General features: G+C 33.9%; 115 protein-coding genes and 2 riboswitches (1 of these 117 running past the window's edge). Of the genes, 38 read left to right on the top strand and 77 right to left on the bottom strand.

Annotated elements, in window-relative coordinates; translation table 11 throughout:
- From LC095_RS03515 to LC095_RS03505, 3 genes are all read right to left on the bottom strand, one after another.
- Nucleotides 1-508, bottom strand: partial view of a cytochrome c oxidase assembly protein gene (locus tag LC095_RS03515; RefSeq protein WP_226526840.1) — the 5' portion only. It extends 296 nt beyond the left edge of the window; 508 of the gene's 804 nt are visible here — the first part of the coding sequence; it begins with the start codon at nt 506-508; its stop codon lies beyond the left edge, outside the window.
- The gene (locus LC095_RS03510; protein WP_413467453.1) at nt 498-965 is read right to left on the bottom strand and encodes a DUF2243 domain-containing protein; all 468 of its coding nucleotides are present in this window, start codon (nt 963-965) and stop codon (nt 498-500) included. Before LC095_RS03510 ends, LC095_RS03515 begins: the two co-directional genes overlap by 11 nt.
- A 124-nt stretch (nt 966-1,089) precedes the next feature.
- Nucleotides 1,090-2,709 carry an ABC1 kinase family protein gene (locus LC095_RS03505; protein ID WP_226526838.1) on the bottom strand — a complete coding sequence of 540 codons (1,620 nt, stop codon included), beginning with the start codon at nt 2,707-2,709 and terminating at the stop codon, nt 1,090-1,092.
- A 220-nt stretch (nt 2,710-2,929) separates the two neighbouring features.
- Here LC095_RS03505 and LC095_RS03500 point away from each other — a divergent pair, with 220 nt between their 5' ends.
- Nucleotides 2,930-3,271: a hypothetical protein gene (locus LC095_RS03500; protein ID WP_226526837.1), complete on the top strand. Its 342-nt coding sequence runs from the start codon at nt 2,930-2,932 to the stop codon at nt 3,269-3,271.
- 201 nt (nt 3,272-3,472) lie between these two features.
- Here LC095_RS03500 and parC read toward each other — a convergent pair whose 3' ends face one another.
- The 3 genes from parC to LC095_RS03485 form a co-directional block, all read right to left on the bottom strand.
- Nucleotides 3,473-5,911 (bottom strand): DNA topoisomerase IV subunit A, encoded by a 2,439-nt coding sequence (parC, locus tag LC095_RS03495; RefSeq protein WP_226526836.1) that lies wholly within the window; start codon nt 5,909-5,911, stop codon nt 3,473-3,475.
- A 3-nt stretch (nt 5,912-5,914) separates the two neighbouring features.
- The gene (parE, locus tag LC095_RS03490) at nt 5,915-7,882 is read right to left on the bottom strand and encodes a DNA topoisomerase IV subunit B (RefSeq protein ID WP_226526835.1); all 1,968 of its coding nucleotides are present in this window, start codon (nt 7,880-7,882) and stop codon (nt 5,915-5,917) included.
- A 267-nt stretch (nt 7,883-8,149) separates the two neighbouring features.
- On the bottom strand, nt 8,150-8,563 hold the full coding sequence (locus LC095_RS03485) for a CoA-binding protein (protein WP_226526834.1): 414 nt from the start codon (nt 8,561-8,563) through the stop codon (nt 8,150-8,152).
- Nucleotides 8,564-8,802: 239 nt separating this feature from the next.
- On the opposite strand from LC095_RS03485, the gene plsY reads away from it, so the two are divergent.
- Both plsY and LC095_RS03475 read left to right on the top strand, forming a co-directional pair.
- The gene (gene plsY / locus LC095_RS03480; RefSeq protein ID WP_226526833.1) at nt 8,803-9,387 is read left to right on the top strand and encodes a glycerol-3-phosphate 1-O-acyltransferase PlsY; all 585 of its coding nucleotides are present in this window, start codon (nt 8,803-8,805) and stop codon (nt 9,385-9,387) included.
- Nucleotides 9,388-9,527: 140 nt separating this feature from the next.
- A complete protein-coding gene (locus tag LC095_RS03475; RefSeq protein WP_078434115.1) occupies nt 9,528-9,815 on the top strand; it encodes a HesB/YadR/YfhF family protein in 288 nt (95 codons plus the stop codon).
- Nucleotides 9,816-9,897: 82 nt separating this feature from the next.
- Here LC095_RS03475 and LC095_RS03470 read toward each other — a convergent pair whose 3' ends face one another.
- From LC095_RS03470 to acnA, 8 genes are all read right to left on the bottom strand, one after another.
- Nucleotides 9,898-10,206: a hypothetical protein gene (locus tag LC095_RS03470; protein ID WP_226526832.1), complete on the bottom strand. Its 309-nt coding sequence runs from the start codon at nt 10,204-10,206 to the stop codon at nt 9,898-9,900.
- Complete coding sequence (locus tag LC095_RS03465; protein WP_226526831.1) at nt 10,207-10,623, bottom strand: acyl-CoA thioesterase; 417 nt, start codon at nt 10,621-10,623, stop codon at nt 10,207-10,209.
- Between the two features lie 178 nt (nt 10,624-10,801).
- Complete coding sequence (gene tlp, locus LC095_RS03460; RefSeq protein WP_226526830.1) at nt 10,802-11,047, bottom strand: small acid-soluble spore protein Tlp; 246 nt, start codon at nt 11,045-11,047, stop codon at nt 10,802-10,804.
- A gap of 123 nt (nt 11,048-11,170) precedes the next feature.
- Nucleotides 11,171-11,314 carry an acid-soluble spore protein N gene (locus tag LC095_RS03455; RefSeq protein ID WP_026561650.1) on the bottom strand — a complete coding sequence of 48 codons (144 nt, stop codon included), beginning with the start codon at nt 11,312-11,314 and terminating at the stop codon, nt 11,171-11,173.
- Between the two features lie 63 nt (nt 11,315-11,377).
- Nucleotides 11,378-11,515 carry an FbpB family small basic protein gene (locus LC095_RS03450; protein WP_226526829.1) on the bottom strand — a complete coding sequence of 46 codons (138 nt, stop codon included), beginning with the start codon at nt 11,513-11,515 and terminating at the stop codon, nt 11,378-11,380.
- 129 nt (nt 11,516-11,644) lie between these two features.
- On the bottom strand, nt 11,645-12,154 hold the full coding sequence (locus tag LC095_RS03445; protein WP_226526828.1) for a TlpA family protein disulfide reductase: 510 nt from the start codon (nt 12,152-12,154) through the stop codon (nt 11,645-11,647).
- Nucleotides 12,155-12,165: 11 nt separating this feature from the next.
- Nucleotides 12,166-12,576, bottom strand: coding sequence for a hypothetical protein (locus LC095_RS03440; RefSeq protein ID WP_226526827.1), 411 nt, complete (start codon nt 12,574-12,576; stop codon nt 12,166-12,168).
- A 222-nt stretch (nt 12,577-12,798) separates the two neighbouring features.
- The gene (gene acnA / locus LC095_RS03435) at nt 12,799-15,525 is read right to left on the bottom strand and encodes an aconitate hydratase AcnA (RefSeq protein ID WP_226526826.1); all 2,727 of its coding nucleotides are present in this window, start codon (nt 15,523-15,525) and stop codon (nt 12,799-12,801) included.
- Between the two features lie 315 nt (nt 15,526-15,840).
- On the opposite strand from acnA, the gene sspO reads away from it, so the two are divergent.
- Nucleotides 15,841-15,990, top strand: coding sequence for a small acid-soluble spore protein O (gene sspO, locus LC095_RS03430; RefSeq protein WP_226526825.1), 150 nt, complete (start codon nt 15,841-15,843; stop codon nt 15,988-15,990).
- 49 nt (nt 15,991-16,039) lie between these two features.
- On the opposite strand, the gene LC095_RS03425 is transcribed toward sspO, so the two are convergent.
- Complete coding sequence (locus tag LC095_RS03425; RefSeq protein WP_226526824.1) at nt 16,040-16,300, bottom strand: hypothetical protein; 261 nt, start codon at nt 16,298-16,300, stop codon at nt 16,040-16,042.
- Nucleotides 16,301-16,432: 132 nt separating this feature from the next.
- On the opposite strand from LC095_RS03425, the gene LC095_RS03420 reads away from it, so the two are divergent.
- Nucleotides 16,433-16,579 carry a small acid-soluble spore protein P gene (locus LC095_RS03420; RefSeq protein ID WP_078434125.1) on the top strand — a complete coding sequence of 49 codons (147 nt, stop codon included), beginning with the start codon at nt 16,433-16,435 and terminating at the stop codon, nt 16,577-16,579.
- Between the two features lie 153 nt (nt 16,580-16,732).
- The gene (locus LC095_RS03415; protein ID WP_226526823.1) at nt 16,733-17,125 is read left to right on the top strand and encodes an Hsp20/alpha crystallin family protein; all 393 of its coding nucleotides are present in this window, start codon (nt 16,733-16,735) and stop codon (nt 17,123-17,125) included.
- A gap of 274 nt (nt 17,126-17,399) precedes the next feature.
- Here the strand turns inward: LC095_RS03415 and LC095_RS03410 are convergent, their stop codons facing one another.
- The 19 genes from LC095_RS03410 to LC095_RS03320 all read right to left on the bottom strand — a co-directional run bounded on the left by LC095_RS03410 (nt 17,400) and on the right by LC095_RS03320 (nt 41,667).
- The gene (locus LC095_RS03410) at nt 17,400-17,618 is read right to left on the bottom strand and encodes a hypothetical protein (RefSeq protein ID WP_226526822.1); all 219 of its coding nucleotides are present in this window, start codon (nt 17,616-17,618) and stop codon (nt 17,400-17,402) included.
- A 28-nt stretch (nt 17,619-17,646) separates the two neighbouring features.
- Complete coding sequence (locus LC095_RS03405) at nt 17,647-19,065, bottom strand: PAS domain S-box protein (protein WP_226526821.1); 1,419 nt, start codon at nt 19,063-19,065, stop codon at nt 17,647-17,649.
- Nucleotides 19,066-19,281: 216 nt separating this feature from the next.
- Complete coding sequence (locus LC095_RS03400) at nt 19,282-22,716, bottom strand: glycoside hydrolase family 2 TIM barrel-domain containing protein (RefSeq protein WP_226526820.1); 3,435 nt, start codon at nt 22,714-22,716, stop codon at nt 19,282-19,284.
- Between the two features lie 84 nt (nt 22,717-22,800).
- The gene (locus LC095_RS03395; RefSeq protein ID WP_078434130.1) at nt 22,801-23,475 is read right to left on the bottom strand and encodes a GntR family transcriptional regulator; all 675 of its coding nucleotides are present in this window, start codon (nt 23,473-23,475) and stop codon (nt 22,801-22,803) included.
- A 61-nt stretch (nt 23,476-23,536) separates the two neighbouring features.
- Nucleotides 23,537-24,643 carry a mannonate dehydratase gene (uxuA, locus tag LC095_RS03390; protein ID WP_226526819.1) on the bottom strand — a complete coding sequence of 369 codons (1,107 nt, stop codon included), beginning with the start codon at nt 24,641-24,643 and terminating at the stop codon, nt 23,537-23,539.
- A gap of 93 nt (nt 24,644-24,736) precedes the next feature.
- Entirely contained in the window at nt 24,737-25,531 is a 795-nt protein-coding gene (locus LC095_RS03385; RefSeq protein ID WP_226526818.1) for a Nif3-like dinuclear metal center hexameric protein, read from the bottom strand.
- A gap of 45 nt (nt 25,532-25,576) precedes the next feature.
- Nucleotides 25,577-26,281 carry a YesL family protein gene (locus LC095_RS03380; RefSeq protein WP_226526817.1) on the bottom strand — a complete coding sequence of 235 codons (705 nt, stop codon included), beginning with the start codon at nt 26,279-26,281 and terminating at the stop codon, nt 25,577-25,579.
- A gap of 74 nt (nt 26,282-26,355) precedes the next feature.
- Entirely contained in the window at nt 26,356-27,984 is a 1,629-nt protein-coding gene (locus LC095_RS03375; RefSeq protein WP_226526816.1) for an extracellular solute-binding protein, read from the bottom strand.
- A gap of 148 nt (nt 27,985-28,132) precedes the next feature.
- Entirely contained in the window at nt 28,133-29,002 is an 870-nt protein-coding gene (locus LC095_RS03370) for a carbohydrate ABC transporter permease (RefSeq protein WP_026561665.1), read from the bottom strand.
- 12 nt (nt 29,003-29,014) lie between these two features.
- Nucleotides 29,015-29,977 (bottom strand): ABC transporter permease, encoded by a 963-nt coding sequence (locus LC095_RS03365; RefSeq protein ID WP_226526815.1) that lies wholly within the window; start codon nt 29,975-29,977, stop codon nt 29,015-29,017.
- A 401-nt stretch (nt 29,978-30,378) separates the two neighbouring features.
- Nucleotides 30,379-31,539, bottom strand: a complete 1,161-nt coding sequence (locus LC095_RS03360; RefSeq protein ID WP_226526814.1) for a Gfo/Idh/MocA family protein — start codon at nt 31,537-31,539, stop codon at nt 30,379-30,381.
- 96 nt (nt 31,540-31,635) lie between these two features.
- Nucleotides 31,636-33,687, bottom strand: a complete 2,052-nt coding sequence (locus LC095_RS03355) for an alpha-glucuronidase family glycosyl hydrolase (protein ID WP_413467452.1) — start codon at nt 33,685-33,687, stop codon at nt 31,636-31,638.
- Between the two features lie 111 nt (nt 33,688-33,798).
- Nucleotides 33,799-35,130 (bottom strand): xylose isomerase, encoded by a 1,332-nt coding sequence (gene xylA, locus LC095_RS03350; RefSeq protein WP_078434138.1) that lies wholly within the window; start codon nt 35,128-35,130, stop codon nt 33,799-33,801.
- Nucleotides 35,131-35,395: 265 nt separating this feature from the next.
- On the bottom strand, nt 35,396-36,241 hold the full coding sequence (locus tag LC095_RS03345) for an SDR family oxidoreductase (RefSeq protein ID WP_226526812.1): 846 nt from the start codon (nt 36,239-36,241) through the stop codon (nt 35,396-35,398).
- Nucleotides 36,242-36,487: 246 nt separating this feature from the next.
- Nucleotides 36,488-37,852 (bottom strand): type I glutamate--ammonia ligase, encoded by a 1,365-nt coding sequence (gene glnA, locus LC095_RS03340; RefSeq protein ID WP_226526811.1) that lies wholly within the window; start codon nt 37,850-37,852, stop codon nt 36,488-36,490.
- A 323-nt stretch (nt 37,853-38,175) separates the two neighbouring features.
- Entirely contained in the window at nt 38,176-38,703 is a 528-nt protein-coding gene (locus LC095_RS03335) for a PepSY domain-containing protein (RefSeq protein WP_226526810.1), read from the bottom strand.
- Nucleotides 38,704-38,813: 110 nt separating this feature from the next.
- Nucleotides 38,814-39,533 carry a PepSY domain-containing protein gene (locus LC095_RS03330; RefSeq protein WP_226526809.1) on the bottom strand — a complete coding sequence of 240 codons (720 nt, stop codon included), beginning with the start codon at nt 39,531-39,533 and terminating at the stop codon, nt 38,814-38,816.
- A gap of 89 nt (nt 39,534-39,622) precedes the next feature.
- Entirely contained in the window at nt 39,623-40,963 is a 1,341-nt protein-coding gene (locus LC095_RS03325; protein ID WP_226526808.1) for a sensor histidine kinase, read from the bottom strand.
- The gene (locus LC095_RS03320) at nt 40,960-41,667 is read right to left on the bottom strand and encodes a response regulator transcription factor (RefSeq protein WP_226526807.1); all 708 of its coding nucleotides are present in this window, start codon (nt 41,665-41,667) and stop codon (nt 40,960-40,962) included. Before LC095_RS03320 ends, LC095_RS03325 begins: the two co-directional genes overlap by 4 nt.
- Before the next feature lie 197 nt (nt 41,668-41,864).
- On the opposite strand from LC095_RS03320, the gene LC095_RS03315 reads away from it, so the two are divergent.
- The 5 genes from LC095_RS03315 (at nt 41,865) to LC095_RS03295 (ending at nt 46,464) form a co-directional block, all read left to right on the top strand.
- Nucleotides 41,865-42,584 carry a 3-ketoacyl-ACP reductase gene (locus LC095_RS03315; RefSeq protein WP_226526806.1) on the top strand — a complete coding sequence of 240 codons (720 nt, stop codon included), beginning with the start codon at nt 41,865-41,867 and terminating at the stop codon, nt 42,582-42,584.
- 233 nt (nt 42,585-42,817) lie between these two features.
- Complete coding sequence (locus LC095_RS03310) at nt 42,818-43,366, top strand: cysteine hydrolase family protein (RefSeq protein WP_226526805.1); 549 nt, start codon at nt 42,818-42,820, stop codon at nt 43,364-43,366.
- A 107-nt stretch (nt 43,367-43,473) separates the two neighbouring features.
- Nucleotides 43,474-44,955, top strand: a complete 1,482-nt coding sequence (locus LC095_RS03305) for a nicotinate phosphoribosyltransferase (protein WP_078434147.1) — start codon at nt 43,474-43,476, stop codon at nt 44,953-44,955.
- A 25-nt stretch (nt 44,956-44,980) separates the two neighbouring features.
- Entirely contained in the window at nt 44,981-45,802 is an 822-nt protein-coding gene (nadE, locus tag LC095_RS03300; protein ID WP_226526804.1) for an ammonia-dependent NAD(+) synthetase, read from the top strand.
- Between the two features lie 155 nt (nt 45,803-45,957).
- Nucleotides 45,958-46,464: an acyl-CoA thioesterase gene (locus tag LC095_RS03295; protein WP_078434149.1), complete on the top strand. Its 507-nt coding sequence runs from the start codon at nt 45,958-45,960 to the stop codon at nt 46,462-46,464.
- Nucleotides 46,465-46,558: 94 nt separating this feature from the next.
- Here the strand turns inward: LC095_RS03295 and katA are convergent, their stop codons facing one another.
- The gene (gene katA, locus LC095_RS03290; RefSeq protein WP_226526803.1) at nt 46,559-48,013 is read right to left on the bottom strand and encodes a catalase KatA; all 1,455 of its coding nucleotides are present in this window, start codon (nt 48,011-48,013) and stop codon (nt 46,559-46,561) included.
- Nucleotides 48,014-48,580: 567 nt separating this feature from the next.
- Between katA and LC095_RS03285 the strand changes: the two genes are divergently transcribed.
- Nucleotides 48,581-48,961 (top strand): hypothetical protein, encoded by a 381-nt coding sequence (locus tag LC095_RS03285; RefSeq protein ID WP_319005752.1) that lies wholly within the window; start codon nt 48,581-48,583, stop codon nt 48,959-48,961.
- A gap of 316 nt (nt 48,962-49,277) precedes the next feature.
- Here LC095_RS03285 and LC095_RS03280 read toward each other — a convergent pair whose 3' ends face one another.
- Nucleotides 49,278-49,685, bottom strand: coding sequence for a Mov34/MPN/PAD-1 family protein (locus LC095_RS03280; protein ID WP_226526802.1), 408 nt, complete (start codon nt 49,683-49,685; stop codon nt 49,278-49,280).
- On the bottom strand, nt 49,672-50,535 hold the full coding sequence (locus LC095_RS03275; RefSeq protein WP_226526801.1) for a hypothetical protein: 864 nt from the start codon (nt 50,533-50,535) through the stop codon (nt 49,672-49,674). The genes LC095_RS03280 and LC095_RS03275 overlap by 14 nt, the downstream gene beginning before the upstream one ends.
- Before the next feature lie 147 nt (nt 50,536-50,682).
- On the opposite strand from LC095_RS03275, the gene LC095_RS03270 reads away from it, so the two are divergent.
- The 4 genes from LC095_RS03270 (at nt 50,683) to LC095_RS03255 (ending at nt 53,549) form a co-directional block, all read left to right on the top strand.
- Nucleotides 50,683-51,315 (top strand): hypothetical protein, encoded by a 633-nt coding sequence (locus LC095_RS03270; RefSeq protein ID WP_078434154.1) that lies wholly within the window; start codon nt 50,683-50,685, stop codon nt 51,313-51,315.
- 63 nt (nt 51,316-51,378) lie between these two features.
- Nucleotides 51,379-51,933 carry a hypothetical protein gene (locus tag LC095_RS03265; RefSeq protein WP_226526800.1) on the top strand — a complete coding sequence of 185 codons (555 nt, stop codon included), beginning with the start codon at nt 51,379-51,381 and terminating at the stop codon, nt 51,931-51,933.
- A gap of 12 nt (nt 51,934-51,945) precedes the next feature.
- The gene (locus LC095_RS03260) at nt 51,946-52,236 is read left to right on the top strand and encodes a hypothetical protein (protein WP_226526799.1); all 291 of its coding nucleotides are present in this window, start codon (nt 51,946-51,948) and stop codon (nt 52,234-52,236) included.
- 41 nt (nt 52,237-52,277) lie between these two features.
- On the top strand, nt 52,278-53,549 hold the full coding sequence (locus LC095_RS03255) for a hypothetical protein (RefSeq protein ID WP_226526798.1): 1,272 nt from the start codon (nt 52,278-52,280) through the stop codon (nt 53,547-53,549).
- 77 nt (nt 53,550-53,626) lie between these two features.
- On the opposite strand, the gene LC095_RS03250 is transcribed toward LC095_RS03255, so the two are convergent.
- Both LC095_RS03250 and LC095_RS03245 read right to left on the bottom strand, forming a co-directional pair.
- Entirely contained in the window at nt 53,627-54,760 is a 1,134-nt protein-coding gene (locus tag LC095_RS03250) for a DegT/DnrJ/EryC1/StrS family aminotransferase (protein WP_226526797.1), read from the bottom strand.
- Nucleotides 54,761-54,799: 39 nt separating this feature from the next.
- Entirely contained in the window at nt 54,800-56,101 is a 1,302-nt protein-coding gene (locus LC095_RS03245; protein ID WP_226526796.1) for a nucleotide sugar dehydrogenase, read from the bottom strand.
- A gap of 121 nt (nt 56,102-56,222) precedes the next feature.
- On the opposite strand from LC095_RS03245, the gene LC095_RS03240 reads away from it, so the two are divergent.
- Nucleotides 56,223-56,927: an acetyltransferase gene (locus LC095_RS03240; protein WP_413467447.1), complete on the top strand. Its 705-nt coding sequence runs from the start codon at nt 56,223-56,225 to the stop codon at nt 56,925-56,927.
- 8 nt (nt 56,928-56,935) lie between these two features.
- On the opposite strand, the gene LC095_RS03235 is transcribed toward LC095_RS03240, so the two are convergent.
- The 5 genes from LC095_RS03235 to LC095_RS03215 all read right to left on the bottom strand — a co-directional run bounded on the left by LC095_RS03235 (nt 56,936) and on the right by LC095_RS03215 (nt 63,341).
- The gene (locus LC095_RS03235; RefSeq protein WP_226526795.1) at nt 56,936-57,880 is read right to left on the bottom strand and encodes a D-glucuronyl C5-epimerase family protein; all 945 of its coding nucleotides are present in this window, start codon (nt 57,878-57,880) and stop codon (nt 56,936-56,938) included.
- Between the two features lie 48 nt (nt 57,881-57,928).
- Entirely contained in the window at nt 57,929-59,134 is a 1,206-nt protein-coding gene (locus tag LC095_RS03230; protein WP_078434160.1) for a glycosyltransferase, read from the bottom strand.
- A 23-nt stretch (nt 59,135-59,157) separates the two neighbouring features.
- Nucleotides 59,158-60,231 (bottom strand): glycosyltransferase family 1 protein, encoded by a 1,074-nt coding sequence (locus tag LC095_RS03225; protein WP_226526794.1) that lies wholly within the window; start codon nt 60,229-60,231, stop codon nt 59,158-59,160.
- A gap of 107 nt (nt 60,232-60,338) precedes the next feature.
- Nucleotides 60,339-61,511, bottom strand: coding sequence for a DegT/DnrJ/EryC1/StrS family aminotransferase (locus tag LC095_RS03220; protein WP_413467446.1), 1,173 nt, complete (start codon nt 61,509-61,511; stop codon nt 60,339-60,341).
- Nucleotides 61,512-61,532: 21 nt separating this feature from the next.
- Nucleotides 61,533-63,341 carry a polysaccharide biosynthesis protein gene (locus LC095_RS03215; RefSeq protein WP_226526793.1) on the bottom strand — a complete coding sequence of 603 codons (1,809 nt, stop codon included), beginning with the start codon at nt 63,339-63,341 and terminating at the stop codon, nt 61,533-61,535.
- A gap of 210 nt (nt 63,342-63,551) precedes the next feature.
- Between LC095_RS03215 and wecB the strand changes: the two genes are divergently transcribed.
- A complete protein-coding gene (gene wecB, locus LC095_RS03210) occupies nt 63,552-64,628 on the top strand; it encodes a non-hydrolyzing UDP-N-acetylglucosamine 2-epimerase (protein WP_226526792.1) in 1,077 nt (358 codons plus the stop codon).
- 78 nt (nt 64,629-64,706) lie between these two features.
- Here the strand turns inward: wecB and LC095_RS03205 are convergent, their stop codons facing one another.
- Nucleotides 64,707-65,384, bottom strand: a complete 678-nt coding sequence (locus tag LC095_RS03205) for an acyltransferase (protein WP_226526791.1) — start codon at nt 65,382-65,384, stop codon at nt 64,707-64,709.
- A 185-nt stretch (nt 65,385-65,569) separates the two neighbouring features.
- On the opposite strand from LC095_RS03205, the gene LC095_RS03200 reads away from it, so the two are divergent.
- Nucleotides 65,570-66,505, top strand: a complete 936-nt coding sequence (locus tag LC095_RS03200) for a Gfo/Idh/MocA family protein (protein ID WP_226526790.1) — start codon at nt 65,570-65,572, stop codon at nt 66,503-66,505.
- A 166-nt stretch (nt 66,506-66,671) separates the two neighbouring features.
- Nucleotides 66,672-67,670, top strand: coding sequence for a glycosyltransferase family 4 protein (locus LC095_RS03195; RefSeq protein ID WP_226526789.1), 999 nt, complete (start codon nt 66,672-66,674; stop codon nt 67,668-67,670).
- Between the two features lie 26 nt (nt 67,671-67,696).
- Here the strand turns inward: LC095_RS03195 and LC095_RS03190 are convergent, their stop codons facing one another.
- Nucleotides 67,697-68,773, bottom strand: a complete 1,077-nt coding sequence (locus LC095_RS03190) for a YheC/YheD family protein (protein WP_226526788.1) — start codon at nt 68,771-68,773, stop codon at nt 67,697-67,699.
- 72 nt (nt 68,774-68,845) lie between these two features.
- Between LC095_RS03190 and LC095_RS03185 the strand changes: the two genes are divergently transcribed.
- Entirely contained in the window at nt 68,846-69,598 is a 753-nt protein-coding gene (locus LC095_RS03185) for a YheC/YheD family protein (RefSeq protein ID WP_226526787.1), read from the top strand.
- Nucleotides 69,599-69,744: 146 nt separating this feature from the next.
- Here the strand turns inward: LC095_RS03185 and LC095_RS03180 are convergent, their stop codons facing one another.
- Complete coding sequence (locus tag LC095_RS03180) at nt 69,745-70,398, bottom strand: hypothetical protein (RefSeq protein WP_226526786.1); 654 nt, start codon at nt 70,396-70,398, stop codon at nt 69,745-69,747.
- 259 nt (nt 70,399-70,657) lie between these two features.
- On the opposite strand from LC095_RS03180, the gene LC095_RS03175 reads away from it, so the two are divergent.
- From LC095_RS03175 to LC095_RS03165, 3 genes are all read left to right on the top strand, one after another.
- Nucleotides 70,658-70,894 (top strand): hypothetical protein, encoded by a 237-nt coding sequence (locus tag LC095_RS03175; protein ID WP_226526785.1) that lies wholly within the window; start codon nt 70,658-70,660, stop codon nt 70,892-70,894.
- Nucleotides 70,895-70,959: 65 nt separating this feature from the next.
- The gene (locus tag LC095_RS03170; RefSeq protein ID WP_226526784.1) at nt 70,960-72,015 is read left to right on the top strand and encodes a YheC/YheD family protein; all 1,056 of its coding nucleotides are present in this window, start codon (nt 70,960-70,962) and stop codon (nt 72,013-72,015) included.
- Between the two features lie 254 nt (nt 72,016-72,269).
- Nucleotides 72,270-72,833 (top strand): DUF2179 domain-containing protein, encoded by a 564-nt coding sequence (locus LC095_RS03165; protein WP_226526783.1) that lies wholly within the window; start codon nt 72,270-72,272, stop codon nt 72,831-72,833.
- A 71-nt stretch (nt 72,834-72,904) separates the two neighbouring features.
- Here the strand turns inward: LC095_RS03165 and LC095_RS03160 are convergent, their stop codons facing one another.
- Nucleotides 72,905-74,215, bottom strand: coding sequence for a YheC/YheD family protein (locus LC095_RS03160; RefSeq protein WP_226526782.1), 1,311 nt, complete (start codon nt 74,213-74,215; stop codon nt 72,905-72,907).
- 173 nt (nt 74,216-74,388) lie between these two features.
- Here LC095_RS03160 and LC095_RS03155 point away from each other — a divergent pair, with 173 nt between their 5' ends.
- Nucleotides 74,389-75,456, top strand: a complete 1,068-nt coding sequence (locus tag LC095_RS03155) for a YheC/YheD family protein (RefSeq protein ID WP_226526781.1) — start codon at nt 74,389-74,391, stop codon at nt 75,454-75,456.
- 45 nt (nt 75,457-75,501) lie between these two features.
- On the opposite strand, the gene LC095_RS03150 is transcribed toward LC095_RS03155, so the two are convergent.
- Nucleotides 75,502-76,884 (bottom strand): UDP-N-acetylmuramoyl-tripeptide--D-alanyl-D-alanine ligase, encoded by a 1,383-nt coding sequence (locus LC095_RS03150; RefSeq protein ID WP_226526780.1) that lies wholly within the window; start codon nt 76,882-76,884, stop codon nt 75,502-75,504.
- Between the two features lie 139 nt (nt 76,885-77,023).
- Between LC095_RS03150 and LC095_RS03145 the strand changes: the two genes are divergently transcribed.
- Entirely contained in the window at nt 77,024-78,358 is a 1,335-nt protein-coding gene (locus tag LC095_RS03145; RefSeq protein WP_226526779.1) for a YheC/YheD family protein, read from the top strand.
- A gap of 15 nt (nt 78,359-78,373) precedes the next feature.
- Here LC095_RS03145 and LC095_RS03140 read toward each other — a convergent pair whose 3' ends face one another.
- From LC095_RS03140 to LC095_RS03125, 4 genes are all read right to left on the bottom strand, one after another.
- Complete coding sequence (locus LC095_RS03140; protein ID WP_226526778.1) at nt 78,374-78,826, bottom strand: CotY/CotZ family spore coat protein; 453 nt, start codon at nt 78,824-78,826, stop codon at nt 78,374-78,376.
- Between the two features lie 72 nt (nt 78,827-78,898).
- Entirely contained in the window at nt 78,899-79,915 is a 1,017-nt protein-coding gene (locus LC095_RS03135) for a YheC/YheD family protein (RefSeq protein ID WP_226526777.1), read from the bottom strand.
- 11 nt (nt 79,916-79,926) lie between these two features.
- A complete protein-coding gene (locus LC095_RS03130) occupies nt 79,927-80,736 on the bottom strand; it encodes an ATP-grasp domain-containing protein (protein WP_226527113.1) in 810 nt (269 codons plus the stop codon).
- Nucleotides 80,694-81,149: a hypothetical protein gene (locus LC095_RS03125; protein WP_226526776.1), complete on the bottom strand. Its 456-nt coding sequence runs from the start codon at nt 81,147-81,149 to the stop codon at nt 80,694-80,696. Before LC095_RS03125 ends, LC095_RS03130 begins: the two co-directional genes overlap by 43 nt.
- A 184-nt stretch (nt 81,150-81,333) precedes the next feature.
- Between LC095_RS03125 and LC095_RS03120 the strand changes: the two genes are divergently transcribed.
- A complete protein-coding gene (locus LC095_RS03120) occupies nt 81,334-82,422 on the top strand; it encodes a YheC/YheD family protein (protein WP_226526775.1) in 1,089 nt (362 codons plus the stop codon).
- 6 nt (nt 82,423-82,428) lie between these two features.
- On the opposite strand, the gene LC095_RS03115 is transcribed toward LC095_RS03120, so the two are convergent.
- Nucleotides 82,429-82,932 carry a phosphatase PAP2 family protein gene (locus LC095_RS03115; RefSeq protein ID WP_226526774.1) on the bottom strand — a complete coding sequence of 168 codons (504 nt, stop codon included), beginning with the start codon at nt 82,930-82,932 and terminating at the stop codon, nt 82,429-82,431.
- Nucleotides 82,933-83,076: 144 nt separating this feature from the next.
- Between LC095_RS03115 and LC095_RS26725 the strand changes: the two genes are divergently transcribed.
- Entirely contained in the window at nt 83,077-83,202 is a 126-nt protein-coding gene (locus LC095_RS26725) for a hypothetical protein (RefSeq protein WP_264144011.1), read from the top strand.
- A gap of 37 nt (nt 83,203-83,239) precedes the next feature.
- Here LC095_RS26725 and LC095_RS03110 read toward each other — a convergent pair whose 3' ends face one another.
- From LC095_RS03110 to LC095_RS03100, 3 genes are all read right to left on the bottom strand, one after another.
- On the bottom strand, nt 83,240-84,541 hold the full coding sequence (locus LC095_RS03110) for a DEAD/DEAH box helicase (protein ID WP_226526773.1): 1,302 nt from the start codon (nt 84,539-84,541) through the stop codon (nt 83,240-83,242).
- A 156-nt stretch (nt 84,542-84,697) separates the two neighbouring features.
- A complete protein-coding gene (locus LC095_RS03105; RefSeq protein WP_226526772.1) occupies nt 84,698-86,260 on the bottom strand; it encodes a fatty acid--CoA ligase in 1,563 nt (520 codons plus the stop codon).
- A 148-nt stretch (nt 86,261-86,408) separates the two neighbouring features.
- Entirely contained in the window at nt 86,409-87,200 is a 792-nt protein-coding gene (locus tag LC095_RS03100; protein WP_226526771.1) for a rhamnogalacturonan acetylesterase, read from the bottom strand.
- A 164-nt stretch (nt 87,201-87,364) separates the two neighbouring features.
- Here LC095_RS03100 and LC095_RS03095 point away from each other — a divergent pair, with 164 nt between their 5' ends.
- The gene (locus LC095_RS03095; protein ID WP_226526770.1) at nt 87,365-87,526 is read left to right on the top strand and encodes a Fur-regulated basic protein FbpA; all 162 of its coding nucleotides are present in this window, start codon (nt 87,365-87,367) and stop codon (nt 87,524-87,526) included.
- Between the two features lie 102 nt (nt 87,527-87,628).
- On the top strand, nt 87,629-87,760 hold the full coding sequence (locus LC095_RS26720; protein WP_264144006.1) for a hypothetical protein: 132 nt from the start codon (nt 87,629-87,631) through the stop codon (nt 87,758-87,760).
- A gap of 47 nt (nt 87,761-87,807) precedes the next feature.
- Here LC095_RS26720 and LC095_RS03090 read toward each other — a convergent pair whose 3' ends face one another.
- The 7 genes from LC095_RS03090 to LC095_RS03060 form a co-directional block, all read right to left on the bottom strand.
- The gene (locus LC095_RS03090; protein WP_226526769.1) at nt 87,808-88,980 is read right to left on the bottom strand and encodes a glycosyl hydrolase family 18 protein; all 1,173 of its coding nucleotides are present in this window, start codon (nt 88,978-88,980) and stop codon (nt 87,808-87,810) included.
- Nucleotides 88,981-89,059: 79 nt separating this feature from the next.
- Nucleotides 89,060-90,190, bottom strand: coding sequence for a hypothetical protein (locus LC095_RS03085; protein WP_226526768.1), 1,131 nt, complete (start codon nt 90,188-90,190; stop codon nt 89,060-89,062).
- Nucleotides 90,177-91,505, bottom strand: coding sequence for a F390 synthetase-related protein (locus LC095_RS03080; RefSeq protein ID WP_226526767.1), 1,329 nt, complete (start codon nt 91,503-91,505; stop codon nt 90,177-90,179). The genes LC095_RS03085 and LC095_RS03080 overlap by 14 nt, the downstream gene beginning before the upstream one ends.
- Nucleotides 91,498-92,349, bottom strand: coding sequence for an MBL fold metallo-hydrolase (locus LC095_RS03075; protein WP_226526766.1), 852 nt, complete (start codon nt 92,347-92,349; stop codon nt 91,498-91,500). The genes LC095_RS03080 and LC095_RS03075 overlap by 8 nt, the downstream gene beginning before the upstream one ends.
- Complete coding sequence (locus tag LC095_RS03070) at nt 92,339-93,331, bottom strand: NAD-dependent epimerase/dehydratase family protein (protein WP_226526765.1); 993 nt, start codon at nt 93,329-93,331, stop codon at nt 92,339-92,341. Before LC095_RS03070 ends, LC095_RS03075 begins: the two co-directional genes overlap by 11 nt.
- The gene (locus tag LC095_RS03065; protein WP_226526764.1) at nt 93,328-94,476 is read right to left on the bottom strand and encodes an ATP-grasp domain-containing protein; all 1,149 of its coding nucleotides are present in this window, start codon (nt 94,474-94,476) and stop codon (nt 93,328-93,330) included. The genes LC095_RS03070 and LC095_RS03065 overlap by 4 nt, the downstream gene beginning before the upstream one ends.
- Nucleotides 94,466-95,455 (bottom strand): beta-ketoacyl-ACP synthase III, encoded by a 990-nt coding sequence (locus tag LC095_RS03060; protein ID WP_226526763.1) that lies wholly within the window; start codon nt 95,453-95,455, stop codon nt 94,466-94,468. The genes LC095_RS03065 and LC095_RS03060 overlap by 11 nt, the downstream gene beginning before the upstream one ends.
- A gap of 289 nt (nt 95,456-95,744) precedes the next feature.
- On the opposite strand from LC095_RS03060, the gene LC095_RS03055 reads away from it, so the two are divergent.
- Together LC095_RS03055 and LC095_RS03050 are read left to right on the top strand one after the other, a co-directional pair.
- The gene (locus LC095_RS03055; protein WP_226526762.1) at nt 95,745-96,338 is read left to right on the top strand and encodes a TetR/AcrR family transcriptional regulator; all 594 of its coding nucleotides are present in this window, start codon (nt 95,745-95,747) and stop codon (nt 96,336-96,338) included.
- A gap of 32 nt (nt 96,339-96,370) precedes the next feature.
- On the top strand, nt 96,371-96,502 hold the full coding sequence (locus tag LC095_RS03050) for an anti-repressor SinI family protein (RefSeq protein WP_226526761.1): 132 nt from the start codon (nt 96,371-96,373) through the stop codon (nt 96,500-96,502).
- A gap of 280 nt (nt 96,503-96,782) precedes the next feature.
- On the opposite strand, the gene LC095_RS03045 is transcribed toward LC095_RS03050, so the two are convergent.
- The 7 genes from LC095_RS03045 to LC095_RS03015 all read right to left on the bottom strand — a co-directional run bounded on the left by LC095_RS03045 (nt 96,783) and on the right by LC095_RS03015 (nt 106,712).
- Nucleotides 96,783-97,457 carry a serine/threonine protein kinase gene (locus LC095_RS03045; protein WP_226526760.1) on the bottom strand — a complete coding sequence of 225 codons (675 nt, stop codon included), beginning with the start codon at nt 97,455-97,457 and terminating at the stop codon, nt 96,783-96,785.
- 375 nt (nt 97,458-97,832) lie between these two features.
- Nucleotides 97,833-98,582: a pentapeptide repeat-containing protein gene (locus LC095_RS03040; RefSeq protein ID WP_226527112.1), complete on the bottom strand. Its 750-nt coding sequence runs from the start codon at nt 98,580-98,582 to the stop codon at nt 97,833-97,835.
- Nucleotides 98,583-98,761: 179 nt separating this feature from the next.
- Entirely contained in the window at nt 98,762-99,715 is a 954-nt protein-coding gene (locus LC095_RS03035) for a ribose-phosphate diphosphokinase (protein WP_226526759.1), read from the bottom strand.
- A gap of 274 nt (nt 99,716-99,989) precedes the next feature.
- A complete protein-coding gene (gene metE / locus LC095_RS03030) occupies nt 99,990-102,287 on the bottom strand; it encodes a 5-methyltetrahydropteroyltriglutamate--homocysteine S-methyltransferase (RefSeq protein WP_226526758.1) in 2,298 nt (765 codons plus the stop codon).
- A gap of 158 nt (nt 102,288-102,445) precedes the next feature.
- Nucleotides 102,446-102,636, bottom strand: a riboswitch (cobalamin riboswitch).
- 80 nt (nt 102,637-102,716) lie between these two features.
- Nucleotides 102,717-102,828, bottom strand: a riboswitch (SAM riboswitch).
- Between the two features lie 178 nt (nt 102,829-103,006).
- Nucleotides 103,007-104,518 carry an alpha-glucosidase/alpha-galactosidase gene (locus LC095_RS03025; RefSeq protein ID WP_226526757.1) on the bottom strand — a complete coding sequence of 504 codons (1,512 nt, stop codon included), beginning with the start codon at nt 104,516-104,518 and terminating at the stop codon, nt 103,007-103,009.
- A 153-nt stretch (nt 104,519-104,671) separates the two neighbouring features.
- A complete protein-coding gene (locus tag LC095_RS03020; RefSeq protein ID WP_226526756.1) occupies nt 104,672-105,571 on the bottom strand; it encodes an AraC family transcriptional regulator in 900 nt (299 codons plus the stop codon).
- 40 nt (nt 105,572-105,611) lie between these two features.
- Nucleotides 105,612-106,712, bottom strand: a complete 1,101-nt coding sequence (locus LC095_RS03015) for an NAD(P)-dependent alcohol dehydrogenase (protein ID WP_226526755.1) — start codon at nt 106,710-106,712, stop codon at nt 105,612-105,614.
- Between the two features lie 227 nt (nt 106,713-106,939).
- Here LC095_RS03015 and LC095_RS03010 point away from each other — a divergent pair, with 227 nt between their 5' ends.
- Together LC095_RS03010 and LC095_RS03005 are read left to right on the top strand one after the other, a co-directional pair.
- Nucleotides 106,940-107,095, top strand: a complete 156-nt coding sequence (locus LC095_RS03010; RefSeq protein ID WP_226526754.1) for a hypothetical protein — start codon at nt 106,940-106,942, stop codon at nt 107,093-107,095.
- Between the two features lie 5 nt (nt 107,096-107,100).
- The gene (locus LC095_RS03005; protein WP_226526753.1) at nt 107,101-107,499 is read left to right on the top strand and encodes a peptidoglycan-binding domain-containing protein; all 399 of its coding nucleotides are present in this window, start codon (nt 107,101-107,103) and stop codon (nt 107,497-107,499) included.
- 45 nt (nt 107,500-107,544) lie between these two features.
- Here the strand turns inward: LC095_RS03005 and LC095_RS03000 are convergent, their stop codons facing one another.
- Nucleotides 107,545-108,375 (bottom strand): sugar phosphate isomerase/epimerase family protein, encoded by an 831-nt coding sequence (locus tag LC095_RS03000; RefSeq protein ID WP_226526752.1) that lies wholly within the window; start codon nt 108,373-108,375, stop codon nt 107,545-107,547.
- An 89-nt stretch (nt 108,376-108,464) separates the two neighbouring features.
- Nucleotides 108,465-109,538, bottom strand: coding sequence for a Gfo/Idh/MocA family protein (locus tag LC095_RS02995; RefSeq protein WP_226526751.1), 1,074 nt, complete (start codon nt 109,536-109,538; stop codon nt 108,465-108,467).
- 140 nt (nt 109,539-109,678) lie between these two features.
- Here LC095_RS02995 and LC095_RS02990 point away from each other — a divergent pair, with 140 nt between their 5' ends.
- The gene (locus LC095_RS02990; protein WP_226526750.1) at nt 109,679-110,554 is read left to right on the top strand and encodes a helix-turn-helix domain-containing protein; all 876 of its coding nucleotides are present in this window, start codon (nt 109,679-109,681) and stop codon (nt 110,552-110,554) included.
- A gap of 108 nt (nt 110,555-110,662) precedes the next feature.
- Here LC095_RS02990 and LC095_RS02985 read toward each other — a convergent pair whose 3' ends face one another.
- Nucleotides 110,663-111,415 (bottom strand): sugar phosphate isomerase/epimerase family protein, encoded by a 753-nt coding sequence (locus LC095_RS02985; protein WP_226526749.1) that lies wholly within the window; start codon nt 111,413-111,415, stop codon nt 110,663-110,665.
- A gap of 477 nt (nt 111,416-111,892) precedes the next feature.
- Between LC095_RS02985 and LC095_RS02980 the strand changes: the two genes are divergently transcribed.
- Complete coding sequence (locus tag LC095_RS02980) at nt 111,893-112,099, top strand: hypothetical protein (RefSeq protein ID WP_026559243.1); 207 nt, start codon at nt 111,893-111,895, stop codon at nt 112,097-112,099.
- Between the two features lie 121 nt (nt 112,100-112,220).
- Nucleotides 112,221-112,646 carry a DUF2621 domain-containing protein gene (locus LC095_RS02975; RefSeq protein WP_226526748.1) on the top strand — a complete coding sequence of 142 codons (426 nt, stop codon included), beginning with the start codon at nt 112,221-112,223 and terminating at the stop codon, nt 112,644-112,646.
- An 85-nt stretch (nt 112,647-112,731) separates the two neighbouring features.
- Here the strand turns inward: LC095_RS02975 and LC095_RS02970 are convergent, their stop codons facing one another.
- The 3 genes from LC095_RS02970 to LC095_RS02960 all read right to left on the bottom strand — a co-directional run bounded on the left by LC095_RS02970 (nt 112,732) and on the right by LC095_RS02960 (nt 114,742).
- Nucleotides 112,732-113,211, bottom strand: coding sequence for a CcdC family protein (locus tag LC095_RS02970; protein ID WP_026559245.1), 480 nt, complete (start codon nt 113,209-113,211; stop codon nt 112,732-112,734).
- 183 nt (nt 113,212-113,394) lie between these two features.
- Entirely contained in the window at nt 113,395-113,754 is a 360-nt protein-coding gene (locus tag LC095_RS02965; protein ID WP_226526747.1) for a response regulator, read from the bottom strand.
- A 280-nt stretch (nt 113,755-114,034) separates the two neighbouring features.
- The gene (locus LC095_RS02960) at nt 114,035-114,742 is read right to left on the bottom strand and encodes a cytochrome c biogenesis CcdA family protein (protein WP_226526746.1); all 708 of its coding nucleotides are present in this window, start codon (nt 114,740-114,742) and stop codon (nt 114,035-114,037) included.
- A gap of 238 nt (nt 114,743-114,980) precedes the next feature.
- Between LC095_RS02960 and LC095_RS02955 the strand changes: the two genes are divergently transcribed.
- A complete protein-coding gene (locus LC095_RS02955; RefSeq protein WP_084042933.1) occupies nt 114,981-115,142 on the top strand; it encodes an aspartyl-phosphate phosphatase Spo0E family protein in 162 nt (53 codons plus the stop codon).
- Nucleotides 115,143-115,343: the final 201 nt, after the last annotated feature.

The raw sequence follows: 115,343 nt of genomic DNA, 5'->3' as shown, positions 1-115,343 counted from the left end.
CATAGCCTGCCAAAAACATATGGAGATGAATCAGATTAGCTACAATGACATTTTCATGCATGAGCGAAAAGAGGTTTGTTGTGTAGAGGAGCCATAAACCGCCAACATTTAAGATCGTAGTTACGATTGGATCTGATAGTATTTTAAATGGCCAACATTTTAGTACGGCTGCCACCTTCCTAGCATATTTCACAGGAAAAATTTTAAAAAGCAAGGTTATTGGAGCTGACAAAACTAGAAGAAACGGGCCAAGCATTCCTGCCAAAATATGACCAATCATATGAAACATAAAATGGTGGTGGGCTTGACTTGCTACAGGTCCAATAACTGCCAACCCTATACATACGATTCCTAATACCCAACAATAAAATTTGATTATCGGCCACTTCTTCTTTTGAACATACAAATATATAGTTGCTGCTAAATAACCTACTACTAGTATGAAAAGAAAGCTTAAAAATAGCTCACTATAAGGATTTACACTTTCATGGTGAAGATTATTGATCATATTTCAATTTCCCTCTACTCACCTTTTCTCGATCTCTAGTCTTATATACCAACATTATTCCCAATATGATCATAATGATCGCAATTCCATTCCAAACCAAATCATAGACGATCACTGTGTCGACATAACGAATTTGGTGAATTCTCATGAATTTGTGTTGAATTGTCCCATCATATAACTGAAAGCCACCTGACCCAATCAAGGAACCTCCCCACCATCTTTTCAAAGAGAAAATTCCTTTACGGCGTAGATCTGCGAACATAAATAATCCCATGACTGTAGCAAACCAGCTAAAAGCATGAAAAAGTCCATCAGATATTAATCCAATTTCCTTTGTTGATTGATCATAGAAATGATGCCAATGTAATAATTGATGAAATACAGTTTCATCGATAAAGGCTACAAATCCTATTCCGAAGAAGATTCCAGCCCAAAGGTTTCTTTTACTATCCAAAATGTGAGAACCTCCTTTAAATGACAATATTAAAGTATTGACTTTACAATCAAATTTCTATACCAATGTCTAAGCAAATAAAAAAAAGGCTAAACTTTATCATAATAAGTTTAGCCTTTTTTCATATTTACCGTTCTTCTTGCATATATTTCATCCACTTTTTTAATCTAAATCCACAAATACCATACCCTATTGCTGAAAGAATCGTTAAACCACCAGATAACTGCCATAACAAATCCTTTGAAGAAACTATACTATAACCAACCCCAATAAGACCAATTAAAGCAAGTTGAAAGCATCGTTTCTTATTATTTTCAATAATGGTAAATTGAAAAAGTCTTCTTTGTTCCATTTCTTTTACCATCTCGTACTTTTTAGGAGCTTCGAGAAAATCAGTAACAGAATGAATGATTTTAAATAATGGTTGAGATTTTGCCCATTGCCATAAAAAAGACCATTTATTATTTCCTTGTGACTGTAACCATTTCATAAAAACGGGTTTACCCAGCTCTATCAATTCTTGATCCGGAACCAAGTTTCGTATATTACTTTCAATAGTGACAACAGCTCGTCCTAAAAATACAAACCTAGTTGGAACTTGAATCGGTAATGCTTTTATAAGATCATTCATTTCAAGTTTTAATTTGAGTAGGTCGGCTTCCTTAAGTTGTGATGGATCAAAGGATACAAGCTCTTCCATCAATTTTTCCATCATTCGGGAATTGTCCTGGGAATGTAGAAATTCTAAATGATATAAACATTCTACTGCTTTTGTATAATCTTTTGCTAGTATACTACCGATTAGAGTTTGAAAGTAAGTAGCATCCTTTTTTGAAATTTCCCCGACCATCCCTAAATCTAACATAATTACTTTTCCTTCTGATGAAAAAAGAATGTTCCCTGGGTGAGGATCAGCATGAAACAAACCGGGTTCTAACCATTGTGGAAGAAAAGCACTAATTAACCGTTTTGCCAGCTCATCCCTGCTAAATGGTAACTGATTAAGTTGATGTTCATCCGAAATCCTTATTCCCTCAACCCATTCCATGACAAGGATCTTTGATGTACAAAGATCTTTATAAACGGACGGGATCTGCACGATATCAGAGGACGACTTATAACGCTCCTTAAAATATATAAGTGATTTCATTTCCAATTGAAAATCAAGTTCTTGTTCAATCACATGCTTTAATTCTTTGAACAACACGTTAAATTGAATAAATCCTTTTGGGACGGGCACAAAGTGATCAGCAAACCAAATGATGATTCTTAAAGTACGAAAGTCAGTTTGAATAATGGATTGAATGTGAGGTCGCTGTACTTTAATCGCAACCGTTGTTCCATTCTTCAATACTCCTTTATATACCTCTCCAATTGACGCGGAAGCGATCGAATGTTGATCAATTGATTGTAAATGGTAGTCTAGACTTTCACCCCATTCATTTTCCAATTGTTTTTTAATCTCATCCCAGTTTGAAGGAGGGACCTTATCGGTTAAATCTTGAATTTGACTGATAAAAGCATGTGGAAGCAAATCTGAACGAATACTCAATATTTGCCCAATTTTGATTAGGAGGCCCTCTAACTCAAATAATGTTTTTCGAAACTTCTTACCAATCTCAAGCCATAATTTTTCCCACTCAGAATCAGACTTTTTCCTTAATTTATACAAGTAGATTTTAAGAAATATCGAGAAAAATAATGATAAAACTTTGTAGATTCTTTTCCATTTACTTTTCACTGCCATCACAATACCTCTTTTAGTTTTAATGACAAACGGCTAGGTAACTCTTTATCAATTTTTATTTAAATTATACCATTTTTTACTAATTTGTACCCTTAGTTTATCTATTAAAGGATGATAACCTTTTCAAAAGAAATTAACTTTTGAATTCAAAACAAATGTCTTTTCAAATTGCTAAAAAAGGATTAAGATTAGTCTATGAATTGGCAAAGGGGTGAGATCATTGAGACATCGTTTGCTATTTAAATCATTATTTTTGTTATTGATCTTCATAACTAGCATACATCTCGTTTCAATGTCGCAAGTACATCATCCTATTAGTCTAGGCAAAGTCATAGCCGTAGAAAATGAAGCAGCAACTGGATATACTTTACTTGAAGAAGATCAAAAACATTTTGATTTATATGGCATTTTACCGGAAATTGCATACACAGTACTAATCGCAATAGCATTATTGCTTTATAGCTACTTTACTACCTGGAATCAACGAATAAGGCAATTTTTGTATGCTGTTTATTTTCAATCATCTTATTTTTCTAAAGATCGTTTATATCAATCTTCCTAAATAAAATTAGTTTAAAAATTGGAGGTTATATAAATGATGTTTATTTTAAGAATGTTACCGATCGTGTTGTTTTCAGTTACAGCCTTAAGTCTTTTTACGTACCAAGGTATTGAAATTGTTCACGCATTTACAGACTATTTTCAAAAAAAATAATGAAAATAAGGGCTGATCCATTGCTTCACGGATCAGCCCTTTTGACTTTTATTTACCTGTTTCCTCTTTCACTTCTATCCATGTTTCCTTTACAGACCCTGCATCTTGTTCATCAATCACAAACGAACCGTTACTATATCGATCATTCGCTCTTAATGTAGAGACATCAACACTTTCAATAACACCTTTTTCTGATTCAAGGAAAAATTCTTCATTTTGATAAACAATCTCAGCACCAACAATTCGGTGTGGATTATTTTTAAGTTCTCTTAACATGATAAGTCCACGTTTTGCTCTTGAAGACTTTTCAAAGTCATTTAAGGACATTTTTTTCACTGCTCCTCTTTGGGTGGCAATGACTAAAAAGGCCTTCGTATCCGGTTTTAACACATTTCCACTTACAACATAATCATCCTGCTTTAAGTTAATACCTTTTACACCTGCAGCACGAGGTCCAACGATATTCACTTCTTCTTCTGCAAACCATAATCCATAACCAAGATGTGTGACTAAGAAAAGATCTTCCTTGCCTGATGTCAGATAAACATCAACCAGGATATCATCACCCTTAAGATTTACAGCAACAAGAGGTTTAGAATACCTCTGTGCTTTATATACGCTAAGCTCAGATTTTTTCACCATCCCTGATTTTGTCACAAACGTAACAAAGAATGGTTCCTCAAAGTTTTTAATTGGGATGGCCTTGATAATTTCTTCATCTCGTTCAATTGGAATAATATTCGCAATATGTTGTCCAAGGTCCTTCCATCGTATATCAGGCAGTTCGTGTACCGGACAGTACAGGTAATTCCCTTTATTTGTAAACAACAGCACAACATCTGTTGTATTAATGTCAATTTTAGAAAGTAAACGATCTTTTTCTTTCATACCAAAATCCTGACCATTTGATGCTGCATAAGATCTTTGGCTTGTTCGTTTTACATAACCGTCTTTAGTAACGGTTACGATCACATCTTCAGATGCAACCATGACTTCAAGGTTTATCTTTATTTCTTCAATTTCTGCTTCAATGACCGAGCGACGATCATCAGCGTATGTTTTCTTCACTCTTTTCAGATCATTTTTAATGACTTTAAGAAGTACTTTCTCATCATTAAGAATATTAATTAATTCTTGAATTTTTTTAGCCAGCTCTTCTGCTTCATTTCTTAACGCTGTTATATCTGTATTTGTTAAACGATACAGCTGTAATGAAACGATTGCTTCTGCTTGTGGTTCTGAAAATTGATATTTCTTAATTAAATTATCCTTTGCATCTCTTTTATCCTTTGAAGCACGGATTGTCGCAATCACTTCATCTAAGATAGATAAAGCCTTAATTAGCCCTTCAACAATATGCTGTCTTTCTTGTGCTTTGCGCAGCTCATATTTTGAGCGATTTGTCACAACTTCCTTCTGATGACCGATATAGGCATCAAGAATGGAAGGTAGACTCATCAACATTGGACGGCGATTATGGATTGCAACCATATTGAAGTTATAAGTTATTTGCAAATCACTGTTTTTATATAAGTAATTAAGAACTCCAGCCGCATTGCCATCCTTTTTTAACTCAATGACAATTCGTAACCCGGTACGATCTGTCTCATCACGTACTTCGGCAATCCCTTCAACCTTACGTTCAATTCTAAATTCATCAATTCGCTTAACTAGGTTTGCTTTATTCACTTCAAATGGAATTTCAGTAATCGTAATTTGCTGTTTTCCACCGCGAATCTCTTCTATTTCCGCTTTACCACGAACAATGATTTTTCCTTTACCTGTTTCATAGGCCTTCTTTATCCCATCAACACCTTGAATAATCCCACCAGTTGGAAAATCCGGACCTTGAATAACCGTCATTAATTCATCAACTGTACATTCAGGTTTATCCATTCGTTTGATGACAGCATCAATTACTTCACCTAAATGATGTGGGGGGATATCAGTTGCATAACCAGCAGATATTCCCGTCGAACCATTGACTAATAGATTTGGAAACATAGCTGGAAGAACTAAAGGTTCCTTGCTTGTATCATCAAAGTTTGGAACAAATTCAACTGTTTCCTTTTCTATGTCACGTAACAATTCTGAAGCAATCGCTGATAATCTTGCTTCTGTATAACGCATTGCAGCAGGTGGATCACCATCAATGCTCCCATTATTTCCATGCATTTGAATCTGTAAATTTCTTACTTTCCAGTCCTGGCTCATCCGAACCATGGCTTCATAAACAGATGAATCACCATGTGGATGGTAATTACCAATAACATTCCCAACTGTTTTGGCTGATTTACGATAGTTCTTATCATTTGTATTCCCGTCAACATGCATTGCATATAATATTCTTCGTTGTACAGGCTTTAATCCATCACGCGCATCTGGTAATGCACGATCTTGAATAATGTACTTACTATAACGTCCAAAACGGTCACCAAGCACATCTTCAAGAGGTAAATCGCGATATACTTCTACTGAATTGCTCATTGCCTATACCTCCTCTGCGACCGATAAATGCTCATTTTCTAATATATTTGTTTCTTCATCAAGACCGAATGCTACATTGCTTTCAATCCATTTTCTACGTGGCTCAACTTTATCACCCATAAGTGTAGTGACTCGCCTTTCAGCACGAGCTGCATCATCAATTTTGACACGAATAAGCGTTCTTGATTCCGGGTTCATTGTTGTTTCCCAAAGCTGATCTGCATTCATTTCACCAAGACCTTTATAACGTTGAATCATATACCCTTTTCCTACCTTAGAGATGGCATCATTTAGCTCATCATCAGACCATGCGTACTCAATAACTTCCTTTTTTCCTGAACCTTTACTTACCTTATATAAAGGCGGCAAGGCAATAAATACTTTTCCGTTTTCAATTAACGGTTTCATATAGCGATAGAAGAATGTTAATAACAGTACTTGAATATGAGCACCATCTGTATCTGCATCAGTCATAATAATGACTTTATCATAATTTATATCTTCTACAGTAAACTCTGCTCCAACACCTGCTCCAATTGCATGAATAATTGTATTTATTTCTTCATTCTTAAAAATATCTGCTAATTTAGCCTTTTCTGTATTGATAACTTTCCCTCTTAAGGGAAGTACTGCTTGGAACCTTCTGTCCCTACCTTGTTTTGCAGAACCTCCTGCAGAATCACCCTCAACAAGGTATAGTTCATTTTTTAATGGATTACGTGATTGGGCAGGTGTAAGTTTACCGCTCAATGTCGTTTCTGAACGCTTTCGCTTTTTGCCGCTTCGTGCTTCCTCACGTGCTTTTCTGGCAGCCTCTCTAGCTTGAAACGCTTTTATTGCTTTTTTTACAAGAAGTGTACCAGCGTCAGGGTTTTCTTCTAAAAAGTAAGAAAGGTTTTCAGAAACAATGGCATCAACTGCTGATCTTGCTTCACTTGTCCCAAGCTTACCTTTCGTCTGACCTTCAAACTGTAAAAGCTCTTCAGGAATTCTTACTGATACAATCGCTGATAAACCTTCACGAATATCAGAACCCTCTAAATTTTTATCCTTCTCTTTTAGTAATCCTGTTTTTCTTGCATATTCATTAAAAGCTCTTGTCATCGCAGTTTTAGATCCTGCTTCATGGGTTCCGCCATCTTTTGTCCGAACATTATTAACGAATGACAAAATATTTTCCGAATACCCATCATTGAATTGAAAAGCAAAATCAACTTCAATGCCATTTTGCTCACCTTCGAATGAAACCACCGGGTGTAGGGCATCTTTTTCTTCATTTAAATAAGTGACAAATGCTTCAATTCCGGTTTCGTAATGGTATACCTCTGATTGATCATGTCGCTCATCAATTAATTCAATTTTAAACCCTTTCAAAAGAAAAGCAGACTCACGAAGACGTTCGCTTAATGTTTCAAAGTTATAAGTTGTTGTACTAAACATAGTTGGATCAGGTTTAAAATGAATTTTTGTACCTGTTTTGTTCGTTTTTCCTTTTTTCTCTAAAGTTGTCACAGGCTTTCCGCCGTTTTCAAAGCGTTGTTCATAAATAAACCCATCACGTTGAATAGTGACAACAAGCCATTCTGAGAGGGCATTAACAACTGATGCCCCTACTCCATGTAAACCGCCACTTGTTTTATATCCACCTTGCCCGAACTTTCCGCCTGCATGAAGAACCGTTAAGATGACTTCAGGTGTTGGTTTTCCAAGTTTGTGCATACCAATCGGCATACCTCTACCTTTATCTTGAACAGAAATACTGTTATCTTTATGTATTTTGACTATTATATGATCTCCATGACCTGCTAAAGCCTCGTCCACAGAGTTATCAACGATTTCGTAAACGAGATGATGCAAGCCCCGGCTATCTGTACTACCAATGTACATACCAGGTCGTTTTCTTACAGCCTCAAGACCTTCGAGGACCTGAATCGCATCATCATTATAATCAAACTGTTGCTTCTTTCCCAAGCGACTAAACCCCTTTCAGTGACAAACAATTAAATCTTTTTCACAATAGAACGCATGTTTTAGTATTTTATACAATAATTTGCAGATCGACAACCCCCACAAATGAAGAGAAAATCAAGTAAAAGTTTTCTACCATTATTATCTTACCACTTACCTTATATCCATGCTTTATTGTATATGGTAATTTGGTTTTAGGAAACATTATTCGCATAATAAAATAAAAATCCTTGTTTTTACAAGGATTTTCTTCAAAAAAGAACAAATAAATTACTTTGTCATAGCATGCTCAACCTTAATACAACGATTCATGATAACGGTTTTATGATTGTCTTTCAGCAATTGATAGGCTTCTTCATTTTCTAACCCGAGCTGTGCCCAGTATACATCTGCATCAATTTTCAAAAATTCCTGAGCAACTTCCAACAAATGTTCTGAGCGGCGAAACACATTCACAATATCAACATGGCCTTTTATATCACTTAATGAAGCTACTGCCTTTTGACCTAATACTTCATCTACAGTAGGATTTACAGGAATAATCTCATATCCTGCATTCTGCATCGCCTTACTTACCATATATGATGTACGCTCTGGATTATTAGACAAACCGACTACCGCTATCGTTTTACTAGTCTTTAAAATTTGGCCAATTTCTTCTCTTGATGGATTTTCAATCGACATTTTACCCATCTCCTTTTCCTCTATCATAACAGTATGGAAGCTTGGCAAACAATGATTTTGCCTTCGACAACAAGGAGTTTTGCTTCCTTTTGTATGGAATTGAAACTTAACTCTTATACTATATACAATGTTTGAATATTACTTATAACATGAGAGTTTTTATCTTTTTTTATTCTCTCATAGTGTTTTTATCAATTATCATGATAGAATATAAAAAGAATATGCAAAGGAGTACATATATGATTGAAGCCATTATTTTTATTTTAGCTTATTTATTAGGTTCCATTCCATCCGGCCTTATAGTAGGCAAGCTGGGGTATGGAATTGACATACGTGAACACGGGAGCGGGAATTTAGGTGGAACGAATACGTTTCGTACATTAGGTATAAAAGCGGGATTACTTGTCACAAGTGCAGATATATTAAAAGGAACGCTTGCTGCTGCTTTACCTTTATTATTCGGACTAGACCACTTGCATCAGTTATTAGTTGGAATTTTTGCCGTTATCGGCCATACTTATCCGATTTTCGCAAAATTTAGAGGTGGAAAAGCAGTTGCCACTTCTGGCGGTGTACTTTTATGTTATGTACCGTTATTATTTATAACGATGTTGGCCTTCTTTTTTATCGTTCTTTATATCTCAAAATATGTTTCCCTTTCATCTATGATGGCAGGAGTTTATGGAATCATTTACAGCTTATTTACAAAAGATATTCCACTTATCATTGTCATAACGTTGTTAACTGGATTTGTTGTCTATCGCCATCGTGCAAATATTAAACGAATTATCGATAAGACAGAGCCGAAAGTAAAGTGGCTTTAATAAAGAAGATAAGGTAAACAGGATACTATTTCTGTTTTACTACATCTTCTTTTTTATTTTCATAATGTTCATCATTAGCCCTAACAACACATCTATATTATAATTAAGATAAGTTTATAAAACATAAGGAGTGTTCGGATTTGAAAATTACCATTGATAACAAAGCAGCAGATTGGTATATAAATGAATTACAACTTGAAGAGGGTGACACTGTTCAGTTTTTTGTTAGATATGGTGGATGTAGTAATGTACAAAAAGGATTTTCACTTGGAGTTGTAAAGCAAAACCCTGAAGAAATAGGATCCAGTGTAGAAAGTAAAGGAATTACGTTTTTTGTTGAAAACCGAGATTTATGGTATTTTGATCAACATGATTTACATGTTGATTTAGATGAAGATGCTGAAGAACCTGTATTTCAATACCATTAATTGAATGCATTTAAAAGACTTGCTATAAAGTAACAAGAGGGGAAATTTCACGTGTTCTACATCTATGAATTTCCCCCTCTTGTTATGTTTTTTGTATTTTAAACCGTTCAATATGGTCTTCTAAACCGTATTCTTTTAATATAGACATTTGTATGTTTCCCATTAAATCGAAGTGAGGATATTGTTTATAATGATGAATCCATTCCCTCTTTAATCCGTATCGAGATCCCCATTGGGCTAATTTGTCAATATCCTTGCAGCCAACCTTCGTTACACAATGACTATTAGGAAACCGGTCATCTAACCAAAAATGCGTTAAAAATGCGATATGCCCATGATCAATTTCATGTTTCCATCTATGTAATTCCTTTCGGGAAATGCCAAATGCCATTTATTTTTTCGCCTTCTCATAAGCTTCGTGCCACTCTGGGAACATCTTCTTGAATTTAACAGGTCTAAATGTTTCTTTGTTCACACAAACATGACTGGATTTTGCTTGAACAGCAAGGTCACCGCTTGGTGAAAAGATTTCATATCCATACACACTTTTTATCCCATTATATTCTTCAATCCAGGTGTTGATTGTCGCTATTTCACCGTAACGCATTGGCTTTTTGTAAGAAATTTCCAGGTCTATAACTGGTGATATTATTCCCTGCTCTTCCATTCCAGCATAAGAAAACCCCAGATCTTGTATAAGTTTTGTCCTGCCAACTTCCATCCACACTAAGTAATTTGCATGATATACAACACCCATTTGGTCTGTTTCGGCATATCGAACTTCAATCTCAGCTTTAGATATATGCATTCTTTCTTCTCTCCTTGTTTCTGTAATCCTTGTGATCAATACTTCAAACTATGATAACATAAGTTTTTTTGGGGTGCTAAAGAAAGGTACCGGATTGGCGAGACTAAATGGTAAAGCGTAATGCGTAGGCCATTAAGAAGGTATAAAAAATAAACCAGGCTGTAAAAGCCCGGTTTATCTATTGATCATTACGATAGCCATGTTCGCGCGCTTGTGCTTCATCCTTAATTTCATTGCGCATTGCATTGATACTTTCTTCACGGCGAAGGTTTTTAGCTTCAATGCGTTCACGTTCTTCAGCATTAGCAAATGCAATAGAATCCTGCGCTTCTTCAATATTTTCTATTGTGTTTTGTACCATGCTCTGAAGCTTTTCTACGTTATCAGAACGATCATCAGGATTTGGTTTAGTATGTTTTGTCATCGTGTATCCTTCCTCTCATTATGGATTGTCACCTAAAATCAATGAAACAATGTTAGTCTGCATATTTGAAGAAGATTTTAAACACGTTTTTATATGAAATAGTAAGAATTGATTTACCTGAAATTACTCGCCTTTTGTTTGAATCACTTGAGCATGTTTCCCCGATGTATCCTGCATTTGTTTCCCTTTATTATTACCGAAACCACGTGATTTTGTCCCTATATGACTTGGAGTAAAGTGATTCTGTTGATTATTATGATTTGCCATTGTTATCGCCTCCTCAACAAATAGAATACCCTGTGGAAGAGAAACAATAACTAGAAAAGCCTGTTAATATGAATCCAATCTTTTTAGGATACGTTGCTCCCAACGTTCCTCCAATAGATCAAGTGCTTCTCGATCCTGTAATAATTGTTGTTTATTTTCCTTTACTAATTCTTCAAATGATTTTTTTCTCGTCTTTCTCATGTTGCCTTTCACCTCCGACATATTCATTAAAAGCTTACCCAATTTTCTGACATTTAAATCAATTATTTTGAAAAGTAGTGAAATTTAATCTATTGGAAAAATTAAAAACCGAACCTATATTGGCTCGGTTTAAAGATTATTAAGAAATTCATTCATTTGATCATATGTTAACGCTCCAACAAACTTTGTTTGAATAACTCCTTCTTCATCTACAAAATAAGATGTTGGGTATGAAAGCACTTCGAACTGATTATTGATTTGTCCCTTTTTATCTAATAAGACAGGGAAAGTCAACCCTAGTTCACTCACAAATTTATCTACTGTATCTATACTGCTTTCGGAATTGGTGAGGTTTACAGCTAAAACTACTACATCACCATTATGTTCATCCTGAATTTTTTGCATATCAGGCATCTCAGACCGACATGGCGGACACCATGTAGCCCAAAAATTGATTATGACTTTTTTCCCTTTTAAACTTGATAAACTCATGCTGTCACCACTAAGAGTGTCTAATTCAAAATCAGGTGCAGCACTGCCCTCAGACACACCTATTTTTGGAGAATTTGGATTGATTGCAAAATAAATCGCATATCCTACCAGAAAAACTAAAATAGAAATTGCCAAAACCTTTTTCATTTATTTACCTCCTAAAGAAAAGACAACACAACAAACTTGATTAATTGAAATACTACCGTGAAACTCACAATGATTATAATTAACGATTTGATAAATTCCTTAAGCTGTATACTTACTTTTCGCATTTTCCAAATTAAAAACAGGACACCTGCTAAAAATCCAAGGTAAAATCCATCTTTACCACCTGTAAAGAATAACCATCGAGTTGTTAATAAAAGCTGTGGTTCAAATAAAACAATACTGAATTTATATGTAATAAAAAGAACAAACCAAAAGGTAAAATATTCTTCCTTATAAAAAGTCTTTATTTTTGAATGAGGAATAAAAGCATCTAAAATAAAATATGTGGCGATGATTGAACATAGGTAAATCAGCAGGATATATTGGATTGTAAACGGTCCAAGCTGGATGGCATCGTACATACAAAAGGTCCTTTCAAGTAGTAGTACATAGTAGTACTCATACCTCATTTAAGCATGGTTTTATTAAAAGGACAATGGAAACGCATTAGAATTCTCATTTTAGACAAAATGTGAATAAGAGACGTCTTTTTTCGATTCCATTAAGTCAATAGCGAAGGAAATTGGTGACAAGAAGACACAACAAAAAAGGGAACGAATCCAACCCGTTCCCTTTTTACTTATTTATGCTTTTAATTTATCACGCAATACCATTTGAAGGATTCCGCCGTGACGATAGTAGTCAATTTCAACTTCACTATCAAAACGAACTAATACTTCAAATGTTGTTTTGTTTCCAGCTTCATCAGTAGCTGTAACGTTCACGAAATCACGTGGTTTTACTGTTTCATCAATCTCAACTTCAATTGTTTCCTTACCAGTTAAACCTAGTGTTTCTGCACTGTCACCATCTTTAAATTGAAGAGGAAGTACCCCCATTAATACAAGGTTACTACGGTGAATACGCTCGAAGCTTTGAGCAATAACTGTTTTAATTCCAAGAAGGTTTGTACCTTTTGCAGCCCAGTCACGTGAGCTTCCCATTCCGTAATCATTGCCAGCTAATACAACAAGACCAGTTCCATCTTGTTTGTAATCCATGCACGCATCATAGATTGATTTAACTTCACCAGTTGGCCAGTAAGTTGTATAACCACCTTCTGTGCCTGGAGCAATTTGGTTTTTGATACGGATGTTTGCAAACGTACCTCTCATCATAACTTCGTGGTTACCACGACGAGAACCATAAGAGTTAAACTCTCTTGGTGTTACCCCGTTTTCTTGCAGATAACGTCCAGCAGGCGTATCTTTACCAATTGAACCTGCAGGTGAAATATGGTCAGTTGTAACAGAATCACCGAATTTAGCGACAACTCGTAAGTCTTTTAACGTTTCTACTTTACCCGGTTCTGCTTCTAAGCCTTCAAAGAATGGAGGGTTTTGAATGTATGTTGATGACTCGTCCCATACATATAATGCTTCATCAGTTGTTTCAATTTCATTCCAACGAGCATTATCATCAAATACTTGCTCATACTCTTTTCTGAATAACTCAGGAGTTACTGTTTTGTTAACAACTTCATTAATTTCATTTGTAGTTGGCCAAATGTCTTTGAAGAATACATCTTTGCCATCGTTGTCCTTACCTAGTGAATCACTTTGTAAATCAATATCAACAGTACCAGCTAATGCATAAGCAACAACTAGTGGCGGTGAAGCCAAGTAGTTACCTTTTACAAGCGGATGGATACGACCTTCAAAGTTACGGTTACCAGATAATACAGATGTTACTAATAGATCGTTAGCCGCTACTGCTTCTTCGATTTCATCTGCAAGAGGACCTGAGTTTCCGATACAAGTTGTACAACCATACCCTACAAGGTTGAAACCAAGTTGCTCAAGGTGTGGAAGTAATCCTGAGTTTTCAAGGTATCCAGTAACAACCTTAGATCCTGGAGCTAAAGATGTTTTTACGTATTTAGGTACTTCCAAGCCTAGTTCTGTTGCTTTTTTTGCAACAAGACCTGCAGCCACTAGTACGTAAGGGTTAGATGTATTAGTACAACTAGTGATTGCCGCAATAGCAATTGCACCAGTCTTCATGTTCGTTTCATCACCATTTTTAAATTTAACAGTGATTTCTTTGTTAATTTCAGTTGCTTCTAAACCAAAGCCTTGGTTCCCAGCTGGAGCAACTAAATGTTCATGGAATTTATCCTTCATCATTGAAAGCGGAATTAAATCCTGTGGACGCTTTGGACCAGAAAGGTTTGCTTCAATTTCAGTTAGATCAATTTCAACAACTTTTGTAAAGATTGGATCTTCATTTTCAGGTGTGAAGAATAATCCATTTGCTTTACAATATTCTCCAACCACTTGAATTTGTTCTTCATCACGACCTGTTAAGCGCATGTAATTAAGAGCTTCTTCATCTACTGGGAAGAAACCGCAAGTTGCTCCATATTCAGGCGCCATGTTCGCGATAGTCGCACGATCTGCAAGTGGTAATTGTGCTACTCCAGGACCGAAGAACTCAACAAATTTACCAACAACACCTTGTTGACGTAATACTTGAGTTACTTTTAATGCTAAGTCAGTAGCAGTCGTTCCATTTGGTAGCTCACCTGTTAATTTAACCCCGATAACTTCAGGTACAGGGAAATAAGATGGTTGTCCTAGCATTCCAGCTTCCGCCTCGATACCGCCAACACCCCATCCAAGAACACCAATACCATTGATCATTGTTGTATGAGAATCAGTACCAACTAATGAATCAGGAAAAGCCTCAAATTCACCTTCTTCATTTTGTACTGCATGAACAACATTTGCCAAGTACTCTAAGTTTACTTGGTGAACAATACCAGTTGCCGGTGGTACAGCACGGTAGTTATCAAATGATTTTTTTGCCCAGCTTAAAAATTTGTAACGCTCGGCATTACGTTCAAATTCAAGATCCATATTGAATTGAAGTGCGTCAGGAGTTCCGGCTCTATCAACCTGTACAGAGTGGTCAATAACCAGGTCAACTGGAATTTCCGGATTAATTTTATCAGGATCTCCACCCATATCTGCCATTGCTTTACGTAGAGACGCTAAGTCAACAACAGCTGGAACACCTGTGAAGTCTTGTAAAATAACACGTGATGGTTTAAAAGGAACATCAATTTCTTTTAGATCGTTCGTTCCCCATTTTGCTAGGTTTTCAACATGTTCTTTTGTAATAACTCTGCCATCTACTTGGCGCAGAACTGATTCTAAAAGAACCTTTACAGAATATGGCAGACGTGAAACGTTACCAATTCCCGCATCTTCTAGTGCTTGTAATGAATAGTAGTTGTACTTCTTTCCATTTACCGTAAAGTTTTTACGGGCTTGGAAAGCATCTTGTTTCGTAGTCACTTGATTAGTCATAAATTCTCCCCCTTAAAAAGATCAAGGATCGACATGTGTCGAAGGATGTTACCCCATTTTTAATTACTTTTCACAATTTAATCTTAATACAACTAGTAACATAAGTAAATAACAATGATGTTATTGATATGTATAAGGTTTCCTTATGAAAGCGTACTAGTTTTACTTTTCTACTATACCAAATTTTGAAGTAAAAAGGATAAAAAACTTTTCATTTTTTTCTAAATTTTTTCATATATTTAGAAATCATCTCTTTTGGATTGTTTCCTATGAATTGAGACAAGCTAATTTTTAAGGTGGGAGGTGATTGCATAAATGGCTAAACGTAAAGCAAACCACATAAGAATGGGTATGAATGATGCAAGTGCACAGGGTATTGGTACAGGGTATAATGAAGAGTTACAAAATGAACCACTAACGGCTGCTCAAAAGCAGAACAATAAGAAACGCAAAAAAAACCAATAATTAATCTTTAACATGACAAAAAACGACGGCAACCCGTCGTTTTACTTAGTTATTCTGATTGATTTACATCGCGGACAATTTGTTCAAGGTCACGCTGATATTGTTCTAACCGATCCCTCTGTGTTTCAGATGCATTTTCCAAGGCATTATTAATTTGTTGATATGCTTCATTCACTTCTTCTGTTAGGTGTTTCAGTTGATGCCCGTAATCAGCTGAATCTTTAACAATATTATTATAAGCATCAAAGGCTTGTGTGGCTCCTTGTTGGGCTGCTTGGAATGATTGCTGGTTATTTTTATTATACGGCATTATTCATCACTTTCCTTCCCATTTTCTATTAATACCATATATTAGGATGTTCAATCATTAAAAATTTTATTCATTCTTCACATCGCATGTTTTTTCATTTTTGACTCATCCTAATATGTAGGAGGGATGAAAATGACAAACAAAAATACAAGTAAAGATATGCGTAAAAATGCGCCTAAAGGGAACAATCCTGGTCAACCGGAACCATTGGATGGTTCAAAAAAAGTGAAAAATGCAAATCACACTCGTCAAAAGAACAATCAGGGTCATGATATGTAGTGAAGAAAGAGAATGGACAAATTCCATTCTCTTTTTTCTTTCACATTTTCTTCAATTGGGGTAAAGTCTTCACCAATATCAGATTTTTTGAATATTGTAAATGTTAAAGAGATCTAGTTTTATTAGAGAAAATGTCGTTGGGGGTCAATTAAAATGAACAAAAAAAAATGTTCAAATCCTATGGACATTCATGGTATTGAGGAATGGATGTCTCAGTTTTTTACAGATCCATTTACAAGTTTACTAGATGAACAAACATTTCGACTTGATTTATTTGAAACAGGTGATGCTTTTATTGTGGAAGCAGAACTTGGGGAAGCAATTTCCACTGAATTGATCAACATAACTGTGAACAGGGAACATCTCTATATCACCGTCTTAGATGGCAATCAAGAAGAACATGAGAGAAAAAGAACGGTTGTCCTTCCTTTTTCGATTGAAAGGAAAAAAATAACTGCGTCCTTCACTAATGGTATATTAGAAGTTAAAATATCAAAATTCATTTCTTCCAGTCCGCCATCTTCACATATCATCATTAACGGATAGAACAGTAATCGTTTCCATTATTTACTGAACGTATAAAAGACTCTCCGATAATTAAAGGAGAGCCTTCTTACCAAATTTTTTCATCTATCATTTCCCTCGACTTGTCTTTCCTCCTGATTTTGGACACTTATTGATATATGTTTAAGATCTAAATTTCCACATTTCATACATGACTGCTCTTGATCATGTAATAACATACATTTTGAGCAATAATATTTTATCATCAGGAAATTCCCCTTTTTCAATAAATATATGTGAAAAAGGAGTATTTGTTTCATTCTTCAATTAAATGTTCATAACTATTTTGATACACTTTATCTAAAGTATCAATTTTGTAAATATAGAATTCATGGTCTGAATATTCATCAAGTTTATTTACTATTATATATTCATCTCTAGCATTTTTAGCTTTTTCATAAGATGTAAAGATCCCAAGAATATTTGAGCTTTCCCCACATTCAGCACAACCCAGGTCTAAAACGACGTAATACATTGCATTTCACCTCTGATTATTAACTTCATCACATTGGAAGTGTAACAGATACGACGGTTCCTTGACCAACAATTGAATCGATCTCGATTCTTCCCTGATGATTTTCAATAATTTGAAAACTAGTCATCAGGCCAAAGCCTGTTCCTTTTTCCTTGATTGAATAATAAGGTTCACCAATGTTTTTTAGGCGTTCATTTGGAATTCCACGTCCATTATCTTTCACTTTGACTTTGATGATGCCATCGTTAGCAGACAAGTTTATATAAACCGTTCCTTTTTCTTCGAGTGCATCTAACCCATTTTGAATGATTTGATAAAATACCTGCTTAAGCTGATTTTTGTCACCTCTAACAAATGGGTTAGTTGCTACATTTTCATATTTTATTTCTTTATTAACTAAAATGGCTTGTGTATTTAAAAGAGTGATGACTTGATTGATTAATTCATCTATATTGAGTGCTTCATTTTTTTCTTGGTGAGGTCTTGCCATCGTTAGAAACTCTGAAATGATTTCCTCTACCCGATTCAATTCGTCTCGAACAATCTTCATATACTCTTCATTACATTCTTTCGTTTGTGAGAATAACTGGATAAAGCCTTTTATTGATGTTAACGGGTTTCGAATTTCATGTGCCACAGCGGCTGCAAGCTGTCCAACAACTGCCAATTTTTCAGACTTTTGTAATAACTTGTCCTTCTCTAATCTACTTGTAATATCACGGGATATAGATATCAAGCCGGTAATTTCACCAGTTTTTTCATCTGCTATCGAACGAATACTTGATTCCACCCAAATATATGTATGATTTTTATGTTTAAATCGATAAGTGATAAGAATAGGATGATGATTTTCCAGTAAGGACATATGCTTCTTTTGAACATAAGAAATATCTTCAGGATGAATATATTGATATGGAACATCTCCTGTAAGTTCATCAGTGTCATACCCCAGAATTTGAGTAATTGATGGTGAACTGTACAAAAATCTTCCATCTGGTAAATACAAATTGATAATATCTGAAGAGTTATCAGCTAACAACCTATACTTCTGTTCATTATCAGTTAGTACCCTTTCCAGATTTTTTTGTTCCGTTATATCGTATATTTGAGCTAAATAATATTTTTTTTGAGAATCTGGATCTTCAATCGCGGTAACGTTTAAGGATCCCCAAATAATTTCACCAGATTTGTGAAAATACCGTTTTTCCATCTGATAGGATGGACGTTTTCCGATAAAAACTTCCTGATATAACTGCATATCAAGTTGATAATCTTCCGGATGAGATATTTCTTTTAACGTTACTTCATCCCATTCTTCTCTCGAATATCCAATAAATTGAAAAAAGGCATCATTTGCCACATTATCTTTGAAGTTGTATTCAAATATCATTTGAGGAATTCTAGATTGAAAAAAAATTTTTTCTAAAATTGATGATTTTAATTTCATATTGCATCCGACCTTCACTTACTATTAATTGTAAATTTATTTCCACTGAAACTACTATATCAATTTTCTGATTGAATAACCATGTATTTTGTATGATATCCCAAAACTAGACTATTCTCCTAATGGCTAATAGGAAGGATGATGTGAATGAGGTTTATTACAAATAAAAAAAGTTGACATCCGTTATAGGTTGTCAACTTTATATAAACACATTAATTATGAATCAAAACGGAACCAACCAAAATCAAAATGACACCCCGGCAAAAATATAAATGTCACTTTTTGTTTACCTGAGATCTTTTCTAAGTTGAAGACTTTTTGTTCAAACTTTTCGGATTTTGTGAATTCAATGATTTGTTTCGTTTCCCCTTCTTCACCTGTAAAAGAAATTTGAATTGTATTTTTATCATGATGGGATCGACCGTAGATGGTCAATTTTGTTGCTCCTTCACCAATAAAATGCATATCATCAAACTCAAGTGATACATTGTTTCCAATACCTTCTACACTGTTTTCTCTCATCATAAAAGTATCGCCATATATATGATCACATTCAGTTGCCGTAATCTTTTCAGTCGCTTTGATCTTTTTCTCAAATGTAAAACCTTTTATATGCACCTTTTGATTGAGCACAAAGCATATTGATGAAATTCCATGAAGGCGCTTGGATAATTGATATGTTTCCTCTTGATAAACATTCCATCTTGAAGGTTTTTGATAAATAACATCTGCAAGTAATTGACTGCCTTCTTCATCCGGCATGCCTTCCCAAATTTGGATTGGGTATTGTTCACTTGATAAAGCAAAAATAGGAATTGTTATCGTATTAGAGCCGTAAGAGCCAAAATCGATTTCCCGAAATCCGACCTGAGTTTCCCCATCTCTGCTGGTTGCCACACCTCGCTCGTTTCCATTTGTTACCTCACCTTTGCTATAATTATACAGTCCTGCAGAAATAAATTCATAAGGGTCTTTATATGCCTTCCCAAGTCCCTCTGCCTTAAATTCCAATTGGGAAATGAGCCTGATCTTATCGCTGCCATTTTTACTTGTACATCGAACCCGAAATTCTCCATCTCCTAAAGCGGTAACTAACACTTTCTTTCCATTACTTGTAACTTTTGCAATATTTGATTTAATACCTGATTCATTTACAACGCTCCATTCAACATCTTGATATGTTGCGTTAAGAGGATAAATATTTGCATATACTTCCATTTCACTCATGCTTTCATTAAAAAACTGACCGGACGCACTGATTATCTCGATTTTCCGTACAGGTATTTCATCTTTATTTCCCAAGACAATTGGCATTTCTTGATTTTTCACATTTGCTGTAACACCTTGTAAAGATTCATTTTGAATTGGGATCGACTCAATTTCAATTGTTTGAGTATCTAATCCGTTTGAAGAAACTTCGATTATAATCTTCCCTGCATCTAGTGTTGACGCGATTATGGCCATTAATTTACCACTAAATAATCTCCTGCTAATTCCTTTATACTGATCATAATCTGTACTATCACCATTATCCAATCCAACTAATCTACCGGCACCAGAAACATGTACATCCACACGATTTGATGCATCTTCAACAGGATTGCCTTGTTCATCATCCAATGTGATTTCTACAAAAAGTAGATCAGTCCCGTTTGCTATTACATGTTCCTTATCAGGCTGGAGGGAAATGTACTTTGCATCACCAAACGACCTTCGTACATCCATAGCAATTTCTTTTCCTGTTTCATCATAGGCAATAGCTTTTAATTCTCCTTCTTCGTAAGGAATTTTCCACCACCCAACAAGGTTTTCACCTTTTTCATGGTCAATATCGTGTGTACCAATCTTACGTCCATTAAGTTGTAATTCAATTTTCGGTGCATTGGAACAAACACGAACATCAATCAATTGACCTTTATTAAAATTCCAATATGGAAAAATATGTACCATAGGTGCTGTTTTATAATTCGTCCATGCTGATTGGTAGATATAATACGAGTCTTTCTTAAAAGTAGCTGTGTCAATCTGACCAAAATACGAGTTTTTGGTGTGATATGGTGTAGGTTCTCCTATGTAATCGAAACCTGTCCATATAAATTGTCCGAGTGAAAATGGTGTATCCCTTTCTGCCAGGATACAAGCTTCAGCAGATCTAGCTCCCCAACTTGTTGAACTATTTCCTAGTGCTGAACATTGCTCATCATCATCTGCGAGAATTGATTTTTCAAATGGGAAATGATAGATTCCCCTGCTCTGCACAACGGATGCCGTTTCACTGCCATAGATCACCCAATCAGGATGTTCTTCGTGATGTTTTTGATAGTATTTTTCAGCATAATTATAGCCTGTTACCTTCACGATATCTGCACATTTTTGGGCATTTTCCCAAGGCATAAAATTGGATCCAATCGTAACGCTTGCATTTTGCTTCGGATCAAATTCTTTCACATATTGCATTAACAATTTAGTAATTTCCTGACCTCTTTCATCCGCATGAGTATCATAAATCTCATTTCCAATACTCCACATTAGTAAGCTTGGATGATTTCTGTCTCTCATTACCCAGCTTTTCACATCGTGATATGCCCATTCTTTAAAGAATCTGGCATAATCATAGGGAGTTTTTGGCCGCTCCCACATATCAAATGCTTCCGTCACAACAAGAAATCCCATTTCATCTGCAAATTCCATTAATTCTTTTGCAGGCATATTGTGGGCTGTACGGATAGCATTAACACCCATTTCTTTCAAAATAACGAGTCTTCTTTTTAAAGCCGTTTTATGAAAAGCAGCTCCTAGTGCTCCTAAATCATGGTGTTCACATACTCCATTTAATTTCATCTTTTTTCCATTAAGTTGTAACCCGTTGATTGGATCTAAATTAATTTCTCTAAAACCAATTTTTTGAGTAATTGTCTCAATTTCTTGATAACTACTCTTACTTCTATTCACCAAAAACAACTGCGTTTTTAGTTCATAAAGATGGGGAGTATCTGTGTCCCAGAGTACTGGATTTTCAACTTCTAAAACTTGGTGGTTCATTGAAGTGGAAGAATCGGAACTTATCTCTTCTTTAGTGATGGCAATAACTTGTTCATCTTCATTAAGAAGAACATGGGAAATAACAACATCATGTTCATGGTTGATTTCAGTTTCTACCTCTATTAGCCAGCTATGTTCGTTCTTTTTAGTAGATAGATAGATTCCATCTGTCACAATATGGTTTTTGTCCCTTGTCTTTAACCATACATTTCGATAGATACCGGCTCCTGAGTACCAGCGACTGTTTGGACTCTGATGAACAACTTTTACCAAAATTTCATTTTCACCATCACCTACTACATCTGTAATATCATGTTCGAAAGATGAATACCCATATTTCCATTCACCTACAAACTGATTATTTACATAAAGAGATGAATCCATATAGACTCCATCAAAGGCTAATAGAACTTGCTGCTCCTCTTTTTTTAACGTGAATTTTTTCCGGTACCATCCAATACTGTTTTCATACAAATTTAAGGTATTATAAATTAACCAATCATGAGGAATATCAATTGATTCAAAGCTTAATGAAGATGGATCATGAGGACTGTCTAGACTGGTTTTTGCAAACTCCCATCCATTATTAAAAAGTTCCTTTTTATTCATATTGTTAACTCACTTTCTATATGATAGTTACCAATAAAACTGACGAAGATTGTAAAGGTTATCATGTGACATACTAGTAAAAAGCTATTTAAAATAATTTGGATATGATCGTTTTAAATATTCCTTATCAATAACCGCTAGCATTAAATGCTCTTGCATCAACTTCTCTGCTTTATCAGGGTTTTTCTCTTTTATTCCTTCAAAAATTTCTTTATGTTGCAAGTAAATGGTATACCAGTTAAAGTCAGTCGCTAACCTAAGCATTCTGCTTCGATTAAAGTGAACATTCATTTGTTGAATAACTGACCATATATTATACTTTTGACACCCCATAAAAATGGTCTTATGATATTCTTCATCCAGCTCAAACATTTTTCGGTAATCCTGCTGTTCAATACAAACCTTTTGCATGCTGAGATTCATTTCTAATGTAATTAGTTTATCTTGAGGAAATGTTTCACAAGCTAATCGAATGACCGCTCTTTCTAAATGCTCCCTCATAAATCTTGCTTCTTCCACTAAATTTAAGTCGATTAAAGAGACAAACGTTCCTCTTTGAGGAAAAACGTTTAATAGCCCCTCTCTCGAGAGTCGTAAAAAACTTTCCCGAACCGGAGTACGACTTACATTGAATTTTTCAGACATCTCCTTCTCTGAAATACTTGTACCTGGTGCGAGTTGTAAATTTAATATTTGCGATTTTAGTTCTTCATACACTTGATTGCTTGTTGAAGATCTCGGTTTATGGTCTATATACATTTGATACTCTCCAATCATCTAATGTAACGGTTTTCTATTAACCTATTAAGAAGTTATTACCTTATAAATATAACGTCCCACGTTTTTTATTCTTTTGTGCTTTGACTTTATCTAAGCTGTCCCAAATGCCAAGCAGATACATAATACCTAGTGCACGATCGTATAAGCCGTATCCCGGTCGAGCTTGTTCTCCCCAAATCATCCTTCCATGATCTGGTCTCACATATCCTTTAAAGTTTGTATCATGTAAAGCTTTAACAATTTCATAAATATCTAAGGATCCGTCAGAGCTTCGATGGGAGCTTTCAGTGAAATCTCCGTTTTCTTCGATTTTCACATTTCGTATATGAGCAAACGGTATCCTGTTTATGCTTGAAAAATACAGCATGATCGCGGGTATATCATTATCAGGATTTGCACCAAGTGAACCAGAACATAATGTTAAGCCGTTCGAAGGACTATCCACAAGATTGACAATCCTCTGTAAATTTTGGAAATTGGTCACGATTCTTGGTAATCCAAAAATTGACCATGGAGGATCATCAGGATGAATAGCCATCTTTATATCATGTTCCTCAGCCACTGGAATTACTTTCTTTAAAAAGTACTGCAGGTGTTCAAATAAATCATCTTCAGTTACATCTTTATATAATTCAAATGCTCTTTTAATTTTTTTAATTCTTTCAGGCTCCCAACCTGGTAGTGAAAAGCCATTTGCAGAGTTTTCAACATTTCTTATTAAAACTTCAGGATCTACACGTTCAATCTTTTCCTTTTCATAAGCAAGTACTGTTGATCCATCAGGTAACACTTTGGCCAGATCAGATCTAATCCAATCAAAGACAGGCATAAAGTTATAACAAATGACTTTAATTCCAGCTTGTGCTAAATGTCGAATTGTTTGTTGATAATTTTCTATATAATGATCACGTGTTGGTAATCCCAGTTTAATATCTTCATGTACATTAACACTTTCAATGATATCAAGGTTTAAGCCTTTTGCATTTACCTCTTTCTTTAAATCGAGAATTCTATCCAGCGGCCAAACCTCTCCAGCGGCTATATCATGCAGTCCCCCAACGATGCCGTCCATTCCCGGAATCTGTTTTATTTGATCAAGGGTAACACTATCATCTTGACTCCCAAACCAACGAAACGTCATTTTCATTTTTTCTGCCTCCTTGTATACTTACTAAATCGAATTTATATGTATACTATTCATACTAGTATGGTAGTTTAGTTATTATACGTTTGAAATTTATTATTTAGCATGAATCAATTTTTCATTAGATAGAAATGTTGTTTGTATCGCTGGAAAATAGGACTTGAGTTTTTCCGCTAAGTATTCCATCCCGGGTTCTTCGCTGGCAGCATGACCAATCATGATTAAGCCCTTTTTCTTACCTTGAACTCCTGCGTCACGTATATATTCCGGTGTTTCCCATTCCTGACCTTCTCCAGTGATAATCAAGTCCACGTTTTCTTTTTCGAATAATGGGATGGCTGTTTCTCCACCTCCTCGAAAACCAACTGTAAGTCCTATCCTAGCGCATTCAAGGCTCAAATCTCCTACAACTCGAACAAAAGGAATAGAAAGTTTTTCTTTCACATACGCAACGATTTTTTCACCTGACATAGGTGGGATAGCCAGAATAGATGATGTGAGATTATGTCTCTCTAAATAGCCGTCCCACTCTAATCTCTGAATAAGCCCTTCTGTTATTAGATCAGGCGTGTATTTGTGAATATAGTCATGAAATCGGTAAATAGCGATTCCTGAGTTTTTAATTAGTTCAAGCTTTTCAGCATATACTTCATTATTTTTTAGGACTTTATCGTTTTGATTATGACTGTAAAATATTCCTTCATGTGTTATTATCATGTTTGCACCTATTTTTTTGGCATGTTCAATAGCAAAATGTGATGCGACAAATGTTACAAGTATTCCATTTACCTCATCATCACCATTTCCAAATAGGAGCGAGTCTACTGTTGATTCCATATTCTCAACTGGAGACTCTAATTGTTTCACAACATCTGTTACTTTTATTCCCATCATGTTCCCCTCGCATCATTGTTATCATTTTATAAGCTACTCCAGTTATTGATCTGTATGTTTTGAACTCGTTTTCAGAAAGTTCGTTTCAATATCTAAAAGCATTTCCTTTGTATTAAGGGCCAAGAGATAAAAGACAAAGCTTGTTACAAAAAGAATTAAAAAGTCAGTTGTAATTGTCGTAATAAATGCTAGGATAAACAGGATCAACATATTTCCCACTGTGTTTTTCACCTTCATAAAACTGTAATAAACAGATAGCTTCCATATATCTCTCATTCTAAATTTAAAGCGCGAACTAATTGCAACAGCATTTAATATCAACATAGTCCATAAGACGATCAGAACGAAAATCACTATAGATAAAATTTGATTTAATTCTGTTGGTGTTTGGCGAAGATACTGTAAATCAACGATTAAAATAAAGTAAACCAAAAGAATTGGGAACCAGATGGATAAAATATCTTTTATATTCTTTTTAAATCCGTAGAAAAAGTCATGTGTTGGAGAAAGCTCTTTCGTTCTCACAAGTTTTTCCATAGAATAGTATAAAGCTGCTACAGCTGGACCTGTGGGGATTAGAGCTAAAAAGTACAGGAGAATGTTTGAAAATGAAGGTTCTAATGTCATAAAGAAAAAAATAAACAGTCCATTAGTTAAGACAAAATAAATATTTGTTAATAGAAAAGCATAAACATAGTTAGTAAATGTATATAAAATCCCTTGACCAAATTGATTCTTTTCATCCATTATTATTCACCTGCTTTTTAGTAGAGGTTAACTAAACGTGATATGAGTCACGTTTAGTTAACCTCTTTATTAGATTATTTATTAGCGTCTTTATACGTTTTATTTGCCAGATCTACGTATTGTTGCAAGCCTTGACCCTCTAACTCTTTTACAAATGCATCGAATTCACTTAAATCACGTTCACCTAAGATAAATTTCAATGTATTTTGGTCAGTAAAGTCTTTTAATGGCGTACTTAATAATGTTACTTGTTCTCTATCTTCAACTGTGTAAGGAATTGGTGGCTCTGCAGGAACGGTTGTTTTTCTATTTGCCATATCCTCTTGGAACTTGATCTCCTCTTCACTCATCATAGATCGAAGAAGGTCAGTTGTTCCACCGTAAGCAAATACTCCTCCTGAGAAACCATAATCGATACGTAAGTCTTTCGTTCCAGCTGGGTTTAAGCCATTATAATTAACCTCTTCAACCAGAGTTCTAGTTCCATCTTCAGCCTTTGTAAATGTCGTGCCTTCAACTCCCCATTTAGTAAACTCCTGACCTTCATCACTATAATATAACCAATCAATGAATTGAAGGATCGCGTCAAAGTATTCGCTTTCTTTAGCTTTAGAAGAAATCATTACCCCATTTTCTAATCTTGAACCGCCCATTAAATCTCCAGCAGGTCCACCAGGAACAGTTATTTTCGCAATAGAATAATTTCCTTCGCCTAACGTTTTGTCCATATCAGTTCGATGTTGAACAACTGTTTGTGAGTTTCCATTAATGATAAATGACTTGCCTGTAACAAACTTCTGAACAGCCTGATCATCTTCTTGAGTAAAGCTTTCTTTATCCAATAGACCTTCTTCAACTAATTTATTAAAATAGGTTAGCAATTCTTTATACTCATCTGTTGTTGCTGTTGGTACGAATTCATCCTTAGATTCGTCATATGTTAAACCATTTCCAAAACCCCATCCGGCTTTTGTGCCAAAGTTAACTGCGGCAATATTTAGTGTACTATTGAAAGTAAATCGATCAGAAAAAGGTGTAACATCAGGATATAATTCTTTTAATTTTTTCATTGCTGTATATAATTCATCCCATGTTTTTGGAATCGCAATATTATGCTTTTCGAAAATATCTGTTCTTACAATTAATGTATAATCTGGCCAAACAGCTTCATGTAAACCAGGTAAAACGTAAAATTTCCCATCCTTCTGACGAAGTCCTTTTAATTCATCTTCAAGTTGCCATTTCTCCACTTTTTCCTTAAAGTGAGGCATTTTGTCCATGTAATCACTTACAGGTAATGCTGCGCCAGAAGCAACAAATGGTGCTTCTTCACCTGGATAAGTTTTTGGAATAATTAACGGTGCATCACCAGAACTAATTAAAAGACTACGTTTTTGAGGATAATCACTTAAAGGAACAATTGTTGGTTTTAATGTTACATTCGTTGTTTCTTTAATATGATCCCATAACAGCCAGTCTTCCTTGTATGGATATGTAGGTTGATCCATGTAGAGAATTGAAAGATCAAATTCTTCACTAGATTTAAAAGTATCACCTACATTGTATGATTCCATCGCTCCTTTTTGATTTACGTTCTTCTCCTCTGAACTTGATGTTTCATTGTTTGAACAGCCAGCAACAACAAGTGCTGATAAAGCCAATACACTAAATGTCGACTTTAACCCTTTTAGACCTTTCCCCATTTCTTTTCCTCCCTTTTTTTTGGTTTTGTCGATTTAACATAAGCGTTTTTATCTACTTAGGCGATAAGACGCTCATTAAAAGAAAGATAATCCCTTCTCTTAATGAGAGTCTCATTGCTACTAAGTAAACAATTAAACGCTCTTGTATTTACTTAACAGATCCGAGCATTACTCCCGATACAAAGTATTTTTGTACAAATGGATAGATTGTTAAGATCGGTAAAATTGTTAAGACCATCGTAACGGATTTAATGTTTGCCGATATTTGAGTTAAATTATCAGCAGAAGAGGCACCGGCAGATGTTGCTCCAGTCACACCTGCTATCATATTTCTCAAATACATCGTAACAGGGAATAACTCTTTTTGATCTAAGTATAAGAATGCAGGAAACCAAGAGTTCCAATGTCCTACTGCATAAAACAAAATCATTGTTGCAATAACTGCCTTACTGAGGGGCAGAACAATTTTCAATAAAATTCCATACGTATTTAATCCATCGATAGAAGCAGCTTCCTCCAATTCTTCTGGCATATTTTCAAAAAATGACTTCATAATTAACATGTTATAAACACTGATAGCACCTGGAATGACGATGGCCCAAATTGAGTTACCAAATCCTAAACTATTAATTAACACATAGTTAGGTACTAACCCACCATTAAAAAACATGGTAAAAACGGCGAAAAATGTTAAAAACTTTCTACCTACTAAACGTTTCTTTGATAATGCATAGGCAAAGATTGTTGTAAGGAACATAGAAATCGCTGTTCCTACAACTGTATATACAACTGTATTTTTATAATTGATCCAAAACATACTATCTTGTGCAATTGTCTTGTAAGTGTCTATATTAAATCCTCTAGGGAAAAGAGTAACTTTCCCTGCATTGATATAGGCCTCACTACTAAATGATTGAGCGATTACATTTAAAAAAGGGTAAAGTGTACAAAAAACGATGATGATTAAAATTGATACATTGAAAACTTTAAATATTTTATATTGTTTTGACTCTTTCATTTTATCAACCCCCTACCACAAGCTTCTTTCAGTTAATTTTCTAGAAATTCCATTAGCTGATAATACTAAGACCAAGCCTATAATAGATTCAAATAACCCGATCGCAGTTGCATAACTAAAATTACTAGATTCCAAACCAACTCGATATAAATATGTTGAGATAACATCTGATGTTTGATAAGTTAATGGGTTATATAAAAGTAAGATTTTTTCAAAGCCTACTGCCATGAAACTCCCGATATTTAGAATTAGTAAAACAACAATTGTTGGAAGAATTCCTGGTATTGTGATATGAAGAGTTTGTTTCCAGCGATTTGCACCATCTATTTTGGCAGCCTCATACAATGATTCATCTATTGTTGTTAGTGCTGCTAAGTACAAAATTGCTCCCCATCCCATCGTTTGCCATATCTCTGAAGTTACATAAATGGTTCTGAACCATTCTGCTTGTTGAATAAAGTTAATCTTTTCACCCGTGAAAAATTCCACAATCGAATTGATAGTCCCATTAACTGCTGTTAATTGCAGAATCATTCCTGCTACAATAACGATTGATAAAAAGTGAGGTAAATATGATGCCGTTTGAACAAACTTCTTGAATTTTTTCGCTTTAATTTCATTAAGCAATAAGGCAAAAATGATCGGCATCGGAAAACAAATAATAAGTGTTAATCCACCAAGCATTAGGGTGTTTTTAAACACATTCCAAAATGTTGGATCATTGATAAACATCTTAAAATAATGTAGGCCTACCCAAGATTCCCCGTAAATTTTACCTCCAGGCATAAATCGTCTAAATGCAATAATATTCCCAAACATAGGTCCATATTTAAATATGATTAAGTAAACGATGGGTAGAACTAGCAATGAGTACAGCTGCCAATCCCTTCGTATGATCGTTCCCAAAAAAGCTAGTTTACTTCTTTTGATTACAATATTTGATTCCCCACCTGTTTCGACTTTAATTTCTGCCATATTAATCCCCCCACTCTTTTCACAAAATAATTAAGATCGAAAACCGCATATCTATGAAGCGCTTACAAACAATTCGAGAGTTTTATATGTTTTTCTTTGAACACAAATGAATATTAATAATACTAGTATGGTAGTAATATGGAATAGGATAAATGTTAAAATTTATTCATTATTTTCCCATATATCTATTTTTCATAAATGGTTTATGGTCAATAAAACTAGTTGGAGCAGGTATTCTATGCGACATTCTGTAAATATACAATATGATATTACTGTCCTGCCCCAGCCAATTGATTATATTAATTTTTTCTACTACTTATATACTAGATTTGTATTTCTTCTTCATTTGAGATATTTATCAGGTTAAGCTGTGAAAGCAAGCAATTTAGCCCTCGCATTATTTACACGTATTTGCCACCTGTTGAAATTTTTGTATCAGAGAAATTTTCAATGCTCGTTGTTTTCTCATAAAAACGCTTAACATGTGCAAGTATTCCTTCACGTGTATAAAAAGGATCATCTACTGAAAGAGGTAATGTTACGCGAACACCTTCATTTGCAGACTTGTAAATGGCCGTAATAAGCTCTAATGTATTACGTCCTTGAATTCCATCAACAAGTAAACACTCTTGGCCATTGATGGCTTCTAAGAAATGATTAATTTGTCCAGTGTGGCCTTCATGTTCAAGTAATGGACATTCATCCCAAAATTGTTGAATCTTCGTTTCGATGTCAATATCACTTTCTTCATACGGAAATCCATTCGCTCGAGCCTTTTGCGCTTTCACCTTCCATGGAACTGAAACTCTTGCTTTTTCCCCTTGAAAAATAAGCTGCTGTTCTTCACCATGATGGACAACAGAACTCGTCACTTGTGCTAATCCTCCATCTTCATACTGTAAAATGGCAACCGACAGATCTTCAACCTCTGCATTATCATGTAATGTATTTGAAGAAATAGCTACGATTTCTTTCGGCATTCCCATCATCCATTGCAACATATCAATATGATGAACAGCATGATTTAACGTACAGCCTCCACCTTCTTTTTCCCAAGTGCCTCTCCACCATAAATCATAGTAACTATGACCTCTCCACCAATAGGAATCAATTTGTGCATGAGCTATTTTCCCAATTAATTTCTGGTTCAGTACATGACTTAAATTCATAATTGGATTCATAAAACGATTTTGAGCAACAACAGATAGTAGTCTATTGCTTTCCTTAGCTGCCATAATCATGTCATCACATTCTTTTAATGAGGAAGCCATTGGTTTTTCAACCAAAACATGTTTACCCGCTTGAAGAAAGTCAACAGCTAGATTTCTATGAGTAAAAGGTGGTGTACATATTGAAACAGCATCAATTGTTGGATCATCCAATAATTCACTGTAATCGCTAACAATTTTACATTTTAAAGAGAAAGTTTCTGCAAGTGTCCTCGCTTTGTCTGGGTAGATATCTGCTAATGCAACGATTTTACATTTTTCCGATAAAGTATCATACGCTTTAACATGGGCAGAAGCTATTCCACCGGCACCGATAATGGCTATATTAATCAAGGGACCATTTCCTTTCCGAATAGAAGATTAATAATATCCTAGTAATACTAGTATGGTAGTGAAGTTATAAAAAAAATGTTATGTCATTTCAAAAAATTAGTAAATAAGGCGACTATGTTCATCCTGGATACCGGAATGTCTAAAGAAATACGTATTGATACGATCTCTCCACTCAATTGCATTTTCTAATTGCATGTTAAATCGATCTAATACATTTTTATACCGATAGGAATCTATGTTTTGCTCAAGCTGTTTCCACTTTTGAATCATATCCTGAACCTGTTCAACCCCTAAAAAGTGTGTATCGTAAATATGTTGAATAACCGTCTTACCCGATTTTAATTGATGACGATAAGGGACATGATGGAAAAATAATAATAAATTATCCGGACACGTTTCAATTGAATCATATAGACTGGCGTTTTCAGGATAATATTGTGAAGTATATCCAGTTCCGTCTTTTATCGTTCGATTCACTCCTGTACCAAAGCAATCTGAAAAATGATACGTTCCCCACAATGAGTATTCATACCCTTCAATATTAGGTCCATAGTGATGACCCGGATTAATCATCCAGCCAACCCCAAGCGGTGCCGTATAATTCTCATAAATCTCCCAAGAATGAAGAAGCATTTTCGTAATAGTTGAAACAACTTCATCATCATGACCAAATGTAATACGAACCCACTCATTCGCAATTTCCTCTGATGTTAAGTCGGTATTCCAAATTAAACGGCCATAGCCAAAAAAGTTTGCTTGAGCAAGTGTATTTCCTGTCCAGTTCATATCATTTCCAATATTAGATACAGCTGTGATACCACTATATGTTAGGTCAAACTGTGATCCATCTACAATCGATTTGATCGTGGTTCCTTCTCCCTTTGCGTGCGTGTCAAAGTCCAAAACTTCCTTCCATTGTGGAACAAGGAAGCATAAATCTTTTTGTTGTCCCGTATATTCTTGTGCCACTTGAAATTCAAGTACATGGTTTGTGTTCTGCAGGGCACCAAATAAAGGGGAAACAGGTTCTCTTACTTGGAAATCCATTGGACCATTTTTAATCTGGAGGATAACATTATCCATAAACTCTCCGTCTAATGGTTTAAAATGATCATATGCCGCTCTTGCACGATCTGTTTTTCGATCACGCCAATCTTGAAGACAGTTGTAAACAAAACATCTCCAGAAAACAAGTCCACCAAACGGCTCAAGTGCTTTAGCCAGCATATTTGCCCCATCTGCATGTGTACGATTATATGTAAAAGGCCCGGGACGATGTTCTGAATCCGCTTTCACAATAAACCCGCCAAAATCAGGTATATGTTGATAAATCTCTTTTGTTTTCTCGATCCACCATTGCTGTACATCTTTATCCAAAGGATCTGCAGTTGGAAGATTACCAATTTCAATTGTACTTGCATAATTAACACTTAAATATGTTGTAATACCATAACATCTCATAATATCAGCAATTTCTGCAACGCTTGGTAGCATTTCTTTTGTAATAAGATTAGTCTCCACTTTATGCACGTTTACATTATTAATGGATAAACTGTTAATTCCGACTGAAGATAACAATCTAGCATAGTCTTTGATTCTTTTTATATCATGTATAAATTCATAGTCTTTATAGAAAATGGAATCTCCAGAATATCCCCGTTCAATACTACCGTCCATATTATCCCAATGATTAATCATTCGAATTTGGTTAGACGGATTTTCTATAATGGCTAATTCATTAAGGTTTTCTCGCATTTGCATAAGTCTTAAGAGATGAAATGCTCCATATAACACACCTTTATCCTGTTTTCCAATTATCGCGATTGTATGATGATTTTTGTATGTAATCGTTTGAATAAGATAGCTGTCTTCTTGCAAATGATCTAAAACTGTTGTATTAATACCATAATCTTTTAATTGGTTATTTTCATAAGTTGCTAAAACAATTGATGGTTTTTCTAGTGGGACTGCATGTACTGATGGAGGGTGTATCATCGAAGTAATACCTTGTACCAGCTCTTCTTTAGCTGCCTGAATGATTTGTGAATGATCTAAAAAGATGAGAGTTTCGCAATATGTCTGATACTGTTCTTTTATTGAGCTGTCAAGCTTATTATATTGCAGCCAACAATGATACGCTGCTTCCAAAGTTTGTTCTTTGATTTGGATATTAGTGGAATTGTTCAAAGGATTACCCCTTTCCTTTTAATTTAGGATGACTCTACAGACAGAGTCATCCTCCTATTTTATAACAAGAATTTAAACCGTTACATTTGCCAATGTTTCAATAATGTATTGGTTTACCGTTGCTTTTAAACGCTCTTGTCTACCTGAAGCATTTTTAATTTCTGTTAATTGTAGAGCATATTCTTCAAGCTTGCGAAGGTTTGTTTTTCCTTCAACAATCTCTAGTCCAATTCCTTGTGTATAACTGCTATATCTTTCTTCAATAAAGTTATCAAGAACTTTATCTTGGATTAATTTGTTCGCAACTTTTGTACCGATTGCAAATGTGTCCATTCCGGCAATATGTGCATGGAAAAGATCTTCAGCTTCAAATGATCCTCTTCTTACTTTTGCATCGAAGTTTAATCCGCCTTTTCCTAAGCCATCATTTTTGAGAATCTCATACATTGCTAATGTTGTAGAATATAAATCTGTCGGGAATTCATCCGTATCCCAGCCAAGTAGTGTATCACCTTGGTTTGCATCAACAGATCCCAGCATATTGTTTTCGCGTGCAACACGTAATTCGTGTTCGAACGTATGACCTGCAAGTGTAGCGTGGTTTGCTTCAATATTAAATTTAAAATGGTCTGTAAGATCATATTTTTGCAAGAAAGCTAATCCAGTCGCAACATCAAAATCATATTGGTGTTTAGTAGGTTCTTTTGGTTTTGGTTCAATTAGGAATGGTGCATCAAAACCGATTTCTTTAGCATAGTCAACTGCCATATGGAAGAAACGTGCAAGGTTATCTAATTCTAAGCCCATGTTTGTATTAAGAAGTGTTTCATAGCCTTCACGACCACCCCAGAATACATAGTTTTCCGCACCTAGCTCTTTTCCAACTTCAAGCGCTTTTTTCACCTTTGCCGCTGAGTAAGCGTAAACATCAGCATTGTTAGAAGTAGCAGCCCCATGAACATAACGTGGGTTTGTAAACATGTTTGCTGTATTCCAGAGTAGCTTCGTTTTGCTTGTTTTCATATATTCTTTAATCATCGCAACAATAATATCTTGATTTTTATTTGATTCAGCTAATGTTGCTCCTTCTGGTGCAATATCTACATCATGGAAGCAGAAGAATGGTACATTCAGCTTTTCGAAAAATTCAAATGCAGCTTCAACACGAGCTTTTGCTAAATCTAAGCCTTGCAAGTGATTCCATGGGCGAACAGCCGTTCCAACACCGAATGGATCGGAACCGTCAGCAGTAAATGTATGCCAGTATGCAACTGAAAAGCGGAGTAAATCCTCCATTTTCTTTCCGTTAATGACTTCCTCGGGGTTATAGTATTTAAAAGCTAGAGGGTTTGCAGAACCAGGTCCTTCATATTTAATTTGGTTAACGTTTTCAAAATAAGCCATGTTTTTTGCCTCCCGATTAACTAAACTTAAAAACTCCCAAACTACTGTTAACGCTTTCAATAATAGAACATTAACATACAACAATTAGCCTTTTGGTTGTCTTTTAATATAAGTTTTATTCTTTTGTTCCTTACACCAATATAATACCACCTCTAAGTTAGTTTGTCTATTGAATAAACTAAGTTTTTTTATTTTTTTTCAATCCTCGTCAATTATCTACAATACATGTTTGAAATTTCGCTAAAATCATAGAACTACACGTATGTTAGACACCTGAATAAGCCATAAATCCACCATCAACCGGTACACTTATTCCTGTAACGAATCTACTTGAGTTCTCATCAATTAACCATAATAATGTACCTAATAAGTCATCTGGATCTCCCAGTCTTTTCATAGGAGTGTGCGCTAGAATTTTTTTCGTTCGGTCAGTATAGCTGCCATCCTCGTTTTTCAATAATTTTTCATTTTGTTTCGTTAAGAAAAATCCTGGTGCAATTGCATTTACACGAATACCTGTCTCAGCCATATGGACCGCAAGCCATTTTGTGAAGTTCTCAATTCCGGATTTTGCTGCACTATATGCAGGTACCTTTGTCATAGGGCTTGGTGCACTCATTGATGAAATATTGATGATCGTTCCTTTTGTTTCAATCATTCTCTTCGTAAATACTTGAGTTGGAATTAATGTGCCGATAATATTCAGATTAAAAACAGACTGAAAACCTTCTGTCGTAAGGTCAAAGAAAGTCGTAATATCTTTATTTTCTAAATCTGACATCTCAAAGATTTCCTTCGTTGTTACCCCCTTCGGATGATTTCCTCCTGCACCATTTATTAATACATGGTAGTCACCGTATACTTCAAAGATCTTTTGCTCTGCTTTTTTTACACTTTCAATATTAAGTACGTCACACTCGATTGCTAGTGCATCTCCACCAGCTTCAATAATTTCATTCACAACTGCCAAACCTTTTTCGTATGTACGGTTTAAGATAGCGACCTTCATTCCTTGTCGAGCTAATTCAATAGCCATACGACCGCAAAGAACTCCTGCGCCACCTGTAATAACTGCTACTTTATCTTTTAAATCTTCATATATTGGTAACATATTTTCTACTCCTTTTAAAAGTTAAAGTTCATATTATATAATGTTTAACGCTTACATTTTTAATCATACAAACTATTTTCCAGATGATTCATAATGCATCTCTTTGTTTAAGCATTAACCTAAGTATATGTGAACTTTTTCAATTTTCCAATAGCAAAAGTTATAAAATTAAAAAAAGAAAGAAAAAAAATTATATTAATGATTATATAAGAAAAACAGGTGAGAAGATTCACCTGTTTTTGAAAATTAGAATTTAGATTGATAGTTATCAATTTCCCATGAATGTACTGCTGTACGATAGCTATCCCATTCTGCTTTTTTAGCAGATACGTATTCGCCATATACGTGCTCACCTAATGTTTTGCGGCCGATTTCGCCATTTTGGAATTCAGCAATTGATTTTTCAAGGCTTCCTGGAAGATTTTCAATTCCAAGTTCTTCGCGACGCTCTTCTGTCATGTGGAAGATATCTTCATTAATAGAAGCTGGAGCTTTTAAGCCTTTTTCAATCCCTTCAAGACCAGCAGATGCGATAATCGCAAATGTTAGGTATGGATTTGCAGATGGATCTGGACAACGAAGCTCAACACGAGTGGCCATACCTTTTTTAGCTGGAATACGAATTAGTGCTGAACGGTTTGATGCAGACCATGCGATATAGCAAGGTGCTTCATATCCAGGAACTAAACGCTTATAAGAGTTTACTAATGGATTTGTTACAGCAACAATGTTTTTCGCATTATCTACTAAACCTGCGATGAATGAATAAGCTTCATCAGATAATTGTAATTCATCTGCTTCATTATAAAATGCATTTTCCCCATCTTTGAAGAATGACATATTTACGTGCATACCAGAACCGTTGATTCCGAAAACTGGTTTTGGCATAAATGTAGCATGTAAGCCGAATTTTTGGGCAATTGTTTTAACAACCCACTTATAAGTAGTAGATAAATCTGCTGCACCTAAAGCGTCAGCATATTTAAAGTTAATTTCGTGTTGACCTTCAGCAACTTCATGGTGAGAAGCTTCGATTGTGAAGCCCATCGCTTTTAATGCTCGGTAAATTTCTAATCGTACACGTTCACCTAAGTCTTTTGGTGATGGCTCAAAATAACCGCCATTATCATCTAATTGTTGAGTTGGGTTTCCGTCTGCATCTGTTTTGAATAAGAAGAACTCTAATTCCGGACCAACTGAGATTGTGTAACCTTTATCAGCTGCACGATCTACTGTCTTTTTTAAAACATTACGAGTATCACCCTCGAAAAGAGTTCCATCAGGATTCACAGCTGAACAAAGGAAACGTGCTTCAGAATATCCTTCTTCAACAGACCAAGGTAATACTGCAAATGTTGTAAGATCAGGTTGTAAGTATAGATCTGACTTGTTAATTGGAGAGAAACCTTTTACAGAAGAACCGTCAAACATTTGTTTCCCTGCAACAACATCATCGAATTGCTCTACAGTAACAGTCACGCTTTTTAAAATACCCTCTATATCTACAAATTGTAGATGGATAAGCTCTACACTTTTAGAGCTGATAATTTCTTTAATTTGTGCAAGAATTTCCGTATCATTTTTACCTTTTGAAATAACCGCTTCACTCATGTTAGATAACCTCTCATTTCTACGTCGTTTTTTATAACATGAGTTTATTATATTTAAAGATTGTAAATTTGACAAGTGTTTTTCCGTTAAATTTTCTGTATTTTTATAATATTTTTATAGAAAACGGTTACATCTATCTCACTTTTAGATAGATTGCTACATATATCATTCATTAGCAAATATCTGTAAGAGAAATTAGAGGATTTCACTAATATTTATACAATGACTTTTATATCATTGCATTTCACTCAAATTATTAAAGTCATACTTTTTCTGAACAAAAAAAGAACCTCTCAAAAACAAGGTTCAATTACTCGTTATCATTAATCATCCTGATCATCAAGTTCCAACTCAAGAATCTCTTTTGTTTCAGCATCAATCGTTATTTCCGCTTCTCCTAAGGAAGTTTTAAACTCCATATCATATACGTATCTGCCATCATCTTCATCTAATTCATTTTCATGAAGTTCGCCATCAATTTTTGTTTTTGCTATTTCAATTGCTTCCTTTTCTGTAATTATTGCTTTATTTGATACGTTTTTTGAATTGACATCAGCATCATTGTCGTCATCGACTTTTTCATCGACTCTGTTAATTTTAGCTGTTGTTGCATCAATGTATAGTTCATAATCCTTTTGATCTTTGTCAATCTCAACTTCATAGACAGGCTGTCCGTTCTGATTTTCAAGTTCCACACTTTCAATAACTCCATCAACCTTCTTTAAAGCTGCCTCTTTTGCTTTATCGATCCCTATTGTTTCATTATTTTCTTGTGCGTAGCTGTGATTAATAGCCACTGCACCACCTAATATGACTACCGCTGCTAATGAGATTGTCATCAATTTCTTCATTTCTTTTTCCTCCTTGGTTGTTTTGTTTCTTACATACTTAACTTTAACCAACCTATATGAGAGGAAAAGGAAAGGGAGATTAAAAAATGATGAGAAATCACTAAGATTTCTTAAGAATCGTCTTCAGCATCTTCCTGATCTTCCCAAGTAACCGTAATCGCCTTTTTTTTATAGGCATCTATTTGAATAGTTGCTTCTCGATCATCATCGGTTTCAATTTCAATTAAATAGTAAGGTGTTTGACCGTTACTTTCAATAAAGTCAACATCATCTACTTCGCCGTTAACCTCATCCAAAGCCAAATGTATGGCTTCTTTTTCTGATAAAAGTCTTGAAGAGGTTTTCGTTGAATTTGTAACTTCTCCTGTATAAGGATCGATGGTTAGTGTGTGTTCTTCATTTTCTCTTTGCACAATGGCCTGATAATAAGACGATGACTCAGATTGAATTAGTTCAATTGATTTGATCGTACCCTGTGATGAAATTTTGGTTTTCACTGCATCTTCCGTTAAAAGATTATCATTATGTTTATTAGGTTTTTGTTCACTATTTTTTTCTTGTTGTGTGATAGAAACAACATCTCCACTCGTAGCATGAATGACAATAAGATATGTTCCTGTTTCTGCTTTCAAGACAAAATGATATTCGTTATCTTTTTTCGTTGTTTCAATAATTTCACCCGTATATTTTTCTAATGCCCTTTCTTTCGCTTCTCCTTCTGTTAAAGCTTGAGCTTCTGATGTCTGACCCCATAGTTGAACTGTAGCAAGAAGAACCACTCCTACAATGGCAATACATCCTATAGTCATGAACCATTTCTTTCTATTCATATGTCACCTCCATTTTTTATAAGGTTTAGTATAAGATAGAAACATGAGAATTTACTGAGAAGGAAGAACAGTCTTATCGAGTTCTTTTTCTAAAAAGTTAGTATTACAGTTGTCCCTATTCCTTCGACACTTTCGACTTGGATGTGAATATTTAAAGCTTCTGCGATTTCCTTGGCCATTGAGAGTCCTAACCCACTTCCTCCTTGCTTTCTGGTTCGAGCTTTATCTATCCGATAAAAACGATCATAAATTTTAGGTAAATCATTTTCAGGAATACCAATCCCTCTGTCTGCAATACGGATACTTGGCCTCTCCCCGTTTTTCTCTATATAAATAGAAATCTTCTCTTCACTATACTTTTTCGCATTATCTAGAAAAATAAAAAGCAATTGCTTTAACTTCTGGGAATCTGTTACTGTATTAATCACTTCATCGGTATTTACTTCCACTGTTCTGTGATATGCATTTTGAAATATTTTCGATGATTCCTTCACTAGCTCTGTAATATTTACTTCTTTTTTATCGATATTCCATTTTTCATCATGTTTAGCCAATAGAAGGAGCTGTTCGATCATGTCCCTCATTCTAACAGCCTCAGAATGTATGGCTTCAATTGACTCATCCATTACTTCGGGACGTTGTTTCCCTCTTCTCTTCATTAAATCTGCATAGCTTTCAATAATCGTTAAAGGAGTTTTCAGTTCATGTGATGCATTTGATACAAATTGCTCCTGCTTTTTGAAGTTCGTTTGCAAAAGATGTATCATTTTGTTAAAGGTAATTCCCATCTCCACAAGCTCATCCCTTGATTTTTCTTCGAGTTGGATTTTTTTGAATTGTCCACTTTCCTGTATATCCTTCATTGTTTCAGTCATTCTTTTGATCGGTCGGGTGATTAAATTGCTTAAGAAATGAGTTGATAAAAGAACAGGAATAACAGAAATAATAGTGGTTGCAACTAAAACAATTCTTAAAACAGATAGAATCTCATTTGTTGTAGTTATGCTTTTTGTTACTTGCAAATTTACAATACTACCATCTGTCCAAATAATTGGACTTGAAGCAAAAGCATATTGGTTATTCTCAAACGTAATGATTTCGCTTTTTTCCCCTGCAAAATATGTTCCTTGCATATTATCTAATGTTTTTTCAGAAGACGAAGCAATCTTTGCGACTGATTTACCCTCAACTGACAATACATGAATCATTCCATCCACAGGTAAATATGCGCGCAGCAATTGGTTAGGATCTACTTGCTTTATTCCTTCACTAACTTCATTTGATACCTTCTCTGTTTCCGCTTTTATTTGTTCCAGCTCTTTTTCAATCATCATGTTGTTAAACACCATAAAAATCGATGTGTTCATTAAAAGAATAAGCAAAATAAATAGAAAGGCAGTATATAAGTTTATTTTATTTCGAAGCTTCATTTTGCTTCCTTTAATACGTAGCCGACACCACGTACTGTATGAATTAAAGGATAATCATATGGAAAGTCAATTTTCTTACGTATGTAGCGGATATATACATCAACAACATTTGTATCACCAAAATAGTCATATCCCCAAACCGCTTCTAGTATTTGCTCACGGTTTAGAACCTGCCTTTTGTTTCTTAGAAGAAATAGAAGTAAATCAAATTCTTTAGGTGTTAACTCTATTTCATGTTCACCTCTTAGCACTTCACGTGTTTTATCATTCACCTTTAATTCTCCGGCAATGAACCAGTCATCAAGATCTATTTGTTCATTTTGCTGAGGTGGCCTGGAGCTCATTCGCAAAACAGCACGAATTCTCGCAAGCAGTTCCTCCATTTGAAAAGGCTTTGTAATATAATCATTTGCTCCTAAATCCAAGCCTGAAACTTTATCTTCAACAGATCCTTTCGCTGTGAGCAAAATAACAGGGGTATACGGATCTTTTACCCGAATTCGGCGAAGAAGCTCGATTCCGCTTAATCCGGGTAACATCACATCTAATAAGATTAAATCAAAGCTTCCTTTTCGATAAACTTCCAATGCGGTAACTCCGTCCATCGCTTTTTCAATTATGTATCCTTCATAGCCTAGCTCCAGTTCAAGCAATCTTACTATTTTCTCTTCATCTTCAACAATTAAAATTGATTCTTTATTCATTAGAACCTCCTTTAATCTTTTCATTTTATCTCTCTTATATCGTTCCTTCCTCATCATATCAAATAGCAGTAGCCATTTTCTATTTTAGAACGTTTAATCATCGGCAAATTTTTATCATTAAAGCACTTCTTTTGACTTTCGATTTAGCAATATGTAAGATAAGAGCGCAAATTACATATTGAAAGGGGCCACAAAAAATGGCGCAATCTTTAAAAGGAAAAGTCGCTCTTGTTACTGGAGCCGGGAAAGGAATTGGACGTGCAACTGCAATTGCCCTTGCTCATGAAGGAGTAAATGTGGGGTTATTAGCACGAACAGAACAAGATTTAGTGGAAGTAGCGAAGGAAATTGAAGCTCTTGGAGTGAAAGCAGCTTATGCTACTGCTGATGTTTCTTCTATAGAAGAAGTAAATGCTGCTGTTGAACAACTAAAAACTTCTCTAGGTCCAGTCGACATTCTTATCAACAATGCCGGCATCGGGAAATTCGGTAAATTCCTTGAACTTGAACCAGAGGAGTGGAAGAGAATTATCGACATTAACTTAATAGGTGTTTATTATGTTACACGTGCTGTATTACCTCAATTAATTGACAAAAATGGTGGAGATATTATTAACATCTCTTCAACCGCAGGTCAAAAAGGTGCTCCTGTAACGAGTGCTTATAGCGCTTCAAAATTCGGTTTATTAGGACTTACTGAATCGCTTGCCTTGGAAGTTCGCAAACATAATATTCGCGTAACAGCTCTTACACCAAGTACTGTTGCAACTGAGTTAGCTTATAAAGAAAATCTTACAGATGGAAATCCGGAAAAGGTCATGCAGCCGGAAGATCTTGCAGAGTATATGGTTGCACAACTTAAACTGCATCCTAGAATCTTTATTAAATCTGCTGGACTTTGGTCAACAAATCCGTAATGTTTATCCATTAATGGGCTGTCCGATTATTGATAGGGCAGCCTATATTTTCTACTTTTTTAATCTTCTTAACCATAACTCCATGAAATGAATATTATTCCATATTTGATAAAATCAAGAGTTCGTGTAAAATTAAACATATTATCCATATATTTTTATGTAGAAACATCATTTATCATTGCTTTTTATTTACATCACACATTGTTTTTCATACTATTAAGGAGGTATGAGTGTTGAAAAAAGCTTTAATTAACATTGATTACACCTATGATTTTGTTGCAGAAGATGGTGCACTTACCTGTGGGAAACCAGGTCAAGATATCGAAAAGGAAATCTCATCGATTACAAAAGAATTTATAGAAAAAGATGAGTTTGTTGTGTTTGCAATTGATCTTCATGAAAAAGAGGATCATTTCCATCCTGAGACAGCATTGTTTCCACCACATAATATTCGTGATACAAAAGGAAGAAATTTATATGGAGAGCTTCAAGAACTCTACAAAAGCAACCAAGAAAAAAGCAATGTTCAATGGATGGATAAAACACGTTATAGTGCTTTTGCCGGAACAAATTTAGAAATAAAATTAAAAGAACGAGGTATCACAGAGCTTCACCTAGTTGGTGTTTGCACAGACATATGTGTTTTACATACTGCTGTGGATGCATACAATAAAGGATTTTCCATTGTCATACGTAAAGACGCTGTTGCGAGTTTTAATGAAGCAGGTCATGAGTGGGCTTTGCAACATTTTTCTTCATGCTTAAATGCTAAAGTGATTTAACATCATACTTAAATACATATTTAATGAACATATGGTCCCTCCATTTTTTCATTAAATAATGACCACTACGGTCTATGTGAAAAATTGAACGAACTTGGAGGAGAAAAATGAATACACATTACGAAGATGATAGTCTAGCTCTACATACAGACCTTTATCAAATCAATATGGCTGAATCGTATTGGGAAGATTCCATCCATAACCGAAAAGCAGTATTTGAAGTGTTTTTTCGAAAACTGCCTTTTGGAAATGGCTATGGTGTTTTCGCAGGACTTGAAAGAATCATCCAATATCTTGAGAAATTTCAATTCTCAACTAGTGACATTGAATATTTACGTGAAGAATTAGGATATAAAGATGATTTTTTACATTACTTAAGTACCCTCCGATTCACTGGAAATGTTTATTCCGTACAAGAAGGGGAAATGGTATTTGGAAATGAACCAATTATCCGAATTGAAGCCCCTTTAGCCGAGGCACAATTAGTTGAAACAGCCATATTAAATATCGTCAATTATCAGACACTTATTGCGACAAAAGCAGCAAGAATTAAGCAAGTCGTTGGTGATGATACGGTTATGGAATTCGGTACTCGCCGCGCACACGAATTAGATGCTGCTATTTGGGGAACGAGAGCAGCATATATTGGTGGATTCCACGCTACATCTAATGTAAGAGCAGGGAAGCTGTTCAATATTCCTGTTTCCGGTACTCATGCTCATGCTTTTGTTCAAGCATACAAAGATGAATATGTCGCTTTTCATAAGTATGCACGCCGTCACAAAGAATGTGTGTTCCTAGTTGATACATATGATACATTAAAATCCGGTGTTCCAAATGCAATTAAAGTAGCAAAAGAATTAGGAGATAAAATTGAATTTAAAGGAATCCGTCTTGATAGCGGAGATCTTGCTTACTTATCAAAGGAAGCAAGAAAAATGCTCGACCAAGCTGGTTTTCATGATACAAAAATCATTGCTTCAAATGATTTGGATGAATCCACCATTATCAACCTAAAATCACAAGGTGCCAAAATTGACATTTGGGGTATTGGAACAAAACTGATCACTGCTTTTGATCAACCTGCACTCGGAGCTGTCTACAAGCTGGCATCAATCGAAGATGAAAACGGTGAAATGATTGATACGATCAAAATTAGTGGAAATCCTGAAAAAGTATCAACACCAGGGTTAAAAAAGGTTTATCGAATCATTAATACGCTAAACCATAAATCTGAGGGTGACTATATTACTTTAGAGCACGAAGATCCTGAAAGTGAAGAAAAATTAAAAATGTTCCACCCTATTCATACGTTTGTGAGTAAATTCGTTACAAACTTTGAAGCAAAAGAATTACATCATCTTATTTTTGAAAACGGATCACTTGTATATGACTCTCCCACCCTACAGGATATGCAAAATTACACAAGGGCGAACTTAGAGTTATTATGGGATGAATATAAACGTGCCCTACATCCAGAGGAATACCCGGTTGACTTAAGTCAGGAATGCTGGGAAAACAAAATGAGAAACATCGAAGAAGTAAGAGAAAAAGTATCAGAAATGATCAAAAACAATAGGAAATCCTAAAATAACTTCAATTGGAGGCGTAAAAATGAGTTTACAAAAAAGAATTATGAGTGAACTACATGTAAAAGAAACGATAAATCCAAAGGAAGAAATCAAAGCACGTGTAACGTTTCTAAAAGAATACTTAAAAACAACAGGTGCTAAAGGCTTCGTTCTTGGCATTAGTGGTGGCCAGGACTCTACTTTGGCAGGCCGTTTAGCTCAAATAGCAGTTGAAGAATTACGCAGTGAAGGATATCAAGCAACATTTACGGCTGTAAGACTTCCATATGGTGTTCAAAAGGATGAAGATGATGCACAATTAGCCCTTTCATTTATTAATCCAGATAAAAGTGTTGCTTTTGACATATCTAATAGTGTCGATGCATTTGCCAATGACTATGAAAAAACAATGGGCGAACCGCTCTCAGACTTTAACAAAGGTAATGTAAAAGCACGAATAAGAATGATTACTCAATATGCGATTGGCGGCCAGAAAGGATTGTTAGTTATTGGTACAGATCATGCTGCAGAGGCTGTTACAGGATTTTTCACAAAATATGGTGACGGTGGTGCAGACTTGTTACCACTTACAGGACTAACAAAGCGTCAAGGTAAACGTCTGCTACAAGAATTAGATGCTCCAGAACGCTTATATCTCAAAATACCAACTGCTGATCTACTGGACAACACTCCCCTGCAGGCAGACGAAACAGAGCTTGGTATTACATATGACCAATTAGATGACTTCCTGGAAGGAAAACAAGTCGACGCTGAAGTAGCTGAAAAAATCGAAAAACGCTACCTGATTTCACAACATAAGCGCGAAGTACCTGCCTCTATGTTTGATGAATGGTGGAAAAAATAAATAAGACCATACAAAAATACTCAAGATGCAGTGTCTCTTGAGTATTTTCATTTTAAAAGACAATGTTAGAATGTAAAACAAATAAATTGACGATGTTAAGAAAAGAGCCAATAATGTTTATATGATCCCATCAAGTTACGTCAGGAGAGAACACGATGACAAATATTGAAGAAAAAACATGTAAAGAGTCCCTAGTTATTAAGACAAGTAGAGTATTTCCATTAGATACAAATAACCATAATACATTATTTGGTGGTAAATTAATGAGCTATATCGATGATGTTGCCTCGATTTCAGCAGCCATGCATTCAAGATGTGAGGTTGTAACAGCCTCGACAGACTCTGTTGATTTCTTAATTCCTATCCGCCAAAGTGACTCTGTTAGTTTAAAATCGTATGTATCGTCTGTTGGCCGTTCATCTATGGAGGTTTTTGTTAAAGTAATTGCTGAAGATTTAAAAACAGGTGAACGAAAGCTTGCAGCTACATCCTTTTTAACTTTTGTAGCACTAAATGATCAAGGCAAACCCCAACAAGTTCCAAGAGTCATTCCGGAATCAGATGAAGAAGTCATGCTATTTAATACAGCAAAACAGCGTAGAAACGTCCGAAAAGAACGCCGTGAGCATAGTGAAGCTTTCGCTAATGTAGTGACGTTATAGATCGTAAGTCAAAAAAAATGCATCCAATTGTTGGATGCATTTTAACATGAGAATAATTGAGAATAGTTTGAGAATTGAAAATTAGTTTAAATCATTATTTTACTTCAGCTGGAACAGCTAAACCTAAGCCTTCAGCTATACGAGTTCCGTATTCCGGATCTGCTTTGTAGAAATGTCCAATTTGACGTAATTTAATATCGTCTCTTTCAACTGGTTTCATTGCAGCAACAATATTAGACACTAAGTGTGCGCGTTGCTCTTCAGTCATAAGGCGATATAAGTCACCTGCTTGCGTGTAGTGATCATTATGATCATATGCTACACTTTCAGCTACTCCGGATACCGGATATGCAGCTTGTTTGTTTTCTGGTGTTTCAGTTGGACCACCCAAGCTGTTTGGCTCATAATATACTGATTTTCCACCATTATCATCAAAGCGCATTTGGCCATCACGTTGGTAGTTCTTCACTTCATTTTTCGCACGGTTAATCGGTAGTGCCTGGTGGTTAGCCCCAACACGGTAACGGTGTGCATCATGATAAGCAAATAGACGTCCTTGAAGCATTTTATCTGGTGATACATCAATACCAGGAACTAATGTACCAGGTGAGAATGTTGCTTGCTCAACCTCCGCAAAATAGTTTTCAGGGTTATGATCTAACACCATACGGCCAACTTCAATTAATGGATAATCTTTTTGAGACCAAACTTTTGTAACATCGAATGGATCCCATTTATAAGTATTCGCATCTTCTAAAGGCATAATCTGCACATATAATTTCCATGCAGGGAAATCGCCTTTTTCAATTGCATTAAATAAGTCTTCTGTATGATAATCTGGATTTTCACCAGCAATTTGTGCTGCCACTTCAGGAGATATGTTTTTAACACCTTGTTCTGTTTTGAAGTGATATTTAATCCACACTCCATCACCTTCTGCATTTGTCCACTTAAATGTATGACTTCCAAATCCATGCATATGTCGTAATGTCGCCGGAATTCCACGATCAGACATTAAGATTGTTACTTGATGTAAAGACTCTGGAGACAATGACCAGAAATCCCATACTGCATTAGGGTTTTTTAAGTGTGTTTGTGGATCACGTTTTTGCGTATGAATGAAATCAGGGAATTTAATCGCATCACGAATAAAGAATACCGGTGTATTGTTACCTACGATATCATAATTTCCTTCTTCAGTATAAAACTTAACCGCAAATCCACGTGGGTCGCGAACTGTATCTGCTGAACCATTTTCACCTGCAACTGTTGAAAAACGAATAAATAATGGTGTACGTTTTCCTACTTCAGAAAAAAGATTTGCTTTCGTGTATTTTGTCACATCATTTGTTACTTCAAAAAACCCGTGTGCTCCTGCACCTTTCGCATGAACCACACGCTCAGGAACACGTTCTCGGTTAAAATGTGCAAGCTTTTCTAAAAGGTGTACATCTTGCAATAATGTTGGGCCACGATTTCCTGCTGTAATTGAGTTCTGGTTGTCCCCTACTGGAGCACCCCAGCTTGTAGTTAGTCTGTTATTAGTCATTTAAGAATCACCTCATATTTTGTTTGGCTATGAATCTATAATAACATGTCTCAATTAAAAATCAATACTTTTTTATAATAATTATAATTTAATAGTTAAAATTATATTTAATCTATTATAAAAACATGCCTGAAACACTTAACTTCTCTATATTATTTTGATAAGGATTGAAATATGACAACTATAATTTATTCTGTTTATAATCAATTAATATTTATCAATTATCAATTACTTTTACAAATTTATCTAATGTTATGTAGCATTAAGTTTATAATGAATATTTAAGTTTACATAATAATGTTATTGTATTTTTAAAATGGTTATTACAACAAAAATAAAAAACAATTATCTTTCACTCTATAAATACAAGTCTAAGTATTCAAATATCAAAGTGTCTGAAAATTCATATCAATCTTTTCAACCTTGTTTAACAACAGAAGATTTAACATTTTTAAATATGGGCATTTGCTGTTGCACTCCCACAATAACCTACATACCTTTATAAAGATTACTTATTTCTTTCTGGTTGGTGATATGAAAGAAATCAATAAGGAGTGTTTGTGAAACATGTATTCATACCCCTATGTTTATAAAAATGAGCTTGTATCAAAATTCTATTATGGAAATCATTTGTCAAATCCTCTCTCTTATACGCTTTACCATAATTCAGATCAACGTCAACCGAACCTCGAGAGGAGGATAACATCGCTTGAGCGTCAATCTGATCGTCAAACTAAAGAGCTAACCAGGCTTAATAATGAAATAAAAAGATTAAATGAAGAAAATCGCAGGATGAACCGTGAAATAACCCGCTTAAATGAACAAGTCAATCGTGTTAATAATAGAGTTGAACAACATACTCGAAGACTAAACCGTCTTAACCAAAGGTTACGTGCAGTAGAAACTAAATTCAGTCTACCTTTCACTCCAGATGATGGTGGCTTCTAATCTAAAATAAAAGCATTAGTTACAATAGGGTGAATTACACCCTATTTTTTGTTTCATTAAACATAAGAACACATATTTAAATATCAATTGTAATACAATTACATCATTATTTAATTCTCTTAAAACAACAGCCTCCTCTTATAACACCTTTGGTCTTAGAAGCAGTTCTCTTCACATTTCTTTTTTTTCTATTTATGATTATAGGTTTACTATTATTGTCCTGGCTGCCCTCACTCTTACGATAATTACCCAAAAGTATCCCTCCATAAAATTCTTTTCTATATATTATAAACAGTGTTAATCTTTATGGATTGGACTAATTGACAATTAATATTGATTCAGTAGAACTTCGATTTTCTATTACATAACATTTTGTAATTGGATTTACTTTCTTAAATGAGACAATAATCATTTTCACGTCTTGATATGGATGATTGATTAAATCAAACTTAGAAGGGATAGGGGATGTTTTTGGGTGTGAATGATAGATACCTAGTACAATTTCTCCCTTATGAAATATTTTATTAAATGTTTTTTGAACGCTTTCCTTTCCAACAAAATAACGTTTTTCAGATTTAGATTCATTTTTCAATTTCCATACAGAAGTAACTTCACCATTCACTCCTGAAACTATACCGCATGCTTCATTTGGAAGTTCCGTTTTGCAGTGTTGTATCATTTCTTCAAATACATATCGAGGAAATGTTAAGTTATTTTTTTTCAAGGTCTTTACCTCTATGCACTGAGGGATTTGACTCTTCACGGCCACCCAGTTCTTTTTGTTGTTGGATTTCTTGTATGCTCGAGTCGTTGTTCATATTTGAAGTCGGTTTGAATGTAAGGTTATTTGTATGTTCTGAAGCTACAATTGAGTTTCCTAACGCTTTATTTTTAGATACATCCTTTGCTTCGTCTTTATATTTGTTCCTCAATTCTATTCTCTTTGGACCTGTAGGTGGTAAAAAACTTGCTTTTTGTGTCTTTTTAGAAACACCATGATAAAAATTTGCAATATCATTGCTAATTAGTTCGGGAACTTTAGGATAAAGATTTTTAGAAGAAATTGAAGTATGAATGATGTTTCTTAATTGTTGGTAGCTATTGGGATGTAGAATTTCATTCTTATTTACTTTATTACTATTTATTATTACCTTTAATTCTGACAATTCTTCTTTTATTTGATCAACTGTGGATGAATCCATTAATTGCTTACCAATTTCATTTTTAATTACCTCTTTTATACCTCGAATTACCTCATCTTGATCCTTATTTACCAATGTCTCCATACACTTTTGTAAATCAGTGATTGTATGATCCATTTTATTCATTTTCTCAGAAAGAGTTTTAACATTTTCCATCAATTCTTTTGTTTGACTGTTATACTGTTCAACAGCTTTTCTTAATTTTTCTTCTATCTTTAACATTTGTCCTGTTATAGATTGATGCTCAAACTTCATAGATAGGTAGTCATTGGCGACATTTCCTGATTGCGCTGTTTCTAATGTTTGTTTAAAAATAGATAGCTTTTGTTTTAAATTTTCAATACTGTTAATTTTCTCTTCGAATCTATCCAAATTTTTATCCCCCCTTTAGATATAGTCATTTTCCCTTGAGACATTAACACAATTTTACATTTTGATCCTTCTATTAAGAACCAATTTTACTACTATTCATATGCTACAAATGTATAGAAATTATCTTAATTCGGAGGTGTTTGCAATATGCAAGCAAAAAATTTAACAGGAGGACAGGAGCTCCTTTGCATTAACACGACAAAGGTATATGACTGGATTCTAAATGAGGCAACATTTGATTTAACATTTACTGATGAAACTCTTCCTATTGTTGGTGAGGACCCCTTAACATGTGATGAAATTACAGGTCCCGTTACAGTTGAAGTTACACCTGGTCCAGTCGAAGTTCTAAATCGTGAAGATAGAGAATTTGTAATTGATGGAGCGTTAGTCACTCTTCAATTGGTCACAATTCGAAAGAACTTCACTGTAACATTCTTCTTCCCAACTGCAACTGGTACTGAGGTCGCTTCGTTTGATTTCGCACGCTGTGAACAAGTTGTTTTATGTGCACCAGAAGGTACAGACATTGAAGTTACGTATAGTGAATTAGACAGCTTTATTTGCTCATTTGAATGTGATTTTCTTACAGATACATTCGATGCTCTTGTAACAGTCCGTACATGTCAAAGCATTCAGTCAACTTTCCCTGTAACACTTGAGATTGTTGCTGACTTCTGTCAACCTAGAGACATTCTACCAACACCAGCTTGCCCGACACCTACAATGCCGCCACAATGTCCGGTACTATTCCCTGATAATGGTGATGACGGGGAATAATTGTGCATATGGATAGAGAGAGGAGATGATCCTCTCTCTATTTTTACTGAAGGAGTGCCATTCATGAAACAAAACAACTTGTTAAAACTTCAAGAAATGGTGAAGGAACACGAACATAAGACAATAAATTACTTAAATGAAATAAAAAAATTAATTAATGAATCAAAAAAGGATAATAATGATGTTCAATTAATTAGCTATTTTACATATTCGGTAAATATTTCACATCGTTTGGACGATGAGAATTTAATTATCGGTTCATATATTATCCATAACATTGGACAGAAACAAATTACAAACCCTTATATTTGTTTACAATTTACCCAAAGCCATCCTTTTCAATTGTCAGGCAAAATCATTAGCGCGAAGCAACAAAATTCAAATATAACGGACGGCTGGGAACGGCTAAACAAATCATCAGATAAAGATGTGTACTTTCTAAAGCCCATCAATAAAAATAACATTAACCCTTCTCAAATGATTTCTTTTCAAAACTTCCAATTAAAATGGCTTCCCTCAAAGTCCTATACAGGAAATATATTAGGATATTGCTATAGCGATGAATTTAAGGAAGGTATACCTGCCATAAATTCTATTAGTATTAGCGGAAATAGTTAAGGGAGGGATTTGATGGTGTTTAATGAGGAAAATGAAAAATTGATAGACGAATTAGCTAAAAGCATTGTCCAGGAATTAACAAATCTTAAAAAAAACGACAACAGTTCCATTCATATAGAAGGAAATACCCTATTACTACTTATTCTATACTTATTTAATACTCGTATATCCTCAAAAGATATGAGTACAACAACTAAAGATATGATTATTTCTGATGAAATTATTGAACAATTTGAGAATATGATCGATAAGACCGAAGACAAGTTTGAAGAAATTATCAAAATACTTAAGACAAATACCTAAATAGTTCCTTTTGTATTTGAAGTCAAATGGGAGTGATAACAGTGGAAAACACTATGCTTCAGCAAAAGCTTATTCATATGAAATCAGAACTTAGTAGGTATAAAGCACAAGTGGAAGACTATGAAAACAACTATCATTATTCACAATTAAGAAAACTAAAGCATGCGAATGCGAACCTTCTTGAAGAAAAAAACTCAATATCATTGCAATTAGATATAACTAAGAAAAAAATTGAAGAATTACAAAATAGCTACCAATTGCAAGTGGGTAAAAATAAACAACTAGAATTTGAATATATCCAAACTTCTACAAGATTAAAGAAAGAAATAGAGACATTGATAGAACAAGACGTAGAAAAGAACAAAGAAATCTCTTATTTAATAGAAAATAAATCTAAATTAGAAGCTATAAACAATAAATTAAAAGCAGAGCTATATTCTCTAAAAAATGAAATAGTAAAAAAACAAGAAATAGTAAATGAAATAGAATTAAAATATACTAATCTACAAAAGGGAAATCAAAAAATCTCACTAGAATTAAGAGAGTATCGTGCGAATTACGAAGAAGCATTATTACAGTATGAAAACATCAATATAGAGAAAACAGAAATCGAACAAAAACTATTAGACTTAACGAATGCTGTGAATAATGAGAAAATGAAGCTAAAAACAGAGATAGAAACAAAAGAAATCTCTATTGAAAAACAAGCTGGAGAAATTAATCAACTTAAGGAACAAATTGACTCAACTAAATTAGATCGTCAACAATATGAGGAGTTAATTAATATAAAAGATAAAGAAATACTTCAAAAGAATAACGAATGTGATTTTCTTAAAAACATCATTACGAAACTAAATGAAGATAAACTCCAGGTGAGAACAAACGGGGAACAATTACAGGAACAAATTTACCAATTAAAAAAAGGAAATGAACAAATACTTCAAACACTAATCGAAACGAATAAAGATAAACATGAACTTAACGATATGAAAACTATCTTACACTCGATTTCAAATGAAATATATGCATTTAAATCTGGCCACTCTAAAATAAATGAGCAGATTGAGAAGGTTCAACAAGATATTGATTCATTTATACCGAAATTTGAGTTCATTACATCTGCAAACGATGACACGATGGTCTTATTACAAATTGAAAAGCAAATAAAAAACCTAATAAATGAATCGATTGACTATGAGATAAAATTAGACACACAAATTGTTAACCTGGACAATCTTGAAAGAAACGTTCAAGAAGTAACTGAGGAACTAATGAAAATAGAAAAAGATAAGAACGAAGATCAACATTTTTAAAAAAATTAAAAACTACATTATGTAGTAATGTTTAACCGTACATCTGTATGTTAGAAGATAGCTGTCAGAATTGACAGCTATTTTGATCCTTTTTCTTCAAGAAATTCATTCACACAATTAATAATATTCTCCTGAATTTCTCTCGACATGGTTGGTGAGATCGGTAGAGCTAATATACGTTTAGCTATAGTTTCGGCTAGCGGAAAATCTCCCTCTTTATAATTTAAATAGCTAAATGCTTCTTGGAGATGTAATGGGACAGGATAGTATATAGCTGAAGAGATCCCTTTTTCCAATAAATAAGCGGAAAGTTCATTACGCTGATCTAATTCAATACAATATTGATGAAAAGTATGTTCCCTATTTTCATATATCTTAGGTTTTTTTAAAGATTTATGAATATTTTCTGTATAGTTTTTCGCAATTTCTTTTCTCAAATGCAGAAAAACATCGAAATATTTCAATTTCACTAATAATATAGCTGCCTGTATTTCATCAAGTCTACTATTCATCCCTATTAAAGAATGCAGATATTTTTTATCACTGCCATGATTACGTAGCATAAACATATTTTTGTAAAGATCTTTATTATTTGTAACAACTAAACCAGCATCTCCAAAAGCTCCTAAGTTTTTTGATGGAAAAAACGAAAAGCAGCCAATATCACCAATAGAACCTACCCTTTTCCCCTGATATTCTGTCCCTATAGCTTGACATGCATCTTCGATTACCTTTATGTGATGTTTTTTTGCTATTTCCATAATTTGTGACATCTTTGCAGAAAGGCCAAATAAGTGAACAACTATAATCGCTTTCGTCTTGGGAGTAATGGCTTTTTCCATTTTGTAAGGATCAATATTATATGTCTCCTCATCTATGTCAGCAAATACTGGTTTAGCTCCAGCTTGGGCAATGGCTTCAGCTGTTCCAAAGAAAGTGAATGGTGTTGTAATGACTTCATCACCAATACCAATACCTAGTGCTTTCAATGCAATATATAATGCATCTGTACCGTTTGCTACTCCCAGTGCATAAGATACGTTTAAATAGCCTGCTAACTCATGTTCAAGCTTTTTACCCTTTTCTCCTAACACATATGCTCCACTTTCAATTACGTCTGTTACAGATTTTATTATCGACTGACCCATTAAATTAACTTCTTCCTTTAAATCAACCATTGGGATAAAATTTTGTTGGTTTTGTTCTTCCATTATATTACCTCCTTCCATCTTCACTACCTCTCTTAATTTTTATTTACCTATGCCAGAATAACGCATTCCCAATTCTTCGATTTTCTCTTTTGATAATTTATTTCGACCATCATATACAAATGTACATTTCGTGAAACTTTCAAAATCTATTTTTTTAAATTCGTCATGATAAGCTTGAAGAATGATGATATCAATTTCAGAAGAAACTGTTTGATTATTGATATCAAATGGAATTACATCATATTTTATTATTTCTTCATTTTCAAACAAAGGATCTGCTACAAATACCTGGACATCTTTTTCTTTCAGGATTTCGATAATTGCCAGTGATGTAGACTTTGTTGTCTCCTTTACATTTTCACGATAAGATAAGCCCAAAATAAGTATATTCTTTTTTTGGAGTGATCCCATTTCTTTCTCAATTTTTGAAATGGCATAATCAGACATACTATCATTTATTTTTCTTGATAAAGGTGTCAGACCTTGAACTAATCCTTTATTAATAAAAAAGTAAGGATATATCGGAATGCAATGGCCTCCCACCCCAATACCCGGTTGATGGATATGTGAGTATGGCTGACTATTACTTGAATCAATTACTTCCAATATATTAACATTCATATTATCTGCAAATTTTGCTAGGTCATTAGCTAGAGCAATATTAACGTCTCGGTAGACACACTCTGCGACTTTGGCAAACTCTGCTGTTTCTAATGAACTTACCTCAATGATTTCACAATTAAGCGTTTTTTGATAAAATGCTGATGCTCTCTTTAAACTTTTCTCTGTTAGACCACCAATTATCTTGGGATAATTTTGTAAATCCTCTATGATTCTATTTGAGTAGACTCTTTCCGGACTATAAGCTAAATCAAAATCAGTACCTATTCGTAATCCTGAAACTTCCTCTATTTTTTTTCCAAATCTATTTCTTGTATCTCCTGGCGGCAATGTTGTCTCAAAAATTACCAGGGTACTCTTTTTAACCCCTTTCGCAATTTCTTCTACTGCAGAATCAATATACCTATAGTCCACGTGATTCTTATCATCTATTAATACAGGAACTATAACGATTACAATGTCAGATTGAGCTACAGCTTCTGATGTTTTTGTAGTGGCAATTAATGTTTTATTATGATGAGCATTAGCTACTAATTCCTCTAGACCCGGCTCATTTTTCACATGACTTATTCCATTATTTACGGATGATACGACTTTTGGATCAATGTCTGCCCCTAATACTTTACAACTGTTATTTGCAAATACTGCTGCCAAAGTAAGACCAATTTTACCAAGACCAACTACAGCTATATTATGCAATAATTGATTTTCAGCTATCACTTTGTCTACCTCTTTTCTTTGTTAATTAGTTCCTTATCATTAGTCTATGTAAAGAAAAGTAATCTGATTGGACTTTCATTTTGAAAAAGAGGCTTATTTTTAGAAATTCAATTCATTTTATATGCATAATATTATGATCTACAAATATCATAAAATAGGATCTGTAAAGCCTTTATTATTAAGAGGTGATGAAATAATGAATAATGTCGCTTTAATTGGTGAAGGTGGTCACTCTTCAGTAGTGATTGACATTATTAACCTGCAGCAAAAGTATAAGATTTTCGCTGTATTTGATGATAAGTATCATACTCTTCAAAAACATAACAATTGCTACTATGGACCTGTTAGTTCAATGAAAGATCTAAAGAAAAAAAACAATTTTAAGATCATAGTTTGTATTGGGGATAATAAAATTAGAAAGAAAATAATAAACCAATTAAATATTAGTCTTGAAAGTTTTGAAACTTTTATTCACCCTTCCGCTCAAATAAGCAATAAAACCAAAATTGGCAAAGGTACAGTTATCATGCCAAATGTTGTGATAAATGCCAACTCAAATATTGGTAACCACGTTATCTTAAATACGTCATGTGTTATAGAACATGATAATGATATACAAGATTTTGTCCATATTTCCCCTTCAGCAACTCTTACTGGCAACGTTAAAATCGCCGAAGGGACACATATTGGAGCAAATGCAGTCCTTATTCCTGGTGTATCTGTTGGAAGATGGACTATTATTGGTGCAGGATCAACGGTTACACAAAATATAACTGATGAGTGTACAGCAGTTGGTTCGCCAGCCCGAATTATTAAAGGAATTTAGTTGTATTCCTAATTTCTTATATAAGACGCCCACAAATTCGCAAAATCCCTTAAAATTTTATCTCCTGTGACTGTATAAAGAGCATGTAACAAATATATATGAATTGGATGGTAAGTTGCATAGATTTTAGGATCCATTTTATAAACAATATGAGCTAAATCATATGTTGAATATCCACCAATGTCATAGTATCGAAGAATTTTCTTAGTCGTTTTTATTCCTTCATAAAAATACTTCTCTGCAAGCAGTGCATGTTTTTTGTTAACACTTAATGTTACTTTCCACCAATCATACAGACCAAGAAGGGTAAATAAAAATCCGTTCAGCGTATAAGAAGAAGGTTCAACCGGATATTTTTCGAAAATTAAATAGTTAGTTAGAGACTCATCAATATCTTTTAAACTCGTTAAAGTACCCCCTTCTTCAATTGGTTTTAGAAGAAAACCTAAACATTTATTCCCTTTATTAATATATTTCTTATTATTAGTAACTTCAAAGGCGCGCGCATATGCACTTAATGCTTGACCTTGTGCCATCCCAGATATCCAACCTGGTTTAAATACTTTCCTATAATAATGAAAAGTGAAAGGAAAAGGCAAAGAACCATTGGATTCCTGCAGTTCAGTTAATAGGTCAACAGCTTTAGAGAATTGAGATACAGTGACTTCTCCTCTTTTATACCTTCCATGAAGTGTGAGCGCAAACTGACTTACCATGATAGGATTGTAGTAATAATCGTTCCCATATTTGACTTTAGGTATTCCGGCTGGATCAAATAGAATGGATTGGCTTTCAATATATTTTTTATTAGCGCCCCAATTTAAATAATCTTCTGTTGGATTGTAATTTTTTATATAAGAATGAAAATTTTGCCTTCCTTTATATTCTACAAGTGTATCATCTACTAATTTTTGATAGTTAGCTTTATAAGTGAAAGGTGGCCAATTTTCCACTGTATACACCTCTTCCAATAAAAACATTAGTTTTATAATATTTTCAGTCTATCTGTTTTTTGATATAGCTTTATTCATCACATTAGCAAGTTGTGATGTTAGCTTTTTTCTACTATAATTTTGAATCTCACTAACATTCGGTGTGAATGTACCTGTTTTCGTTTTCCATTCTTGATATGCTTTCTTAATATAGTCAATCGACTTTTCAGGGTAAGAAGAATCTATGACGGTGCCTGTTGCAGTTTTTCTAATAATATCTGCTGGAACCCCTTTAGGAGGTACTAATGCAAGGATTGGTTTCTTTAAGTTGATTAATTCAAATATTTTACTTGTTACTGTTTGATTTCCTTCTTGAGGGTTAATTAATAATAGTAAAAGATCTGCAGAAGCTGCCATATTTAAGGCATCACCATGGTGGATATACCCTGTGTTTTTTGTTATTTTTGTTAATGTCGGTCCAATGTTTTTAACAGGGTCACCAACTATTAATAATTCAATTTCATGTGGGTTTATTACTTTTCTAGTTAAAGCTTCTTCAAGAAGAGTAAAAAATTTCATTGCAAATGACTTTCTAATTCCGTATAAAGATCCCATATAACAAATTGTAAATTTTTTATTACTTGATCTTACTTTTAAATTTGTAAAATCCATTGGATCGTACCCATTCATGATTGTATGAAATTTATTTCTAGGTAGCCCCCCTGATAAATTATTTAATATATCACATATATGATCACTTACTGAAATAACACCATCTGCAACAGATAATACATGTTTTTCTAGCCTTTGATTATAATTTGTTAGTTCTGCATCAAAACGTCCTTTAATGAATGGGTTTGTCGTCCATTCGTCTCTAAAGTCAGCAACCCAAGGTGTATTCGTGCGCTTTTTTAAATTTAATCCGATAACATGTGATATATTTGGTGGAGCAGTTGTATAGATTACATCAATATTTTCTTTTTCAATTATCTGAAGTCCTGCTTTAATAGCTTGAGGGTACCATCCCTTTTTGAAATCTTCTTCTCTTACAAAAGGATTACCCGGAATTACTTCACAATTTGGTAATCTTATTACTTTACAATTGGCTGGAATTTCATTGAGCATAGTAGGATCTTTTCTTATATAGTTTGATTTTTCAGGAGCAAGCACAATTGGTAAATATCCGAAAGAAGGTAGATATTTAACAAATTTTAATGTACGCTGACTAGCACCTATTGGTGGGAAAAAATAACTGATGATCAATACTTTTTTCATATAAATAATCCTTTCTGAATCGTTTATAAACTGTTATAAACTGTTATTAACTGCCTTGCAATTTTTTCTGGAAGGTGGTTATTTTCAGCATAGATCCGTCCTTTTACACCAAGCTCATACCTTAATTTAGGATTCTTTATTAAATCATAAAGTTCTTTCTCTATCGTATGGGGACTAGCTGAAATGACCGGAAGTCCTGATGGATACTTTTGTTTTAAGTCATCTCTTACATAAGAAATAACAGGTTTCCCCATAAGCATGCTCTCTATTGAAACTGTTCCGTAAATCCCTAATCGGAGCTGATCAACAACTATATCTGCCTTTTTATACCAGTTAACTACTTCTGCATTTGACATATTTTCAATAAGTTTAAAATCAAAGTCTACTTTCGTTTTCAAATTATCAATGGCCTTTAAAATGAATTCAGTACCTTTAATTCGGCGATCACTTGGTGCATGAACAATAAGCGGTCTAGTATTTCTTTCACTTGGATATAATGGTTGGAAATTACTGCCCTCTACAGATGCTCGAACAATATATATTTTCTTAAAATAACCATATACATACTCTAAAAGCTCATGATCAGGCACAATGGCTGTATCAATATACTGAGACACATTTGCGAGTCTAGACGTAATAAGGTCTTCATTATAAAGTTTTACAATTGCAAAAGGATTTTTCTGTTTAGCAATGGAAAATCGTCTAACTTCTGAGCCCCAATAACTCATGATCATTTTCTTTCCCATTTTTTTCAAAAGCGGTAAGTCTGTATAAAAAGCACTTGTAAATGACTGTCCTCCATGAAAATGAAAAATATTATAATAATTTATTTTCTTCTTAGCAAAAGCATTCATATATTTTTTCCTTTGATTAACAGGTATATTAGATATCGGAGAGGGAATATCGATGGGATATTTAAACTTTGATTCATAATAATTACAAAAGGATGAAGAAACACCTAATTTTTTTAGTTCTAAAGATTGTGTGCTCATTTGACCTGCAGGATTATATGGTAAATGCAGAACACGACCTATTCTTTTTAAATCAATCTGTTCTGATGGTTGCGGGATAATGACCTTACTGTTTAGCTTTGACATGTTCCTTTCTCCTATCTTTATTGATGTTCACTCCTATTGACAGGATACGAAAATTAAGTGATATTGGCACGGCATATTACCACTATCATGAAAAATCACCACTATTGTTACATACCACTATTAGGCATTGTGTTTAAAAAACAGGAAATAACATGAGTTTGTTCTTCTGCGGTTAAATTAGAACCAGACGGTAAGCAAATACCATTAGCAAATAAATGTTCAGAAACATTCTTTTCTTCATTTGAAAAGAATTCACATTGTTTAAATAAAGGCTGCAAATGCATCGGTTTCCATACAGGCCTTACCTCAATGTTATGTTTTAATAAGGTATTAATAATATTCTTGGATTGAATACCAGTTACTTTTTCATCAAGAGTTAATGTTGTTAACCACCTCGTAGAGAATCCATATTTTATTTCAGGCATAAATGTAATTCCCTTTATATTAGATAGTTCTTGATAATATTTTAAATATATATTTCTTCTTTCTTGAATTCTTTTTTCTATTACATTTAACTGTGCTCTTCCGATCGCTGCCAAAATATTACTTAGACGATAATTATAGCCTATCGAACTATGCTCATAATGAATGGCAGGATCTCGTGATTGAGTTGCAAAAAAACGTGCTTTGTCTAAGGCTTCTACATCGTCAGAGATTAGCATTCCACCACCAGATGTTGTAATGATTTTATTACCGTTAAAAGAAAAAACCCCGAATTTTCCGAAAGTTCCACTCGCTTTGTTTTTATATGTTGCCCCTAATGATTCTGCTGCATCTTCAATAATCGGCACATTGTAGCTTTTACAGATATTCACTAGAGGGTCCATATCTGCACTTTGACCGTATAAGTTTGTAATGATAACTGCTTTTGGTAACTGCCCTTTGTTCTCCATACTAACAAACGCTTTTTTTAAGGATTTTGGACACATATTCCAGCTTTCTAATTCTGAATCAATGAAAACAGGAATTGCCCCTAAATATAGAATCGGATTAGCACTTCCTACAAAAGTAAGTGATGAACAAAATACTACATCTTCTTCTTTTACACCTACTAGTTTTAAGGCTAAATGTAGTGCAGCTGTTCCTGAACTTAAGGCAAGTGCACCTTTTGTGTTTACATAGTCTGCAACTTCTTTCTCAAAAGCATCAACATGAGGCCCTAATGGAGCGATCCAATTAGAATCAAATGCATCAATAACATAGTTAATTTCATCACCACTCATATGAGGAGGCGAAAGAAAAATTCGATTGTTTTTCAAATTGTCACCTTCCTTAAACATTCATCTTTATACTCTTCGCAATTATTTATGTTGAATTATGTTTACAATAACCCTTCGTAATTGATCTGGATTTTTAATAATTACCTCTTCGAGTTTATTTAAATCTTGTTTAATATCAAATGAGTCCGTCTTTGTAGGTAAAGCAATCACAATATGTGGATGCTCTGTCATCTTGGATTTTTCATGTTCATAAAATAGTGTCTCAGTCAATTTTTCACCAGGGCGAATACCTGTGAATTCTATTTTTATTTCTTTTTCTGGCTCATACCCATATAACCTAATTAACTTTTTAGCTACATCAACTATTTTAATAGGTTCACCCATATCTAATACAAAGATTTCTCCACCTTCAGATAGTGCCCCAGCCTCCAATACAAGTTGAACAGCTTCTGGTATCGTCATAAAATAACGAACCATGTCGGGATGTGTTACTGTTACCGGGCCTTTTGCTTCAATTTGTTTTCTAAAAATCGGAATAACACTTCCCCTGCTTTCTAACACATTTCCAAATCTGACAATAGAAAATTTGGTCTTACTCATTTTAGAGTAATACTGAATAATCAATTCTCCTATCCTTTTTGTCATCCCCATCATATTAATAGGCTGGACGGCTTTATCGGTTGAGATGAATACAAATCGATCAACATTAAAACGATCTGAAATCTCTGCCATATTTTTAGTACCGAACACATTATTGCGAATTGCAGAACCTTCACTAATTTCCATTAAAGGTACATGCTTATGGGCTGCGGCATGAAAAACAATTTGAGGCCGATATTTAGTAAATACTTGCTCTACTAGTCCCCTATCTTGTATGTCAGTAATAATCATCTTCGAATCCAACTCTGGATATTTTTCTTTAATTAACATACCAATATTAAAAATACTGTTTTCACCATGTCCTAGCAGGATAATTCTACTTGGATTACATTCCGCAACTTGTTTAGAGAGTTCACTTCCAATAGAACCACCAGCACCAGTAATTAAAACTGTTTTATTTTTAAGGTATTCCTTTAGCCGTTTAGTTGGCATTATCGGTTCTCTACCAATCAAGTCCTTTAAATCGATTTCTCTTAAATTATCAAGCGAAATATCAGATTGAATTAATTCTTTTACAGGTGGTAAACTTTTTACATTTGCTCCTGTTTTTTTACACTCATTAACAATTTCAGTCATTTCTGATTTAGTTAAAGATGGAATAGCAATAATAATATCTGTTATTCTATATTTTTCTACAACATTTTTTATATTCCCCCTATTCCCAATCACCGGAATTCCGAATAACTCCATTTTTTGTTTGGATGGATCGTCTTCAATAAATCCGATTGGGGAATAATCTAAATCTTCTGACCTTAGAATTTGTTGTGCTATACGTGTACCTGCATCCCCAGCGCCAATAATTAGAGCTCTTTTTTTATTAGACTTATTTGAAGTAAACGATTGTTTTTTTGTCATTTGTAATAATCTGCATCCACTAATTGTGACTATTGAAAATATGAATATAAGAGGTAATGTATAAAGCAAGTTAGAGCCAGTTAGAAAAATAAATGAATAAATAAGAAAAACAAAGTTAGATATTACAATTGCTGCTATAGATGTACTAAATTCTTGAATACCCGAGTATTTCCACATTGTCTTGTATGTTCTAAATTTAGATAGTGAACAATAACTAACAAACAAATAAAAAAACCAGGATAAGAAAATCTCATAGTTTAATACTATGTTATCCCCTTCAACTGATTGAACAAAAAGAAATGATAAAAAATAAGAAATACTAAGGAGTAATAAATCCAAGAAAGGTAAAAGAAATGTTTTAAATCGATAATTCATCGTTCAAAATCCCCCGTAGTTTCAGTTTTTAGTTAATAAATTTTATTCACTGATTACCATTTACGTAAGGGACAATTATCTACATGATAAAAATTTAGGTATCACTTACCTATTATTATTTATGTTAACCCAAAAGTTTAGTAACCATTTTTTCTATAAAAAATAGAATATTATACATTCTATTTTTTATAGAAAAAAGGAGGAGTTTTTTTGAAAATCCTTACGGTTGTAGGGGCGAGGCCACAGTTTATTAAAGCATGTATGCTCTCTAAAATAATAGTACAAGAGCCTGATTTACAAGAGATAATTGTTCATACTGGACAACATTACGATGTGAATATGTCTGATATTTTTTTTAATGAACTTAAGCTGCCAGTTCCAGATTATCACCTAAAAATTGGTTCTGGACCCCATGGTAAACAAACCTCTAAAATGCTATGTAAGCTTGAAGAGATTATGGTAGAAGAAAAACCTGATATTGTACTTGTATATGGTGATACAAATTCCACATTAGCAGGTAGTTTATCAGCTGCAAAACTTAATATTCCTATTGCACATGTGGAATCAGGTCTTAGAAGTTACAATAAAAAAATGCCTGAAGAGATTAATAGAGTTGTAACAGATCATCTTTCAACTTTATTTTTTTGCCCTACTCAAACTGCAGTTAACAATTTAAAAAAAGAAGGTATTAATCACGGAGTATTTTTGACTGGAGATATTAATTATGATGCACTCTTATTCTATAAATCGTATGCACTAAACCATTCAACAATTTTATCAGATTTAAATCTAACTAAAGAAGAGTATTACCTTGCTACTATTCATCGGGCAGAAAATACAGATAACTATCATCGACTTAAAACAATTCTCGAAGCATTTAATGAATTGGATATGAAAGTCATCTTTCCTATACACCCCCGAACAAAAGAGAAAATTAAACAAATGAATTTATTGAATTTACTTCATTCTTCCAATATAAAAACCATTGAACCACTTCCCTATTTTGATATGATTCATATTGAAAATTTCGCAAAAGCGATATTAACTGACTCAGGAGGTGTTCAAAAAGAAGCATATATGCTACGGGTACCATGTATTACACTTCGTGATGAAACAGAGTGGACTGAAACTGTTGATTCTAAGTGGAATACATTAGTAGGTGCATCAAATTTAGGTAACATTTCACATGCTATAGCAAATGTTAAGAAACCTTCTAATTATCCTGCAATCTTCGGAGACGGTCATTCCTCCAAAATCATGACTAACATTTTATTAAACTTCAAATAACTGAGTCATTTTTAAACATTATAAATAACAAATCCAGTGTCAAACCATGTCGACACTGGATTTGTTATTTACATTTTATTAAGGCTTTTGTTTTGCTGGTACCCCAACAACGATTTCATCATCTAATATATCTTTTGTCACAACTGACCCTGCTCCCACAATCGTTCTCATCCCAATACTTATACCTGGCAAAATAGAAGCATTATTACCAATTTTTGCTCCTTCTTTTATATAAGGACCTTTTAAATTATAATCTTTCGCTCCCATATATTTATCATTCGACATCGAGACACATGGACCAATAAAAACTTGATCTTCTAAAACAGTGTCACCAGTTACATATGCTAAAGTTTGGATGGTACACCTTTTTCCTATTCGAGTATTAAGTTCAATAATGGCCGATCTTCCAACTACAGTCTCTTCCCCTATGATGACATTCTCTCTAATACTTGCCTGATCACCAATAAAAACATTTTCATTAATGACAGTATTCGAATAGATTGAAACTAAGTTACCTATCCTAACTCCATTATTAATGACTACTGGTTTATCCACTCTGTTTATTTCCCTCATTTTCCGATTGCCACCCGGGATAATACCTAATACACAATTTGAGCCAATTTCTACATTTTCTCCAATTTCAGTATCTTTCAGGATTACTGTATTGTGACCAATTTTTACATTTTCACCAATAATAGCTCCCTCTTCTATCACAACATTTTGACCTATTTTAATACTTGCAGGATAGTTTTTCATAATTGTCCTCCTATTCTTTTAAAGAAAGGCTGCTATAACTTTCATAACAGTAAAAACAGTCTAGAAATTCAGAATCTATGTAAGACAATCGCCAATTTTTCATATGAATCCAACAAAGACAATAACTCTATTTATCCGTACAGCATAAGCTAAGAAGTAGAATTAAGGCAACTAGGAGGTATTATATGAAAGTCGGTGTAATCGGAATTGGAAATATGGGAGAAAAACATGTATTAACATATTCCACTTTAGCTCAGTATTGTAATCTGGTTGGAGTCTATGATAATGATCTAAAAAAATCAACACAAATATCAAAAAAATATAATATTTTAATGTTTGAACATGTAACAGATTTACTAAAAGAAGTAGATGCTGTAAGTATTGCTGTTCCAACCGAATTTCATTATGAGATAGGATTATTATGTATTCAACATAAAGTCCATATATTAATGGAAAAACCCATTGCCTTTTCAATTGATCAAGCAAAAATACTAAAAGAAAAAGCTGATAAAGCTGGAATAAAATTTCAGGTTGGACATATTGAACTATTTAACCCATTAATTCAAGTTCTAAAAAACAAGATGACACAAGCTGAAATTCTTGCCATATATATGCACAGAATGAGTCCATATAACGAAAAGCTAAAAAATATTGATGTTGTTCAAGATTTAATGATTCATGATCTTTATATTTTGGAAGAACTACTTGATGATGAAATTACTACATTTTTTTCGATGGGCAACATAATTGAAAGTACACCTAAACATGCAATGGTACTCCTTAAATCCTCTAAAGAAGTAGTAGCACATATTACTGCAAGTTTCAAAGCTCCATATAAAAAAAGAATGATACAAATTTTTCAAGAAAATTCATATATAGAAGCCGACTTATTAAAAAATGAAATTAAAGTGATAAAATCGAATAATGAAATAAGTAACACATCCATTATTCATACAGAAACTCAACATGTTCCATCAACATCTCAACCTCTGAAAAATCAGCTGCTAAGTTTCATTAATTGTATTAAAAATGATAACGATCCTAGAGTTACAGCAATTCATGGGATTAAAGCACTTGAGATCTCAAATGCGATAAGTCGTTCTTTACTAAAACACAAATAACTTCTATTTTGTTATTGTATGTTCAATTTTTCAAAAAAGTAGTTAAATAATTCATTGTAAATAAAACTTTAGACTATATGAATGATTTATTTGTTTAAGGATAAGAGAATATTTTTTAATTATTCAAAATACTCATTTACTAAACTGAGTTAGAAGGGAGATTATCATGAGGGTCCTTCATTATGGTTTCGGCGGACAGATGATCACTATGTGTGAATCCCTAAAGAAAATTGGTGTTAATTCTAAATCCTATCATATGATGAGTTCAACACAGAAATTTAAGGCAGATGTTTGCTTTGAACAAAAGGAGCTTACAAAAGCACAATTAAATCGTATACTAACAGATGCAAGTAAAGAATTCGATGTATTTCATTTCCATTTCGGTAGGACATTTATGTTTGACAGAAGCGATCTTCCCCTTTTAAAGGCACAAGGTAAAAAATTAATTGTTCAACATCGTGGTTCTGATGTCCGCAGAATTTCTGTTGCGAGAAACTTTAATAATCCTTATGTTCAAATAAAAAAAGGATTCTCAGATGAAAATAAAAGAATTTCAATTTTAAAACAATTATCAGCTTCAATTGATCACGCTATTGTTGCTGATCATGAACTTAAACCATATATAGAGGGTTTCTATAAAAAAATACATGTCGTTCCCCAAGCAATTCATTTAGATCATTTTCTTCCAAAATATCCTTCACTACATCAAGAGAAACCTCTAATAATCCATTCTCCAACCCATTATAAAGTTAAGGGGACAAAACATGTATTAGCAGCTATTGATCGACTACAAAAAGAAGGGCATCGTTTTAGGTTTAGACTTCTAACAAACCTTTCACATGAAGAAGCTTTAAAATTATATCGAACAGCAGATATCGTGATTGATCAATTGTTAATCGGCTCTTTTGGAGTTTTTAGTTTGGAAGCCATGGCATTAGGTAAACCAGTTATTTGTTACCTTCGGGACGATTTAATAGAGAAATATCCGCAAGAATTACCTATTGTAAATGCGAACCCTGATACATTGTATTTGAATCTCAAATCTTTATTAGTAGATGCCAAAAAGAGGCATCACTTAGGTCAACAAGGTAGAAATTATGCCGAGGCACATCATGATTCGGGAATAATTGCAAAAAAACTAAAGCAAATCTATCAGCAAATTTAAATACTATAAAGTACAATATATTTTTCTTAATCTTTATCTTCAATATTATTGATTAAAAAATTTGCATATTTTATGGGAGTAAAATAAGTAGCTTTCCATTCATTAAATAATCCTGCTTCTTTGAATGTTATCCTCAAATCACGAAAATTGCATTCGATAAACATTGGAATACCTTTTTCTGTGATTCCTATATCCAGTCCTAAATCAGCAAGGTTCGTTAATTTTCCGTCAAGATGTTGTGCAATCTTTAATGACAATGACCTAATCTTAGCTAGTATATCGTCTGTATTCATTTTTAGATGATTTAAAACAATTTTAGGGTCATAACATCTCCCTCCTGAAGCTACATTCGTTGTATATTTACCTAAATTTGCAACCTTGCATACTATGCCAGTCACTTGCCAATTTCCGAGTTCATTTTTTTGGACTGAAACTCTAAAATCAAATGGTTTATCTTCATATGTTCCTAATTGAATTCTTTGTTGAATAATGTTGGTTGGATTAAGGATAATTTCGTTTACCTCACTAGCCCAGTTACCATTTAGTGGAATATTGTATTTTTTTTTGCCATTAATTACTAAACAAACATTGTCACTATGCCTCATTATTCGTGTAATACCTTTACCAAGGGTTCCGTAATTTGGTTTTATGATAAGATCTTCGTACAAATTGATCATCTGTAAGAAGTTATTTTTGTTTGTCTTACGGGTTTCAGGTAAAAAACACTTAAACTTATCCTCCGCTTCTAAGTATTGATGAATTGTAAGCTTAGAAATCTTTGTAAATGCATTATAGAACTTGATACCTTCTTTTAGAAGTGAAACTATTTTCTCTTGCTCTCTTCTATGGTACAACAAAACCCGGTTATGGATGATCATAGGTGTCTTTATTACTTTGAATGAGTAGCGATTGTGTTCATCTTTAACCAATGACTTTACATGTTTCTTTCCTTTGGTAAGATCAGCTAGTCGAAAAAAACATGGTGTCAATCCATATTGAGCACAAGCCTCTTCATAAAAAGGGATACATTCATTGGTCTCAATTCCCGTTTGAATTTTATTGTAGAGATAGGCGCTTACTAAAATTCCAATATTCTTCTTCATATGTTATCACCCATAATAAATTTTTACCTTACTCTCAATTAGCCTTACAGAATTATGTTAGGAGTAATGAATATGGAAAAGTATAAGATCAATAACAAATTTCATAAAAATGAGCTCATCATGAAAGATCCCTTCTTAAAGCAGCATATTCCTGAAACGAATATTTTAACAAAGAATCATCTTACAAATTTATTAATTAAACACAAAAAAGTTGTAGTAAAACCAAGTAGAGGTTCTCTTGGAAATGGTGTCATTATGATAAATGAAATCAACCCACAAGAATATGAACTTTTATATCCCGGAAAAAAACCAAAATATATAAAAGGAATTGAGGTACTTTATACGTATCTAAAAAAATTAGAACATCCTTCCATTCCATGTATTGTTCAATATTATATACCTTTGGCAAAGATTTTAGGGTCACCATTTGATCTCAGGTATATTTCACAGCTATATAAGAATGAATGGCTCATAACAGGAATGTATGGCCGGATTGCAAAAAAGGGATATGCAGTAACAAACTTTGAACATGGATCTAAAATAATAACTGTAGACGAAGCTCTAAAAATTTCAAATATCAAAAATCTTGAACTAATTGAATTTCAATTAAATTTAGAAAAAATTGTTTTATCTATTTCAAGATGTCTTCATGAATATTTTACAAAGCAAACAATTTGGGGCTTAGATATAGGGATTGATGAAAAAGGTGAAATTTATGTAATTGAAGTAAATGCAGCCCCTCAAACAAAAGGTTTCCTTGAATTAGAATCACTAAAGCCCATGTATAGAAATATACATCGCATTCAAAATGAAACGAAAAAATAAGCAATCAATGTTTTTACTAAGTACTAATGGTGAAATTCCTTATTTCCCCACTATCACTCAAAGAATTTTAATGTTGTTTTTTTAAAAGTATTGGCCACTAAAGGGTGTTTAAAGTGGCCCCTTCTATTTAAGAGTGCGATGGTAAATCAGCTATATTTTAATGGATTAAAAGTGGTTATTTGATTTGGTAATTGCCCTTTCGGATAATGATTTGTTATGAAATCAGATGGTGACATTGATGCTCTTTTCACTTGTTGCTTTATTTTTTTATTTCTTTTATTGTGATTCTGATTTTCATTCGAACCTACCCTTTGAATTCTTTCATTAAAACCGTCTCCACTAAGAGATGATAACTGCTTTTTATTCTTAAACTCAATTTTTCTTTTTCGATTTAATTTGCTGGGTATTTTAACTTCTTCATTTTCTTTGATTTCATCTTCCGGTTTTTTTTCAAGGAGAGCTAATCGTTCCATTAATTTATGAATATTTTGTGTATTTGCTTCACTCTTTTCTTTCCCTACTTTGATTGCCTCTTCAAGTTCAAAGATTTTTGCAGTATAGCTTTCATCTTTTTCATATATCCCTTGTAGCCTTTCATAAATATCTGATATTTGCTGTCCACTAATCACATCATCTTGTACGTCCTGATGAACCTGAACATCCTGCAAATGTTTAAACATATTATCAAAGTGACTTAATTTAATTTCTAATTTATTTACCACGTTTTGTAAATTGGTTATATCTTGGCTATACTTTTCATCTTCATTAAATTCCTTTTCGCTTCTTCCGAATCCAAACACCTATTTCACTCCCTTAAGTTCATATTGTAAAAGTTCATCTTTTAAACTATATGAAGTTACTTAATAAAAAGTGATTATTATGATGACATATGACTTCGTATCGCTATTATTAAATATATACATGGACTTTCCTTTTAAACTATTACTTTTATCTATTTTTCAAAACCAATGACACTAATACAAGCATAAATTTAAGTATTTCATATTGTATAATAGGAAAAACATTTCCTAATATTGTATTGAAAGGAGATTTAAAACTATGGGTGTTGGTGCTCTTTGTACAGTAACTGTAACTGGTACTGTTACTGGTATTCCTATTGGTCCTTTGGTTGTTCAGGTTCCAATGACAGATGATGGTTTGATAGATGTAACAATTCCATTAGGTGGTTTGCTTGGAGATCTAGTTCTAGTTAATATTCCTTGCCCAACGATTGACGACATTGAGATTGTTGTTGGAGATGTCGTAAGTTTAACTATTTCTGTTACAGAGGGTTAAACTTGTTCTATTATTAAAGAATGGCCACCTCTATTTTTTAGGGGTGGTTACATTAGGTGATGAAAATGAGTCTAGTAGTAATTGGAATATGCATTCGGGACGATAAATTGATCGGGTTAACAACAGAAAGAATAAGAAAATACATTGAGTATTTTCCTTATGAATACGTAGATTTTATATGCTTTCACTGGGATAAAATAGACGTAGTTAATTATTCAGTAGCAGGAAAAAAATTTAATAGGAAATCTCTAGAATGGGACGATGGGATATATCCTCTACCACATGTCGCCTTTATACAAGGCTTTTTAAATAAAAATATTATAAATAAATTAAAAGATATATTCGGAGTAAATCTCTTTAATAATTTTTTATTTGATAAGTGGGAAGGTTGGGAATTTCTCTCAGATCACAAAATAATTAAACAACATCTACCTATAACTCACAAAATTCAACTTGAGAGATTAGCTTTACAATTAAATCTATTCAAAGACTTTTTAATAAAGCCAAGTATCGGCAGTAGTAGTGGTGGGATAATCCGAGTAAAGTCTCGAAATGACGGTACCTTTGATGTTTTTCACTCAATTAAGAATGAATGTGTATTGATTAAATTCGACACAATAAAAGAATTGATGAATTGGATTGAATCAAAGGTTAAGAATGGACAATATATTCTTCAACAAGGAATAGAAACCATAAGATATAAAGATAATGCAACTGATATTCGATTAAACATGAACAAAAATTCTAACGGTGTTTGGGAAAAGTCCATTGTTTTTTTCCGGATTTCCTCTAATAACAACATTGTTATTCCAAAGAAAGTATCTCGTATTTATACATTTGACCAATTACGCAGTTCTTCTTCCTTCCTCCCAGAAGTTGACATAAGAAAATTAGAATCCCAAATTGATTCCATTGGAAATAAAATCTGTCAAGCATTTGATCAAGCTGGATATCATATGGGAGATTTAGGGATTGATTTAGGGTTAGATATGAAAGGTAAATTATGGATATTTGAAATTAATCATATTCCCTATCCGGCTTTGGGAGCAATTCATGATCCTTCCGTATATAAACCTCTCGAATATGCTTTATTCTTAGCAAAAAATAAAAGTAAATATTAGTTGGTATCCTTATATTCATGTAAAAGGATACCTTTTTATTTTTTAATCCTAACAGACATGGTTGTCAATACTTTTTTTGAGGAATATTAAATTGCTATCAATCCATTTCTACATAAATAGTAATTATACTATTTACATCATATTTCCTATTATTTACTAAAATATGTATAAAAAAATTTAATTAAAAATCATTTTTTATTTTTTAAAATATGTTATGCTTTCGATATAATGATATAAAGGAGATAAACGATCTAATGCTAGGAGCCTTACTTATTTTTGTACTCCAACTCATATATGTTCCAGTCCTAACGATTAGGACCATTCTTCTTGTAAAAAATCAGACTAAATCTGCAGCAGGTGTTGGACTGTTAGAAGGAATTATTTATATTGTTAGTCTAATTTTTGTTTTTCAAGATTTATCTAATATATATAATATCATTGCATATGTTGTCGGCTTCAGTGTTGGCCTCTTGCTTGGTGGTGCATTAGAGCGGAAATTGGCAATTGGATATATTACCTATCAAGCAAATATTCTTGATAAAAATATGGATTTAGTGAATTCTTTAAGAACCGCTGGCTTTGGTGTTACTGTTTTTGAAGGAGAAGGAATTAATACCGCTAGATTTCGATTAGACATTGTTGCAAAACGTTCTAGGGAAAAAGAATTATTACTAATAATAGATCAATTTGAGCCAAAAGCTTTTTTAATGTCTTATGAAATTCGTTCATTTAGAGGTGGCTATTTAACTAAATCCATGAAAAAAAGAGCTATCTCCTTCTTTAAAAAGAAAAAAGCTATTGAAGAAACAAATAAATAATTGGTGATTAGGCGAAATGAAATTGGTTTTTTCATACCAAAAGCTCTTTTCGCCTTTTCTTTTACCCAAAATCATGGAAACCCCGCCAACGTTTTCGCATATTCTAATGGCGTTATCATCAATTTTTCATACACCCCTTTAGGCATATTTTTCTCCTTTATTTCTGCACCATACCCTCCTTGAAGCTCCAAGATCCAAATTTTTAACTCTTTATCGACAATTAAATCAAATGCTACATCACCTAAATGATGTCCGCATTCTTCAATATATTCGGCTGTTTTTATGCTAGTTTTTATCATTTCGTTTTGTATAGAGAAAATTTGTTTGTTAGATAACCCGTAATATCTGGCAAATGCATAATAACTTGGCAATGCGTCTATTCTGTGATTGGCGTTTGTTATAATGCTTCCCTTTTTTCCAATTCTCGCCATCATTCCAGGTGAACCCCATTGTTTTTCCTTACCCTTCTGTAAATATAAACGAAAATCAATTATTGATTCACCAACAGTAAAAGGGATGGCTTGTTGTATTAAATACTTTTGTTTCATCTTATAGGTTACATAGTTCAATAAAATATGTTCCTGAAATATCATTTTAATATGACCATGTATATTCTGTAGCATATAGGTATCACCGCTTTTTTCGATTTTTATAATCCCTTTCCCTTGGTATGATTGATTTGGTTTTAAATAAACTGCACCATATTCATTTATCATTTCCAAAAAAGAATGTTTGTTTACTAACTTTTTTGTCTTAGGAACATAGTTTGAAAGAGATGGATGCTCAGATAGTTTCTTATACTGATACCATTTGGAAAGATGATCACTATAAAAAACTTTCTGACCTATGATGTTCGTAAAATAGTTATAACCTCTTCTGCTCATTGAACTTTTACTAATCATTACTGCATTTGGCAAAGGAAATTTCGCAGCAACCCAAGCTTGTTTTCGTGGATGAAAATAATACCCCTTTATCTCCTTTTTCACTGAATTCACATCATTTTCTGCAAAGACAAAAAACAAACCATTTTGTTTCCAAGAATCTTTTACCCGATATCGCAGCTTTGATAATACATTCTTTGTCAAATATTTCTTGTCCCTGCATCCCATAATGCCAATAACCGGTCCAACCACTAGTGTGTCATGATCGAACTTACCTTCATAGTGGAAAACAGACGGAATGACAAATTCATTTATTTTTGCAGGTATCTTAACCTCACTATTCTTAATTGAAGGATCTATCTCAATACGACAGCTTTCTTTGCCAGTCCCGAAGTTAAGATTAATAGATGAGTACTTGTCTAATTGAAGCGAATGAAAAAGTTTACTATTTACATAAATAGTTTTGTCTTTACTTTTGTTTAGGATTATTTTACATTTCATATTTATTCCTCCAAGTTTCTTATTAAATGTGATTAGGATCGCCCTAATTGCATTTAACATAGTTACATATCCATACATCAATATGTTACGAGAATAAACTATTAGGAGTTTGAAAGTAACTAAAGGAGAGGATACAGTCTATGGAAGGTGTAGGAATCATAGTACCTCGAACGATGTATAGACAAATTCCTAATCTAAACGGAAACCATAAAACGATGTTTATGCTTTTTGAACGTGCTGCTGCAAGGAATAATCTAATTCCTTGTTTTATTCGATTACGACATCTCCACCCTGACAAAAAAAGTGTTGTTGCGTATGTTCTTACGTCTGAAGGTTACAAATTAATGAGGGTACCTCGGCCGAAAGTTAATTATTCCAGAATACTTGATCGACATCCTGTTATAAGGAAAAGAATTTTTGACCTTTACCGAGCAGGAGTAACAATTTTCAATGTACCTAACTATGACATTGAAAAATTTAATATTCACCAACTTCTTAATCGTGATAAAGGCATACAAAAGTATTTACCACATACCGATCTCCTGACAGAGCAAAGCTTCATAAAGATGCTGTCATTGTATAAAAGTGTTATTTTAAAAAAGAATTATGGTGAACGTGGAATTGGAGCAATGAAAATTGATAAGGGTATCAAGCATTGTACACTTACGTATCAACCGATAAACAGTCATGTTTTTGAAAAAGTGAACTTTACAGCGGAGATACCAAGCGTCGTTCTCGAACATATTGAAAAGAAAGATTATGTGATTCAAGAAAGAATTCCATTGGCTACTTTCAAAGGAAATCCCTTTGATATGCGTGTTGCTTTACAAAAGGACGGTACTGGTAAGTTTAAAGTTACAGGTATTATGTGTAAAGTGGCTAAAGACAAGAGCTTTTTAACAAACGGATCGCAAGGTGGAAAAACGTGTAGACTTGAAGATATTTGTCCGTTAACATTCCCTTCCATGTCATTTGAGAAACTTAAGCGAGATATTTGCAACATGTCTTTAATGATCGCAAATAAATTAGACAAACATTTCCCGCATCTTGCTGATTTGGGTTTTGATATTTGTTTAACAACTAAAGGAACTCCTTATTTTATAGAATGCAATTTTATTTCAGATTATGTTGGAGGGCTTATTCATCAACAAAGACTTCTACATGAAGAATGGGAATCAGTTTTTGCTACTCCAATTGATTATGCACGTTATTTGTTAGACCAAAAAAACATATCAATTTAATGACTTTTTGAAAACAGAGGACTGAATCATACAGTCCTCTGTTTTTTATCCCTTTAGCTTACTTAATAATCCTCTAAATGAGTTTCTCATCGATGTTTTGATTAAGATGATGGTATGTTTGTCTGCATGGTTCTTTAAAATTCTCATTAGATGATCTTCATGTTTGACAGAGTATATACTGTTTGGGTCCATTCCCAATTGTCTTGCTTTCGTACCAATTTCTTTTGCTTGATCGCCTATTGTAATAAGATAGTCAATATTATGCTTTACTATAAGTGTTCCGATTTTTTGATGTTCTTCTTGGGAATGTGCTCCCAACTCTTCTATATCACCTAAAACTGCAATCGATTTTTTTTCTTTCGATACTTGCTCCAACACTTCCAGTGCTGCTTCGATTGACGTTGGATTTGTATTCCACGTATCATCGATGATTGTACTGTTGTTAATACCAGGACTTAATTCTAAATGTCTTTGAACTGGTTTATACGTTTTTAACCGTTCAATCGCAGTATTGACATCAATACCTAATAACCCAGCAGCTGCAATAGAGAAGACAGCATTATAGACATTATGTTTACCAAATCCCGGTACATATCCTACATAAATTCGCCTACGATTTCCGATCATATATTTCATGCCGGCTTGATCATATTTCATCTTAAGAATTTTGTAATCAGCAAAATCTGATTCTCCAATGTAAATCAGCTTACCTTTAAATTTGTTCGTCTTTAGTTTTCTGGAAAAGTGATTATCTGCATTTAAAATCATTGTTCCACCAGGATGAACAGCTTTCAGCATACTTTCTTTTTCTTTAAAATATTCGTGATGATTTTTAAATCCTTGTAAATGATCTGTACCTATGGTCGTAATCAATCCAATTGTTGGCTTAAAATAACTTGCTGTTTGCAAAATATGACCTGGTGAATTTACACCCATTTCAATAATTGCCGCATCGGTTTTGTCATTGATTTCAAGTAAATAGTTTAGATTATGAGATAATCCGTTTTGACTTAATACTGTTTTAACAATATTCATTTCAGGTGACAAAATATGTGCAATCATTTCTTTCGTTGTTGTTTTTCCACATGTCCCAGTTACACCAATCACCGGAATTCGAAACATCTTGCGATAATAATGAATGAATTTATAGAATGCTACCCACACATTTTTAACATAGACAATCGTATAAGATGTTGGAAAAAATGCTTCCACCTTTTTTTGATCAGTCACAATGATACAGGAGGGTAAATTAGTTGGAACTTTAAGTTTTTCACGATAAAACACTAACGTATCTTTTGTTATTTTATGATTATTTCGTGTAGCTACATTTCCAATCTTTGCATCTGCATTTCCCCTTACTAAGACACCACCTATAAGAGGACCGACCTTTCTAAGCAGCAAGCTTTTCATAATAAACAACACACTCACAATGTTTTTTATTATTAGTGTATTAGCTCCCCCTATAATTGTATCGGCATATATATCGATTTTTACCAATTCTTTATTTAAACAGACACTTTAATAGTAGTTACATATAGTAATACATAAACGAAAAGGAGATATACGTATGATACACATTCGCTTAGATAAAAAACGTTCAATGTCTATCCATTTGCATTCATCCTTTAAAAAACACGTTCAAAGGTGGAAACAACTAAAGATTCTTTATGGTATAAAAGAAGTGTCTGTCACTCCCTTGTTCTCAGGTGCTGTTCCTGAGAATAAATGTTACTTAACGTTAGATGTTATCAAGATTCTGGATTTACCTGTTAGCACACCTTATGAAATCAAATTTGATAAGAATAAGATGATTATTGGTCCATATATAGGAATCCTTGCTGCCGTTACAAAGGAGAACTTACAGCAAAGCATTCCTTATCTATCAGTCTATGTAAAAAATTATGAGAAAATTGGGGGTACAATCATTGTCTTTTCCTTGGATGGGATCGACCATGAAAACGAAACAATTACCGGACTTATGTTTGATCCCAATAGTAATAATTGGATAGAAGGAATTTTCCCCTACCCACGCTCTGTTTTTTCATGTGTGGAAACCAGCTTAACAGAGAACTGGTCTACGTATTTATATACAATGGAACATCTTCATCAAAAACTCGGTAATAGAATTTTTAACTATCCTAATTTTGATAAATGGCAAATGTATCAACTTTTAAAAGGGGGATTACAACAATACTTACCTAAAACAGTGATCTACTATGAACCCGAAGATGTATGGAAGATGTTAAAGGAATATCCTTCACTATATATAAAACCAATTAACGGGCGATTGGGAAAATATGTCCTGAAAGTCACGCGTATTTCTAGTGGAGTTATCGTAAAGTATGGTCGTCATTCGAAAAAAGTTAAACATTTCAAATCATGGAGTTTATTCAAATTTTATCTTCGAAGAATATTAAAAGAGGAGACTTATCTTATTCAACAAGCCATTGATTTAGTTAAATGTGATGACCAAATCATTGATTTTCGAATTATTATGGTAAAAAATAACCAAGGGAAATGGGAAAATATCGGTGCATTTTCAAGATATGGAGGAAAAAACAGTATTGTAAGTAACATTACAGCCGGTGGAAAAGCAGAGATTGGCGGAACAACTTTAAAAACAGTTTTTGAACTATCGATCAGGGAAATGATTGATTTAATAAACCAAATTCATAATCTCATGATGGATGCCATTGCGATCCTTGAAGAGGATGGTTATCATCTTGGAAACCTTGGATTTGATATTGGAATTGACCAAAGCGGTAAGATTTGGATTATTGAAATTAATAATCAAAATCCTGATCATTATATTGCGGTAAAAGCTAACAAACCAAACATCTTATTTCAAGCAAAATTAACAAATATTCTTTATGCAAAAACTCTTTCAATGAGCTTCGAATAAAGATTATGTCGCTTCTTACCATTTTGGTTCTATGACAACCTTTTTCATCAAATTTATATCAAGACACTGCACAGCACAAATGCAGGTTAAATCCACCTTCACACATATTTCTGTTCGTTCAAGCCTTTCCACATCGCAAATTTCTTCAGCAGGGTATCCAGTTAAAGAAAGTGGACGGAGCAGCGAAAGGATCCCAAACTTTTGTTTTGTATCTACATGTTCGATTCTAAAAAAAGGTGTACAAAAATCTTCATCTTTTCCATTATCATTAGCCTTCACTCCTGAAACCTGAAACAAACCGCAATCTGTGTATAATAAAAACGGAATCGTATCTACCTTAAAAAGTTTTGAAAGAAGGGTACTAAAACAACTTGTTGGACAACCGCCCAACGAATCTTGTTGACGTTTTAATTCAAGAATTGCATGATATACTGATTTTGTTTGTTCATGTTTATTGTTGTCCTTCATCGTCTCCCTTCCTTTCCTACGCCCTTTCTTTTATGTTATTACTTGGTATGGGCATTTGTGCAGAAAAGGTATTTACTTGTTCGCCTTGGCTAAATAGTCAGCATATTGAACTAGTTTTTTGGCAACATCCATTTCTCGATGCTTTGAACCGGGGCGCCAATTTACTTCATAAATCCATAATTTTTGATTTTCATCAATACCGATATCAATTCCAAGTTCATCAAATTTATGATGATACAGACTTTCAAAATGCTGTGAAAAACAAATGGAAAAATGCTCTAATAATCTTTTCATATTATAATATTCATTACCAAATTCTTCGATTAAAAATGGTTGAAGTTCACCTCTAAACCCACCGCTTGAAATATTGCTTATCATTTTTCTATTTGCACTAATTCTTGGATATATAAGAGTTGTTTCCCATTCACCTCTTCCATTTTTTTGAACATGCAGCCTAATATCATACACCAATCCTTCTTTTGTTGAGCTTTTAATGAAAGGTTGAATGATGTAGCGAGTTGTTACTAATAAATGATCAAGATAAAGGATAAGTTCATTCTTTTCAAGAGTTTCGTTATGATTTCCATTAAGCACAAGATATTGATTTGTGGTTATTTTATCTATAAAAATTACTCCCTTTCCCCCACTACCTTTAATAGGCTTGATTACTAGTCTTTTATGGTTCTCAAAATGATCAAAGATCTCTTCTCCCCTATACAGAATAAAAAAAGGAATAACATAATGAGAAAATTGTTTTCCTTCTATAATTTTCTGATAAACCTTTAATTTATTTCCTACTGAATAACTTGTAAATAGACATCTATTTTTCAAATAACTCCATATTTGTTTTTGTTTATCATTCTTAGGAGATTTACTGTTTATAATAATATCCGGCAAGTCTCGTAGCTGTTGAATCCACTTTCCATTATCATATCTCCATCCATTAATTTTATGGTCAACCATATCAACTGTTCCAAAAGAAAAATAAAAGAAATCAACACCTTCCATTTTAGAAACCGCCGCACAAGCATAAGCCTTTTTTACATAAACAGGATCTTTTCTTGTATGAAGCATTCCAATAACAGTCATTTAATCACCCTTTAAAGTGGTTCTATAATAAACTTTATTTCTTTTACTGCTTGAAGAGCAAACTGTTTAGCTTCTTCTTGAGAAAGTGCTGTTGCCAGAACATAGGCATATCGGTCACCCAGCGATAATGGAGGTGTTAATATACTCCCTTTTCTAGGTTTTACATAAACCTCTTTTACACCAACATGTTTTTTTGCACGATTTTTACCAGTAACTTTCAAAAGAACTCCTTTCTTTTCTATTGTTACATATCGCACATAGACACATTCAGACTTATTTGTTTCGATAAGAGGCTCCTCTCCCAAATGCAGTTTTACAATTTCTTTTACGTAATTGATTCCTGTACCGTGATAAATGATTTTATTCATTGCTCCACCAGATATGCGCGGGTTTATTTCAATCAACTTCCATTCTTTGTTCACATAACGGAATTCTAAATGACAACTTCCATTTTCAAGTCCGATCTCTTTTATAATCGTATTTATCGCTATCTCTAAATCAGCATATTGATCCGAGCTTAAATTTGCAGGGAACTGGTAGCCTAAAACAATAAACCTTTTCTTTCTTAAAACGTCTTGTTCAAGGATGCATACAATTGTTAGTTTTCTTTTGTAAACAATAATTTCGGCCAAATATTGTTGACCGTCAATATATTCTTCTACTAAAATAGGATCCTTGTCTGACACTTTATTCAATTCAGTTAAACCTTTTTTAAATTCAAGAAGATTTGTAGCAAGAATGACATCTTTCGATCCGTTAGATTTAGGAGATTTAAGTACTAATGGTAAGTATTTTTCCTTCGATTGGGAAAATTCTCTGATAGATTGTTTTTTATCGTAAAAAAAAAATGTGGTGTGTAAGATAGAGATTTGAGTTTTTCTCTAAACAACGCCTTATTCTCCATTATTACGATTGCTTCTTTTGTAATCCGCCCTACTTGTAAAGTTTCGGAAATATCAACTGCGATTGAAACAAATGGATCGATTAAACTTAAGCATGCTTTTACATTTTTGCCAGTTGTAATAAGTTTTTGAATTTCTTCTATTAATAAATTCTTATCATCTAGACTCTTTATATATATTAACTGATGAACTTCAGGAAATTCCTTACGTTGGTTAAGAAATTTTAAACGATCTGTATATAATACCGTAAAATATCCCATTTCTGATGCAGCCTTTAATGCTTCTCTACTCGTGCCTGACTTGTTACATCCAATGAAAACAATCGTGTCCATTTTCTCACCTCCAATAAAAGTACCGCTTCTTATAAGAACGAATACATTAGGTATAGGTAAACCAATAAGTAGAAGTGAATGGTTGAGCTATTTCACAAAACACCCATCCTGCATCCTTATAACCACCTATATTCATCCTTTATGATATGGGTGTTAGTACTAATTTAGAATGGAGCAAGTTTATATGTATAGAAGAATGATAGGTATTTTTATTCCTAAGTACCATTATGAATCAATGAAAAATGAATATTCTCTTCATCCATCCTATGCCCAATATGAATCTACTGCAGAATTTTATCACCTTTCCGTTTGTTTTCTTTGTTCAGATTGCACATTATACACCAATGATATCCGTGCCTTACTAAGAGATACGGAAAGCAATAAGTTCAAGGAAAAGAGTATACCTATACCAAAAGTTGTTTATAATCGAGCTCATTTAAATAACAAAAAAGTACGGCAAACACTTTTTCATTTTATTCAATCGGGTTCGAAGGTATTTAACTATATACCAATAATGAATAGTAAATATTTTGTTCACCAATTATTAGAAAAAGAAGAACATCTTATCCGTTACCTTCCAACTACTTTAAAAGGCAACGGCAAAAACTTAGAAAAAGCTTTACAGCATATGGAGAATTTTTTTGTAAAACCTTGTTACAGCAGTATCGGGAAAGGAATCATGAATATACAAAAAGAAGTGGACGGTGATTGGTACTTTTATAAAAAGCATACGACAAAAAAAAGCTGGGAAAAAAGTTTATTTAATTCGGTTGAGATTAATAGGGTAAAAAGGCTGTTTAAACAACATCCTTTTATTATCCAAGAAAGAATACCTTTAGCTACTTTTCAAAACAGACCATTTGATTTAAGAGTTGTCGTTCAAAAAGATGGTATAGGTAAATGGATCACCAGCGGAATTGTTGCAAAATTAGCACCAGAAGGTCATGTCATTACAAATGTGGCAAGAGGAGGAGAAATTGGATTACTTCAGGACTACTTTACACACAGAGAAATCTCAATTCAAGATATCCAAAAAAATATCAACACACTTGGTGTTGATATAGCAAAAGCACTTGAAAAGAATTGGCCTCACATAGCAGATTTAGGATTAGACGTTGGTATTACTGAAAATGGTACTCCATATTTCATTGAATGCAACTTAAGAGGTCAATATGGTGCATTTAGAAAAAAAAAGGATTACCTGCCATTTTGGGAGAAAATACATGATACACCAATTGAATATGCGAATTATTTGATGAATCAGATTGATTGAACAAAATTATCTGCGTATCATTATATTTAATTTATTTACAAACAGGCTAGCTATACTTCCAAGTATTGAACTTCTTATAATATCGTATGGATAATGTACTCCTGCCCATACACGAGATAAACCGATGAAGAAAGAGGAAATAAATAAAAATTTGCCCAAAGCTTTGTTATACAAATAGGCTGTTGTTGATACTGCAAATGCCAAGAGTGTATGTTTGCTTAAATAAGAAGAGTCTTGCAAAGATGATAACAAGACATTCGCATTGCGAGTAAGATAAGGTCTGGGACGGTACTTAATATAATTAATGAGCTTTTTGAGACCTAATGTCACCATTACTGAAATGATAGATTCAATTGCAATCTTTTTATTTGAGTGTTTCGTACCGAATTGTAAGACGAGAACAAAAATAAACAAGTAGCGTAATTCATTTGATGCAAATACCATGAGTCGATCTAAGAAAAGATTTCTTCCTGCAAATCCATTGATGATGGAAAATAATTTTTGATCCATTTATTCTTCTCCTTATGTAAAACATTCCCCTGATATTATTCTCAAATAAAACATAGGTATGCAAAAGAAAATTCATTTCGAAATGATAAATAGCCTAGCCAACGAGCATAATAGGTATTGAAAAGTATAAGAGGAGGACATAAAATGACAAACCGTAATGATAATCGTGAACGAAAAAACAAATATCCAAATAACAAAAAACAAGATGCTGAATTTTCGAAGGATCTTTCAATTAGAAGTGAGATCACAAAGAAGGATTTAAATAAATAACTAAAAGTAACGGGTATCATTTGGTACCCGTTACTTATTATCTCCTTTTTGATCGGCGATTTCTTGACACTGGTCTTTGATGATTTTGTTGATTTTCCTCTTTTCTTTTACCATTGTCAGATCTGTTTTCTCTTTTCACTCTACCTCCACGCTCATTTGGCCGCTTTGCCTTTTTCACCTGCTCTTTTCTCTCTTGTTCATAATCCTCCCGATCGGGAACACTAATTCCTTTTATCACTTGTTTTTCCAAGTGTAGATGAATTCCTTTTTCAATCATACGTAAAAAGTCCATATCCTTCGGAGCAACTAATGTATAGGCAACACCTGTTCCGCCTGCACGACCAGTCCGGCCGATTCTGTGGACATAGCTCTCAACGTCATGAGGAATATCAAAATTATAAACGTGTGTAACACCTTCTACATCAAGTCCTCTTGCTGCTACATCTGTTGCAACTAAAAATTGAATTTTGGCTTCACGAAATCTCTTCATCGCTTTTTCTCGTTTTGCTTGTGTTAAATCACCATGAAGTTCATCTGATTCATAGCCATTAGCAAGTAATGCCTCTTGCAGTTTTTTGGCACGAATTTTTGTCCGACAAAAGATAATCGCTAAAAAGGGACGATGCTCTTGTAATAAATGCAGCAATGTAGCTTGTTTTCTCCGGTCAGTAGTTTCAACTGCTATTTGCTTTATTTCATCAACTGTTATTCTCTTTGCCTGTACTTGTATGTTTAAAGGTTCTATCATATATTTTTTTGCAAGAGATTTGATTTCGCTTGGCATTGTTGCAGAGAATAACATCGTTTGTCTTGTTGAGAGTGTTTCATAAATAATGTCCTCGACTTCAGGAAGAAATCCCATATGTAACATTTGATCCGCTTCATCTAATACAAGCATTTGGACAGTTGATAAATCAATCGTTGCACGGCGAATATGGTCTAATAACCGACCTGGTGTTGCTACAACGATATGTTGAGCTCCTTTTAATTTCTTCAGCTGATGTTCAACATCCTGACCACCATAAACAGCCAAAACGTTGAGTCCTTCCACATTTTCAATCATCCGTTTTATTTCTTTAGAAATTTGCTGAGCTAATTCCCTTGTTGGAGTTAAAATAAGGGCTTGTACTTCGTCATTTTTCGTATTAATTTTTTCAATAATTGGAAGGACAAAAGCAAGGGTCTTTCCTGTCCCAGTTTGAGCTTGTGCGATAACATCTTTACCTTCTATAATCTTCGGAATCGTTTGTTCCTGAATTGGTGTCGGTTGTGTAAGTCCTAATGATTTTAATGTATAATTAATTTCTTTTCGTATTCCTAATTGTAAGAAATCAGCCAAGGTTTATCACATCTTCTTTCTATTCATACTAATTGTTAGTTTTTCCAAACAACAGCTAAATAACTATACCATATTAACAACCTGATTTCATAAAATCTTATGTAAATGGAAAAGAGGCAGACCTTTTCAGAACTGCCTAACATTACTCTTATATAACTAAAACTGAAACTTATCTTGAGACATTGTTTCTCTTAATAAATACTTTTGAATTTTTCCGCTCGCATTTCGAGGGAGCTCGTTAACAAAAATATATCTTCTCGGTCTTTTAAATGGCGCAAGCTTATCTGAATGCTTTAAGAATTGATCAAGCAGCTCCCCTGTAATCTGCTGATCTTTTTTTACAACAACAGCAATTACTCTTTCTCCCCAAAACTCATCAGGTTCACCTAAAACGGCCACATCTAGAATTCCTTTATGCTCATATAAGGCATCTTCCACTTCCCTTGGATATACGTTTTCCCCACCACTAATAACCATGTCGTCTACTCGATCTGCCACATACAAATAGCCGTCCTCGTCGAAAAAACCTAAATCACCTGAGTGATACCATCCTTTGTACATCGCTTCCTCAGTAGCTTCTTCTCTATTATAATACCCGATCATCATACAAGGACCCTTTACAATGATTTCTCCAATTTCTCCAGGAGGAAGAATGTCATCTGGATCTGATGGTCCTTCCTCATTTGGTTTGACTACCCTAATCTCATGATTAAAACAAGCTCTTCCAGCAGATCCTGCTTTAGCTAATTGCTCATCAGTTTCTAAAAATGCAATAGCAGGTCCCATTTCTGTCATCCCGTATGCTTGAACAAGTTCGATTCCTAATTTTTCTTTACAAGCCTTGACCAATACCGGAGCCATTGGAGCTGCGCCATACAAACCTACTTGAAGTGAAGACAATTCATATTTCTCCAATTCTTCTTGAAGAAGCATATTCCACATTGTAGGAGCAGCAAAAAGCATCGTGATTTTTTCATTCTCGATTGTTTGTAATGCCTGTTCAGCATCGAAATGGTGCAGGATGACATTTTTAGCACCTGAATGTACCCGCGGTAAAAAGCTGCAATGCAGCTCTGCGCAATGGAACATCGGCGCTGTTACTAATCCGATATCCTTTGAATTAATTTGCAGCGCATTGATGCAAATTAAACTTTGTTCAATCATATCCCGGTGGCGGTGCATAACCCCCTTTGGTCGTCCGGTTGTACCACTAGTGTACATAATAGCATACGTATCATTTTCACTAATTTCAAAATTTGGATTTGTTGTAGGAGAATACTTGATGATGTCTTGATAAGAAGAAGAATAAGGTGAAGTTGTCTCATCGATGCTCCAAAACAGTATCGTTGGAAATCGATCGTGTATTTTCGTGATTTGTTCTTCTAATTCTTTCTCATAGATCACGATTTTTGGGGCAGCATCCATTAATATATACGAAATTTCATCAGGCTTTAAACGAAAGTTAATCGGATTAATAATCGCTCCTATTTTTGCTGCAGCAAAGTACGCTGTTCCCAATTCAAAACAGTTAAATAACAATGTAGACACCCTGTCCCCCTTTCTGACACCGGAAGCTAACATGGCATGTGCAAGTTGATTGACTTCAATATTCCATTCTTCAAATGTACTTCGTACTCCTCTTGTCTTGTCTACTATAGCTTCTTTATTCTTATATTTACTTACCGTTTGTTCAAATAGCTCACCGATTGTAACATACATATTCTCTCAACCTCCATCTATAAAGTAAACGTTTACACAAACCTTATATATGTATTTCAAGCAAAAGATAAAAATTCCTCTGTATGACTAGAACATTTTTATCGACGAACACAAAGAGCCTGTCTTTTATGACAGACTCTGAATGACTTTAATCTTGTTTTACATATTCTTTAAGAGGTGAATTGATTTCTACCAATCCTTCAACAACCAGTGAAGCGATCGTATATGCTCCTTGTTCTTGTAAATGTGTATTATCTTTTTTTCCTTCTGGAAAATGTTTATATTCAAATGGTTCCAACCACAAAAATAGTTTTTTCGTTTTTTCCGGTCCAGTTTTGTTAAATAGCTCCTTGCTTTTAGTTGTTAAATCTATTAGTTCCACATTTTCTTCAACAGCTAATTGCTTCATGGCACTAGGATAATTTCCATGTGAATCTATAATGTTCCCCTGCTTTGAAAAATTTCTTCTTTCAACTGGAGTAACGAGTATAGGAATTGCTCCTTTTTCCCTTGCTTCGACAATGTATTTTTTTAAATACGTTTTATAAGTTGTAAATGGATCTGTGTATCGCTTGGCATCTGCCTTTTTTGCATCATTATGGCCAAATTGTATGAATAAATAATCGCCTTGCCTTATCTCTCTTTTTACCTTTTGAAATCTACCCTCTTCATAAAAGCTTTTTGAGCTTCTTCCTGGGATGGAAGCATTGTGAACAACAACCCGTTCATGAAAAAAATTGTTTAATTTTTGTCCCCAGCCCATTCTAGGTGCTACCTTTGGTTTATAAGTGGAAACTGTCGAATCTCCAATAAGATAAATATGAATTGAATCTTTGTCTCTTTTTTTCATCATAGCAACCGAATCATCTGAAAATAGTAACAGAAAAATCATTAAACAACTACATATAATAACAGTAAAAACCCAAAACTTCCGTTTCAATTAGGATTTCCCTCCTTTACCTTCATTTTTCTCAATTACACTATAAAAAATGTACATTGAATCGGGCTTTAAAGTAAAGAAAAAATAGACTAAAGAGAGTTGACATGAGGACAAAATTTATATATTATATATTTGTAAACGCTTTCAAATATGAGGTGATTTAAATGTGTGAAATTGCAAAAGAAAAATCCAAATCTGAAATGATTACAGCCTTAATCGACCATAATGTATTTAAAATGCCTGATGGAAGACAATTTTATGAAGCTTCTGAAAATGAGCTTAAAACGATTCTTTATACACATTCTGATATAGAGCATATATGTTAACTTATATATTAAGTCCCGGCCATAATTAAGGCTATTATTTTTTGGGTATAGCACCTCCTTTTCATACAAACGATAAGAATAGCATGACAAGGAGGTTTATCAATGAAAAAAGAACACTGTGAGGAAGAGATGGATTATCTCAATCATTATCTCAATGAACAAATTACTCGAATATGTGTTATCGAGGAAGATGAAAGAATGAGAGAGGAATTAGCAAAAAAAGATAATGAGTAAGCACCCATTATCTTTTTTTGCTTTTTTATTTTAGTCCACCATGTAGATTATTTTGATTCCTCATGCACTTTTGCAAAAACAGACATTTTTTCATTCTCTTTAGCCAATTCTTTTGAAATGGTACTAGTTAAACTATAATTCCCTTTAGCATCATGACCTAATTCCCATATCATCATCCCGCCAAACCCATTATCAAGAGCTAGATCTGTTTTCTTATTAATTGTTTGTATTCCGTTATAGTGGTAAGTTGTGCCATGCATCTTTACAGTATCATGTTGAGCGTTTTCCGGATTTGCTTCCACAATGGCTCCATATGACATTTGGTTAATTGAGACATCTTCCGGTTGTGCATAAAAAGGAACACCTAAGATCAACTTTTCTTTTGATAATTTGTGTTTATCAAATAATGTTGACCAATAGGCTACAATATCTTCAGCAAATGGATATGGAGATAAATTTGCGGCATTGTATTCTCCGTCCCATTGTCCGTCATATGCCATAATATTCACATAATCAACATAGTTGAACATCTCCGGTTTAAACACTACCGATTGGATTTCTGTGCCCGTTACACTATGAATCTTTGAATATACGGCGATCGATAATTCTTTATCAAGCTTAGACAACTTTTCATCTAGTGCTTGAATGAATATATTCAAGTTTTCTGCATCCTCATTCGATCTCGGATGTTCAAAATCAACGTCTATTCCATCAAGGTTTTCTGTCTTTGTTAGAGAAATAAGTTCATCTACTAATTTTGTTCGTGATGTGCTGTTTGAAATTGCTGCTCGAAAATAATCATATGACTCTCCACCTTCAATGTGGTACCAGCCACCGACAGCTAATAAAACTTTTGTTTTTTGTTCATGTGCTTTTTTTACCATCGTCTTTAAGTTCGTTTTAGCTGTTTCTCCGTTCATTAAGACTCGTCCATCCTTTGCAGGGTGTGCAAAGGAAAAAATCACATGTGTAAGATCTCCATAGTCAATTGAGGACGGATCTCTAAAGTCCTGCACATAACCAATTAATACTTTTTTCTTTTCTTCTTGATATTGGGGTGCTTCCTTTAACGTAGGTTTCTTTTCTGACTTTGGTGCTTTTGTTACTTCTATAGAAAATTTCGTTTTCTTTTCACTATTATTTTGATATAGGATGCCTAAGAAAAAGCCTCCTGTAAATATGATCAAGATCGTTAGAATTATGATGATGTTTTTCCTCACATATTTCACTCCTTAGAAAAACAAAGTTATCCTAAAGATCGTAACAAAAAAACACTCATTCTTTCGATGGTAATATTAGTTAAAATCCCTTCTTCTTCGCAAGAGACTCAACGAATAAGGACATGATTACCTTAAGAAAAGTCCATGACAGTCTTTTATGTACAGGTAAGTGCTTTTGATAAAAATAAGAATATTCTATCTGCTGAACTGAGCCTCGGTTATGTTTAAACTCTCCTGCACCTGCACTTCGATGTCCAATATATTTATTATGCAAGACACACTCAGTGATCATATATGATAAAACTCGGTACAAACCTTCTTTTTTATCTGTTTTGGTGTTATATCCTAATACGGGTGTTGTAAGAACACCTTCCCTTACCCAATATCCGATTACTCCTTTTACTTTACCTCCCTGGCATAATAACATAAATTGTAAAAAACCAAACTGAAAGGCCTGTTCAAAGAACTCTTTTGTAAATTGTGGATTATGACGGGAATATTTATTAATGTATAACTGATCGTACAATTCCTTTATTTTAGGTATATCGTCCATTTTAGGTTTACGAACATAATAATGGTATTTTTCAAATAAACGTTTGTCCTGCTGAAGTGTCTTTTCATGCTTCTTTGTTAATTTGGTTGTGTGATTAAATAAGTAAATGGCCCGAGACATGACATTTTGGTATCCAACATTATGCATTGTATCAAGAAACTGACGATGTAAATTTTCTGTTAATGAACGAAACAGAATGGTGTGTTGCGGAAAAGTTGCCACTAGATAATTTGTGATCCTTAAAAGTTGGTCCTTCGTTAAAATAGAACCCATTAAATTTGTTGACAATAACCAATTATTTACGATCACTACTTTATTTAAATTGCTTTTCTTCAGTATTTTACCAATTATATCAATAATTGATGAGAATACCTTTTCTAGTAAAGGATTTTTCAGCTCCCAAAGCTCTTCTTTTGCATAAGTAATATAATGTGTAAAAGGAGATGTGACATAGGCATTATTAAATTCTTTATTATTAACAGTCAAAGGTAACAATATATCATCTATTTCTAGAAGGAAGAGTTCTGTTTGGACATTTTCCATATAAAATGTACTGCCATTTTTCATCAAAGGTTCAAAGTAATACTTAATCATTTCACCATCTTTTTTCGTTTTCCAGTCAATTTCCTCAATTGATTTCACATCATATAGTCTCATGTTTTGCCTTTTTCTTTATGACATTTTCAATCCGCTTCCTTTTACGTTCAGATGTAATTATATCGTATTTTGTAAAAGTAATTTGCGGCAAGACAAGCAGTTTTTCTTTCCAAAGCTTTTCTAATTCTTGTTTAACCTTTGCTTCTGCCACTGAATTCTCATTTTTCACTTTCAACTTAATATCAATTAAAAAAAGATCTTTCTGTGTTACTTTATACTCAAGTATATCTTCAGAAGAAAGCATGACTGCTCTTCGGATAAAATCGGGAAATAGCATATGTTGTTCCCCAGTTTGTTCATGAACTCCATAAAATATATCATCACATCGGCCATCAATCCGTTCCAAAGCTAAAAAATGTGATCCACAAGGACAAGGAGTTTGCCTCTCAATTAACACATCATTTAAGCGATAACGAATTAATGGCTGTGTTCTTCTCGTAAAATCAGTTATAATCGGAACAAAAATCCCTTTTTCTTCATCTAAATATTCCTTTTGAATCGCTATGATATCTTCATTCATATGTAAAACACCATGTGAACAGGTTGTTGCTAAAAATCCTTCTGTAGCTTGATAAACCTGATGTAAAGTTTGTTGAAAGATCTCTTCAATAAATGCTTTATCAACGTCTTCTAATACTTCAGCAACAGAAATGATTTTTTGGGGGGTAATATCAATGATGTTGTTTCCTTTCCACTCCGCAATCATACGCAGCATAGATGGTGGTGCAATAATAATAGTCGGTTTCAATTCATGCAACCTATTTTGATGAGTTTTTAGATCTTCAACTAAATCAAAAAAATGAAAACTTATTTTTCTACTTTTTGTTGATTCGTATAAATTATTGTTAGCACGTAAGAAAAAAGCAATTTTTTGTTCTTTCATTAGACTTCCTGGTAGCAGCTTTCCAAGGACCTCTCCAGCCCACATTGCTGATTCTTTTTCACTCACTAAAAACAAACCGCGATTTCCACTAGTTCCTGAGGATAATCCAATTGAGACAGTATTGATTTTCGGGGAAAAATCCCTTGTTTTCTCAGCTTTTACTGCCAATTGAAATGCTTCTTCCTTCGATATGCCCACTGTATTTATTTCATCAAAATGCTTCATCATTTCTCGCTTTGATATAACAGGTAAAGATTCCCATTCAAGCAGGTGATCCTGATAATAGTTACGATAAAATGGAGAATGTGTTAAAACAAATGCTAAGTGCTTTTCTATTTTTTTATTTTGATAAACTTGAATGGTCTTACTTGATTTAAAACGTCTTAAATATTTTGATAAGAGATATTGTTTTAATAGTAATAGTTTATTCATATATATATCCCTCTTTCACCAGGTTCCATGTCTTTTGACAATGGGTTGGCAAAATATCAATTTCAGGTGAATTCTTTGAAAGATCATGTAGCTTTTTTATATTTTTCTTATAAGCCGATCCATCTTCAATTAACAGCTTAGTGATTTTATGAGGAAATTGCAGTTCTTCATATGCCTGACTTGTCCAAACTGCATCAGCACATAGTAATATTTTTTTTCCACTTTCCAAAGTTACAAAAATCCCCAGTTGACCGATTGCATGTCCTGTTAAATCGATCGCAAAGAGAGATCCATCCCCAAACACATCGAAACCTTTCTGAAATGGTTGAAACTGACTGCTTAATGATATCTCAGGATGCTCATCAATAAAGTCAATTCTTTTATCCATGTCATCAGGTAGTAAATCAACTAGACAACCTTTTGTTAAAGCTTTTACTTTATTCAATTGTTTAATATGATCATACGCCTTTTTAAAGGTTAGGATTTTTGCAGATGGAAAATCTTTCAAACCTGCTGTGTGGTCTCCATGAAAGTGAGATAGGATAATGTATCGTATTTCTGATGAATGAATCCCTTCACTCTTTAATTGATTTTTTATCGACCGTGCTTCCGTGAAAAAAACAGGAGTCAACTTTGCGTAAATAGAATAAGGAAACGATTTTGTGGCTTCTAAAAACTTCCCTGAATATCCTGTATCAAATAATATATACCCTTTAGTTGGATGCTTTAATAATGCTGCTGTAGCTGGAAACTTTATTTTCTTTAATGACCCTTTAGGGTTAATAACTTTTTCAGGATGTGTGCAGTATCCACATTCAAAGAGCTTGACCATTTCAATTGTCATAAGTTTTCCACCATTCAATAAATTCATTTGTGCCTTGATCAATCGAAATAGCCGGTTCATATCCTAATTCATTCTTTGCTTTTTCAATTGAAAGAGTTTGTGATTGTGATAAAACACTAACTGTATACCGCGTTAATAAAGGCTCTTTTCCTCCCAATAAAATGGTGGAGATGCGCTCTAATGTGTTTGCTACAAGAAATGCTTTTTTAAATGAAACTTCTTTGTATGTAAAGGATTTTTCTAATCTTTCCATCACCGATTCTATCATGCTATATAAATTAACTCGTTCACCATTTGTTATATTGTATTTATGTCCTAGTGTAGATTCACTAGATGTTAAACAAAGAAGTATAGCATCGACTACATTTTCTATGTATGTCATATCAATTTCAACTTCCCCTGTTCCAATCTTTGGAAACATCCCTTTCTCACATACTCTAATTAATCTGGGAAAAATAGCTTGATCACCAGGTCCAAATAAAGCTCGCGGACGAATGATGATTGTCGCGAGACCTTGTTGGAATGCTTTGTCTATTTCAAGCTCTGCAAGATATTTCGTTTTAGCATAGTGATTTACAAATTTGTTCGGTAACTCTTGATCTTCTTTTACGTCTTTTCGTTCATTATAATGAAAGTAAATACTTGGTGTTGAAATATGTATTAACCGCTTTACTTTCGATTTCAAACACCCTTCAATGACGTTTTGCGTCCCGATCACATTCGCCTTATAAAAATCTTTGTATTTTCCCCAAGGTGAGGAAAGGGCTCCACAATGTATCACATAATCTTGACCCTGACAAAGAGCCAAGATGGAATCCCTGTTTTCCAACGCACATGGTACAAAGCGTATAGCATTTTGGGATAACTCTTCTCCCATTTTTTCATTTCGACCTGTCCCTGTTACGTCAAAACCCATTGAAGAAAGGCGTTGTGCTACTTTCAATCCTAAAAATCCTGTTGCACCTGTAACAAGCACTTTCATATATCATCACCGTCCCAGCTAATATCATACGTTGATTGTTGTAGTAATGTAACAGCATTTTTTTTACTATCTCTCCACAGTTTTATTAGACTAATAATTTGATAGAAATATGGTAAAGGATCATTTGTCCGCAAAGTGATGTCTTTATAAGTAGCGATAATTTTCAACCATTCCCCGAATTTCCGGATATTTTTAACCTGTTGAAGTCCATATAAAAACAATACTAACTTAATCGCTTCCTTTTTCTTCTTTAAAGGTGTTAAGCAGTTGTTAGATTGCAGAAGTAATGCTTTCACCACATCTTGATCAAAAAGGTGAAGTCCGCTTGTAGTTCTCGGATTACATTCAATTGGATATGCCTTATTACATTCATCTACAATAAAATCAAAGGAAATTTGTCCCGTGAAATTTAAATGTTCAACTATGTGACAGACAAATTGATAAATATCATGTCTATCTGTATGTTTAAATGATAATGTTGCACCTAAACCAGCTGTGAAATTACTTTTATAAACTGAATGTGCGAGAACTTTCCCATTCTTTGCTATCGAGTAAGAACAATACTGGTCCCCTTTAATTCTTTCTTGAAGAATCCAGCTTGATTCATCAAACCTTGTTGATGGTATGTCATCTATAGAAGGTAAAAATATAACAGAATCTGAAAATCTGGAAAATATTTTTTTCATGACTAAATGATTATTTTTAAACCACTTCTTATTCATCGTTTTTTCCGATAACATAGCTGTTCTAGGTACTTGAAACCCTAAAGAATCAACCATTTTAATAAATTTGTATTTATTATGTAAGGATTGTAATTTTGAAAAATCATCAACAAGAACTTCACAGTATTGATTAAGTTCATCTTTATACTTTGAGATATAAAAGATTTCTTCACAAATAGGAATTAAATAGTTAATTCTTTCCTTTTTAATAAGTTCCACTAAAGCTTTAATATAGAGCTTTGTTTCGAATTTAGGAGAAGGAGTGAGGATAAATTGTTTTATACTATTAGACGCTTTTGTAAGTGGTGTTGAGGTACAATCAGTGGCATAGACCTCTGCACCAGATTGGTTTAATAATCTGCAAACATGGAGTGTAACAGGGGCCCGAGCCCCTGTTACTAATACCTGTAATCTAGTATTCAAGAATAATACCTCCGATAGATAAACCTGCAGATGTTCCTAATAATAAAACTAGATCTCCTCGTTTCAGTTTTCCTGCTCTAATTGCCTCATGGAAGGCCAATGGAATAGATGCAGCTATGACATTTCCATAATTCTCAATAATACTCATAAACCGCTCTTCTTTAACACCGAGCTTTTTTCGGATAATATTCATTGCAGATTTACTTGCTTGATGAGGAATGACCATTTGCATATCCTGTACTGTCAATCCAGTCTGATTAAACAATCCTTCTAGAAAATCCGGTAACTTTTTATAGGATAATTTAAATATTGCCCGACCATCCATATCAAATAAAAAATCATTAGCGGATTGATCACTATAATTTTTTGGGTGAATTTTTGTTCCACCGCCTCTTATCTCTGAAAGTTTAGCCCCTTCACTGTACGTTTCCATTTTCGAAGCGATGATTCCGGATGTTTCATTACTGTGAGACAAAATAAATGCACAAGCGCCATCTCCAAATAATATGCTGCTTTCATGTTGACTCCAATTTAAACCAACAGAGGATATCTCGGAAGAAACGATTAGCACATGTTGAAATCTTTTTTGATCAATTGCATATGACATCATGTCCAGAGCTGTTACAAAGCTAAGACATGTTGAGTTAAAGTCAAAGCAAGGTATTCCTGAGCCTTCTAAACCTAATTGTTTTTGTATTAATGAAGCATTACATGGTATAGCCTGTTCATTTGTCCCGCTTGCACTAATAATACAATCTAGATCTAACAATGATATATTTGCATCTTCGATGGCTGACTTTGCTGCTTCTGCCCCCATGTAAGATGCTGTTTCGTCCTCTACAAAATACCTCTGTTTCACACCTGATTTTTTCTGAGACCAGCCTTCTGCTTTTCCAATTATTACATCAATTTCTTGACTATTCACGACCCGTTTAGGTACATAGGATCCTGTACCAAGTATTTTTACTTTTCGTTTCATTTTCACTTACACCTCATTCATCCAATCCACTCTTCTATTACTTTATGATTCAGATTCTTAATTTTACCATTTTTCCCACTAATTAAGGAGGGATATTTACTTAACAATATATGAAAAAGGACGTTTCCCATAAGGATAACATTAAAATATATATCTTATTTAACTTCTTATCCAGCCACTTCACCCAATCTAAATAAATTCCAAACAGATGTATAAATTTCTTGACTAGTTTCTTCATTTCATAAGATAATACTCATGAGTAATATAATTTCAATATGGAGTTTTTATCATGGGACAAAGAGGACGAAAACAAGGTTCAATTGGAATAGAAAGTAAAGCGAAATTACTTTCTATTGCAACCGAAGAATTTGCTACAAATGGCTTTCATGAAACAAAAATTAGTACGATCGTAAAAAAAGCGGGTGTAACTCAACCTACTTTTTATTTATATTTTCATAGCAAAGAAGCTATATTTCAGGAACTAGTCTGCCATTTTCGCACTAAGCTGACAGACATAACTAAAGAAAGCAGACTTGAATCAGGTTTAGATGTTCATACTCTTCCAGGGAGAATAGCCGTTGGGCTTTCTGCTATCTTCCACTTTTTAGATGAGGACCATCAGTTAACCAAGATCGGCTTTTTTCTTTCAACAGAAGCTGATGACATAAAAAGTCAAATTGCAGATCAAATAGCAAGTAATTTGGTGTCAGAACAGAAAGACGGATATTTTCGTAAAGATATTGATATGAGAATTGTTGCGGATGGATTAGTTGGTGTAATTGAACGACTTACTGTTACAAGTCTTTTTAAAGGACTTAAAAAACCTGATGAATTAGCAAGAGAAATTGTAGATCTTTTTTTGTATGGTTTGCAGAATCAATAATTCTATACCTTATATAAATGGGGATGATCATGATGAATTCATTGGAATCGATAAAACATGAAGGTTTAGATTTAGAGTGGATTGAACTAATGAAAATGGCTTTAGAAATTGGTTTGTCAATAGAAGAAGTTCAGGCGTTTTTAAATAAAAATCAGAAAAATTAAATTTACTATTACGTATACATATAATTAGCATAAAAAAAGGATCGTTATGAACAATCCTCAAGAATTTTACATTAACTGCTATATGAACTAAAAAAACTACTAGATTTCCCTTTTCTTTTATAGTACTGATGCCCGTACTTGGATGGATGATGATGCTTTGAGTATTTTCTTCGTTTAAAATCACTTGAGCTATGTTTTCCATGAGATTTTTTGTCTAATAAAGATTTTAATATTTTATTTAACATGCTATTTTCTCTCCTTTTTTATTTTTAATTTTAAATTATTTCCAAAATACTTTTAACTTTAAAACATCTTTTATAAACTCTTCAATTGAAGGGTTATTTCTTTGGTTATACCATCTTTGAATGGTTTCCAAAAGCCAAATCGGGATCGCCTTACCATCAACTATGTGATAATATTCATCATAGGCTTTTTTCAAATGTTCCCATCGATGATCATTTCCCGGTTTTAAGTATTCTGATACATCAATTACTTTTGCTCTGCCGTTCTGGAGTAAGATGTTTTTCAAATGAATATCTCTTGGATTTAGATTCTGTTGTTGTGCATAAATTCGTGCATTCTCAACATCTGCAATTGCCCGTGAAGGAATATGGATACCTTGAAGTAGACAGTCATAAAGTGTAATACCTGATTCAAAACTTAATACTAAATATCTATCATAAGCTCCAAAACATTTGGAAAAGTAAGGTGAGCCATTTAATTCTTTATAGACTTTCGCTTCTGTTTGAATTTTGTCTCTTTTCTCATCAGCATATAGCTTAAAAGCATATGATGGTTCATGAACATATTGAAAAACAGCAGCATCTGTACCAATACCAATACATCTTAGATCATGAACATTTCCAGAAATCGTTACTGGTTTATTGTTAGTATTTGATGTAATTTTTATTTGTGACAATAGTTCATCTACTACTATTAATATATCTTTCTCCATACTATCACCCAATTTCTCCTAAAGTAACATTTCGTTTTTGTTGGAAATTAATTATGCTGCTAAATATGCTTTTCACTCACTCCCATTCAATAAAATAAGTTAAAAGAAAGAATTCCTTACTAAAAGAAAAAGACCTTTACCGATGATGGTAAAGATCTAAAAAAAGACCTTTACCAAATTGAAAAATCAATTGGCAAAGGTCTCGCTAGCAATAATTATTGCCAACAAAGCCGGGGTATGAACCCGAAATGACGACTTTGTTTAACAGCTACTCCCCTTTGGAGGAATTAACGTTCATTTAACTTACTATAATTTTAACAGAATTTTCACATTAAGTCAATTTTGAAAAAGACAATGAAATTTCTCATCTATTCTTTATTTTAACCAATGGGAAGGAATGTCTAAAGATGGAGGTAATTTTGTATGAAGATCTCCATTGGCAGAATTAATTTGCGCTTGTGTTAAAAAAATACACCCACTTAAATTTGCTCCACTAATATTTGCATCTCGAAGGTCAGCACCAATAAAATCGACATATCTTAAATCAGCATCTCTTAGATCACATGCAATAAGAAAAGCTCCCCTTAAATTTGCTCCCCTAAGATTTGCTCCTTTTAAATTTGAGCCAATCATTTCGATTCCTTTTTTCATTTTCACCTTTTGTTTTAGACCGTTCTTTCCTGTTGTACGAACAAGTTCACTCGTTCTAATTAATACATCATTAACAAATGCTCTATGTCGTAATAGATCTATTTTTAATATAGACTTCGGATTTAAATAGGTGAGGTGTTCAGTCTGTTCTATTGCTTGATATATATCTTTATGTATTTCTCTAGCTTCTTTTCTATTTAGAGCTTCATATAAGTAACGAAGCATTTCATGAAGCTGTTGCATGATTGGGAAGACATCAAACATTTCTTTAGCAATTTCTTTTTTGCTTCTCCAGTCTTTCCCACTATAAGTTACTTGTGAAACCTTTTGACCTGCCCCGAAACATTCATAAACAGTACAACCGCGAAATCCATTACTTCTTAAATTATTATGAATGCTACACCGATAATCCGATTGAAGGTTACCACATGGTATGCCACTTTCCTTATCATAAGCAAAATCTGCAGATTTCATATAAGGCAAAGCTACACAACATAAGCCAAAGCAATTTTCACAATCTGCACTTAGGTCTTTTACCTTTGTTGCTTTTATACTCAAAACTTCCACTTCCTTATTACTCCTACTGGGAAATTTCAACAATAAGAATAACCGGAGTATTTTACCAGCTCCGGTTAATTCTTTATTAAACATTATTACTGCACTAACTCGTCCACTGATTGCTTTTCGTAAATTCGTTTGATCGCTTCACTAATTAATGGCGCGACTGATAACTCTACTAATTTGTCAATACGCTTTTCTTCCGGAACCGTAATTGAGTCGGTTATAACCAATTCCTTTATTTTAGAACTTTGGATTCGTTCAATTGCAGGGCCGGATAAAACCGGATGTGTACAACATGCATACACTTCTTTTGCCCCATGCTCTACTAGTGCATTTGCGGCTAATGTTATCGTACCGGCTGTGTCGATAATATCATCAATTAAGATTGCTGTTTTCCCTTCAATATGGCCAACGATATTCATAACCTCTACAACATTTGGTCTTGGACGTCTTTTATCAATTATCGCAATTGGAGCTTTCAAACGATCTGCCAATTTACGTGCCCGTGTAACACCGCCGTGGTCTGGTGAAACAATCACAATATCTTCTAAGTTCTTATTTATGAAGTATTCCCCTAAGATTGGAACACCTAATAGATGGTCTATTGGAATATCAAAGAAGCCCTGAATCTGGGGGGCGTGTAAATCAAGAGCAATCACACGAGTAGAGCCTGCTCTTTGAAGTAGATTTGCCACTAGCTTTGCAGTAATTGGCTCCCTCGCTCTAGCTTTACGGTCCTGTCTGGCATATCCGTAATATGGAATAACCAAATTGATTGTTTTTGCAGATGCACGCTTTAAAGCATCTACCATAATTAATAATTCCATTAAATGTTCATTTACAGGATTGCTAATCGATTGGATGATGTACACCTCATCTCCACGAATACTTTCCTCAATGTTAATTTGAATTTCTCCATCACTAAAACGAGTAACAGAACTCTTCCCTAATTCAATCCCAAGAATTTCGGCAATCTTCCTCGCTAACTTGGGATCAGAGTTAAGCGAAAATAGTTTTAAATTAGAATCTGCATAACGACTAGGCATGGTAAAGTGAAAACCTCCAGTTGGACTTATAATTTGTGGCCATGTTATAGATAAGTATTGATTTTTATCATTATTAAATGAAACGGAAATCAACAGGACATTTAAACAAGCCTCAAAATGAGTAATTTACATACCTATTTTACACTATTCGGTTTGTATTCAACAGAGACTTCACTATAATTCTTTTATTTTTTGTGAACTCTTTTTCATAAAGTAATCAATGGTCATAAAAAATACGGGACCTAATGAGATCCCGCATTTTTTATGTTATTTTTTAGCTTTTGTTTACAAGCATCTTTTCTCTCGTGTACTCAGCTGCTTCTACCATTACCTTTAACGCTGCAATCGTTTCTTCTATTCCGCGTGTCTTCAATCCACAATCAGGATTGATCCAGAACAATTTTGGATCCAACACTTGAAGTGCCCGATCAATATTTCTTAGAAGTTCCTCAACTTTTGGCACACGTGGACTATGAATATCATATACACCCAATCCAATCCCTTTATTATATGTTGTTTCTTCAAAAGCTTGGATTAATTCTCCGTGACTTCTTGAAGTTTCAATCGAAATAACATCTGCATCAAGTTCATCAATGGTTGTAATAATATTTTTAAAGTCTGAATAACACATATGTGTATGAATTTGAGTCTCATCTTGAACGGATGTTGTTGCTAGCTTAAATGCATAAACTGCATCATTAAGGTAACGATCCCAATTTTCACGTTTTAAAGGTAATCCTTCTCTAATTGCCGGTTCATCAACTTGAATCATTCGGATTCCGTTTTTCTCAAGGCTATCAACCTCTTTTCTCAGTGCCAGAGCAATTTGATTTGCCACATCGAAACGGGAAATATCATCACGAACAAATGACCAATTTAATATAGTTATCGGACCAGTCAGCATTCCTTTAACAGGTTTTGATGTTAGTGATTGAGCGAATACCGTTTCCTTTACCGTCATTGATTCCTTCAAATCAACATCACCGTAGATAAGTGGCGGTTTCACACATCGTGATCCATATGATTGAACCCATCCAAACTTTGTAAATTGGAATCCTTGTAGTTTTTCTCCAAAATATTCAACCATATCTGTACGTTCGAATTCACCATGAACAAAAACATCTAGACCTAATTCTTCTTGAATATCGATCCATTTTTTAATCTCTGCTTTTATATATTCCTCATATTCCGCATCGGTTAACTCGCCTTTACGCCATTTTAAACGTTGATTTCTAACTTCTTTTGTTTGTGGGAAGCTACCTATTGTTGTGGTAGGAAGCAAAGGTAAATCAAAAGCTTTTGCCTGCAGTTCCTGACGCACAGAAAGCTCTGCTCTTCGGTCTACATCATATACATGAATGTTTTTTATCGCATCTTGTACATCCGAATTGTTTCTAAAAGAAGAATGGTTTAAAGATTGAATAGATGTAATACTCTCTTTCAGTTGTTCTTGTACTGATTCAATGCCATTATTTAGCGCTTTAGTTAAGACAATAACTTCATTTATTTTTTCATCAGCAAAGGATAGGGCATTTTTGAGAACCAAATCAAGTGCTTCTTCACTTTTTACAGTAACTGGTACATGTAACAAACTTGATGATGGCTGGACGATTAAACGGTCGTTTGACACAAACTCTGATATTTCTGTCAAAAGTGAAAGTTGCTCTTCGAGATTACAGCGCCAAATGTTACGGCCATTGACTACACCAGCTGCTAACACTTTATCACTCGGAAACCCAAAGCTTTTTAAAGCCTTAAGGTGATGGCCGCCATCATGGACAAAATCAAGTCCTATACCATGAACTGGTAATGAACAAACTTCGTTGAAATAGTCAATATGATCAAAATACGTTTGTAAAATCACGTGAACATTTGGTGCTGCTTCATGTAACTGCTGATAGACTTCTCGGAGCAGTTCAACCTCATCATAAGTTATATTTGTCGCTACTATTGGTTCATCAATTTGAACCCACTGGACACCTTCTGTTTGTAATTGCTGCAGGATTTCAGCATAAAGCGGGACAAATCTCTTTACTAAATCGTGAAACTCAGACTTTTTGTATCCTTTTGATAGTTTTACAAAAGTCACTGGACCTAAAATGATTGGTTTTCCTTCAATATTTAATTTCTGTTTTGCTTCTTTATAAAATGTAAGTGGTCGGTTTTCCACAAGTTTAGGTTCAGCATGATTTAACTCAGGCACAATATAGTGATAATTTGTGTTAAACCATTTTGTCATTTCACAGGCAACTGCACCTTTATTACCTCTTGCCATATCAAAATATGTTTCTAAAGAAACTGGGCCAGCCGTGTAATCAAAGCGATCTGGAACAAGACCAAACATGACAGCTGTATCAAGAACATGATCATAAAAGCTGAAATCTCCTATCGGAATTAAATCAATGCCTTGCTCTTTTTGTTTTTTTAGATGTTGTAGGCGGATCTCTTCCATTTGGTTTAAAAATGTGTCTTTACCAAGATTACCTGCCCAGTATTGTTCAAGCACCTTTTTCCATTCACGTTTTTCACCAATACGGGGATATCCTAAGTTCGAGCTTTGTATTTGACTCATTGTATTCATGCACTCCTATCATTTGTTGTATTTTTGCCTCAAACAAAAAATCTCTCTTTTCAAATTAGAAAAGAGAGATTCATACGCATAGCTAACTAGAGTTGAGACATTCCGGCTTTCTCAACACGTATTCCTCACTCCTCCCTATACATCCGTAGGTACAAGCGCATATAACAGGCAGGTCTCCTGACTTAGGTTCATCGCTTCTTATCCCTTCCCATTTCATATTGAAATAGTGGTTATTAATAAGTTGCTCCCCATTACAGTGGCGGGACCGTGCCGGATTTTCACCGAACTTCCCTTTTAAGCTGTGATAGAATTTCACAGCACCTGTTACATTTGATATGTAATTTTCAGACGATTACTTCTTCTAGTACTTAAAAGACCTCTCTATTTAAAATAGAGAGGTCTTCATTTCAATGAAATCCCCTCTTATTTGTCAAAGTAATATACTTTGTAGGAATTAGCACCTTTTCAACAATGATCGTTGAATGGTTGCCGGGCTTCATCGGGCCAGTCCCTCCGCCACTCTCAATAAGAGTTTTTTGATAATTAATGATATTTTGAATTTAATAGCATAGTAGCATGAGAAAAGAAAACTGTCAAAGAGAATTTTATTATTTCACCAATTCAAAATATTTTTTAAATAAATAATAGAGTAATGAGTATAATATATTTCGTTAAAAATTAATAGTCCATCATCTCACAATTTCTTTAAATTATAATTCCCCCACAGATGAAGGCCGTTCTTTTGCCTTATCTGCAGCACTTGCATTTTTCGTTGATTCTTCTTTATTCTCAGCCATTTCTTCAATTGTTTTAATTTTTAAGCGAGCAGCACCTTTATAATTTTTCGTTGGGATAAGTTGTTTTGCTTCAAGACGATATTTTGCTTCCGAAATTGCTTTCGAATATTGTGGTAACCATTTTTCCTGTGCAACTAATAGTTCATCTGTCATTTGCCATATTTCTTTCGGATTACATACCGCTCCTACTAATGGATCCATCATCATCGCTTGACGTAATAGAAAGTCATCTCCCTTAACAGCTGCTTCCACTGCTAATCGTTGAACAGAAATACTCACATTACATACAGCAGCACATCCAAGCGGAAGGTCACCTACATGTGGCATATTGATTCCATTACGATCCACATATCCGGGGGCTTCAATTATGGCATCATCAGGAAGATTTGAGATTACCCCATTATTCACTACATTAAAATGTCCTCGATATACTCGTCCAGTTTCAAGTCCTTCAATAATATACGAACCATGTTCCTCACTGCGATTCTCCTGTTTATATGTTAGAGAAGGTTCCTTCATCCAATTTGGAAAATCTGTCTCAAACCAATTCCTTCCTTCTGTGCAAACACGTAAATATCCACCTGTTTCACCATTTATCCATGAGCCTAAATCTATCCATTCCTTAATCTCATCCGTGCGTTTTCGATACCATGGGACATATTCACTTAAATGTCCATTTGATTCTGTAGAATAATAACCAAATCTTCTTAACATATCAATTCTAACTTTTTCCGTTTTACGAAACTCAGGATGTTCCTCAAATGCTTCTAAAAGATTTTCTGTTAAATCTTCTCCCTTATGTTTCACACTAATGTACCATGTTTGATGATTGATCCCAGCACAAATAATGTCGATCTCTTCTTTTTTATAGCCCAACACTTCTGCAATTTGCCTATGCCCGCCTTGAACTCCATGACAGAGTCCGATTGTATTCACACCGCCATATACATTACAAGCCCAAGTAATCATAGCCATTGGATTTGCATAGTTTAAAAGAATACAATTCTCCTCTGCTACTTCTTTAATATCCTTACAGATTTCCAACATTTCTGCAATTCCGCGTTGACCATACATAATCCCACCAGCACACAATGTATCACCAACACACTGATCGATTCCATACTTAAGCGGGATATCAATATCTAGTCCAAAGGCCTCGAGTCCACCGATTCTTACAACCGAAAAAATATATCTTGCGCCTCTTAAGGCTTCCTTGCGATTAGTTGTAGCATGAATCTTTATATCCAATCCATTTTCATCAATATCGCGTTGACATAGTTCTGTTACCATTTGAAGGTTTGAAGGATTAATATCTGTAAAAGATACTTCAATATCTTGAAATTCAGATACAGATAACAAATCACGTAAAAGTCCTCTAGTAAACCCTATACTTCCTGCGCCGATAAAAGAAATTTTAAATGACATATAAAGAAAGCACTCCTTTTCGTTTTGTTATTATTATTTTAACAACAAAATATTGTATACGTTTCCAATATCATAACTTTCTCAAAGGTTTTCATGTCAAAAATCCTAACTTTTATAATATAAAAAATAGGATGACCATTGGCCATCCCAAACTCAGTAATTCACTTTTTGAATAGATTTTTTCACTAATTTTCTGTATTCATTTGGAGTTTGCCCTGTATATTTTTTAAATAACATACTAAAATATTGACGACTATTTACACCAACATAATGTGTAATTTCAATTACAGGTATTTCTGTTTCTTTTAACAACATTTTTGCTTTTTGGATTCTAAGCCTGGTTAAATAGTCCAAAATCGTACACTTCATTTGTTGTTTAAAAATACGGTGCAGATAGCCTGAATGAAGGCTCACCGCTATGGCAATATCTTTGATTTGGATATCACGATCATAATTTTGATGAAGGTAATCAACCGCTTGTTTTACATAAACATTTGATTGCTGACTTAAATCATATTGATTATTTTCATCCTTGTCAATGATCATTCTTGATAGCTGAATCAAAAGCTGACTAAATAATAAATAAACCATTGGATCTTGTATAGATCTTTCATTATCAAGTTCCAAAACTAAAGTCTTTAAAGAATGATAAATCTCATTCGGGTCCTTAAAAACAACATATGGTCTTTTTAATGTTAGAAACCTATTTAAACTAATTGAATGGTCGGTTAATTCCTTTATCGATGGAAAACTTCCCTCTTTTGATACAAAAGTGAATTCAATGTTTAACATTCGACACGGGCTACCTTCTTCAACAAGTAAACGATGGGGAACATTTGCATCAAGGAGAATCACATCCCCCTTTTTCATCTGAATCGTTTCTTGCTCAGCCTCTACTACACATTGACCGTTTATCACATACATAATCTCAACTTCTTTATGAGTATGAAAATCCATGTGGTGAAAATCCCACTGTTTAAAATAATAAGCGTTTACTCTTGGATAATAGTGATTTGTAAGTAATTCATGCTGATAAAGACTAAAATTACCCATAGGTCCTCCATATTTGAATCAAACTTATTTATGTAAACTACTAATCTATTAAACCATTTGGATACACAATAACTTTTAAACTTTCTTTTTTATTAAGTCTAGCACGGTCCATTGCTTCTTTCGTTTCATCAAGAGTATACCGATCTGTAATTAAGCTATCCAAATTGTAATTTTGCGATGCTAGAAACTCAATTCCTTGATTATACGTATTTGCATATCTAAAAATTCCGAAAATATCTAATTCATAATCCGCGATAAGTGGTACATTTAATGGAATTTCATCTTGTGACGGTAACCCAACGATTGCTAATTTACCGCCTCTTTTTAATGATTTTAGAGCTGTTTGAAGCGCTTTAGGATTACCTGCAGTTTCAAAGCAAACGTCAACACCTTTTCCGGCAGTGATATTTGCAATTTCTTGATTTGCATCCTGCTCCAAAACATTTATAACATGTGTAGCACCTAGCTTTTTGGCAGCATTCAATCGATTATCCTCTAAGTCCGTTACGATAATTTTCGAAGCTCCAAAGGCTTTTACTGCCGCTATGGCTGTAAGGCCAACAGGTCCCATTCCCATTATAGCTACTGTTGAACCAGGTTGAAGTTTTGACCTTTTTGCCGCATGAATCCCGACTGAAAAAGGCTCAACAAGTGATGCTTCTTCAAATGATAGTTCGTCTGGAATTGTAAATAAAAAATCTTCTCTGTGCTTTATATATTGAACAAAGGCACCGTCGATTGGAGGTGTTGCTAAAAATTGTACATCAGGACAAAGATTATATCTCCCTTCCTTGCAATATTCACATTGTCCACATGTAATACCCGGTTCAACCGCTACACGATCACCGATTTTCAACTTGGAAACTTGTTCTCCAACCTCTACAACTATTCCTGCACATTCATGACCTAAAATAATCGGTTTTTCAACAACATATCTTCCTATTTTTCCATGTTCATAATAATGAATATCAGACCCACATATTCCAACAGCCATTACCTTGACTAAAACTTCATTTCCTTCAACCTTTGGAACAGCAACTTCTTGGACTTCAACCTCATAAGGTCTTGTCATTACTGCCGCTTTCATGATAGTTGGAACCTCTACCTTTTCAATACTTTTGATAACAGATTGATTCGACATATCTCTACCTTCCCCTTTCTTGTCTTCTATACGAAAACGCTTTCCTTTTTACCTTTAAAAGAATTTCAACGCTGAATAGCCGGGTGCATTTAAGAATTTAATTCTTGTCCCTACTAGGATAACACCATTTTTAAGAACAAAAAAGTGAAAAATCATCATTCGGATGAAACAATTGTTCAACATCATCCGTTTCATAGATGAATAACAAACAAAGGGAGCTGTTTCATTTGAAAAACTTAAAAAAATTATCAGCAACTGTGTTAACTGCATCTGTTCTATTATTAGGTATTCCTGCTGGGGGCGTAAGTGCTCAAGAAAATGTCAATTATTCTATTTTTGACCTATCGGGTACATTAAAAGAAGGATCTAAGGGAGCAATGTAATAATTATGCAACGTGCATTAAATAAAGCAATGGGTGCTGAATTATCTGAGGATGGTATTTTTGGTCCTAATACAAAAACAGCTGTAATTGCCTTTCAAAAATCAACGAAAACGCTAAAAGCAGATGGAATTTACGGACCAAAAACACATGCTAAACTATCGAAAGAAATCAACTCTTTCGGCTTTGAAAATACTGTTTTAAAAATGGGCAGCAGAGGTGAAGCAGTGAAAACACTTCAAAAAGCATTAAATGATATGAGCTATGACGTGACAGTAGATGGAATATATGGACCAGAAACAAAGGAAGCTGTTATTAAATTTCAAAAACGCTTCCCAGACCTTGTAAATGATGGGATTTTCGGACCTAATACTAAGGCAGTTATGGATAAAGTTTTAAATGACTGATATTTAGTAAAAGGCGATCAATTTTCTGATCGCCTTCATTATTCTTTAGATGTTGCTAAACACTTTATCAAACCCAATTTTAGAACGTTTTATCAGCTCTTCACCTGATTCACTTGGTTGTGAAGGAGTTAATACTTCTTGGGATATTGGGCCGCTATAGCCAGTTTTCTTAATACTTTTCAAGAATAAAGGTAAATCAATTACCCCTTCTCCTGTATAAAGCCGATCATTATCCTTAAGCTCTTCCACCGGTAAATTCTCTGCATCATTAATATGAACATGAACAATCTGCTGTGCATTTAAATTGGATAAGTCTTCACTTGAGAGACCTGTTGTGTACCAATGATACGAATCTAACAATAATCCTACATTCGGTAATCCTATCGCATCAATTAATTGGAGTGTTTCCTCTTGTGTCCATATAAAAGGATTTTTCCAGGTGTTTCTTAAATGGTGTGGACCAACATATTCCAAACCAAGTCTCACATCATATGAGCCTAGAATTTCCGCACAAATTCTCAGGCGTTTTACTGCTAAACTCATAAATTGGGCTGATTTTAAATCAGTTGAGGGTAAAATATACGTACAACATCGAGTACATCCTAATTCTTGTGCTGCCTTAGCAGCCGAAGCAAGATTGACTAAATCCTTTGAGAATTCTTCATGAGAACTTCTCCATTCAACTGGTAAACCTATCGCCCCTAATTGAATATTATTAACTAGTAAAATCTCTTGTGCTTCTATTAGTCCATAGGCTTCGATTAAATTCTTTGCATCAAGATCAACAGATTGAAAAGAGTATTCTGATGCTAACTCAATAAATTGTTTATCATCTGCGAATGATCCTAATCCAGCTTTTGTTAATCCCCTTAACATCACCTATCACCCTCTTTAAGGAAAGTTGAAAAACTTACTCGTATTAAACCTACGATCATCATTTGTTTAGCTTAGGAATTTCACACGAACTAAATCTCCCAATCTAAAATGACTTCACGTCCTGTTTTGGATGATTCATAGATCGCATCTAAAATAAGATTGTTCGTTAACCCTGACATTACAGAGGTAATCGGTTGTTTTTCCTCACCAATACACTCAATAAAATGTTTGCTTAATTGAATGCGCTCATCTTCTTCAAGATCTTTTGGAGTAAGCTCGAGATCAATAGTACGATCGAACTGTTCAGTCAAAATCTTTGCTGAATTCCCTTCAAGTGATGCACCGCCTTCAGATCCCATTAAGTGAATAAAAGGGTTATTGCTGGTAGCCATATGTACAGCCCAGCTAACTTCCAAGGAAAGTGTTGATCCATCCTCCATCTTGATTAAAGCTGTGGCCAGATCTTCAACATCATATTGTCCATTCCAATTTGGAGTTCCCCAGGTACCTATTCCTTTCTTTCTTGGTCCGAATTCAGCATAGGTAGACCCGTAAACGGAAACCGGTTTTGGATTCCCCATTAAATATAGCCCTAGATCTAACATATGAACACCGATATCAATTAATGGTCCCCCACCAGCTTCTGATTTGGTTGTAAACCAGCTTCCCCAACCCGGGATCCCTTTTCTACGAAACCAGCCTGTTTTGGCATGATAAATCTTTCCTAACGAGCCCTTTTCTACCTGTTCTTTAATTTGCTGGATTTGCCATTGCCATCTCATTTGATGTGCAACCATGACGATTTTCCCCGAATCTCGCTGTGCTCTTACAATTTCTTTTGCCGCTTCGCTATTGATACCCATCGGTTTCTCTATTAACACATGCTTACCTGCTTTTAACGCTTGTAAAGCTAGTGGAGCATGCCATTTATTAGGTACACCAATAATTACAGCATCTATGTTGGAATCATGAATTAATTCCTCTGCACTATTAAACACTTGATTTACTTTATATTCAGTTGCCCTTTGTTCTGCCAGTGGAAGATAAGCATCAGTAATTCCTTGCAGAACGATTGAATCGGTTAATTGTGAAAATGTACTTAAATGAACATTTCCAATAGCCCCTGCACCTATAATACCTAATCTAATTTTTTGACTATCCAACGTAAAAAACCTCCTAACTCTTTATTCATTTTATCGATGTAAAAAAACGCTTACAGATATGGTAAAATATAATGGATAAAAAAGCAGATCAGTTTTTCATCTGTTTATCTCATTTTTTCTGATAGGAGGAAACGGTTAATATGACCAATTTTCCCATGTATTTATCTGAATATCCTAATATGAACACATCATTTCCGTTTCATCTATCAATTCATAAAATTAAAGATCAGTTTCCTTCACATCGTCATGATTATCTTGAATTCTCATTAGTCATTGAAGGATTCGGAACTGAGATAATTAACGGAAAAAAACATAAAATGGAGCCCGGTACCTTCACGTTTATTCTCCCTTACCAAATACATAAAATATCTGCTGATAAAGAATCAACATTGGTTTTATACAATTGTATGTTTGATTTAGCATTACTTCATCATTTAGGATTACAAGATGCATTAATTAATTCAGAAGATCTTTTTCTAGATCCGTTTATCAAGATAGATGCTCCAGATTTCCTAAAAATGAGGAGCATCTTAGAAGAAATGCTTGAAGAATACACACAAAATAAACCGTATAAAGACATTTTAATAAAAGCTAAGCTTGCTGAAATTATGGTCATTTTCGAACGATTGAGACGTACTCAAAATTCCTCAGCAGCCACTAATAAAAAGGCAACAAAAAAAGGAATCATTTGGGATGTTATTCAATACATTCATACACATTATCAGGATGATATCACTTTATCCAATTTAGCAAACAAATTTCATGTGAGTGTTCCATATTTAAGTGAACTTTTTAAAGAACATGTAGGTCTAAACTTTGTTCATTTCTTACATGAAGTCAGAATTCGTCATGCATGCAGCCTATTAACATCAACAACCATTCCTGTTACTGATATAGCTTTAGAGGTCGGATATCGTTCATTCCAGACATTTTCACGTGTTTTTCGTGATCAAAAAAAGATTTCACCAACAGCTTATCGTAAACAAGACCTACAACATAGGAGCATGGAAATGTAAGCAATATCCAATACACCTTTTAGAATAAACTACACCATCCTATAACACTACAAATCTACAAAAAAATGAAAGCACCCCTGTTTAGAGTGCTTTCATTTTTTGTATAGCTTAATTTACTTTTGAGAGTTGATCTTTTAAATAATTGATGCTTATTTCCACACTTTCAAGTGGGGAACGTTTACATTTATCTTGCTCTACAACCATCCATTCAACTTTGGCTTCATCAAGAGTATGTAAGATAGCTTCCAGATTAACACCACCAGTTCCTAATTCTGCAAAAGTTTTATCAGAATCTGTTGTCATATCCTTTAAATGGATCAATGGCATACGTCCTGTATATTTTTTCATCCAATCTACCGGATTTTCACCAGCTAGTGTTAACCAATATACATCTAATTCAGCCTTAACATACTCCGGATTCGTCTCATCAAATAATCTTTCAAGATGTGAGCGGCCTTCTCTTTTTTCTAATTCAAAATCATGATTATGATAGCTTAATGCGATTCCTTCTTCAGAACAGCGTTCTCCAACTTTATTTAAAGTTTGCGCAAGTTGATCATATTCATTTCTTCGATCCTCAACTAAGTATGGACATACAATGTTTTCACAATTAAGCGTTTTCAAATATGCTAATTCATCCTCTAAATGTTGTTCCATTCTTTCTAATGACACATGACTGCTTACAGCAACTAATCCCAGGTTATCCAGAGTTTGTTTTAATTCAACAGCTTCCTTGCCATAATACCCAGCCAATTCAACTCCATTGAACCCTAGTGCAGCTACTTTTTCTAAAGTGCCATAAAAATCTTGCTCACACTCATCTCTTAGTGTGAATAATTGAACAGCTATTAATTTTCCCATTATTTTTTCTTCCCTTCATGCTAGTCTCATTTTTATCATAACAGAACTATTTAATAAATACATATAAAAAATATCAAATCAATTTTTTGTGTTTTGTAGATCAACTTAATACATTTAATCCCATAATGAAATACTTATAATGACATTTCTAGTAGAATGTATTCAATCCATTATTAACCATATAAACAATTCTTTACATTTATTAAAAAATTGACTACACTAACATTATCCCTTCCGAAACATTCGCTTGTTGCGGGACACTTAACCAATGTACGGATCGGAAGGGATTAGAGGAGGTTAAACATATGTTTAACCTCCTCTTTTTTCAGGAATATGTTGATACGCCTTTGTTTGTTTAATAATGGCAAATTTTTCGAAAAATTAGTGCGTATTAAAACGTTTTCTGCTATTATTAAAATATATATTTATTTTTAAATAGACAACTTATGATTGGTGTCTTCTTTAGGAGGAGCTATTATGTCACGTACATATGAATTTCTATACTTACCAACAGATGTTGGGACGATTCGACTTGATATTTTTTATAAACATTCCATGTTTCACGTTCAAGCTGAATTGAATGATTTGATGACTTCTTCTTATGATCGAAAAAAAGTGGAAGCTGTTAAGAAATCATTACTCCTCTTAGCAAAAGAGCATCATGCTTTTGGCCATCATGAGTAGGTCAAACGAAATATATTGAATTAAATATCAAATAATTAAAGGCAGTAATGCAATAAGTATTATTAATTGCGTTAGCTGCTTCTTTTAATCCTTTATATGGTTAGGACAAGAGGTGAATAAAGTGTTAGAAGGTTGGTTCCTTTGGTTTATCTTGTTTTGGGTTGTATTTCTTGTATCTATGCTTGCTATTGGCGGCTACTTTATGTTCCGGAAATTTTTACAAAGATTACCTAAAGAAGATGGAAAATCAGATTTAGATTGGCAAGACTACTATTTAGAAAAGACGAGACATATGTGGAACGATGAAGAAAAAAACTTGCTAGAAGAGTTGGTAGAACCAGTACCTGAGCTGTTTCGAGATGTTGCAAGAGCTAAAATTGCAGGAAAAATCGGTCAATTGGCCTTAATAGAACAAGCATCATCAATCAATTTAGATTTAATCATAAGAGGTTATATTATGGCAACTCCTAAACGTGATCATAAATTTCTTATGAAAAGACTTACTGAAAAACAAATTGACTACTCTGAATATAAAGCTCTATTTTAATGAGTAAAGCGAGAAGTCCTATCACCAAATAAAAAGATCCGAAATTTAATGATTCGGATCTTTTTTTGTAATTCTTCATAATAAATCATTTATGGTTATTCGATAAATGATGTTCTTTCTGGACTCGCAAAAATGCACGATACATAGCAATACGCCACGGAACAATCATTCCAAAAGCTAAAATCCAAAACATCCCACTCAGTTCCCCTACGTCTATTGTTGTACTCAAAAAGGACTTCATGATGATTCGAATAATTAATAAACCTATTAATATGAAAGCAAATGCCTTAGATCGCTTTAGATAAATGTTATTATCTCTAATTTCAAAATTTGAAGTTTTAATTAAAAAAATAGAAAAAAACATTCCTACAAATAATGCCTCAAAAAATTCCGCTGCTGTTACGCGAAAGAATGGATGAATAAACATCAATGCACCTGTACTCATAAAGATCGGTGGCAAAATAATCTTTTTAGCTGATGCAGGTTTTTTAGCAGATTTAAAACGAATGAATAATACAAATAAGGCCATTGCCACAGCAATGAACGATGAAACAACCGTTAACAATAATATCAATCCTTTACTAGTTAACTCTATATGTACTAGTATAAACGAATTTCGAAAGGATACCTAGAAAATCTCTAATAAAAATAACATACCTCTCCAAAAATCTGTTCAGACTTAAAGGAGTAAAACAACTAAAGATAAAAACCATTTAAGATATAGATATCTTAAATGGTTTTTAATCTATTATCCTAATACTCGATCAACAGCTTCTAATACACGATTTTCATCAAACGGTTTTACTATGAAATCTTTAGCTCCGGCTTCAATTGCTTCGACAACCATTTTTTGCTGCCCCATTGCAGAGCACATAATAATTTTTGCATCAGAATATTGTTGTTTGATTTCTTTTAAAGCCTCTATTCCATTTTTCTCTGGCATTGTAATATCTAGAGTAACCAAATCCGGTTTTTCCTTTTCGAAAAGTTCAACAGCCTGAATCCCATTTTCAGCTTCTCCTACAATTACATGGTTTGCCTTTTTCAATATATTTGACAAAGTCATTCTCATAAACTTGGCATCATCAACAATTAAAATTCTAGCCATGCCTAGCTCCTCCTCATACATGATGAGAAAAACCAGCTAATCGTCTATAGACGAAAGCCTCAGTTTTTCTTATACTATCAGATATGATCTAAAATTCTGATAATATAAAAGAAAGATTGAACCCACAATCCCTCTTAATAGAAGGCGATTGACATTTGACTTAATTGGAGGCTATCTCATATCTTTCTAACCTTCAATGCAATATCTATCACACATATGACCATTATATCAAATTTACGTCTTAAATATAGTAAAATTGTCACTAAAATAGGGCAAAACATTAAAAACCAGTGAAACCTCCAAAAAACCTTGTTAAGAAAATAATAATAGATGTCATTATGTCAAAAAATAACAGAATCCCCATAAAAATCATGAGATATCCTCCTATTTTCATTATAGCCATGTTATGCTTTTTAATCCAACCAAGCTTTCCGATAAAAAAGGATAATACCAGAAATGGAACTGCGAAGCCTAATATATAGGCAATCATATAAAGCATTGCGGATCCTGGATTTGTTGCTGCTAACCAAATTACCGCAGAGAGAATTGGTCCCGTGCATGGTGTCCAGCCTGCTGCAAAAGCCATGCCAATAAAGAATGTACCTATATACCCTGTAGGACGGTTTTTAAATTCAAACCGATGCTCTTTCATTAAAAATTTAGGGTTAAAAACTCCAACTATCATGAGTCCAAATACGATAATTAACAAAGCACCAATTTGTCTTATTAAATCTTGATAATTTTGAAAAAGTTCTCCTATAAAAGACGTACCAAACCCAAGTGCTATAAATATTGAAGAAAATCCTAATAAAAAGAAGACTGTATGTAATAAACTTCTTTTCTGTAATAATGCATTTTCAGATTTTAATTCACCTACAGATACTCCTGTTATATACGATAAAAATGCCGGATATAGTGGTAAACAGCATGGAGAAATAAAAGATAAAAAACCTGCTCCAAAAGCTAAAAATATATTTACATCTGTCATATTACTCCTCCTAAAGAGAATGTCTTCTCTATTCTAGCAAAAGTTCTATTATTTTAAATGTTTCTTTATGTGACATTTTTATGTCAATTTCATATCTTATGGCAAATTTTCCTTTTCATTCCACCTTATAACCATTTATAATAGAATCATTGCTGCTTATATCATATGTTTGAAAATGATATAATAGAAATAGCTAATCTATGCAAAGAAAGGACAAGTTCTCGTGTCTAAACAAGAAATGCTTCAAATGATTGAAAAGAAACGAGCCGAGCTAATTGACATTGTCCTACAAAACGGGCTGAATTCTAACATATCAATTAAATATAGCCAAGAGCTTGATGTATTATTAACACAATATATAAAAGAAGATTTACCTCATAAAAAACAGGTTTGTTCATAAATGTAGAGTAGAGAACTGATTTCTAGGGGTAGCCTTTCGGCTACCTCTTTACTTTCAGCTCCCCCTCATCAAACCGTACGTAAAGTTTTCCCTCATACGGCTTTCCGACGTTCTTTTTCCTTTGACTTTACGGTCCCTTCACTCAGCGATCTTCATGAGTTTTCCTTGAGTGATCTTCATAACGTCCTTCTTTCTTGCGTG

Source organism: Metabacillus niabensis (assembly GCF_020524345.1).
Lineage (GTDB): Bacteria > Bacillota > Bacilli > Bacillales > Bacillaceae > Metabacillus > Metabacillus niabensis_B.
Note: the sequence above shows the minus strand (reverse complement) of the source record. Positions and strands in the feature narration are given on the sequence as shown.

Bases quoted from the DNA above. Each gene is read 5' to 3' on its own strand.
- LC095_RS03315 (WP_226526806.1), top strand. From the start codon at position 41,865: ATGGCGCAATCTTTAAAAGGAAAAGTCGCTCTTGTTACTGGAGCCGGG.
- LC095_RS03005 (WP_226526753.1), top strand. From the start codon at position 107,101: ATGCAACGTGCATTAAATAAAGCAATGGGTGCTGAATTATCTGAGGAT.
- LC095_RS03205 (WP_226526791.1), bottom strand. From the start codon at position 65,384: ATGAAAAACTATCCTGCAAGTATTAAAATAGGTCAAAATGTTGTGATA.
- LC095_RS03025 (WP_226526757.1), bottom strand. From the start codon at position 104,518: ATGTCATTTAAAATTTCTTTTATCGGCGCAGGAAGTATAGGGTTTACT.
- LC095_RS03230 (WP_078434160.1), bottom strand. From the start codon at position 59,134: ATGAAAAAAGTATTGATCATCAGTTATTTTTTCCCACCAATAGGTGCT.
- LC095_RS03485 (WP_226526834.1), bottom strand. From the start codon at position 8,563: ATGTCGATTGAAAATCCATCAAGAGAAGAAATTGGCCAAATTTTAAAG.
- LC095_RS03000 (WP_226526752.1), bottom strand. From the start codon at position 108,375: ATGTTAAGGGGATTAACAAAAGCTGGATTAGGATCATTCGCAGATGAT.
- LC095_RS03035 (WP_226526759.1), bottom strand. From the start codon at position 99,715: ATGCCTAGTCGTTATGCAGATTCTAATTTAAAACTATTTTCGCTTAAC.
- LC095_RS03040 (WP_226527112.1), bottom strand. From the start codon at position 98,582: ATGAAATCTGCAGATTTTGCTTATGATAAGGAAAGTGGCATACCATGT.
- LC095_RS03200 (WP_226526790.1), top strand. From the start codon at position 65,570: ATGAAAGTCGGTGTAATCGGAATTGGAAATATGGGAGAAAAACATGTA.
- LC095_RS03185 (WP_226526787.1), top strand. From the start codon at position 68,846: ATGGAAAAGTATAAGATCAATAACAAATTTCATAAAAATGAGCTCATC.
- LC095_RS03505 (WP_226526838.1), bottom strand. From the start codon at position 2,709: ATGGCAGTGAAAAGTAAATGGAAAAGAATCTACAAAGTTTTATCATTA.
- LC095_RS02990 (WP_226526750.1), top strand. From the start codon at position 109,679: ATGACCAATTTTCCCATGTATTTATCTGAATATCCTAATATGAACACA.
- LC095_RS03075 (WP_226526766.1), bottom strand. From the start codon at position 92,349: ATGACAATTGAAATGGTCAAGCTCTTTGAATGTGGATACTGCACACAT.
- LC095_RS03195 (WP_226526789.1), top strand. From the start codon at position 66,672: ATGAGGGTCCTTCATTATGGTTTCGGCGGACAGATGATCACTATGTGT.
- LC095_RS03395 (WP_078434130.1), bottom strand. From the start codon at position 23,475: ATGTATATAGACCATAAACCGAGATCTTCAACAAGCAATCAAGTGTAT.
- LC095_RS03215 (WP_226526793.1), bottom strand. From the start codon at position 63,341: ATGAATTATCGATTTAAAACATTTCTTTTACCTTTCTTGGATTTATTA.
- LC095_RS03295 (WP_078434149.1), top strand. From the start codon at position 45,958: ATGACAAATATTGAAGAAAAAACATGTAAAGAGTCCCTAGTTATTAAG.
- LC095_RS03160 (WP_226526782.1), bottom strand. From the start codon at position 74,215: ATGAAATGTAAAATAATCCTAAACAAAAGTAAAGACAAAACTATTTAT.
- LC095_RS03385 (WP_226526818.1), bottom strand. From the start codon at position 25,531: ATGGGAATAAAAGTAACAGATGTTGTGAAACAATTAGAGTCTCCAGTT.
- LC095_RS03015 (WP_226526755.1), bottom strand. From the start codon at position 106,712: ATGTCGAATCAATCTGTTATCAAAAGTATTGAAAAGGTAGAGGTTCCA.
- glnA (WP_226526811.1), bottom strand. From the start codon at position 37,852: ATGAGTGAAGCGGTTATTTCAAAAGGTAAAAATGATACGGAAATTCTT.
- xylA (WP_078434138.1), bottom strand. From the start codon at position 35,130: ATGGCTTATTTTGAAAACGTTAACCAAATTAAATATGAAGGACCTGGT.
- LC095_RS02955 (WP_084042933.1), top strand. From the start codon at position 114,981: ATGCTTCAAATGATTGAAAAGAAACGAGCCGAGCTAATTGACATTGTC.
- LC095_RS02985 (WP_226526749.1), bottom strand. From the start codon at position 111,415: ATGGGAAAATTAATAGCTGTTCAATTATTCACACTAAGAGATGAGTGT.
- LC095_RS03165 (WP_226526783.1), top strand. From the start codon at position 72,270: ATGCTAGGAGCCTTACTTATTTTTGTACTCCAACTCATATATGTTCCA.
- LC095_RS03045 (WP_226526760.1), bottom strand. From the start codon at position 97,457: ATGGAGAAAGATATATTAATAGTAGTAGATGAACTATTGTCACAAATA.
- LC095_RS03415 (WP_226526823.1), top strand. From the start codon at position 16,733: ATGAACAAAAAAAAATGTTCAAATCCTATGGACATTCATGGTATTGAG.
- LC095_RS26720 (WP_264144006.1), top strand. From the start codon at position 87,629: ATGAAAAAAGAACACTGTGAGGAAGAGATGGATTATCTCAATCATTAT.
- LC095_RS03335 (WP_226526810.1), bottom strand. From the start codon at position 38,703: ATGAAGAAATTGATGACAATCTCATTAGCAGCGGTAGTCATATTAGGT.
- LC095_RS03375 (WP_226526816.1), bottom strand. From the start codon at position 27,984: ATGGGGAAAGGTCTAAAAGGGTTAAAGTCGACATTTAGTGTATTGGCT.
- LC095_RS03450 (WP_226526829.1), bottom strand. From the start codon at position 11,515: ATGAGAAAGACGAGAAAAAAATCATTTGAAGAATTAGTAAAGGAAAAT.
- LC095_RS03405 (WP_226526821.1), bottom strand. From the start codon at position 19,065: ATGAAATTAAAATCATCAATTTTAGAAAAAATTTTTTTTCAATCTAGA.
- sspO (WP_226526825.1), top strand. From the start codon at position 15,841: ATGGCTAAACGTAAAGCAAACCACATAAGAATGGGTATGAATGATGCA.
- tlp (WP_226526830.1), bottom strand. From the start codon at position 11,047: ATGACAAAACATACTAAACCAAATCCTGATGATCGTTCTGATAACGTA.
- LC095_RS03080 (WP_226526767.1), bottom strand. From the start codon at position 91,505: ATGAATAAACTATTACTATTAAAACAATATCTCTTATCAAAATATTTA.
- LC095_RS03220 (WP_413467446.1), bottom strand. From the start codon at position 61,511: ATGTTTAAGGAAGGTGACAATTTGAAAAACAATCGAATTTTTCTTTCG.
- LC095_RS03265 (WP_226526800.1), top strand. From the start codon at position 51,379: ATGAAACAAAACAACTTGTTAAAACTTCAAGAAATGGTGAAGGAACAC.
- LC095_RS03320 (WP_226526807.1), bottom strand. From the start codon at position 41,667: ATGAATAAAGAATCAATTTTAATTGTTGAAGATGAAGAGAAAATAGTA.
- LC095_RS03120 (WP_226526775.1), top strand. From the start codon at position 81,334: ATGTATAGAAGAATGATAGGTATTTTTATTCCTAAGTACCATTATGAA.
- LC095_RS03285 (WP_319005752.1), top strand. From the start codon at position 48,581: ATGTATTCATACCCCTATGTTTATAAAAATGAGCTTGTATCAAAATTC.
- LC095_RS02980 (WP_026559243.1), top strand. From the start codon at position 111,893: ATGTCACGTACATATGAATTTCTATACTTACCAACAGATGTTGGGACG.
- LC095_RS03135 (WP_226526777.1), bottom strand. From the start codon at position 79,915: ATGACTGTTATTGGAATGCTTCATACAAGAAAAGATCCTGTTTATGTA.
- LC095_RS03440 (WP_226526827.1), bottom strand. From the start codon at position 12,576: ATGTACGATGCCATCCAGCTTGGACCGTTTACAATCCAATATATCCTG.
- LC095_RS03250 (WP_226526797.1), bottom strand. From the start codon at position 54,760: ATGGAAGAACAAAACCAACAAAATTTTATCCCAATGGTTGATTTAAAG.
- LC095_RS03240 (WP_413467447.1), top strand. From the start codon at position 56,223: ATGCATAATATTATGATCTACAAATATCATAAAATAGGATCTGTAAAG.
- LC095_RS03105 (WP_226526772.1), bottom strand. From the start codon at position 86,260: ATGTATGTTACAATCGGTGAGCTATTTGAACAAACGGTAAGTAAATAT.
- LC095_RS03140 (WP_226526778.1), bottom strand. From the start codon at position 78,826: ATGAAGGACAACAATAAACATGAACAAACAAAATCAGTATATCATGCA.
- LC095_RS03380 (WP_226526817.1), bottom strand. From the start codon at position 26,281: ATGGATGAAAAGAATCAATTTGGTCAAGGGATTTTATATACATTTACT.
- LC095_RS03470 (WP_226526832.1), bottom strand. From the start codon at position 10,206: ATGGCATTTGGCATTTCCCGAAAGGAATTACATAGATGGAAACATGAA.
- LC095_RS03155 (WP_226526781.1), top strand. From the start codon at position 74,389: ATGTATAGACAAATTCCTAATCTAAACGGAAACCATAAAACGATGTTT.
- LC095_RS02960 (WP_226526746.1), bottom strand. From the start codon at position 114,742: ATGACAGATGTAAATATATTTTTAGCTTTTGGAGCAGGTTTTTTATCT.
- LC095_RS03410 (WP_226526822.1), bottom strand. From the start codon at position 17,618: ATGTATTACGTCGTTTTAGACCTGGGTTGTGCTGAATGTGGGGAAAGC.
- LC095_RS03260 (WP_226526799.1), top strand. From the start codon at position 51,946: ATGGTGTTTAATGAGGAAAATGAAAAATTGATAGACGAATTAGCTAAA.
- LC095_RS03465 (WP_226526831.1), bottom strand. From the start codon at position 10,623: ATGCATATATCTAAAGCTGAGATTGAAGTTCGATATGCCGAAACAGAC.
- LC095_RS03345 (WP_226526812.1), bottom strand. From the start codon at position 36,241: ATGTTACCAATATATGAAGATTTAAAAGATAAAGTAGCAGTTATTACA.
- LC095_RS03175 (WP_226526785.1), top strand. From the start codon at position 70,658: ATGGGTGTTGGTGCTCTTTGTACAGTAACTGTAACTGGTACTGTTACT.
- LC095_RS03070 (WP_226526765.1), bottom strand. From the start codon at position 93,331: ATGAAAGTGCTTGTTACAGGTGCAACAGGATTTTTAGGATTGAAAGTA.
- LC095_RS03225 (WP_226526794.1), bottom strand. From the start codon at position 60,231: ATGTCAAAGCTAAACAGTAAGGTCATTATCCCGCAACCATCAGAACAG.
- LC095_RS03020 (WP_226526756.1), bottom strand. From the start codon at position 105,571: ATGGGTAATTTTAGTCTTTATCAGCATGAATTACTTACAAATCACTAT.
- LC095_RS03145 (WP_226526779.1), top strand. From the start codon at position 77,024: ATGATACACATTCGCTTAGATAAAAAACGTTCAATGTCTATCCATTTG.
- LC095_RS03325 (WP_226526808.1), bottom strand. From the start codon at position 40,963: ATGAAGCTTCGAAATAAAATAAACTTATATACTGCCTTTCTATTTATT.
- LC095_RS03445 (WP_226526828.1), bottom strand. From the start codon at position 12,154: ATGAAAAAGGTTTTGGCAATTTCTATTTTAGTTTTTCTGGTAGGATAT.
- LC095_RS03055 (WP_226526762.1), top strand. From the start codon at position 95,745: ATGGGACAAAGAGGACGAAAACAAGGTTCAATTGGAATAGAAAGTAAA.
- uxuA (WP_226526819.1), bottom strand. From the start codon at position 24,643: ATGAAAATGACGTTTCGTTGGTTTGGGAGTCAAGATGATAGTGTTACC.
- LC095_RS03330 (WP_226526809.1), bottom strand. From the start codon at position 39,533: ATGAATAGAAAGAAATGGTTCATGACTATAGGATGTATTGCCATTGTA.
- metE (WP_226526758.1), bottom strand. From the start codon at position 102,287: ATGAGTCAAATACAAAGCTCGAACTTAGGATATCCCCGTATTGGTGAA.
- plsY (WP_226526833.1), top strand. From the start codon at position 8,803: ATGATTGAAGCCATTATTTTTATTTTAGCTTATTTATTAGGTTCCATT.
- LC095_RS03125 (WP_226526776.1), bottom strand. From the start codon at position 81,149: ATGGACACGATTGTTTTCATTGGATGTAACAAGTCAGGCACGAGTAGA.
- LC095_RS03365 (WP_226526815.1), bottom strand. From the start codon at position 29,977: ATGGCAGAAATTAAAGTCGAAACAGGTGGGGAATCAAATATTGTAATC.
- LC095_RS03190 (WP_226526788.1), bottom strand. From the start codon at position 68,773: ATGAAGAAGAATATTGGAATTTTAGTAAGCGCCTATCTCTACAATAAA.
- katA (WP_226526803.1), bottom strand. From the start codon at position 48,013: ATGACTAATAACAGACTAACTACAAGCTGGGGTGCTCCAGTAGGGGAC.
- LC095_RS03115 (WP_226526774.1), bottom strand. From the start codon at position 82,932: ATGGATCAAAAATTATTTTCCATCATCAATGGATTTGCAGGAAGAAAT.
- LC095_RS03455 (WP_026561650.1), bottom strand. From the start codon at position 11,314: ATGGCAAATCATAATAATCAACAGAATCACTTTACTCCAAGTCATATA.
- LC095_RS03370 (WP_026561665.1), bottom strand. From the start codon at position 29,002: ATGAAAGAGTCAAAACAATATAAAATATTTAAAGTTTTCAATGTATCA.
- LC095_RS03305 (WP_078434147.1), top strand. From the start codon at position 43,474: ATGAATACACATTACGAAGATGATAGTCTAGCTCTACATACAGACCTT.
- LC095_RS03170 (WP_226526784.1), top strand. From the start codon at position 70,960: ATGAGTCTAGTAGTAATTGGAATATGCATTCGGGACGATAAATTGATC.
- LC095_RS03270 (WP_078434154.1), top strand. From the start codon at position 50,683: ATGCAAGCAAAAAATTTAACAGGAGGACAGGAGCTCCTTTGCATTAAC.
- LC095_RS03425 (WP_226526824.1), bottom strand. From the start codon at position 16,300: ATGCCGTATAATAAAAATAACCAGCAATCATTCCAAGCAGCCCAACAA.
- LC095_RS03420 (WP_078434125.1), top strand. From the start codon at position 16,433: ATGACAAACAAAAATACAAGTAAAGATATGCGTAAAAATGCGCCTAAA.
- LC095_RS03095 (WP_226526770.1), top strand. From the start codon at position 87,365: ATGTGTGAAATTGCAAAAGAAAAATCCAAATCTGAAATGATTACAGCC.
- LC095_RS03050 (WP_226526761.1), top strand. From the start codon at position 96,371: ATGAATTCATTGGAATCGATAAAACATGAAGGTTTAGATTTAGAGTGG.
- acnA (WP_226526826.1), bottom strand. From the start codon at position 15,525: ATGACTAATCAAGTGACTACGAAACAAGATGCTTTCCAAGCCCGTAAA.
- LC095_RS03400 (WP_226526820.1), bottom strand. From the start codon at position 22,716: ATGAATAAAAAGGAACTTTTTAATAATGGATGGGAGTTTGCAAAAACC.
- parC (WP_226526836.1), bottom strand. From the start codon at position 5,911: ATGAGCAATTCAGTAGAAGTATATCGCGATTTACCTCTTGAAGATGTG.
- nadE (WP_226526804.1), top strand. From the start codon at position 44,981: ATGAGTTTACAAAAAAGAATTATGAGTGAACTACATGTAAAAGAAACG.
- LC095_RS26725 (WP_264144011.1), top strand. From the start codon at position 83,077: ATGACAAACCGTAATGATAATCGTGAACGAAAAAACAAATATCCAAAT.
- LC095_RS03085 (WP_226526768.1), bottom strand. From the start codon at position 90,190: ATGAGACTATATGATGTGAAATCAATTGAGGAAATTGACTGGAAAACG.
- LC095_RS02965 (WP_226526747.1), bottom strand. From the start codon at position 113,754: ATGGCTAGAATTTTAATTGTTGATGATGCCAAGTTTATGAGAATGACT.
- LC095_RS03060 (WP_226526763.1), bottom strand. From the start codon at position 95,455: ATGAAACGAAAAGTAAAAATACTTGGTACAGGATCCTATGTACCTAAA.